At 64.7% G+C, this 115,343-nt stretch carries 93 protein-coding genes, 2 tRNA genes and 1 pseudogene (2 of these 96 only partly in view); 56 read left to right on the top strand and 40 right to left on the bottom strand.

Annotated features, from left to right (window positions below; translation table 11 throughout):
• The 3 genes in view from F8197_RS20410 to F8197_RS20400 are tightly spaced (at most 20 nt apart) and all read right to left on the bottom strand, a layout consistent with a single transcriptional unit that may run on beyond the window.
• Positions 1 to 28, bottom strand: partial view of a DUF4178 domain-containing protein gene (locus F8197_RS20410; protein WP_152883363.1) — the 5' end (the start) only. 1,439 nt of this gene lie to the left of the window's left edge; 28 of the gene's 1,467 nt are visible here — the first part of the coding sequence; its start codon is at positions 26 to 28; its stop codon lies beyond the left edge, outside the window.
• Positions 29 to 42: 14 nt separating this feature from the next.
• Positions 43 to 1,083 (bottom strand): SPFH domain-containing protein, encoded by a 1,041-nt coding sequence (locus tag F8197_RS20405; protein ID WP_152883362.1) that lies wholly within the window; start codon positions 1,081 to 1,083, stop codon positions 43 to 45.
• 20 nt (positions 1,084 to 1,103) lie between these two features.
• A complete protein-coding gene (locus F8197_RS20400; protein WP_373996924.1) occupies positions 1,104 to 1,490 on the bottom strand; it encodes a DUF350 domain-containing protein in 387 nt (128 codons plus the stop codon).
• 82 nt (positions 1,491 to 1,572) lie between these two features.
• Between F8197_RS20400 and F8197_RS20395 the strand changes: the two genes are divergently transcribed.
• From F8197_RS20395 to F8197_RS20365, 7 genes are all read left to right on the top strand, one after another.
• Positions 1,573 to 3,084, top strand: coding sequence for a polyamine aminopropyltransferase (locus F8197_RS20395; RefSeq protein ID WP_229214510.1), 1,512 nt, complete (start codon positions 1,573 to 1,575; stop codon positions 3,082 to 3,084).
• Positions 3,084 to 4,694: an NAD(P)/FAD-dependent oxidoreductase gene (locus tag F8197_RS20390; protein ID WP_152883360.1), complete on the top strand. Its 1,611-nt coding sequence runs from the start codon at positions 3,084 to 3,086 to the stop codon at positions 4,692 to 4,694. Before F8197_RS20395 ends, F8197_RS20390 begins: the two co-directional genes overlap by 1 nt.
• 35 nt (positions 4,695 to 4,729) lie before the next feature.
• Positions 4,730 to 5,572 (top strand): PPK2 family polyphosphate kinase, encoded by an 843-nt coding sequence (locus tag F8197_RS20385; protein WP_152883359.1) that lies wholly within the window; start codon positions 4,730 to 4,732, stop codon positions 5,570 to 5,572.
• 49 nt (positions 5,573 to 5,621) lie between these two features.
• Positions 5,622 to 7,079 carry an NADP-dependent succinate-semialdehyde dehydrogenase gene (gene gabD, locus F8197_RS20380; RefSeq protein ID WP_152883358.1) on the top strand — a complete coding sequence of 486 codons (1,458 nt, stop codon included), beginning with the start codon at positions 5,622 to 5,624 and terminating at the stop codon, positions 7,077 to 7,079.
• A gap of 73 nt (positions 7,080 to 7,152) precedes the next feature.
• Positions 7,153 to 7,758, top strand: a complete 606-nt coding sequence (locus F8197_RS20375) for a glutathione peroxidase (RefSeq protein WP_152883357.1) — start codon at positions 7,153 to 7,155, stop codon at positions 7,756 to 7,758.
• A gap of 187 nt (positions 7,759 to 7,945) precedes the next feature.
• Complete coding sequence (locus tag F8197_RS20370; protein WP_152883356.1) at positions 7,946 to 9,004, top strand: AI-2E family transporter; 1,059 nt, start codon at positions 7,946 to 7,948, stop codon at positions 9,002 to 9,004.
• Positions 9,005 to 9,075: 71 nt separating this feature from the next.
• Positions 9,076 to 9,435 (top strand): DUF1428 domain-containing protein, encoded by a 360-nt coding sequence (locus F8197_RS20365; protein WP_193333492.1) that lies wholly within the window; start codon positions 9,076 to 9,078, stop codon positions 9,433 to 9,435.
• A gap of 28 nt (positions 9,436 to 9,463) precedes the next feature.
• Here F8197_RS20365 and F8197_RS20360 read toward each other — a convergent pair whose 3' ends face one another.
• Positions 9,464 to 9,868 (bottom strand): rhodanese-like domain-containing protein, encoded by a 405-nt coding sequence (locus tag F8197_RS20360; protein ID WP_152883354.1) that lies wholly within the window; start codon positions 9,866 to 9,868, stop codon positions 9,464 to 9,466.
• 121 nt (positions 9,869 to 9,989) lie between these two features.
• Between F8197_RS20360 and ftrA the strand changes: the two genes are divergently transcribed.
• From ftrA to F8197_RS20345, 3 genes are all read left to right on the top strand, one after another.
• Positions 9,990 to 10,955 (top strand): transcriptional regulator FtrA, encoded by a 966-nt coding sequence (gene ftrA, locus F8197_RS20355; protein WP_152883642.1) that lies wholly within the window; start codon positions 9,990 to 9,992, stop codon positions 10,953 to 10,955.
• Positions 10,956 to 11,022: 67 nt separating this feature from the next.
• On the top strand, positions 11,023 to 11,274 hold the full coding sequence (locus tag F8197_RS20350) for an AbrB/MazE/SpoVT family DNA-binding domain-containing protein (protein ID WP_152883353.1): 252 nt from the start codon (positions 11,023 to 11,025) through the stop codon (positions 11,272 to 11,274).
• Positions 11,268 to 11,615 carry a type II toxin-antitoxin system ChpB family toxin gene (locus tag F8197_RS20345; protein WP_373996923.1) on the top strand — a complete coding sequence of 116 codons (348 nt, stop codon included), beginning with the start codon at positions 11,268 to 11,270 and terminating at the stop codon, positions 11,613 to 11,615. The genes F8197_RS20350 and F8197_RS20345 overlap by 7 nt, the downstream gene beginning before the upstream one ends.
• A gap of 59 nt (positions 11,616 to 11,674) precedes the next feature.
• On the opposite strand, the gene F8197_RS20340 is transcribed toward F8197_RS20345, so the two are convergent.
• From F8197_RS20340 to F8197_RS20330, 3 genes are read right to left on the bottom strand one after another with little or no spacing between them, the layout of a single operon-like run.
• Positions 11,675 to 13,675, bottom strand: a complete 2,001-nt coding sequence (locus F8197_RS20340) for a chorismate-binding protein (RefSeq protein ID WP_152883352.1) — start codon at positions 13,673 to 13,675, stop codon at positions 11,675 to 11,677.
• A gap of 8 nt (positions 13,676 to 13,683) precedes the next feature.
• The gene (gene slmA / locus F8197_RS20335; protein ID WP_152883351.1) at positions 13,684 to 14,259 is read right to left on the bottom strand and encodes a nucleoid occlusion factor SlmA; all 576 of its coding nucleotides are present in this window, start codon (positions 14,257 to 14,259) and stop codon (positions 13,684 to 13,686) included.
• A gap of 35 nt (positions 14,260 to 14,294) precedes the next feature.
• Positions 14,295 to 15,020 (bottom strand): pyrimidine 5'-nucleotidase, encoded by a 726-nt coding sequence (locus F8197_RS20330; protein WP_373996922.1) that lies wholly within the window; start codon positions 15,018 to 15,020, stop codon positions 14,295 to 14,297.
• Positions 15,021 to 15,053: 33 nt separating this feature from the next.
• Between F8197_RS20330 and F8197_RS20325 the strand changes: the two genes are divergently transcribed.
• Positions 15,054 to 15,983, top strand: coding sequence for a TraB/GumN family protein (locus F8197_RS20325; RefSeq protein WP_082488764.1), 930 nt, complete (start codon positions 15,054 to 15,056; stop codon positions 15,981 to 15,983).
• A 24-nt stretch (positions 15,984 to 16,007) separates the two neighbouring features.
• Here the strand turns inward: F8197_RS20325 and F8197_RS20320 are convergent.
• Positions 16,008 to 16,082: transfer RNA gene (locus F8197_RS20320), tRNA-Thr, on the bottom strand.
• 54 nt (positions 16,083 to 16,136) lie between these two features.
• Positions 16,137 to 17,030, bottom strand: a complete 894-nt coding sequence (argB, locus tag F8197_RS20315; RefSeq protein ID WP_026637672.1) for an acetylglutamate kinase — start codon at positions 17,028 to 17,030, stop codon at positions 16,137 to 16,139.
• 162 nt (positions 17,031 to 17,192) lie between these two features.
• On the opposite strand from argB, the gene F8197_RS20310 reads away from it, so the two are divergent.
• Positions 17,193 to 17,402, top strand: coding sequence for a cysteine-rich CWC family protein (locus F8197_RS20310; protein ID WP_082488763.1), 210 nt, complete (start codon positions 17,193 to 17,195; stop codon positions 17,400 to 17,402).
• 37 nt (positions 17,403 to 17,439) lie between these two features.
• Here the strand turns inward: F8197_RS20310 and F8197_RS20305 are convergent, their stop codons facing one another.
• Positions 17,440 to 18,774 (bottom strand): PHB depolymerase family esterase, encoded by a 1,335-nt coding sequence (locus F8197_RS20305; RefSeq protein ID WP_227012332.1) that lies wholly within the window; start codon positions 18,772 to 18,774, stop codon positions 17,440 to 17,442.
• Positions 18,775 to 18,912: 138 nt separating this feature from the next.
• On the bottom strand, positions 18,913 to 19,329 hold the full coding sequence (locus F8197_RS20300) for a hypothetical protein (RefSeq protein ID WP_056142569.1): 417 nt from the start codon (positions 19,327 to 19,329) through the stop codon (positions 18,913 to 18,915).
• Between the two features lie 87 nt (positions 19,330 to 19,416).
• On the opposite strand from F8197_RS20300, the gene F8197_RS20295 reads away from it, so the two are divergent.
• The 3 genes from F8197_RS20295 to F8197_RS20285 all read left to right on the top strand — a co-directional run bounded on the left by F8197_RS20295 (position 19,417) and on the right by F8197_RS20285 (position 21,965).
• A complete protein-coding gene (locus F8197_RS20295; RefSeq protein ID WP_026637671.1) occupies positions 19,417 to 19,626 on the top strand; it encodes a DUF1289 domain-containing protein in 210 nt (69 codons plus the stop codon).
• Positions 19,627 to 19,726: 100 nt separating this feature from the next.
• Positions 19,727 to 20,680 carry a nitronate monooxygenase family protein gene (locus F8197_RS20290; protein ID WP_152883349.1) on the top strand — a complete coding sequence of 318 codons (954 nt, stop codon included), beginning with the start codon at positions 19,727 to 19,729 and terminating at the stop codon, positions 20,678 to 20,680.
• Positions 20,681 to 20,762: 82 nt separating this feature from the next.
• Positions 20,763 to 21,965, top strand: a complete 1,203-nt coding sequence (locus F8197_RS20285; protein WP_193333491.1) for a tetratricopeptide repeat protein — start codon at positions 20,763 to 20,765, stop codon at positions 21,963 to 21,965.
• On the opposite strand, the gene F8197_RS20280 is transcribed toward F8197_RS20285, so the two are convergent.
• Both F8197_RS20280 and F8197_RS20275 read right to left on the bottom strand, forming a co-directional pair.
• Positions 21,966 to 22,547, bottom strand: coding sequence for a hypoxanthine-guanine phosphoribosyltransferase (locus F8197_RS20280; RefSeq protein ID WP_056143175.1), 582 nt, complete (start codon positions 22,545 to 22,547; stop codon positions 21,966 to 21,968). It abuts the gene before it with no gap.
• Positions 22,548 to 22,633: 86 nt separating this feature from the next.
• Positions 22,634 to 22,993 (bottom strand): MmcQ/YjbR family DNA-binding protein, encoded by a 360-nt coding sequence (locus tag F8197_RS20275; protein WP_373996921.1) that lies wholly within the window; start codon positions 22,991 to 22,993, stop codon positions 22,634 to 22,636.
• 228 nt (positions 22,994 to 23,221) lie between these two features.
• On the opposite strand from F8197_RS20275, the gene F8197_RS20270 reads away from it, so the two are divergent.
• From F8197_RS20270 to F8197_RS20235, 8 genes are all read left to right on the top strand, one after another.
• Positions 23,222 to 25,030 carry an aminopeptidase P family protein gene (locus F8197_RS20270; RefSeq protein WP_152883346.1) on the top strand — a complete coding sequence of 603 codons (1,809 nt, stop codon included), beginning with the start codon at positions 23,222 to 23,224 and terminating at the stop codon, positions 25,028 to 25,030.
• The gene (locus F8197_RS20265) at positions 25,027 to 25,284 is read left to right on the top strand and encodes a hypothetical protein (protein WP_019924006.1); all 258 of its coding nucleotides are present in this window, start codon (positions 25,027 to 25,029) and stop codon (positions 25,282 to 25,284) included. Before F8197_RS20270 ends, F8197_RS20265 begins: the two co-directional genes overlap by 4 nt.
• 14 nt (positions 25,285 to 25,298) lie before the next feature.
• Positions 25,299 to 26,045, top strand: coding sequence for an MgtC/SapB family protein (locus F8197_RS20260; RefSeq protein WP_019924005.1), 747 nt, complete (start codon positions 25,299 to 25,301; stop codon positions 26,043 to 26,045).
• 1 nt (position 26,046) lies between these two features.
• The gene (locus tag F8197_RS20255) at positions 26,047 to 26,658 is read left to right on the top strand and encodes a DUF924 family protein (protein WP_152883345.1); all 612 of its coding nucleotides are present in this window, start codon (positions 26,047 to 26,049) and stop codon (positions 26,656 to 26,658) included.
• Positions 26,658 to 27,482 carry a Rossmann-like and DUF2520 domain-containing protein gene (locus F8197_RS20250; protein WP_152883344.1) on the top strand — a complete coding sequence of 275 codons (825 nt, stop codon included), beginning with the start codon at positions 26,658 to 26,660 and terminating at the stop codon, positions 27,480 to 27,482. The genes F8197_RS20255 and F8197_RS20250 overlap by 1 nt, the downstream gene beginning before the upstream one ends.
• Before the next feature lie 170 nt (positions 27,483 to 27,652).
• Positions 27,653 to 28,015, top strand: coding sequence for a hypothetical protein (locus tag F8197_RS20245; RefSeq protein WP_152883343.1), 363 nt, complete (start codon positions 27,653 to 27,655; stop codon positions 28,013 to 28,015).
• A 35-nt stretch (positions 28,016 to 28,050) separates the two neighbouring features.
• Entirely contained in the window at positions 28,051 to 28,653 is a 603-nt protein-coding gene (locus F8197_RS20240; RefSeq protein WP_152883342.1) for an alpha-ketoglutarate-dependent dioxygenase AlkB, read from the top strand.
• Between the two features lie 242 nt (positions 28,654 to 28,895).
• Positions 28,896 to 29,480, top strand: coding sequence for an outer membrane beta-barrel protein (locus F8197_RS20235; RefSeq protein WP_152883341.1), 585 nt, complete (start codon positions 28,896 to 28,898; stop codon positions 29,478 to 29,480).
• Between the two features lie 106 nt (positions 29,481 to 29,586).
• On the opposite strand, the gene ettA is transcribed toward F8197_RS20235, so the two are convergent.
• Both ettA and rarD read right to left on the bottom strand, forming a co-directional pair.
• The gene (ettA, locus tag F8197_RS20230; RefSeq protein WP_152883340.1) at positions 29,587 to 31,254 is read right to left on the bottom strand and encodes an energy-dependent translational throttle protein EttA; all 1,668 of its coding nucleotides are present in this window, start codon (positions 31,252 to 31,254) and stop codon (positions 29,587 to 29,589) included.
• Between the two features lie 125 nt (positions 31,255 to 31,379).
• The gene (gene rarD / locus F8197_RS20225) at positions 31,380 to 32,261 is read right to left on the bottom strand and encodes an EamA family transporter RarD (RefSeq protein WP_152883339.1); all 882 of its coding nucleotides are present in this window, start codon (positions 32,259 to 32,261) and stop codon (positions 31,380 to 31,382) included.
• 238 nt (positions 32,262 to 32,499) lie between these two features.
• Between rarD and F8197_RS20220 the strand changes: the two genes are divergently transcribed.
• Together F8197_RS20220 and F8197_RS20215 are read left to right on the top strand one after the other, a co-directional pair.
• Positions 32,500 to 34,380 carry a potassium transporter Kup gene (locus F8197_RS20220; RefSeq protein ID WP_152883338.1) on the top strand — a complete coding sequence of 627 codons (1,881 nt, stop codon included), beginning with the start codon at positions 32,500 to 32,502 and terminating at the stop codon, positions 34,378 to 34,380.
• Between the two features lie 129 nt (positions 34,381 to 34,509).
• Positions 34,510 to 35,538, top strand: coding sequence for an FKBP-type peptidyl-prolyl cis-trans isomerase (locus tag F8197_RS20215; RefSeq protein WP_152883337.1), 1,029 nt, complete (start codon positions 34,510 to 34,512; stop codon positions 35,536 to 35,538).
• A 63-nt stretch (positions 35,539 to 35,601) separates the two neighbouring features.
• Here the strand turns inward: F8197_RS20215 and F8197_RS20210 are convergent, their stop codons facing one another.
• From F8197_RS20210 to F8197_RS20195, 4 genes are read right to left on the bottom strand one after another with little or no spacing between them, the layout of a single operon-like run.
• Entirely contained in the window at positions 35,602 to 38,163 is a 2,562-nt protein-coding gene (locus F8197_RS20210; protein WP_152883336.1) for an ABC transporter permease, read from the bottom strand.
• Positions 38,164 to 38,181: 18 nt separating this feature from the next.
• The gene (locus tag F8197_RS20205) at positions 38,182 to 40,575 is read right to left on the bottom strand and encodes an FtsX-like permease family protein (RefSeq protein WP_152883335.1); all 2,394 of its coding nucleotides are present in this window, start codon (positions 40,573 to 40,575) and stop codon (positions 38,182 to 38,184) included.
• 4 nt (positions 40,576 to 40,579) lie between these two features.
• Positions 40,580 to 41,260, bottom strand: a complete 681-nt coding sequence (locus F8197_RS20200) for an ABC transporter ATP-binding protein (RefSeq protein ID WP_152883334.1) — start codon at positions 41,258 to 41,260, stop codon at positions 40,580 to 40,582.
• 42 nt (positions 41,261 to 41,302) lie between these two features.
• Entirely contained in the window at positions 41,303 to 42,604 is a 1,302-nt protein-coding gene (locus F8197_RS20195; RefSeq protein ID WP_152883333.1) for an efflux RND transporter periplasmic adaptor subunit, read from the bottom strand.
• A 191-nt stretch (positions 42,605 to 42,795) separates the two neighbouring features.
• Between F8197_RS20195 and F8197_RS20190 the strand changes: the two genes are divergently transcribed.
• Together F8197_RS20190 and F8197_RS20185 are read left to right on the top strand one after the other, a co-directional pair.
• Positions 42,796 to 44,190 carry a sigma-54 dependent transcriptional regulator gene (locus F8197_RS20190; RefSeq protein ID WP_152883332.1) on the top strand — a complete coding sequence of 465 codons (1,395 nt, stop codon included), beginning with the start codon at positions 42,796 to 42,798 and terminating at the stop codon, positions 44,188 to 44,190.
• The gene (locus tag F8197_RS20185) at positions 44,180 to 45,424 is read left to right on the top strand and encodes a PAS domain-containing sensor histidine kinase (protein ID WP_152883331.1); all 1,245 of its coding nucleotides are present in this window, start codon (positions 44,180 to 44,182) and stop codon (positions 45,422 to 45,424) included. Before F8197_RS20190 ends, F8197_RS20185 begins: the two co-directional genes overlap by 11 nt.
• Here the strand turns inward: F8197_RS20185 and F8197_RS20180 are convergent.
• Both F8197_RS20180 and F8197_RS20175 read right to left on the bottom strand, forming a co-directional pair.
• Complete coding sequence (locus tag F8197_RS20180; protein ID WP_152883330.1) at positions 45,421 to 45,891, bottom strand: GNAT family N-acetyltransferase; 471 nt, start codon at positions 45,889 to 45,891, stop codon at positions 45,421 to 45,423. The two genes, F8197_RS20185 and F8197_RS20180, sit on opposite strands and share 4 nt — an antisense overlap.
• Positions 45,892 to 45,981: 90 nt before the next feature.
• Positions 45,982 to 46,407 carry an organic hydroperoxide resistance protein gene (locus F8197_RS20175; RefSeq protein WP_152883329.1) on the bottom strand — a complete coding sequence of 142 codons (426 nt, stop codon included), beginning with the start codon at positions 46,405 to 46,407 and terminating at the stop codon, positions 45,982 to 45,984.
• A 158-nt stretch (positions 46,408 to 46,565) separates the two neighbouring features.
• Here F8197_RS20175 and F8197_RS29480 point away from each other — a divergent pair.
• A pseudogene (locus tag F8197_RS29480) lies at positions 46,566 to 46,664 on the top strand (MBL fold metallo-hydrolase); the annotation flags it as partial.
• 41 nt (positions 46,665 to 46,705) lie between these two features.
• The gene (locus F8197_RS29475) at positions 46,706 to 46,867 is read left to right on the top strand and encodes a hypothetical protein (protein ID WP_373996942.1); all 162 of its coding nucleotides are present in this window, start codon (positions 46,706 to 46,708) and stop codon (positions 46,865 to 46,867) included.
• 36 nt (positions 46,868 to 46,903) lie between these two features.
• Here F8197_RS29475 and F8197_RS20165 read toward each other — a convergent pair whose 3' ends face one another.
• Positions 46,904 to 49,492, bottom strand: coding sequence for a TonB-dependent receptor (locus F8197_RS20165; protein ID WP_152883328.1), 2,589 nt, complete (start codon positions 49,490 to 49,492; stop codon positions 46,904 to 46,906).
• Positions 49,493 to 49,662: 170 nt separating this feature from the next.
• Here F8197_RS20165 and F8197_RS20160 point away from each other — a divergent pair, with 170 nt between their 5' ends.
• Positions 49,663 to 52,860: an ATP-binding protein gene (locus F8197_RS20160; protein ID WP_152883327.1), complete on the top strand. Its 3,198-nt coding sequence runs from the start codon at positions 49,663 to 49,665 to the stop codon at positions 52,858 to 52,860.
• Here F8197_RS20160 and F8197_RS20155 read toward each other — a convergent pair.
• Entirely contained in the window at positions 52,857 to 54,344 is a 1,488-nt protein-coding gene (locus tag F8197_RS20155; protein WP_152883326.1) for a PAS domain-containing sensor histidine kinase, read from the bottom strand. The genes F8197_RS20160 and F8197_RS20155 overlap by 4 nt on opposite strands.
• 176 nt (positions 54,345 to 54,520) lie before the next feature.
• Here F8197_RS20155 and F8197_RS20150 point away from each other — a divergent pair, with 176 nt between their 5' ends.
• Entirely contained in the window at positions 54,521 to 57,013 is a 2,493-nt protein-coding gene (locus F8197_RS20150; RefSeq protein WP_373996920.1) for a PepSY domain-containing protein, read from the top strand.
• 27 nt (positions 57,014 to 57,040) lie between these two features.
• Here the strand turns inward: F8197_RS20150 and F8197_RS20145 are convergent, their stop codons facing one another.
• Together F8197_RS20145 and gshA are read right to left on the bottom strand one after the other, a co-directional pair.
• Positions 57,041 to 58,084, bottom strand: a complete 1,044-nt coding sequence (locus tag F8197_RS20145) for a histone deacetylase family protein (RefSeq protein ID WP_373996919.1) — start codon at positions 58,082 to 58,084, stop codon at positions 57,041 to 57,043.
• A gap of 16 nt (positions 58,085 to 58,100) precedes the next feature.
• On the bottom strand, positions 58,101 to 59,702 hold the full coding sequence (gshA, locus tag F8197_RS20140; protein ID WP_152883325.1) for a glutamate--cysteine ligase: 1,602 nt from the start codon (positions 59,700 to 59,702) through the stop codon (positions 58,101 to 58,103).
• 258 nt (positions 59,703 to 59,960) lie between these two features.
• Here gshA and F8197_RS20135 point away from each other — a divergent pair, with 258 nt between their 5' ends.
• The 3 genes from F8197_RS20135 (at position 59,961) to F8197_RS20125 (ending at position 77,760) form a co-directional block, all read left to right on the top strand.
• Positions 59,961 to 75,470 carry an Ig-like domain-containing protein gene (locus F8197_RS20135; RefSeq protein WP_152883324.1) on the top strand — a complete coding sequence of 5,170 codons (15,510 nt, stop codon included), beginning with the start codon at positions 59,961 to 59,963 and terminating at the stop codon, positions 75,468 to 75,470.
• Between the two features lie 107 nt (positions 75,471 to 75,577).
• Positions 75,578 to 76,456 carry a response regulator gene (locus F8197_RS20130; protein WP_373996940.1) on the top strand — a complete coding sequence of 293 codons (879 nt, stop codon included), beginning with the start codon at positions 75,578 to 75,580 and terminating at the stop codon, positions 76,454 to 76,456.
• On the top strand, positions 76,453 to 77,760 hold the full coding sequence (locus F8197_RS20125; RefSeq protein WP_152883322.1) for a hypothetical protein: 1,308 nt from the start codon (positions 76,453 to 76,455) through the stop codon (positions 77,758 to 77,760). Before F8197_RS20130 ends, F8197_RS20125 begins: the two co-directional genes overlap by 4 nt.
• Before the next feature lie 131 nt (positions 77,761 to 77,891).
• On the opposite strand, the gene prmC is transcribed toward F8197_RS20125, so the two are convergent.
• From prmC to F8197_RS20100, 5 genes are all read right to left on the bottom strand, one after another.
• On the bottom strand, positions 77,892 to 78,734 hold the full coding sequence (gene prmC / locus F8197_RS20120) for a peptide chain release factor N(5)-glutamine methyltransferase (protein ID WP_152883321.1): 843 nt from the start codon (positions 78,732 to 78,734) through the stop codon (positions 77,892 to 77,894).
• The gene (locus F8197_RS20115; protein ID WP_019923973.1) at positions 78,731 to 79,204 is read right to left on the bottom strand and encodes a disulfide bond formation protein B; all 474 of its coding nucleotides are present in this window, start codon (positions 79,202 to 79,204) and stop codon (positions 78,731 to 78,733) included. The genes prmC and F8197_RS20115 overlap by 4 nt, the downstream gene beginning before the upstream one ends.
• Positions 79,205 to 79,296: 92 nt before the next feature.
• Positions 79,297 to 80,373 (bottom strand): peptide chain release factor 1, encoded by a 1,077-nt coding sequence (prfA, locus tag F8197_RS20110; RefSeq protein WP_152883320.1) that lies wholly within the window; start codon positions 80,371 to 80,373, stop codon positions 79,297 to 79,299.
• A gap of 69 nt (positions 80,374 to 80,442) precedes the next feature.
• Positions 80,443 to 81,717 carry a glutamyl-tRNA reductase gene (gene hemA / locus F8197_RS20105; protein WP_152883319.1) on the bottom strand — a complete coding sequence of 425 codons (1,275 nt, stop codon included), beginning with the start codon at positions 81,715 to 81,717 and terminating at the stop codon, positions 80,443 to 80,445.
• 108 nt (positions 81,718 to 81,825) lie between these two features.
• Complete coding sequence (locus F8197_RS20100; RefSeq protein ID WP_019923970.1) at positions 81,826 to 82,515, bottom strand: response regulator transcription factor; 690 nt, start codon at positions 82,513 to 82,515, stop codon at positions 81,826 to 81,828.
• Positions 82,516 to 82,756: 241 nt separating this feature from the next.
• Between F8197_RS20100 and F8197_RS20095 the strand changes: the two genes are divergently transcribed.
• Positions 82,757 to 83,329 carry a hypothetical protein gene (locus tag F8197_RS20095; protein ID WP_152883318.1) on the top strand — a complete coding sequence of 191 codons (573 nt, stop codon included), beginning with the start codon at positions 82,757 to 82,759 and terminating at the stop codon, positions 83,327 to 83,329.
• Here the strand turns inward: F8197_RS20095 and minE are convergent.
• Genes minE through minC form a run of 3 tightly spaced genes read right to left on the bottom strand, consistent with a single transcriptional unit; the run spans position 83,326 to position 85,210 of the window.
• Positions 83,326 to 83,577: a cell division topological specificity factor MinE gene (gene minE / locus F8197_RS20090; RefSeq protein ID WP_026637661.1), complete on the bottom strand. Its 252-nt coding sequence runs from the start codon at positions 83,575 to 83,577 to the stop codon at positions 83,326 to 83,328. The genes F8197_RS20095 and minE overlap by 4 nt on opposite strands.
• Before the next feature lie 2 nt (positions 83,578 to 83,579).
• The gene (gene minD, locus F8197_RS20085) at positions 83,580 to 84,395 is read right to left on the bottom strand and encodes a septum site-determining protein MinD (RefSeq protein WP_373996918.1); all 816 of its coding nucleotides are present in this window, start codon (positions 84,393 to 84,395) and stop codon (positions 83,580 to 83,582) included.
• A 35-nt stretch (positions 84,396 to 84,430) separates the two neighbouring features.
• The gene (minC, locus tag F8197_RS20080) at positions 84,431 to 85,210 is read right to left on the bottom strand and encodes a septum site-determining protein MinC (protein ID WP_152883317.1); all 780 of its coding nucleotides are present in this window, start codon (positions 85,208 to 85,210) and stop codon (positions 84,431 to 84,433) included.
• 260 nt (positions 85,211 to 85,470) lie between these two features.
• Between minC and F8197_RS20075 the strand changes: the two genes are divergently transcribed.
• From F8197_RS20075 to F8197_RS20050, 6 genes are all read left to right on the top strand, one after another.
• Complete coding sequence (locus F8197_RS20075; protein ID WP_152883316.1) at positions 85,471 to 86,379, top strand: LysR family transcriptional regulator; 909 nt, start codon at positions 85,471 to 85,473, stop codon at positions 86,377 to 86,379.
• A gap of 269 nt (positions 86,380 to 86,648) precedes the next feature.
• Complete coding sequence (locus F8197_RS20070) at positions 86,649 to 87,827, top strand: acetyl-CoA C-acetyltransferase (RefSeq protein WP_056142479.1); 1,179 nt, start codon at positions 86,649 to 86,651, stop codon at positions 87,825 to 87,827.
• Between the two features lie 79 nt (positions 87,828 to 87,906).
• Positions 87,907 to 88,647 carry an acetoacetyl-CoA reductase gene (gene phbB / locus F8197_RS20065; RefSeq protein WP_026637658.1) on the top strand — a complete coding sequence of 247 codons (741 nt, stop codon included), beginning with the start codon at positions 87,907 to 87,909 and terminating at the stop codon, positions 88,645 to 88,647.
• Positions 88,648 to 88,740: 93 nt separating this feature from the next.
• Complete coding sequence (gene pip / locus F8197_RS20060) at positions 88,741 to 89,697, top strand: prolyl aminopeptidase (protein WP_152883315.1); 957 nt, start codon at positions 88,741 to 88,743, stop codon at positions 89,695 to 89,697.
• Positions 89,698 to 89,799: 102 nt separating this feature from the next.
• Positions 89,800 to 90,255 (top strand): DUF2721 domain-containing protein, encoded by a 456-nt coding sequence (locus F8197_RS20055; RefSeq protein WP_019923961.1) that lies wholly within the window; start codon positions 89,800 to 89,802, stop codon positions 90,253 to 90,255.
• Positions 90,256 to 90,268: 13 nt separating this feature from the next.
• On the top strand, positions 90,269 to 90,718 hold the full coding sequence (locus tag F8197_RS20050; protein WP_026637657.1) for a hypothetical protein: 450 nt from the start codon (positions 90,269 to 90,271) through the stop codon (positions 90,716 to 90,718).
• Here F8197_RS20050 and F8197_RS20045 read toward each other — a convergent pair whose 3' ends face one another.
• On the bottom strand, positions 90,719 to 91,339 hold the full coding sequence (locus F8197_RS20045) for an SRPBCC family protein (RefSeq protein WP_193333490.1): 621 nt from the start codon (positions 91,337 to 91,339) through the stop codon (positions 90,719 to 90,721). It abuts the gene before it with no gap.
• A 104-nt stretch (positions 91,340 to 91,443) separates the two neighbouring features.
• On the opposite strand from F8197_RS20045, the gene F8197_RS20040 reads away from it, so the two are divergent.
• Positions 91,444 to 93,468, top strand: a complete 2,025-nt coding sequence (locus F8197_RS20040; RefSeq protein WP_152883314.1) for an NADPH-dependent 2,4-dienoyl-CoA reductase — start codon at positions 91,444 to 91,446, stop codon at positions 93,466 to 93,468.
• Between the two features lie 169 nt (positions 93,469 to 93,637).
• Here F8197_RS20040 and ybaL read toward each other — a convergent pair whose 3' ends face one another.
• The 3 genes from ybaL to F8197_RS20025 all read right to left on the bottom strand — a co-directional run bounded on the left by ybaL (position 93,638) and on the right by F8197_RS20025 (position 98,187).
• A complete protein-coding gene (gene ybaL, locus F8197_RS20035) occupies positions 93,638 to 95,365 on the bottom strand; it encodes a YbaL family putative K(+) efflux transporter (protein WP_056142469.1) in 1,728 nt (575 codons plus the stop codon).
• A 150-nt stretch (positions 95,366 to 95,515) separates the two neighbouring features.
• The gene (locus tag F8197_RS20030) at positions 95,516 to 96,637 is read right to left on the bottom strand and encodes a beta-ketoacyl-ACP synthase III (RefSeq protein ID WP_152883313.1); all 1,122 of its coding nucleotides are present in this window, start codon (positions 96,635 to 96,637) and stop codon (positions 95,516 to 95,518) included.
• A 125-nt stretch (positions 96,638 to 96,762) separates the two neighbouring features.
• Positions 96,763 to 98,187: a S41 family peptidase gene (locus F8197_RS20025; protein WP_056142464.1), complete on the bottom strand. Its 1,425-nt coding sequence runs from the start codon at positions 98,185 to 98,187 to the stop codon at positions 96,763 to 96,765.
• Positions 98,188 to 98,544: 357 nt separating this feature from the next.
• Here F8197_RS20025 and F8197_RS20020 point away from each other — a divergent pair, with 357 nt between their 5' ends.
• The 4 genes from F8197_RS20020 (at position 98,545) to F8197_RS20005 (ending at position 104,202) form a co-directional block, all read left to right on the top strand.
• The gene (locus F8197_RS20020; protein WP_152883312.1) at positions 98,545 to 99,132 is read left to right on the top strand and encodes a hypothetical protein; all 588 of its coding nucleotides are present in this window, start codon (positions 98,545 to 98,547) and stop codon (positions 99,130 to 99,132) included.
• A gap of 141 nt (positions 99,133 to 99,273) precedes the next feature.
• Complete coding sequence (locus tag F8197_RS20015; protein ID WP_373996917.1) at positions 99,274 to 101,316, top strand: M13 family metallopeptidase; 2,043 nt, start codon at positions 99,274 to 99,276, stop codon at positions 101,314 to 101,316.
• Positions 101,317 to 101,488: 172 nt separating this feature from the next.
• The gene (locus F8197_RS20010; protein WP_152883633.1) at positions 101,489 to 103,531 is read left to right on the top strand and encodes a M13 family metallopeptidase; all 2,043 of its coding nucleotides are present in this window, start codon (positions 101,489 to 101,491) and stop codon (positions 103,529 to 103,531) included.
• Between the two features lie 119 nt (positions 103,532 to 103,650).
• Positions 103,651 to 104,202 carry a hypothetical protein gene (locus F8197_RS20005; protein ID WP_227012331.1) on the top strand — a complete coding sequence of 184 codons (552 nt, stop codon included), beginning with the start codon at positions 103,651 to 103,653 and terminating at the stop codon, positions 104,200 to 104,202.
• Positions 104,203 to 104,360: 158 nt separating this feature from the next.
• On the opposite strand, the gene F8197_RS20000 is transcribed toward F8197_RS20005, so the two are convergent.
• Positions 104,361 to 104,909: a cytochrome c5 family protein gene (locus F8197_RS20000; protein ID WP_152883311.1), complete on the bottom strand. Its 549-nt coding sequence runs from the start codon at positions 104,907 to 104,909 to the stop codon at positions 104,361 to 104,363.
• 194 nt (positions 104,910 to 105,103) lie between these two features.
• Between F8197_RS20000 and F8197_RS19995 the strand changes: the two genes are divergently transcribed.
• The 8 genes from F8197_RS19995 (at position 105,104) to F8197_RS19960 (ending at position 112,367) form a co-directional block, all read left to right on the top strand.
• Positions 105,104 to 105,179: transfer RNA gene (locus F8197_RS19995), tRNA-Arg, on the top strand.
• Between the two features lie 358 nt (positions 105,180 to 105,537).
• The gene (locus F8197_RS19990) at positions 105,538 to 106,959 is read left to right on the top strand and encodes an ATP-binding protein (protein ID WP_152883310.1); all 1,422 of its coding nucleotides are present in this window, start codon (positions 105,538 to 105,540) and stop codon (positions 106,957 to 106,959) included.
• Positions 106,956 to 107,636, top strand: a complete 681-nt coding sequence (locus tag F8197_RS19985) for a response regulator (RefSeq protein ID WP_152883309.1) — start codon at positions 106,956 to 106,958, stop codon at positions 107,634 to 107,636. Before F8197_RS19990 ends, F8197_RS19985 begins: the two co-directional genes overlap by 4 nt.
• 21 nt (positions 107,637 to 107,657) lie before the next feature.
• Positions 107,658 to 108,386 (top strand): gluconate 2-dehydrogenase subunit 3 family protein, encoded by a 729-nt coding sequence (locus F8197_RS19980; RefSeq protein WP_019923947.1) that lies wholly within the window; start codon positions 107,658 to 107,660, stop codon positions 108,384 to 108,386.
• A 12-nt stretch (positions 108,387 to 108,398) separates the two neighbouring features.
• Complete coding sequence (locus F8197_RS19975) at positions 108,399 to 110,174, top strand: GMC family oxidoreductase (RefSeq protein ID WP_152883308.1); 1,776 nt, start codon at positions 108,399 to 108,401, stop codon at positions 110,172 to 110,174.
• Between the two features lie 9 nt (positions 110,175 to 110,183).
• Positions 110,184 to 111,545: a cytochrome c gene (locus tag F8197_RS19970; protein WP_152883307.1), complete on the top strand. Its 1,362-nt coding sequence runs from the start codon at positions 110,184 to 110,186 to the stop codon at positions 111,543 to 111,545.
• Between the two features lie 134 nt (positions 111,546 to 111,679).
• On the top strand, positions 111,680 to 112,045 hold the full coding sequence (locus F8197_RS19965; protein WP_152883306.1) for a type II toxin-antitoxin system RelE/ParE family toxin: 366 nt from the start codon (positions 111,680 to 111,682) through the stop codon (positions 112,043 to 112,045).
• Complete coding sequence (locus tag F8197_RS19960) at positions 112,038 to 112,367, top strand: XRE family transcriptional regulator (RefSeq protein WP_152883305.1); 330 nt, start codon at positions 112,038 to 112,040, stop codon at positions 112,365 to 112,367. The genes F8197_RS19965 and F8197_RS19960 overlap by 8 nt, the downstream gene beginning before the upstream one ends.
• Here the strand turns inward: F8197_RS19960 and F8197_RS28630 are convergent.
• Positions 112,364 to 112,507, bottom strand: a complete 144-nt coding sequence (locus F8197_RS28630) for a hypothetical protein (protein ID WP_193333489.1) — start codon at positions 112,505 to 112,507, stop codon at positions 112,364 to 112,366. The two genes, F8197_RS19960 and F8197_RS28630, sit on opposite strands and share 4 nt — an antisense overlap.
• 36 nt (positions 112,508 to 112,543) lie before the next feature.
• On the opposite strand from F8197_RS28630, the gene F8197_RS29195 reads away from it, so the two are divergent.
• Positions 112,544 to 112,813, top strand: a complete 270-nt coding sequence (locus F8197_RS29195; protein ID WP_373996939.1) for a TauD/TfdA family dioxygenase — start codon at positions 112,544 to 112,546, stop codon at positions 112,811 to 112,813.
• A gap of 10 nt (positions 112,814 to 112,823) precedes the next feature.
• Here the strand turns inward: F8197_RS29195 and F8197_RS19950 are convergent, their stop codons facing one another.
• Positions 112,824 to 113,123, bottom strand: coding sequence for a hypothetical protein (locus F8197_RS19950; RefSeq protein ID WP_152883303.1), 300 nt, complete (start codon positions 113,121 to 113,123; stop codon positions 112,824 to 112,826).
• A gap of 323 nt (positions 113,124 to 113,446) precedes the next feature.
• On the opposite strand from F8197_RS19950, the gene F8197_RS19945 reads away from it, so the two are divergent.
• A protein-coding gene (locus F8197_RS19945; RefSeq protein WP_152883302.1) for a response regulator crosses the window boundary here: on the top strand, positions 113,447 to 115,343 show its 5' portion. Its footprint extends 1,658 nt past the window's final position; only the first 1,897 of its 3,555 coding nucleotides appear in the window; its start codon is at positions 113,447 to 113,449; its stop codon lies beyond the right edge, outside the window.

The following is a 115,343-nucleotide window of genomic DNA, read 5'->3' as shown; positions in this document are numbered from 1 at the left end:
CGCAGCTGGGACAGGAGACGATTTGCATGTGGTTCTAGGTAGTTAGCCGATCAGTTTTTTCAGCAGCTCGGCCTTGGTGCTGTCGTAGTCGGCAGCCGAAATCAGGCCCTTGTCGAGCAGGCCCTTGAGCTTTTGCAGGCGCGCCTCGATCGAGTCGTCGGCCGGTGCTGCGGCAGCCGGCGCCGCAGCGGGAGCAGCGGCGGGCGCCATCGACGCCCCCATCGCAGTGCCCATGGCCTGGCCCACCGTCATGCCGGCGCCGAGGCCCGCACCGATGCCGGCCAGCCCCCCTTCGTTCTGCGCGGCCAGCGGAATCGCGGTGGCGGTCTGATAGCGGGTAAAACCGGTCATCTTGTCGGCCGAGAGGCCGCCCTTCATGCCGGCCGAGATGCGGTCGTCGAGCGCGGTTTGCAGTTCCTCGGGCAGGCTCACGCTGGCGACGTTGAATTCATCGAGCCCGATGCCATAGCGGCCGAACGCTTCGAGCAGATCACCCTTGACCTGCTGCGCCATCAGCGCCTGGTTGGCGGCCATGTCGAGGAACGGTACGTTGGAACTGCCCAGCGAGCTGGCCATGGACGCCATCAGGATGCCGCGCAACTGCTCTTCGACCTGGTCGCGGGTGTAGGTGTCGCGCGTGCCGCTGATCTCCTTGAAGAACTGGCGCGGATCGCTGACGCGGTACGAGTACATACCAAAGGCGCGCACGCGGATCATGTCGAAGTCCTTGTCGCGGATCGTGATCGGCTGCGGCGTTCCCCATTTGCGGCCGGTCTGCACGCGGGTGCTGAAAAAATACACGTCCGACTTGAACGGCGAATCGAACAGCTTGTCCCAGTTTTTCAGGTTGGTCAGCAGCGGCAGGGTTTGCGTGGTGAGCTTATGGGTGCCGGGGCCGAAGACGTCGGCGATTTGTCCTTCGTTGACGAATACCGCCATCTGCGACTCGCGCACGACCAGTACGCCGCCGTTCTGGATTTCCTGGTCCTGCATCGGGAAGCGCCAGGCCAGCACGCCGTCCACTTCCTCGTTCCATTGCAGTACGTCGATAAACTGCTTCTTGATAAAGCTGCCGATGCCCATGGTGGACCTCCGTTCAAATGTCAGGAAATGCAGGCGCCGTTGATGACGCCGATGGAAATGGCGATCGCGCCCAGCAGGCCGCCGAACGCCGTGTTGTTGCCCTCGATCTGGTCTTTGGCCATGTTCAGCACACGCGTGGTGATGGCGTAGGCCAGCATCTGCACGACCATCGCGCCAAAAGCCCAGGCGAAGAACTCCTGGTAGCCGAGCGTGTGCATCAGCGCCGAACCGACCGTGATCGAAAAGCCGATCAAGGCGCCGCCCAGCGACAAGGCGGCAGCCTGGTTGCCCTGGCGGATCAGCAGCACCTCGTTGTACGGCGTCATGCGCGTGTACGCGGCAAAGAACACGGCCAGCAGCATGGCTGCCAGTAAAAGATGGATCAGATAATTGAGGATAGCTGGCACGGCGCGCTCTCGCAGGTTAAAGTGATGGCGAAATTGCTAACGAAGCAGCATGGTAGTGCATAAAAAGGCCAAAAGAAGCGCAATGAACAAAAAAATCCTGATCTTGTCCGTATTCGTCGTGGCGTCGTGCGGCCTGGCGTATGAACTGATCGCCGGCGCCCTGGCCAGCTACCTGCTCGGCGACTCGGTGCTGCAATTTTCCACCATTATCGGTTGCTACCTGTTTGCCATGGGCGTGGGCGCGCATTTTTCGAAGTACGTGCGCGACGAGGACGTGATGGCGCGCTTCGTCGATATCGAACTGGCGGTGGGACTGGTGGGCGGCGTGTCGGCGGCGGTGCTGTTCCTGACGTTTTCGTGGAGCGCCGCGCCGTTTCGCGCCATGCTCTACACGATGGTGTTCCTGGTCGGCGCGTTCGTGGGCATGGAAGTGCCGCTGGTGATGCGCGCGCTCAACGCGCGCCAGACCGACTTCAGTGAACTGGTCAGCCGCGTGCTCACGTTCGACTACCTGGGTGCGCTGGCCGTGTCGCTGCTGTTCCCGCTGGTGATGGCGCCCAAGCTGGGACTGGTGCGCAGCGGTTTTGTCTTCGGCATGCTCAACGTGGGCGTGGCCCTGTGGACAATTCGGGTGTTTCGCACAGAGCTCACCAACGTTACCGGCCGCATGCTGCGCGCCAGCGCCGTGTTCTTCCTGCTGGTGTGTGGCTTTATCTCCGCTGACCGCCTGACCTACTGGGGCGAGCATGGCCTGTTCGGTGACGAAATCGTGTTTGCCACAACCACGCCGTACCAGCGGCTGGTGGTCACGCGCTGGAAGGACGATCTGCGTCTCTACATCAACGGCAATTTGCAATTCTCGTCGCGCGACGAATACCGCTACCACGAGGCGCTGGTGCACCCGGTACTGGAACCGCTGCCATGGGCGAAACGCGTGCTGGTGCTGGGCGGCGGCGACGGCCTGGCGCTGCGCGAGATCCTGCGCTACAAAAATATCGAGCACGTCACGCTGGTCGATCTCGACCCGGCCATGACCGGCGCGTTTGCCACCCGTGCGGAACTGGTCAAGCTCAATCACGGTTCGCTTACCGACAAGCGGGTACGCGTGGTCAACGCCGATGCGGCGATCTGGCTCCAGCAAAACGACGACATGTTCGACGCGGTGATTGTCGACTTTCCCGATCCGTCGAGCTTTGCGCTCGGCAAGCTGTACTCGGTGCCGTTCTACGGCATCCTGAAAAAACACCTGGCCGCCAATGGCCTGATGTCGGTGCAATCGACGTCGCCGTTCTTCGCGCCGCACGCCTACTGGACCATCGACGCCACGCTGCGCGAAGTGGGCATGAAAACCTCGCCGTATCACGCCTACGTGCCATCGTTCGGCGAATGGGGTTTTGTGCTGGCCAGCCCGCAGGCCGACTACACGCCGCCGACCAGTTACCGGCTGCCGATGCGCTACCTGAACGAAGCGACCACGCGCGAAATGTTCATCTTCCCGCCCGATATGCAGCCGCTGCCGATGGCGCCCAATCGCCTCAACACGCAGTCGCTGGTACACGAGTTCGAGCAAGACTGGCGCCGGGTGATCCGCTAATGTTGCGCCGATCCTTTCTGGTATGGGGCGGCATGGCCGGCCTGGCCGCTGCCGGCAGCGTGGCCGGTTTCCAGCGCTGGCAGGAGATCACACCGGTGCTGCACTACCCGGGCCGCGACGAGGGCCATTTTCTGCGCGACCGCAAGGCGCTGCCGCCGCCATCGGAGGTGATCACCACCGACATCGCCATCCTCGGCTCCGGCGTGGCAGGCCTCACGGCCGCCTGGAAGCTCAATAAGCTCGGCAAGACCGACATGCTGATGATCGACGGCCCGCAAGCGTATGGCAACGCCGCCGGTGGCGCCTTCGGCGACCTCGAATACCCGACCGGCGCCCACTACCTGCCGCTGCCGTCGCCCGAGTCGGTGCACGTGCGCGAAATCCTGGCCGACCTGGGCATCATTCAGAAGGACGCCTTCGGCGACCAGCCATATTACGATGAGCGCTTCATCCTGCACGCGCCCGAAGAGCGGCTGCTGCACGAGGGCCACTGGCAGGAAGGCTTCATGCCCACCGAAGGCGTGCCGCAGTGGGAGCTCGACGAACACGCGCGCTTTTTCAAGGAAGTGGAGCGCCTGCGCCAACTGCATGGCGCCGACGGCCGCCGCGTGTTCGTGTTCCCGACCGTGATGTCGTCGGAAGATCCGGTATGGACGGCGCTCGACCGCATCACGCTCAAAGCCTGGCTGGAACAGAACGGCTACCGCTCGCCCACCTTGCACTGGTACCTGAACTACTGCTGCCGCGACGATTACGGCACCCGCTACGACCAGGTGTCGGCATGGGCCGGCCTGCACTACTATTGCAGCCGCTGGGGCAAGGCCGCCAATGCCAATGACGGCACCTGGCTGACCTGGCCCGGCGGCTTGCAGCCGTTGGTGCGCGGCATGGAGCAGTCGTCAGGTATCCAGCGCCATGCCGGCACCTGCATCTCGCTCAGGAAAACCGCTACCGGTGTCGAGGCGCTGTGCTTCCGGTTAGAGGCCGGCAAGCCGGCCACGTACCTGGTGCGCGCCCGCAAGGCCATCTGCGCCATGCCGACCTACGTGGCCGCGCGCGTGGTGGAAAACATCGCCGGCTATGGTTTCGATCCGGCCCGGCACATTCCCGAATATGCGCCGTGGCTGGTGGCCAATTTCCTGCTCAAGCGTTTTCCCGACGAGCTGCCCGGCCAGCCGCTGTCGTGGGATAACGTGGTTTATAGCGAGCCGGGACTCGGTTTTGTCGTCTCCACCCACCAGGATATCCGTGTGCGCCCGCCCGAAAAAACCGTGTTCAGTTCCTACGTGGCGCTGTCGGATCGCCAGGCGGTGAACGCGCGGCGCTGGATGGTGGCGGCCAGCCCGGAGGAACTGCTGGCGCTGGCCAGCGCCGATCTGAAAACCGCGTACGGCGCGCAGCTCGCATCATGCGTGGAGCGGGTGGACATCACCTTGCGCGGCCACGCCATGAGCGTGCCGTGGCCGAACTTCCGCAGCAATACGGGCATGAAGGCGCTGCGCGAGGCCGATGGCAGCATCCTGTTCGCGCATGCCGATTTGTCGGGGTTTTCGGTATTCGAGGAAGCGGCGTGGTGGGGTTATCGGGCGGCGACACTGGCGGCAAAGTGATAAGCTGGCCCATCGACAAAAACATAAGACACGCCATGACCCACGACGCCCGCAAGCGCTTTCTAGCACCCGCGAAACCCAAGCTGCGCGACGAAGACGCCGGCAACAGCGTGTTCTCCAGCCGCGCCGCCAATCCCGACTTGAGCAAGTCGAAAGCCAAGGCGCTCGACAACGAACGCACGGCCGGCCTGATCTCGCGTATTTCCGATTTGCAGGACCGCCTGTACGCGGTGCACCAGCATAAAGTGCTGCTGGTATTGCAGGGCATGGACACCTCCGGCAAGGACGGCCTGGTGCGCGCCTTGTTCAGTGGCGTCAATCCGATGGGCGTGCGCGCGGTGGCCTTCAAGGCGCCCACCGACGCCGAACTGGCGCACGATTATTTGTGGCGCGTGCACCAGCACGTGCCGGTCAAGGGCGAGATCGCGATTTTCAACCGCAGCCACTACGAGGACGTGCTGATCACCCGCGTGCAGGGCATGATCGATGACGACGAATGCCAGCGCCGCTACGCCCACATCCGCGACTTCGAGCGCATGCTGGCGGAAACCGGCACCGTGATCATCAAGGTATTCCTGCACATCTCGCACGAAGAGCAGCGCGAGCGCCTGCAGGAGCGGCTCGACGATCCCGATAAGCAGTGGAAGTTCGATCCCAACGATATCGAGCAGCGCAAGAAGTGGGACGACTACGTCAAGGCGTACGAGCACGCGATCCGCGCCACCAACACCGACTACGCGCCTTGGTACATCGTGCCGGCCGACTCCAAGGTGCACCGCAACCTGGCCATCGCCAGCCTGCTGCTGGAAACCCTGGAAGGCATGGACTTGCAGTATCCGCCGCCGCACCCGGACCTGTCCTCGTTCACCGTCGTGTAAATCACGATTTTTTCGGCTATGGCATAGTGGTTTTTTGAGGAGAACCACGATGCTGCAACTGAAAGATCCATCGCTGCTGCGCCAGCAGGCGTACATCAACGGCCAGTGGGTTGATGCCGACAACGGCGCCACCGTGGCAGTGACCAATCCCGCTACCGGCGAACAGATCGGCACCGTGCCGGTCATGGGCGCAGCCGAAACCCGGCGCGCCATCGAGGCCGCCAACGCCGCCTGGCCCGCCTGGCGCAAGAAAACCGCGCGCGAGCGCGCGCTCATCCTGCGCAAGTGGAATGACCTGATCCTGGCAAACACCGACGACCTGGCGCTGTTGATGACGGCCGAGCAGGGCAAACCATTGACGGAATCGCGCGGCGAGGTGGCCTATGGCGCGTCGTTCATCGAGTGGTTTGGCGAGCAGGCCAAGCGCGTGGCCGGCGAGACGCTGGCGTCGCCGTCTGCCGGCCAGCGCATCCTGGTCACGCGCGAGCCGATCGGCGTGTGCGCCGCCATCACGCCGTGGAACTTCCCGATCGCCATGATCACCCGCAAGGCCGGACCAGCCTTGGCGGCGGGCTGCCCGATGGTGCTCAAACCGGCGCAGGCCACGCCGTTTTCCGCGCTGGCGCTGGCCGAACTCGCTGCGCGCGCCGGGGTGCCGGCTGGTGTGTTCAGCGTGGTCACCGGCAAGTCCGGCGACGTAGGTGGCGAAATGACCTCGAATCCCATCGTGCGCAAGCTGACGTTTACCGGTTCCACCGACATCGGCCGCCTGCTGATGGAGCAGAGCGCGCCCACCATCAAGAAGCTGTCGCTGGAACTGGGCGGCAATGCGCCGTTCATCGTGTTCGACGACGCCGACCTCGATGCGGCAGTCGAGGGCGCGATTGCGTCGAAGTACCGCAACGCTGGCCAGACCTGCGTGTGCGCCAACCGCCTGTATGTGCAGGACAGCGTGTACGACGTCTTTGCCGAAAAGCTGGTGGCGGCCGTGAAGAAGCTCAAGGTGGGCAATGGCGTCGAGGAGGGCGTGACGCAAGGGCCGCTGATCGATGCCAAGGCCGTGGAAAAAGTCGAGCAGCACATTACCGACGCGCTGGACAAGGGCGCCCGCGTGCTCACCGGCGGCAAGCGCCATGCGCTGGGCCACAGCTTTTTTGAACCCACCGTGCTGGCCGATGTCACCAGCGACATGCTGGTCGCGCGCGAGGAAACCTTCGGCCCGATGGCGCCGCTGTTCCGCTTTAAAACCGAGGAAGAGGCGATCGCGCTGGCCAACGATACCGAATTCGGCCTGGCCAGTTATTTCTATGCGCGTGACGTGGGCCGCATCTGGCGCGTGTCCGAGGGCCTGGAAAGCGGCATGGTCGGCGTCAACACCGGTTTGATTTCGAACGAAATCGCGCCGTTCGGCGGCGTCAAGCAATCGGGCCTGGGCCGCGAAGGTTCGCACCTCGGCATCGACGACTACCTGGTCGTGAAATACCTGTGCCTCGGCGGTATCGCGTAAATTGCACAGCAGTCGGACAAGGGGCGGGCATTTGGCATAGAATGAATTTTCTTTCATTCTTGCCCACTCCACCATGTCCAAGATCCTTGCCCAATTGTGCGCTGCCTCGTCCCTGACCCTGCTGGCGGCTACCTCCGCCTTGGCCCAGGCGCCCGCCGCTGCCGCCGCTGCGCCTGCCGCCACCGTGGCGCCGGCCAGCTGCCCGGCCATCCTCAAGCAGAACTTCAAGCGCCTGCAGGACGAGGCGCCGCAGGACCTGTGCCAGTACGCGGGCAAGGTGATCCTGGTGGTCAATACCGCCAGCTACTGCGGTTTCACCAAGCAGTACGAAGGCCTGGAAGCGCTGTACGCCAAGTACGGAAGCAAGGGCCTGGTGGTGCTGGGCTTCCCGTCGAACGACTTCGGCCAGCAGGAACCGGGCAGCGCCAAGGAAATCGCCGACTTCTGCTACAACACCTATGGCGTCAAGTTCCCGATGTTTTCCAAAACCGTGGTGTCCGGTAAAAATCCGAACCCGCTGTACGCCGACCTGATCAAGGCTACCGGCAAGGCTCCGGCGTGGAATTTCCACAAATACCTGATCGGCCGCGACGGCAAGGTGCTGACCAACTTCGGCAGCAAGGTCACGCCCGAAGACAAGCAGCTGGTTGGCGCCGTCGAAAAAGCGCTGGCTTCCTGACGGACCGGTGCGGTACGGGCCGGTTCGGTCACCATGCCGCATAAAACTGGTTTCATGCTGCTCGTCACCAACTAGCATGTCCGCGTAGTGCTTTGTGTGCGTCTGCGCACCGGGCGCTGCGCCTGATTGTTATTGCCACTGGTCAATCGTGGTTTAATCGGTGGCGACTTACACCACGAGATGAACCATGCAACCATTTACCTTCCAACAAAAAGTTTTTCTTGCCCTGCTGGGCATCATCACCATTGCCTTCATCTGGATCCTGATTCCTTATGGCGGCGCGGTCTTCTGGGGCGTGGTGCTGGCGATTATCTTTGCGCCCGTGTACCGCTGGCTGCTGCAACGCACGCGCAACAAGCCCAACCTGGCAGCGTTGCTGACCTTGCTACTGATCCTGGTGATGGTGATCCTGCCGCTGACGCTGATCGCGGTGTCGATCGTCAACCAGGCCGCTGCGGTGGTCGAGATGATGCAATCGGGGCAGATCACGGTGGGCATGTTCTTCGCCAAGGTGATGGCCGTGCTGCCGGACTGGATGATCAACCTGCTCGACCGCTTCCATCTGACCAGTTTGACCAACTTGCAGGACAAGCTGACCGAAGGCGCGGCGCAAGTGAGCCAGGAAGTGGCCAAGCGCGCCATCAACTTCAGCCTGTACACGATGGATTTTCTGACCAGCCTGTGTATTGCCATGTATTTGCTGTACTTCCTGCTGCGCGACGGCGACAAGCTTGCCAAGCGCATTCGCGAAGCCGTGCCGCTGAGCCGCAAGTACAAGCAGCGCCTGTTCCAGAATTTTACGACCGTGATCCGCGCGACCGTCAAGGGCAACATCCTGGTGGCGATCGCCCAGGGCGCGCTGGGCGGCCTGGCCTTCTGGTACCTGGACGTGAGCGCACCGGTGCTGTGGGGCGTGCTGATGGCCTTCCTGTCGCTGCTGCCGGCCATCGGCGCGGCGCTGGTGTGGGCGCCGGTGGCGATCTACTTCCTGGCGACCGGCTCGGTGTGGGAAGGCGTGGGCCTGACCATCTATGGCGTGGTGGTGATCGGCCTGGTCGATAACATCCTGCGCCCGCTGCTGGTCGGTAAAGATACCAAGATGCCCGACTACGTGGTGCTGCTGTCCACCGTGGGCGGCATGGCGCTGTTCGGCCTCAACGGTTTCGTGATCGGCCCGGTGGTTGCCGCGCTGTTCATCGCGGCCTGGGATTTGTTCGCCAACGCCAGCGAGTTCCACCAGGAATAAAAGCCCACGCCGCTTGAATTGCAAAGGGGCGTCGCCTAACCTGACCGTTCAACCATTTTATGGAGGCGGTCATGGCGTATGTCGATGGATTTGTGATTCCGGTCCCCCACAGCAAGCTGGAGGACTACAAGAAAATGGCGGCGGCAAGCGGCGCGATCTGGAAGGAATTCGGCGCGCTGCAATTTCGCGAGACGGTGGCGGACGACGTCAAACCGGGCGAGCACACGTCGTTCCCGCAGGCGGTGCAATTGAAGGACGACGAAGTGGTGGTGTTTTCCTGGATCGTCTATGCCTCGCGCGCCGCCCGCGATGAAATCAACGAAAAGGTCATGAAAGACCCGAGGCTGGCCGAATTCATGCAGCCGGAAAACATGCCGTTCGACGGCAAGCGCATGATTTACGGCGGCTTCGAGATGATCGTCGACCTCTAGCGGCTCGACGAACCGGCGCAGGTGTCCGCTATGGCAGCTGCGCCAGCGCGAACCCTTCGTCGAGCCAGCCGGTGACGCCGCCGATCATCAGCTTGACGGGGCGGCCCAGCCGGGCCAGCCGCACGGCTGCGCGCGCCGCGCCATTGCAGTGCGGACCGGCGCAATACACCACGAACAAGGTATCGGGCGGATATTGCGCCAGCTTGCCGGCGACGATCTTGCGGTGCGCCAGGTCGCGCGCGCCCGGCACATGGCCGGCCGCGTATTTTTCCGTGCCGCGCACGTCGAGCAGCACGAAGTCCGGCGCGCCGCCGGCCAGCGCCTCGTGCACATCCCAACAATCGGTTTCAAAGGTAAAGCTGGCCTCGAAGTGGACAAGGGCGGCAGCGCTAGGGGCAGCTGGCACGGCGGCAACGACGGAAGGCTGGGACATGGCAAACTCCTGGTGTGGTGATGACGCCATTGTGCGGCCGCTCGGCGTTGGCCGGCAGTGGCGTCTATGCCATGCTGCGGTAAGATTGCGACATGAAAACAGCGCCATGAAAAACCGCACCATGAAAAAACACCTGGTGGTCGCACTGGCCTACGACCGCCTGTGCACCTTCGAATTCGGCTGCACGGTCGAATTGTTCGCGCTTGAGCGTCCCGAACTGGGCGTGGACTGGTACGACTTTGCGGTCTGCGCGATCGAACCGGGACCGATCCGCGCGGCTGGCGGCATCACCGTGCAGGCGCCGTACGCGCCCGAGCTGCTGGCGCTGGCCGACACCATCGTCATCCCCGGCTGGCGCGACGCCGACGAGGCGCCGCCGCCCGCGCTGCTGGACCTGCTGCGCGCGGCCCACGCGCGTGGCGCCCGCTTGTGTTCGATCTGTTCGGGCGTATTTGTGCTCGCTGCCGCCGGCGTGCTCGACGGCCAGCGCGCCACCACCCACTGGCGCTACGCCGAGCGACTGGCGCAGCGCCATCCGCGCATCCGCGTCGAGCCCGACCTGCTGTACGTGGATAACGGCCAGGTGATCACGGCGGCCGGGTCGGCTGCGGGCCTGGACATGCTGCTGCACCTGGTGCGGCGCGATTACGGCGCGCGCGTCGGCAACATGGTGGCGCAGCGGCTGGTGATCGCGCCGCATCGCGAGGGCGGCCAGGCGCAGTTCGTGCCGCGCCCGGTGGCGTCCAACGAAGGCGGCCGGCTGTCGCGCTTGCTCGACTGGTTGCGCGGCAACCTGGCGCTGCCGCACACGGTGGCCGCCATGGCCGAACGCGCGGCCATGAGCCCGCGCACCTTGCAGCGCCAGTTCCAGCAGGCGACCGGGCTGGGACCGGTGGACTGGCTGATCCGTGAGCGCATCGCGCTGGTGAAGGAACTGCTGGAAGCCCCCGAAGTGCCGCTGGCGCAGGTGGCCGAGCGCAGCGGGTTCGGTTCGATGGAATCGTTGCGGCACCATTTCCGGCGGGTGGCGGGGACCACGCCGGGGGCGTATCGGCGGCGGTTCGGGCTCGGTGGTCAGCATCGGTGAGGCGTCAAGAATATCTTTGACAATGCCAATTACACGAATCTACAATGTATCTACATCAGGAGGCCTTATGGAATTATCCATTCAGAAATGGGGCAATAGCGCAGCCGTGCGTTTGCCTACCGAGTTGCTGGGCCTGCTCAAGGTAACGTTGGGCGATAAGCTCAGTGTCAATGTGCTGCCCGAAGGGGTGCTGCTGAAAGCCGCCCGCCCGTCGTATTCGCTGGCTGACCTGGTGGCGCAATGCGACCTTTCTGCGGCGGAACCGGCCGATATGGCAGCCTGGTCCCACATCAAGCCAGTCGGGCGTGAAGCGTGGTGAGCCGTAGTAAATTTGGACGCGGCGACATCGTCATGGTCAGCCTCGATCCCACCGAAGGACACGAGCAAAGAGGCATGCGGCCAGCCTTGGTGCTCTCCACCAGCGCGTTCAACGCACTGGGCGTGGTCCTGGTCGCGCCCATCACCCAAGGCGGCGACTTCGCACGCCATGCCGGCTTCGCCGCTTCCCTGAGCGGCGCCGGCACCAAAACACAAGGTGTCGCTTTGGTCAACCAGGTGCGCATGCTGGACCTGGAGGCAAGAAAGGCAAAGCGTGTCGAGACCGTACCGGAGTATGTGGTGGAGGACGCGCTGGCCAGGTTGCGCGCGATTACCGACTAAGCCACCCGCCGCTCGGGTTGATGCCCCTCTGGCGGTCGCAGACCAACGGCGCTTCGCTGCTACAGCGTGGCTTTCATCGCGCCGCGCAGGGCGTTGCACACCACCAGTTCCTCCGCGCGTTCCAGCATCTCGCGCGTGATCACCGCCTCGCTGGCCTGCCACGCCGGGTCGTCGAGCAGCACGCTGCGCATCACGCCCGGCAGCACGCCGCAGTGCAGGGCCGGTGTCAGCCAGCGGCCATCGACCTTGACGAACACGCTGCTGCGCCCACCTTCGGTCAGCTCGCCGCGGTCGTTGAAAAACAGCGTATCGAACGCGCCCTGCGCTTCGGCGTCGCGCCAGGCGTTGTCGTAGCGGGTGCGGATGCTGGTCTTGTGGCGCAGGAACAGGTCGCCGGCAGCGGTGGTGTCGGGCGCCAGCAGTACCCGTACCGGCTCCTGCAACGGCGCCAGCGGCGCGTGCTGTACCGTGAACGCACCCGATTGCGCCAGCGCCAGCCGCAGGCGGAATGCCGCCACGGCCGCCAGCCCGTTACGCGCTTCGTCCGCCAGCATCGAGCACGCTGCGTCCAGGTAGGCGTTGGCTGCCTTGTCGTCCCACGCGAAACCGAAGTACGCGGCCGATGCCGCCAGGCGCCGCAGGTGGCGCGCGCGGTGCTGCACGCCTTGTTCCGGCGTGACCAGCATGGTCTCGAAAATCTCGAAGCTGTTGGGCAGTCCCGTCAAGAAGCGCGCCTTGAGGCGGCATTCGTCGTATTCGTCGCCGCTGGCGCTGTCGTACACGATGCCGGCGCCCACGCCCATTTCTCCTAGCGCCACGCCGGTGGCGGCATCGGGCGCGTCCAGGGCCAGGGTACGGATCGGTACTGCCAGGCAGAAGTCGCCCACCGTGCTTGGGTTGGCGTCAGTCGTCGGATCGAACCAGCCGATGGCCCCGGTGTAGATGCCGCGCGGGTCGGGTTCGAGTTCGCCGATGATTTCCATGGCGCGGCGCTTGGGCGCGCCGGTGATCGAGCCGCACGGGTACAGCGCCTCGAACACCTGCGCCAGCGTGGCGTCGGAACGCAGACTGGCGGTGATGGTGGAGGTCATTTGCAGCACGCTGCCGTAGCGCTGCACGTCGAACAGCGCCGGCACCTGCACGCTGCCGGTTTGCGCCACGCGCGCGATGTCGTTGCGCAGCAGGTCGACGATCATCAGGTTTTCGGCGCGGTTTTTCGGGTCCGCCGCCAGCGTGCGCGCGCGTGCCAGGTTGTCATCCGCGTGCGTGTCTGCCTGGGTTGGCGGTGCGGCTGGCGCCGTGCCTTTCATCGGCCGCGCAGTGAGTACGCCGCCCGCGTGGCGCACGAACAGTTCGGGCGACAGCGACAGCACCGCCGAGCCGTCCTCACACTGCACCAGCGCGCCATACGGCACCGGCTGGCGCGCGCGCAGCCGCGCATACAGCGCGTGGATGCCGCCAAACGCGTCAAAGCGCAGCCGCATGGTGTAGTTGACCTGGTAGGTGTCGCCAGCCTCGATGTACGCGTGGATGCGCGCCAGCGCGGCGTCGAAGGCCGGCTGGTCGATATTGGCGCGCACGTTGGCGATACCGGCCGGGCGCGCGATCGGGAATGAACGCGCCGCCAGCCAGTCGCCCACTTCGGCCGCCGTTTTCAGTTCGCACCGGCGAAACAGCAGCACCTGCGCCAGCGGCGCCGGGGCGGTCATTGCAGCCGCAGCAGGCCCGTGCACCGACGCGGCCGCAGTGGACGAGCCGTCCGGGATGGTGGGCGTCTCGCTGCCGGTCGCGGCAGGGCGGCGGTGCGATGTGCCGGGCCGCCCGTCAGCGATGCCCAGCAACGCTACTCCGAGCTCGTAGCTGCACAGCGTGACCGCGTACTCGCCGCGCGCCAGCGCTGCCTGCATGGCGTCCAGCACTTGCCGCCAGTCGCCGATGGCGTCGCAGCGCAGCGTAGCCACGTGGTCGGTGTACAGGCGTGAGGTCGCGGCGACGGTGACGCCGTCGAGCAGCGGGCTGGCGTCATCGAGCAGGGCGAAGCATTCGGCGGTCATGGACATCGTTGTGGTTAGCCGAGCAGCAGCGCGATCTGCAGCGGCGCGTCCTGGGTCGGGTTGTTCCTGAAGCCGCTCTTGGCGTAGCGGTGCCAGCGGCCGATGACGAAGCTGGCCAGCATGGCCGCGCGCGGCGCCACTTCTTCTTCGCGCCCGTGGCCTTCGGTGGCGGCCACGCGCAAGGCCTGCTTGAGGGCCAGTTCCACGCGGTCGTAGAACTGGTTCATGCGCAGTTGCAGGCGGTCGTCTTCGTTGACCAGCGCCTCGCCGATCAGCACCCGCGTCATGCCCGGGTTCTGGCTGGCGAAGTGCAGCAGCATGCCGACGATGTCGCGCGCCTGCGTCAGGCCGTCGTCGTGGCGTTCGGCGATCTGGTTGATCAAACCAAAAACGCTGGACTCGATGAATTCGATCAGGCCCTCGAACATTTGCGCCTTGCTGGCGAAATGGCGGTACAGCGCCGCCTCGGAAAAGCCCAGCTTGCGCGCCAGGGCGGCCGTGGTGATCTTGTCGCCTTTGGGCTGTTCCAGCATCTCCGCCAGCGCTTGGAGGATGTCCAGGCGGCGCTGGCCGGGCGGTGTGCTTGCCATGTGATCTCGCGGGTAAAAAGTAAAAGTAAAGGTGGTCAGCGCAGGCGATGCAGCCGCGCCGGCAAGTTCCGGACAGATTTTACTTTGACATCGACATAAGCGGGGCGGATCAGCCTTTTTTGTGGATGGGCGAGACCGGCCGTGTCGCGCAGCGTCAGGTACTGCGTGACCCACGCGGTACGGATACCCAGTGCATGGGCGCTGCGCAAATTGGCCAGCGTGTCCTCGACCAGGATGCAGTTCGCCGGCGTCAGGCGGTGCATGCGCATCAGTTTGCGCAGCAGCAGTTTCGACGGCTTGGGCCGCAGCTGGCGGTTGACCGTCATCGCTTCGACCGCGATGTGGTGGCCGAACGAACGGTGAAGGCCCAGGTGGCGCAGCACCTGGGTGGAGTAGCGGTGCGGCGCGTTGGTCAGCAGGATCTTGCGGCCCGGCAGGCGGCGCAGCAGCTGGCGCAGCCCGCGCTCGGCGCGGATCAGCGAGGTCAAATCCTCGATGCTGTGGGTTTCGTGCAAAAAGTGCGCGGCCTGCACGTTGTGGTGCTTGACCAGTCCGAGCAGGGTGGCGCCGTAGCGGCGCCAGTACTGGGTGCGCGCGGCATCGACCACGGCGTCGCTGGCGGGCGTGATGCCGTCGCCCAGCACGCGGGCGATGTACAGGTTCATATTGGCCACGATGGCCGGAAAAATAGCGTACGAAGCGTTGTGCAGCGTGTTGTCCAGATCAAACAACCATACCGGCGAGGAAAGAGTAGTATTCACGAGAGACGATTTACAAAGAGAGCCAAGACAGCCATGCGCCTGATTATAGTGATGTTCTACAGTTTGATCTGCCTGCTGGCCGGGCCGGCCCGGGCCGAAGCACTGGCGCCGGTCGCCGCGCCGGCGGCCACTACTACCCCCAATCGCGGTGCGCTGTTCAAGGTGGAGCAGGGCGGGCGCACGCTGTACCTGTTTGGCACCATCCACGTGGGTACCCGGGATTTCTATCCGCTCGAGCCGCGCCTGGCCGGTGTGCTCAAGCAGGCGCCGGTGCTGGCGCTGGAGATCGATCCATTGGGCGACCAGCAGCGCCTGGCCCGTGCCCTGCAAAAATATGGCCTGGCGCTCAAGGGCGGCGCCTCGATGGCGTCGCTGTCGCCGGCCTGGCGTGCGCGCCTCGACCGCCTGCTCAAGCAGTACCAGATCGCGCCCGAGTCGGTAGCCATGATGCGGCCGTGGATGTTGGCCAGCATGCTCACGGTGAGCGAATTTGCGGCGCAAGGCTACGATCCGTCGCTGGCGGTGGACAGCTACCTGTCGCGCCAGGCCCACGACAACGGCCAGAAAGTGATCGAACTCGAATCGCCCGAAGCGCAAATGTCCTTGTTCGGCAAGCTGTCCACCGCCGACCAGGTGCTGTTCCTGCAGGAGGCGATTGCCGGCATCGAAGACAAGGAGCAGGCCGACCAGTCGCGCGAAATTGCTGATGCCTGGCGCCACGCCGACGTCAAAGCGCTCGACGCGCTGGCGCAAAAATCGGCCACCGACGACAGTTTTTCGGGACGCTTCGTGCAGAAGGTATTGCTCGACGGGCGCAACCCGGCACTGGCCGACGCCATGGTGCGCCTGATGGCGCGCGAAAACAACAGCCTGGCCGCAATCGGCGTGCTGCACCTGGTGGGCAAAGGAAGCGTGCCGGAACTGCTGCGCAAGCGCGGGCTGAAGGTCGAGCGGATTTACTAGGGCGGGGAGGGCACTACAGGAAGATGGTGCCCTTTACGTGGATTGAACACGTGGCCTCTCCCTTACCAAGGGAGTGCTCTACCACTGAGCTAAAAGGGCAAACAAATGTGGCGAATCACTTCAAATACCGGCGCGAAGTGCGTCGCCGTTTTTTCAGTGAGACCGGATCATAGTTCCAAATGCCTGTTCGGTCAATACTTCGAGCAATAAAGAGTGCTCGATGCGACCGTCGATGATGTGCACGGTGTTCACGCCCGACTTGGCTGCGTCCAGCGCCGATGAAATTTTAGGCAGCATGCCGCCCGAGATCGTGCCGTCGGCGAACATCTCGTCAATCTCGCGCGCCGACAGGTCGGTCACCAGGTTGCCCTGCTTGTCCTGCACACCGGCGATATTGGTCATCATGATCAGCTTTTCGGCTTTCAGGATCTCGGCGATCTTGCCGGCGACGACGTCGGCGTTGATGTTATACGCCTGGCCGTCCTGGCCGAAACCGATTGGCGAAATGATCGGAATGAAAGCGTCGTCCTGCAGCGCTTTTACTACTGCCGGGTTGATGGCGTCGATCTCGCCGACGAAGCCGATGTCCAGTGTCTGGCCCGGATTGTCCTTGTCGGGCATGGCCATCTTGCGGGCGCGGATCAGGCCACCGTCCTTGCCGGTCAGGCCCACCGCCTGGCCGCCGTAGTGGTTGATCAGCATGACGATGTCCTGCTGGACTTCGCCGCCCAGCACCCACTCCACCACTTCCATGGTTTCTTCGTCGGTGATGCGCATGCCCTGCACGAAGGTGCCTTGCTTGCCGATTTTTTTCAGGGCGTTGTCGATTTGCGGACCTCCGCCGTGCACCACGACCGGGTTCATGCCGACCAGCTTGAGCAGGATGACGTCGCGCGCGAAGCCGTGTTTCAGGCGTTCGTCGGTCATCGCGTTGCCGCCGTATTTGATGACGATGGTCTTGCCGTGGTAATTGCGGATATAGGGAAGTGCCTCAGCCAGGATCTGCGCCTTGATCTGCGGGGACACCGCGGTCAAATCGTCATTCATGCCTAAGTTAAGGTGAGAAAATTGGGTCATGGCGAGTCCGGTAAAGAAAGTGCAGCAATTTTACAGCCTGCGGCTGCGGTCAAGCACGCATTATAGGGCCATCTGGTTGTATTTTCAGCGTTCATCGGCTAGTCTGGCCGCCACACCGATCAAGACTGACCTATGAGCAACTGCGCGCGCTGCGGCGCCACCTTCTCCTGCGCGATGGCCGATACCGGCCCGGCAACCGCCATCCCGGCGCCGCCGTGCTGGTGCACGTACCTGCCGCCGGCAGTGCCGGTGCCGGACAGCGCCGCCACTGCCGAAACCATCGGCTGCTGGTGCCCGGCATGTCTGGCGGCGCGCATCCAATTGCTGAAAGGGACTCGATAAACCGTAGCGAGCGGATCGCGCAGTTTTGCGAGGTCCTTTAACTGACGGTTCGGAAGAAACGCAGCATCTCGCGGCTGGCATCGGGGCCGCGCGAGTCGGTGTACGTGCCATGTTCGCTGCCGCCCGACCAGGCATGGCCGGCGCCGTGCACCACCCAGTGTTCGCCGAGCGGCGAGCCGTCGGCCCTGGTGTGCGTGGTTTGCGTGTAGCGGTAGCCGTTCGGTACCGCGCCCGATTGCACCGCCGGATCGGTGTCAATGCTGTGCAAATGCTGGGCCATCACCTGCTCGCCGTTGCGCGGGTTGACGGTGGTGTCGCTGTCGCCGTGGAACACGATGATCGGTTGCGAACCGTTGCCGGCCTTGGGCACGTTGGCGTTGCTGGCGCCGCGCTTCATGGCCGACAGTGCCGACGGCAAATCCGTGGCCGACGCGAATGGCAAGCCCGAATGCACGCCCACCGCCGCAAACAGCTCCGGGTACAAGGTGCCGACGATGACCGCCATGGCGCCGCCGGCCGACAGCCCGGCCACGTACACCTGCTGCGGATTGACCGCATAGTCGTCGCTGATTTTTTCAGCGATGCCGGCGATGATCGACGGCTCGCCCTGGCCACGCTGCTGGTCGATCGAATTGAACCAGTTCCAGCATTTCGACTGGTTGGCGCCGGAGGTCTGTTCCGGATAGACCACCAGGCAGCCTGCTTCCTCGGCGACCTGGTTCATCTGGGTGCCGGCGGCGAAATCGTCGGGGTTCTGGGTGCAGCCGTGCAGCATCACCAGCAGCGGCATCGGCTGGCCGCTGTAGGTCGACGGGATGAACAGCTTGTAGTTGCGGCTGCCCGCGTGGTTGGCATAGCTGCCGGTTTCGAAGCGCGCACCGGCGGGCAGCGGCACCTGCGGCGTGTGCACGCCCGGGTGGCGCAAGGTGCCGAGGTCGATGCCGCGCTCGAAGCTGGCCGTCAGATCGATCTTGATGCCCATTTTTTCCAGCATGTCCTGCGCGTAGGCGGCGGGATTGATGGCGGGGTTGGGGGCGGCCGCCGGTGCAGCGTCGACTGCGGGCGCGGCTTGCGCTGCCTGCTGCGGTGCCGCTTCCGGTGCGGGCCTGGATTTGGGCTCCGGCGCCGGTTGGAAGTTATGACGTGTTTCGTCGGCAGGTGCTGCCACGGCGGCCGCTTCCACGGCGGCCGTATCCACGGTGGCCGTATCCACGGCGGCCGTATCCACGGTGGCCGTATCCACGGCGGCCGCTTTCACAGTAGCTGCTGCCGGTGGCGGCGTGGCGGTTTTGGCCGACGTGTAATCAGGCGCGGGATTGAGGTCGCGCATGCCGCCCGGTGGCGCCTTGGGCGACGGTTTTGGGGTGTTCATCCGTTGTTCCTGAAGTTTTTGCTGTTGTTGCATCATGCTTTCGACAGCCTTGTGCAGCATCGCGGTGGCGCCCTTGCGGACGAGCTTTTGTGCTGCCTGTCGCATATGCGACATGAATGGAAGTTTCATGGTGTTCCCTTAGTGGTGGATGCGTGGCGCCAGGGCGGTTTTCAGTACCGCGCTGGCATGCAGCGAACCTAAAACGAAAATCGAGTCGATTGTTGCCAGCGCCAGTTCGACCGTGACGTCGCTGGCAATGCTGGCCAATCCCAGTACCTGGATGTGCAGCCGTTCGCCGGCTTCTCGAATGGCTTCGAGGTCGGCACGCGTGTAATGCTGCATGCCGAGCACCAGGCTTTTGCGCGCCACCGTCTGCTTGACGACGTCGGCGTGCTGGTTCAACTGGTTGCGGATCGCGGTGCGGATCAAGTCCGTCCGGTTCGAATAAAACCCCTCTTGCACCAAGAGGTCGATCTGGCCCAGGTCGATCGGGCCGAGGTTGATCGTGATCTTTTCCGAGTCGGCGGTCTTCAGTTTTAATTCTTGCTTGGCCATATGTCTCCATCCATTTACCATCTACCTGGATGGTAGTATAAGGACGATCTGCGGCAAATCAAGCAGCGCACGTGCATAATGTGGGTCATGAGTGCGCCACCTAACCCTATCCCTTCTCCTTGCGTGAGCCTGTGCAAGATGGACGTCGAACGCCAGTACTGCATGGGCTGCCTGCGCACCATCGACGAAATCATGGCCTGGTCCAAGGCCGACGACGCCTACAAACAGGCGGTGTGGGTGGAAATCGCCCGCCGCAGGGACACGGTCTCGTTTGATGAGGATGGTTTCCTGCGCTGAAATAGAGCATGGCCCCTATTTTTGGCACGATCGTACTTTTTTCGATCTATAATCGCCCGACCGATTTTTCGATCCGATCAACCTTCTCAGCGAGTTCGCCATGGCCCTGCCTGCAGTGTTGCAAAACCTCTCACTTCCCGTCATCGCTTCACCGATGTTCATCGCCAGCGGTCCGGCGCTGGTGGCGGCGCAATGCAAGGCCGGCATCGTCGGCTCGTTCCCGGCGCTCAATGCCCGTCCTGCCGAACTGCTCGACGTGTGGCTGACCGACCTGAAAAAGGAACTGGCCGACTACCAGGCCGCCAATCCCGATAAAAAAGTGGGCCCGATCGCGGTCAACCAGATCGTCCACCAGTCCAACGACCGCCTGGCCCACGATGTGGAAGTGTGCGTCAAGCACCAGGTGCCGATCATCATCTCGTCGCTGCGCGCGCCGCCGAAAGAGATGCTCGACGCCATCCACAGCTACGGCGGCATCGTGCTGCACGATATCGTTTCGATCCGCCATGCGGAGAAAGCGCTGGAAGCCGGCGTCGATGGCCTGATCCTGGTGGCGGCCGGCGCCGGCGGCCATGCCGGCACGCTGTCGCCGTTTGCGCTGGTGGGCGAAGTGCGCAAGTTTTTCAGCGGCCCGATCGCCCTGTCCGGCGCGATTGCCACCGGCGACGCCATCCTGGCCGCGCAAGCGATGGGCGCCGACTTTGCCTACATCGGCTCGCGCTGGCTGGCCACGCAGGAGTCGAATGTGAGCGCTGACTATCGCGACGCGATCGTGGAATCAACGGCTGCCGACGTCATCTACTCCAACCTGTTTACGGGCGTGCACGGCAACTACCTGAAAAAATCGATTGTTGCGGCCGGCCTGGACCCGGACGCGCTGCCGCAGTCGGACAAGACCAGCATGAATTTCGGCTCGGGCAGCGCCAAGGCCTGGCGCGACATTTGGGGTGCCGGCCAGGGCGTGGGCCTGATGAACGATATCCCGACGACGGCCGAGATGGTGGCGCGCCTGAAGCAGGAGTACGACGCCGCCCGCGCCCGCCTGGCGCTGTAACACCAGGTAAATTATCTCAACGGTAATCTTTTTCGGTTGCCGTTAAGCTAAGATGGTTTCATCCAATCACGGGGAAACCATCTTGAAGATCTCCCACGCCGTTGCCGCCATCACTCTGGCGTTGCTGTCCACTGTGTCCACCGTGTGCGCCGCGCAGGTGAATATGAAAATGAACGCGGCAGCCCAGCCCCTGTTCGACGAGGCCCAGGTGCTGTCGAGCCAGGGCAAGATGCAGGAAGCCCTGGCCAAGTACTCGGCGGCCGCCAAGGCCGATCCGTCGTCGTCGGTGCCGCTGTCCCAAATCGCCGAGTTGTTCCGCCAGGCGTCCGAGCAGGCCCAGGGCGAGCGCCAGGTCAAGCTGCGCCAGCAGGCGGAATCGCTGGTGTCCCAGATCCTGCAAAAGTTTCCCGACGAGCCGCTGGCCCACGAGGTGCAGCGCAAGCTCAGGGACAATACGCCACCGCCGCTGCACAAGGCCAGCGCGGCCGCGCAGGCGGAAATGGACCTGGGCGAAACCGCCTTTGCCCAAAACAAGATGGATGTTGCGCTGGCCCATTACGAGCGCGCCGCTGCCATCGATCCCGGTTATTCCATGGCCTGGGTGTATGCGGGCGACAGCTACTATGCGCAGAAAAAATATGCAGAAGCGGAAACCCGTTACCGCAAGGGCGTGGAGATCGAGCCGCTCAATTCCCAGGGCTGGCGCTACCTGTCCGATGCGCTGGCATTCCAGGGCAAGCGCGGCGCAGCCGAGGATGCGTTGTTCGAAGGCATCGCCGCCCAGCCGAGCCAGGTACCGAACTGGATCAAGCTGGCGCAGTTGCGCGATGCGGCCGGCTACCCGGTCACGCCGCTCAAGCTGGTGCGCAAATCGTCGGCCAGCCTGGGAGCGGACGGCAAGCCCGTGGTCACCCTCGACCCGGAATTCTCCGGCGCCAACCCCAAGGCCACCGATGGCGCCCTGTGGCTGTCGCTGGGCATCCAGCAAAGCACCGATCTGATTGCACAAAAAGATGGCAAGGCCAACGCCACGACGCTGGCCGCAGAAACGGCCAGGTGGCGTGCAGGATTCCAGGTGGTGAATGAAGTCACGGCCAAGGGGGCGCCCGAGCTGCAAGACCCGGCACTCAAGACCTTGCAGATGCTCGACAAGGATGGCGAACTCGAGACAGCATTGCTGCTGCTTGACTACCGCGAAGCATGGCGCCCCGAGCTCGAAGCCTGGAAGCGCGACAATCCGAACGGCATCCGCAAGTTCGTCGATAAATACGCGCTGCGGCCCTGATTACGTCTGCTGCAGTTCTTCGGGGCGGATCGCCCACAGGCCCGGCAGGTTGCGCCAGTAGCCGTAGGCATCCATGCCGAAGCCGACCACGAAACGGTTCGGAATGGTCAAACCGACAATGTCGGCATTGACCGGTTTGGTCTTGCCGATGGCCTTGTCCGCGAACACGGCCAGGATCACTTCCGCCGCGCCCATGTCCAGCAGGCGCTGCTTAACGTGGGCCAGGGTTTCGCCTTCGTCGAGGATATCGTCGAGCACGATCACGGTGCGGCCCGCCACGTTGGAGCGCGGTACCACTTTCCACACAACTTCGCCACCCTTGTCTTCGTCGCCGTAGCGGCTCACGTGGATATAGTCGAACTCGAGCGGGAAAGTCAGCTGCGGCAGCAGGTTGCCGGTAAACACCACCGCGCCGCCCATCACGCCGAGCACCAGCGGAAACGCTTCGGCCTCGGGGTGGTTGTAGCGGGCGTTGAGGTTGTCGGCCATGGCCGTAACAGCGGTGTCCACGTCTTGCTTAGTGAACAGCTCTTCCGCGTTTTGCAGCAGCGCGCGGGCGCGATTATGGTGGAAATCTTGCATGATTTTCTCGGTAGAAACGATACTCGCCATTATCCTTCATCTGGCGAATTCCTGCGGCAAAGTTGGCTATTTGCAACTCGACCGGATTAAACGTTGGCGCCGCCCAGTATCTCGCGTTGCAGTTTTTTGGTCAGCTTATTCAATATTAATTCATGGGCCCTGGTAATCAAGCCGGTTAATTCCGCATCGCTCAGGCTTTGAATATCCTCGATGCGTATCCATTTGGCGCGCGCTAGGTAGGGCGCGGGAATAATACCGTCGCGGTCGGTTAATCCGAGAAACAAATCGTCATCCACTTTCAAACTCAAACGCGTAACTTTATGGCCGGTATCGGTGGCTGCAAACATTTTGCCGCCCACCGAAAACACCAGCGTCGATTCCCATTTTACGTCTTCGGTCGCGCCCGGCAGGGAGCGGCACAGCGCCTTGGCTTGTTCGAGCTTCACGGTGGTCCTCGCAGTCTGCATTGTCCGCCGATTATACCGGGCGGGCTGCTTATGCCGGAATCTGGCAAACACGCGCCAATAACTGGCATAAAAAGGGCAGAAACCGCCTTGTAAACGTCATCCAATGCTTGGGGACCGCGATTCCAGCCGGGAACCAGTGCCCGGGCAATCGCGGTATCATAGGGATAACTGATCATGCCGCGCTTGCGGCGCAACGGACCCATGCATATGACCACTACCCACCACACCGCCGAGCGCCTGCTGCAATTGCGCGCCGCGATGCGCCAGCGCGGCATCGATGCCCTGATGGTGCCATCCGCCGATCCCCATTTATCGGAATACCTGCCGCCGCGCTGGCAGGGCCGTGAATGGCTCAGTAATTTCACCGGCTCGGTCGGTACCTTCATTATTACCCAGGAGTTTTCCGGTATCTGGACCGATGCCCGCTATTGGACCCAGGCCGAACAGCAATTGGCCGGCAGCGGTATTCAATTAATGAAAATAACGTCCGGCGCCAGCGTGCTATATATCGACTGGCTGGCCGCGCATTTAAAAGCCGGGCAAACCGTGGCAGTCGATGGCGCGGTATTGGGATTATCGATCGCCCGCCTGTTGCAGCAGGCGCTGGCCGCCAAAGATGTCGCGCTGCGCTTCGACCTCGACCTGCTCGACGACGTCTGGCCCGATCGTCCCGGCCTGCCCGCCGCGCCCGTGTATGAACACCTGCCACCGTATGCGTCAAAAAGCCGCAGCGGCAAACTGGCCGATTTGCTCGGCGCCATGCAACAGCACGGCGCCAACCGCCACGTCATCTCCACGCTTGACGATATTGCTTATTTATTCAATTTGCGCGGCGCGGATGTGTCGTTCAACCCGATCTTCCTGGCCCACGCGGTGGTCACGCCCACCCGCGCCACCCTGTTCGTGGCCGACGGCAAAATCTCGCCCGAGCTGCGCGAACAGCTGGCCCAGGAAGATATCGACGTCGCCCGCTACGACGGCTTTGCTGCCGCCCTGGCTGCGCTGGGACCGGAGTCCACCCTGCTGATCGACCCGCGCCGCATCACCCACGGCACGCGCCAGGCGATTGCCGCCAAAGTCAGAGTGGTGGAGGCGACCAATCCCACCACGCTGGCCAAGTCGCGCAAGAGCGAGGCCGACGCGGGCCACGTGCGCGTGGTCATGGAACACGACGGCGCCGCCCTGTGCGAGTTTTTCAGCTGGCTCGATGCCACCCTGGCCGACCCGCAGCGCGCTCCGCTGACCGAACTGACCATCGACGAGCAGATCACGGCCGCCCGCGCCCGCCGTCCCGGTTTTGTCAGTCCCAGTTTCGCCACCATCGCCGGGTACCAGGCGAACGGCGCGATCATGCACTACCGCGCCACCGAGGCGAGCCACGCCGTCATCGACGGCGACGGCCTGCTGCTGATCGATTCGGGAGGGCAGTACCTGGGCGGCACCACCGACATCACCCGGGTGGTGGGCGTGGGCGCCATCTCGGCCGAGCACAAACGCGATTTCACGCTGGTGCTCAAGGGGCTGATCGCGCTGTCGTCGGCCCATTTCCCGCGTAGCACCAGGTCGCCGATGCTTGACGCCATCGCCCGCGCCCCGCTGTGGGCGGCCGGCATGGATTACGGCCACGGCACCGGCCACGGCGTCGGTTACTTCCTTAATGTGCACGAAGGACCGCAGTCGATTTCGCCGTCGGCCATGCCCGAGCCGCAAACGGCGATGGAAGCTGGCATGATCACGTCGATCGAACCGGGCCTGTACCGGCCCGGCCAGTGGGGCATCCGCATCGAGAACCTGGTGCTCAACCGCGCAGCCGGCCAGACCGATTTCGGCGACTTCCTGCAGTTCGAAACGCTCACCCTGTGCCCGATCGACACCCGCTGCCTGGACGCAGCGCTGCTGCGCGACGACGAACGGCGCTGGCTCAACGACTATCACGCCATGGTGCGCGAACGCCTGTCACCGCTGGTGACGGGGGCCGCGCTGGCCTGGCTCACCCAACGTACGGAGGCAGTATGAGCGGACGCGCCACCCGCGCCACCTCGGCGCTCGACCGATTGAAAGCCCGCACCGGCAACCCGCGCTACTCGATGGCGCGCACCGGCGCCGGCCACTTTACCCTTAGCGACGGCGCCGGCGAGCCGCCGCTGTGCCCACCGCTCGAACTCGACGACTTTGTCGCGTTCGTCAACGGCATTTCGCCATTGGCACCCAAGCGGGTGAGCAAGCTCGATATCGCCTTCGAAAAACAGTTGCAGAAAAAGCCAACATAAACCAAGGGCGCCTCATGCCGGCAATCGAATTCCTCGGCGCGTACTGGTCGCAGTCGGAAGTGGCCACCAACCTGGTGATCCTGCTTAATTTGCTGGGGGCGCTGGCGCTGGGCCTGGTGGTTGGCTACGAGCGCTCGTACCACGGCCGCGCGGCCGGCATGCGCACCTATGGCCTGGTGTGCATGGCATCGGCCGCGCTCACCGTCATCGGCGGTTATCCGGGGCACTGGTTCGGCGGCCACGTGTCGCAGTACCTGATCAACTCCGACCCCACCCGCATTGTGCAGGGCATCGTCACCGGCATCGGCTTCCTCGGCGCCGGGGTGATCATGCGCGAGGGGTTCAATATCAGCGGCCTGACCACGGCCGCGTCGATCTGGGCCTCGGCGGTGATCGGCGTGATGGTGGGCGTGGGCTTTTACCTGGGCGCGATCGGGCTGGCCATTTTGTGCGCCGGCTCCATGGTGCTGCTCACGCGGGTGGAGGCGTGGCTGCCGTCGCGCCATGCGATTGCGATCACCATGCGCTTCAAGGCCGGGTACCGGCCGCAGGAACAGGCACTACGCGAGATGGCGCTGCAGCGCGGCTATGAAATTGCCGGCGGCTCGCTGATGATCGGCAGTGACGGCGGCATGCAGGAGTGGCGTTTTGTCGCCATCGCCTTCAGTAAACGCAGCGGGGCGCCGATGTCGGTGCTGTCGGCCGAACTGGCCGATTTCGACGGCATCCACAGTTTCCAACTCTCCCACGCAAGGAATTAAGATGACCATATTAGCCCAGGACGTGCTCGATTTCTGGTTCACCCCCGACCCGGGCCAACCGGCGGACGCCATGCGCACCGCCTGGTTCAAGAAAGATGACGGGTTCGACGCCGAGATTGGCCGCCGCTTCGGCGCGCTGATCGACCAGGCGGTAGCGGGCGGCTTGCAGGAATGGGACCAGCAGGGCCCGGTCGGCACGCTGGCGCGCATCCTGCTGCTCGACCAGTTTACCCGCAATGTTTATCGCGGTACACCGCAGGCATTTGCCGGCGACGCGCAGGCGCTCGCTGCCGCGCAGGCCCTGGTTGCATCGGGCCAGGACTTGTCTCTGCCGCCGCTGCAACGCAGTTTTGTGTACTTGCCGTACGAGCACGCGGAAGACCTGGCGCAGCAAGACCTGGCGGTGGCGCTGTACACGCGCCTGGCTGGCGACCCCACGGTGGCCGCCTCGGCCGAGCTGGCCAAGGGCATCGCCGGCATGCTCGATTACGCCCACAAGCACCACGAAGTGATTGCTCGCTTCGGCCGCTTCCCCCATCGCAACGAGATTCTCGACCGTCCGTCTACGCCGGAAGAACAGGAATACCTGAGCCAGCCGGGCGCGGGTTTCTGATGGCAGTAACGCTCAACCTGGTGGGAGCGGGCCACGTGGGCCGGGTGCTGGGCCGCTTGCTGGCGCGCCAGGGCGGCGTTGACATCGGCCAGGTGCTCACGCGGTCCGCCGCCTCGGCGCGCCAGGCGGTGGATTTTATTGGCGCCGGCCAGCCGGTCGAACGCTACGACCAACTAAAAGCGGCGCAGGTGCACGTGCTGGCCGTGGGCGACGACCAGGTTGAAGCGGCCTGCGCGGCGCTGGCCGCTGCCGTGCCGCTGGCCGGCAGCATCGTGTTCCATTGCAGCGGCGCCCTGGCTTCCACCCACTTGCAGGCCGCGCGCGATGCCGGTGCGCTGGTGGCCAGCGTGCACCCGATCCGCAGCTTTGCCGACTCGGCGGCGGTGGCCGACCACTTCGACGGCACCTATTGCGGCGTGGAGGGCGACGCTGCCGCGCTGGCAGTGCTGATACCGGCGCTCGAAGCGATCGGCGCGCAGCCGGTGCCGATCGACGCTGGCGCCAAGACCGTGTATCACGCAGCGGCCGTGTTTGCCAGCAACTACCTGGTGACCGTGCTCGATGCCGCGCTGCGCGCCTACCAGGCGGCCGGCGTGCCCGAGGACGTGGCGCGGCGCATGGCGCAGCCGCTGGCGTTCGAATCGATGGCCAACGTGTTTCGGCTCGGTGCTGCCACCGCGCTCAGCGGGCCGATCGCACGCGGCGACCTGGCCACCGTAGCGCGCCAGCAGCAGGCGGTATCGCAATGGGACGCACCCACCGGCGACCTGTACCGCGACCTGGTCGCACCGACCACGGCACTGGCGCGTCGAAAATCTCGATGACGGCCAAACACTGCGGCGTTGCAGTTGAAATGCCACGAATTGACAAATAACTCCGTTGATACATCGACAAACGCCCTGATAAGCAATAAGCTTGATTCTCAGAATGTTTTTTCTGAGAAATTAACAGTTCACAAAGTGCCGCGCTGGCGTCAATTGTATAGGGGTAAAGAATGTTATTTTTGAAAAGCACCACCGTGACGAAAGCGCCGGGCATTTACGACGTCGATATCGCCGCCAAGCCGCCAGGCAAGACTTTCGGCGTATTCATTGCCACCGACCCCGACCATCCGCCGACCGCCGTGCTGGAAAAGCTGGCCGAGTTGGGCTTCAAGAATACTTATAGCGGCGGCTATACCCACAAGGATCGCGGCAAGGTGCTGGACCTGCATTTCCAGAAAGACGGCACCGACCTGTTCCAGGGCTGGAAAGCCGAAGAACTGGAAGGCAATATGGCTGCCATTACTGCCTTGTTCTCCAGCATCGGCGTTGCCATCACCCCGCGCGTGATGTCGCTGGCAGAGGCGTACGCTTAAGTTCATCTCGGGGTCCATGGAGGTATCATGCGCGCATGGACCTTTTTGAAGACGCTGCCGCCACTGCCCTGACTGCCATCCCGATCGAGGATGGCCGGCTCGCCTTTCAGCAACGCCTCCTATTGGACTTGTCGCCGGAAGAAATCTTTTGCCGCCTGCGCGACGAGACCGACTGGCGTGCTGAACAAATCCAGGTGTGGGGCAAACTGCACTGGCAACCGCGCCTGTCGGCCTGGCATGGCGAAGCGCGGTATCGCTATTCCGGCAAGACCTTCGATCCCCAGCCATTTACGCCGCTGCAACTGCACATTAAACAGGCAGTCGAGCAGGCCACCGGCTGCCGTTTCAACAGCGTGCTGCTCAATTACTACCGCGACGAGCGCGACAGCATGGGTTTCCACGCCGACGACGAGCGTGAGCTGGGCCCCGAGCCGGCCATCGCCTCGGTCAGCTTCGGCGCGCCGCGCACCTTCATCCTCAAGCACCGTACCCGACCGCAGACCATCAAGCTGGCGCTGGGCGACGGCTGCCTGCTATTGATGGCTGGCACACTCCAGCAACACTGGACCCACGGTATCAACAAGGAACGCGCCACGCGCGGCCCGCGCATCAACCTCACTTTCCGGCTGATCTTGTGAGTGTTGGCGCACCCAGCTATCCTTTTGCCAGGGGTTTTGACGCAATCTCTTAAGCCTCGCTTAAGTTTTGTCGTTACACGAATTTGCAGTCATTCGTTTGGCTCACATCTCGTTACACTTATTACTAATTCGGTCGTGACGCCTTCGACATCTGGTGGTATCTTGAACACATCGCGATTCAACACAGAGAGAATTGCGATCCCAAGCAAGTCCATAACCACTTTTGCTGAAAGATCGAGATCATGAAAAAAATTATTCTGGCAGTTATTGCTTCCGCAGCCGCCCTGGCTGGTACCTCCGCCTACGCCGATGACGCAGGCACCGGTTACGTCGGTGTTGGCGCCGTCGGCAGCAAATACGAATTCAATGCTCCTAACGCGGTAAGTGGCGAAAACCACAGCGGCTACAAGGCTGGCGGCAAGATCTACGGTGGTTACAATATCGACCAGACCTGGGCAGTTGAAGGCGGTTACACCGATTTCGGCAAAAAATCGTATAACTACACCGCTGGCGGCTTGCCAGGCGGCGTGCGTACCGATGCCCACTCGTACTACCTGGCCGGTAAAGGCACGTGGCCTGTGAACCAGCAAATCGCGCTGACCGGCAAGCTCGGCGTGGCTCGCAACACCAACGAAGTGAGCACCTCCGGTATCTCGTCGGTCAATGGCGACAAGAACAAGACCGCGCTGTACGCATCGGTCGGTGCCGAGTACGCTGTGACCAACAACGTCAAAGTGTCGCTGGAATACGAACACTACGGCAAGAACGACATCGACACCGGTCGTAAAAGCGGTGCTGTTACTGCCGGCGTGCGTTACGCTTTCTAAGCCGAACGTCGCTTAGCTCCTCATAGAAAAAGCCACCGGTCGATCCGGTGGCTTTTTTGCGTTTTGCGGGCAGATCGAGAGGCCGGCGTGATGCCGGCCCTGCTGCTTAGGCCGTGAGCGGCTTGTAGCGGATACGTTTCGGCTTGGCGCCTTCTTCGCCGAGGCGCTTTTTCTTGTCCGCTTCGTATTCCTGGTAGTTACCGTCGAAGAAGGTCACTTGCGAGTTGCCTTCGAAGGCCAGGATGTGGGTGGCGATACGGTCGAGGAACCAGCGATCGTGCGAGATCACCAGCACGGAGCCGGCGAATTCGAGCAGCGCATCTTCCAGCGCGCGCAAGGTTTCCACGTCCAGGTCGTTCGACGGTTCATCGAGCAGCAGCACGTTGCCGCCCTTGAGCAGGGTCTTGGCCAGGTGCAGGCGGCCGCGTTCACCACCGGACAGGTTGCCGACGATTTTTTGCTGGTCGCCGCCCTTGAAGTTGAAACGGCCCAGGTAGGCGCGCGACGGCATTTCGAAGCGGCCCACGCTGAGGATGTCGGCGCCGCCGGACACGTCGTCAAACACGGTCTTGCTGTTGCCCAGCTCGTCACGGCTCTGGTCCACCAGCGAAATACGCGCGGTCTGGCCGATCGCCACTTCGCCGCTGTCCGGCGTGTCGATGCCGGCGATCATCTTGAACAGGGTCGATTTACCGGCGCCGTTGGGGCCGATAATGCCGACGATGGCACCCGGCGGCACGGTGAACGACAGGTTGTCGATCAGCAGGCGGTCACCAAACGCCTTCGAGACGTTCTTGAATTCGATCACTTCGTTACCGAGGCGCTCGGCCACCGGGATGAAGATCTCCTGTGTCTCGTTGCGCTTCTGGTATTCGTGCTCGCTCAACTCGTTGAAGCGGGCCAGGCGGGCTTTCGACTTGGCTTGGCGTGCCTTCGGATTCTGGCGCGACCATTCGAGTTCTTTCTGCAGCGCTTTCTGGCGGGCCGATTCGGTCGATTCTTCCTGCTTCAGGCGCGCCTGTTTCTGGTCCAGCCACGACGAGTAGTTGCCTTTCCACGGGATGCCATGGCCACGATCGAGTTCCAGGATCCATTCGGCGGCGTTGTCGAGGAAGTAGCGATCGTGGGTGATGCCGACCACGGTGCCCGGGAAGCGCAGCAGGAATTGCTCGAGCCATTCGACCGATTCGGCATCCAGGTGATTGGTTGGCTCGTCGAGCAGCAACATGTCGGGCTTGGACAGCAGCAGCTTGCACAGCGCCACGCGGCGCTTTTCACCACCGGACAGCACGCCGATCTTGGCATCCCATGGCGGCAGGCGCAGCGCGTCGGCGGCCATTTCCAGTTGCAGGTTCAGGTTGCCGCCGTCGGACGAGGCGATGATCGCTTCCAGGCGGCCCTGTTCGGCTGCGAGGGCGTCGAAGTCGGCGTCTTCCTCGGCATAGGCTGCGTACACGGCGTCGAGCTTGGCTTGCGCTTCGAACACTTCGCCGAGGCCCGATTCCACTTCCTGGCGCACGGTTTTTTCCGGGTCCAGTTGCGGTTCCTGCGGCAGGTAGCCGATGTTCAGGCCCGGCATCGGGCGCGCTTCGCCCTGGATGTCGGTATCGATGCCTGCCATAATTTTGAGCAAGGTCGATTTACCGGAGCCATTCAGGCCCAGTACGCCGATTTTTGCGCCCGGGAAGAAGGAGAGCGAAATGTCCTTGAGGATCTGGCGTTTCGGCGGGACAATTTTGCCCACGCGGTTCATGGTATAGACGTAATTTGCCATTCAGTGTCTCGGTGAAATGAATCGGTAAAAAGCGCGGTAAAAAAGCGCGGTAAAAATCGCGGTGAAAATCCGGGGAAGGACGACAGGATACGACAAATCCCCTGTTACGCCCACTCTTGCGTCCACTATTTAGGGCTGTTACGCCGGCTGACCCACAGCCCTTCGGCCACGTACAGCGCCAGCGCGGTCCAGATAATCGCAAAGCCGATCAGCCGCTCCTGCGGGAACGCTTCGTGAAAGACCCACACGCCAAGCAGCGCCTGCAAGCTCGGCGACAGGTATTGCAGCAGACCCAGCGCCGACATGGAAATCTTGCGCGCGCCGGCCGCGAACAGCAGCAGCGGGATCGCGGTAATCGGACCGGCCGCCGCCAGCAGCCAGCGCGTGGCGCCGGTGTCGGTGTTCACAAAGGTGTTTTGGCCGTGTACGGTCAGCCAGACCACGTAGCCTAGCGCCAGCGGGAACAGCAGCATGGTCTCGAGCGACAGCCCTTCGAGCGCAGCCAGCGCGGCAGTCTTGCGCAGCAGGCCGTAGCAGGCAAACGAGATGCCCAAAATTAAGGCAATCCACGGCAATTCGCCGGCCGACCACGTGAGCCAGGCCACGCCGCACGCGGCCAGGCCGATGGCCAGCCACTGGCCCCGGCGCAGGGTTTCTTTCAATACCAGCATGCCCAGCATCACATTGATCAGCGGATTGATGAAGTAGCCGAGGCTGGCGTCGAGCACGTGGCCGTTGTTGACCGACCAGATATACACGAACCAGTTCGACGACAGCAGCAATGCGCTGGCAATGAAGGCGCCCAGCACGCGCGGCTGGCGCGCCACTTGCGGCAACCATTTCCATTGCTGGCGTACGGTCAGCACGATGGCCAGGAATAGCAGCGACCACAGCATGCGGTGACCGAGGATTTCCAGCGGCGGCACTTCGCGGATGGCGTGGAAATACAGTGGAAAAATTCCCCAGAGAATAAAGGCGGAGGCGGCGTAGAGAATTCCTGGGTTCATGGTGCAAGGCGGCGAAACTTGTGGTCGGTCTGACATTATGACCTATCCGGGCGTTGCTTGCTGGCCTCAACTTGCTCGCACACTGCAAGGCGGACGCCCACGCGGCGCACAGCGGCGTACACTGGCGATATTGACGAATTGGAACGAATCCGATGCCATCCTCCATGCCAAAATCTCCTTGCGTTTTGACGGACCTTGTCCTACTGTGCAATGCACCAAAACAACAACAGGTGCAATCTTGACCGAGCAACACAAGAAAAGCAGCGTTGCCGCGCTGACCATGGCCGCCATCGGCATCGTCTACGGCGACATCGGTACCAGTCCCCTCTACACCCTCAAGACCATTTTCGATCCCGACCACGGCCTGGCGCTCAACGAAGCCAACCTGCTGGGCATCATTTCCCTGATTTTCTGGGGCCTGACGATGATCGTCTCGCTCAAGTACGTCAGCCTGGTGCTGCGCGCCGACAATCGCGGCGAGGGCGGCATCATGGCGCTGATGGCGCTGGCGCTCAATTCGGTCAACAAGGCTGCGCCGCGCTGGCACTATCCGCTGCTGGTGCTCGGTGTATTCGGCGCCACCATGTTCTACGGCGACAGCGTGATCACGCCGGCCATCTCGGTGCTGTCCGCGATCGAAGGCCTGGAAGTGGCCGCGCCCGGGCTGGAACAATACATCGTGCCGCTGACCATCATTGTGCTGGTGTCGCTGTACGCAGTGCAGCACCAGGGTACGGCCGGCATCGGCCGCTGGTTCGGCCCCATCATGCTGCTGTGGTTTGCCGCGCTGGCGGTGATGGGCGTGATCAACATCGTTGCCGCCCCCGAGATCGTCGCTGCACTGAACCCGATGCACGCGTTCCACTTCATGCTGGAAAACCGCATGATCGCGCTGGTGGCGCTGGGCGCCGTGGTGCTGGCGTTTACCGGCGCCGAAGCGCTGTACGCCGACATGGGCCACTTCGGCAAGAAACCGATCCGCGCCGCCTGGTTCCTGATCGTGTTCCCGGCGCTGGCCATCAATTACCTGGGCCAGGGCGCGCTGCTGCTCACCCATCCGGAAGCGGTCTCGAACCCGTTCTTCCAGCAGCTGGGCGCGTGGAGCGTGTACCCGCTGGTGGTGCTGTCCACGGCGGCGGCGGTGATCGCCTCGCAAGCCACTATTTCCGGCACCTTCTCGATGACCAAGCAGGCCATCGCGCTGGGCCTGCTGCCGCGCATGCGCATCAACCACACGTCGGCCACCGAGATCGGCCAGATCTATATTCCAGCCGTGAACTGGCTGCAGCTGGTGGTGGTGCTGATGGCCGTGGTCGGCTTCGGTTCGTCCGATAAGCTGGCAGGCGCGTACGGCATCGCGGTCACCGCCACCATGCTGGCCACCACGCTGCTGACGTTCTTCGTGATCCGCTACCGCTGGAAATTGCCGCTGTGGGTATGCCTGCTGGCCACCGGTTTCTTCATCACTATCGACATCGTGCTGTTCTCGGCCACCACGCTCAAGCTGTTCCACGGTGGCTGGTTCCCGTTGCTGCTGGCCATCGTGCTGTTTACCGTGATGATGACCTGGAAGCGCGGGCGCGAACTGGTGTTCTCCAACCTGCAAAAGCATGCGATTCCGCTCGAAGAATTCATGGACTCGCTGTTCGTGGCGCCGCCCACCCGGGTGTACGGCACCGCGATCTTCCTGCGCGGCGAGAGCGACGGCGTGCCGCACGCGCTGCTGCACAACCTGTCGCACAACAAGGTGCTGCACGAGCGGGTGGTGTTCTTCACGGTCCACATTGTCGAGGAACCCTATGTGCCGGTGGCCGAGCAGGTGAAAGTGACCGACCTGGGCCACCAGTGCTACCAGGTCAACGTGTATTACGGCTTCAAGGACGAACCGGACGTGCCGAAAGTGCTGCAGCAGTGCGAATGCCTGGGCCTGCCGTTCGAAATGATGGAAACCTCGTTCTTCATCGCCCGCCAGACCGTGATCTCGGCGCCGGACAAGGGCATGGCGCCGTGGCGCGAACACCTGTTCGTGACCATGTCGCGCAACGCGCGCGGCGCGGCCGACTACTACCAGATTCCGCCCAACCGGGTGATCGAACTGGGTACGCAGGTGGAAATCTAGGCAGGCGCGCCCGCAAAAATATGTAACCGAATGTTGTGGCCCGGGCACTGGGTGCCCGGTCTGCTACACTTCTGCTCCTGAAAAGCTGCAAAGCTGCCAAGGAATACGAACTTATCCTCAAAGGTAATCATGAAATCGATGTTGAAACTGATCGCTGCGGCTGTTATCGGCGCAGCCGCGCTGACCGCGTGCGGCGGCCATTACAAGGCGCCGGAAGCCGTGGTGGTGGTGCAGCCGGAGTACAAGCAGACCGATACGCTGGTAGGCACGGGTACCGAAGCCAAGGCCGGCACCGTGGTGACGATCTACGATCCCGTCGATGCCGCCGATAGTACGATTCTTCCCCAGAACAAGAATATCCTGAACAAATATACGAAGGACTCGCAGCTGGTGACCGTCACCTACACCGGTTACCTGTATGACAGCTCCAAGGCGGATGGCAAGGGCGCGGTCGTGGAAACGTCGGTGCCGGGCGAATCGATGTTCCCCGAATTCCCGATGCAGCCGTTTACGCTGGGCGCGGGCAAGCCTCTTGCTGGTACCACTGCGCTGATCGGCTTCGATCAGGCAGTAGTGGGCATGAAGGTGGGCGGCAAGCGCACTGTCGTGCTGCCGGCCATCCTGGCGTATGGCCCGACCGCCATTGCAGCGAGGACGGCAAAGAATGACGCCACAAAGACATTCCCCGCAGTGCCGGCCAATTCGCCGCTGGTGTACGACATCACGCTGGTGTCCGTTTCCATGCTGCCCAATATCATTCCTGTAACGCCGCCTGCCGTGGTGACCGATCTGGTGCCTCCCACCGTGGGATCAGGTCTTGAGGCCGTGGCAGGCAAGTATCCTCAGGTGCGCTATACCTTGTATTTCTACGACGGAACTCGTGCCAACCTGATCGGCACGCAGATTCAAACCAACGTCTCTACCGATACGTCAGTGAAGCCCTTCTCGTTCCTTCTCACCACAGACGTTACAAAGATGCAGACCATCGTAGGCTTTAACAATGCGATCCTGGGCATGAAAGTGGGCGGCAAGCGCACGATCATTATTCCGGGGAAATTTGCCTACGGCATCACTGGTACTACCGGCATTCCGCCCAACACCTCGCTGATATACGAACTCGAACTGGTGGGTGTAACGGATACCGCGCCAGCGGCGTAATCGACATCCCCCAGGCAAGAACGGCGGCAGCGATGCCGCCGTTTTTTTTCGTGCAGTCCGGTATCAATCGCGCAGCGCCTGCACCGGCGACGTGCGCATCGCCGCCAGCGTATGGCGGGCGGCGGCCAGCGCCACCACCAGCAGCGCCAGCGCCAGGGCCGCCAGCGGCGCCCAGCGGCCCCAAGGCGCATGCGCCACGAACGGCGCCAGGTAGCGCTCCACGCCCAGCACCGCCAGCGGCAGCCCGAGCAGCGCGGCGGCGCCGGTGAGCAGCACGAATTCCCTGGCGACCAGCGCCGCAATCGCGGCCCGGCCGGCGCCATGCAGCTTGCGCAGCACGATCTCGCGCCCGCGCCGCTGCACGCTGGCGGCCGCCATCGCATACACCCCGAACGCCGCCAGCGCCAGCACCATTGCGGTTGCCCAGCCCAGCATGCGCGCCACCCGTTCATCGGCGGCATAGGCTTCGGCCGGGTAGCTGGCGGCGCGCCGCACCACCGGCGGCGCGGTGGGCACGTAGCGGGCGACTGTGGCGGCAATCGCCGCTGCTGCTGCGGCCACTGCGGCCTGGTCGCTTCGGCCTGCCAGGCGCACCGTCAGCAGATTGCTGTCGCGCGCCAGCTCGTACAGGATAGCCCGCGCCGGCGCGCGCAAGGACTCCCAGCGGATATCGGGCGCCACGCCGACGATGCGGTACGAGGTTCCGACAATCCGCTGGCCGGTGGCCTGGGCGGCAGACTGCCAGCCCAGTGCACGCACTGCGGCGCCATTGAGCACTACCGGCCGGTCTTGTTCGATACTTTGTCCAATACCTTGCCCGATAGTTTGCTCGGTACCTTGCCCGCCATTCTGCCCGTCCGGTTGACCGGCGGCGTGCTTGGGCGCGTGCTCGGCTGGCTTTCCGGCGCCCGGGCCGCCGGTGCGCTCCAGGCGCGGATCGAACAGGCGGCCCGCCACCGGCGTCAGGCCATACACATCGAAGAAATCGGCGCCGACGGCGTACACGGTGAGCGAGGCGCTGCTGCCATCGAGCCTCTGCACCGCCACGCTGCCCAGGGTGCCGGTGCCGTCGTCGCGTCCCGGCACGGAGCGGCTGTCGGCCACGCCTGCCACGCCGGGCAGCCGGGCCAGCGCGTCGCGCAGCGCCGCTACCGGGACCGTATCATCGCCGCGCGGCAGCTCGACCACCAGCAGCGGCGCCGCATCGAAGCCGGCCGGCGCGGTCGCTGCAAAGCGGGTTTGCCACAGGATCGCCAGCGCCACCGCGCCCATGGCCATGGCCGCGCCGAACTGCAACGCCGCCAGCACGCGCCGCAGCCACGCGCCACCGGCCGTCTCGCCGCTGCGATGCGACAGCACCCGCCCGAGATCGACGCCGCGCGCCAGCCAGCCCGGATACACGCCTGCCGCCGCGCCCAGCACTGCGCCGCCGGCCAGCGCCAGCGCCACGCTGGCCGGCGTGAACAGGCCCGCCAGCGGCCACGCCAGCAGGTCGGACGCCACCGGCGCAAGCAACCAGGCCAGCAACACCCCGGCAGCAGCGGCAGCGGTGGACAGCAGCACCGACTCGATCATGAACTGCGTAAGCAGCTGGTCAGTGCCAGCGCCCAGCACGCGCCGCATGGCGATCTCGCGCTGGCGGCGCACCACGCGCATGGCGGCCAGGTTGACGTAGTTGAGCGCGGCGAGCAGCAAAATCACCACGCCGGCGCCGGCCATCGCCAGCACCAGGCGGCGATCACCGCGCGGGCCGGTGCCCATGGTGCCGGCCACGCTGCGGTCGAAATACGCCTCGCTCAAAGGCCCCAGGGCGATATCGACCATCTTGCGCTGTCCCAGCGCCGCCTTCATCTCGGGCGTAGCGATGTCGCCCCAGGGCGCCCGGTCGATCACATCCTGCAGCACCTGTTGCAGCGCGCCCGGCTGCACCCCGGGACCGGTCCTGACGTAGATGCGGCCGCCGATACCCATCCAGTTGGCCAGCGCCTGGCGCCGCTCGGGCTCGGGCCACAGCGCGGTGTTCACCCCGGCCAGGATGCCGAACTGGATGGTGCTGTTGGCGGGGCGGTCGGCCAGTACCGCGCGCACCTGCACCGTCTGGCCGTTGATCTCGACCGTGCGGCCCAGCGCGGTGGTGCTGCCATCACCGAACAACTGGCGCGCCGCCTGGCGCGTGACGGCCAGGCCGTCGGGCCGCGTGAGCGCCTGCTGCAAGTCGCCTTCCAGCGCGCGCAGACCGGCAATGCGCTCGAATGCGGGATCGACCAGCGTGACCTCCACCGCGCGCGGCAGCCCTTGCAGGCGCGCGGTGGCCTGGCGCGGCCACCAGGCGCTGACATCGAGCGGCAAGCCGCTGCGTAACGCCACTTCGCGCAGCGCGAACGGCGTGTACTCCATCCACTGTGGCTGCGGAATAAAATTGAGCCGGTGCTTGACCAGGTACACCTGCTCGCGGGCGGGCACGTCGCGGTCGTAAGTGAACGCGTAGCGCGCATAGCCGAGCAGCAGGAAGCACACGGCAAAGCCGGCGGCCAGGCCCAGCAACTCGATGGCCGATTGCAGTGGCTGGCGCGCCAGCAGGCGCAGACCGATGCGCCAATGGCGCGCCAGATTGAAGAAGTTCATCGTCTCTCCTCGATGGGTTCAATCGCGCAGCGCCGCCACGGGCGCCATGCGCAGTGCGGCCAGGGTGTGACGGCTGGTGGCCAGCAGCGCCACCAGCAGGGCCAGCGCCAGCGCGGCGGCCAGCGTCCAGGCGCCGATCGGCGCCCGCTCGGTGTAGGCGGCCAGGTAACGCTGTATCGCCAGTGCTGCCAGTGGCAGTCCCACCAGCGCGCCGGCGCCGACCAGCAGCGAAAATTCTCGGCCCAGCATCACGGCGATATGGCGGCGGCGAGCGCCATACAGCTTGCGCAGCACGATCTGGCGCCGGTGCCGCTGCACGCTGTAGGCCGACAGCACATAGATGCCGAAAGCGGCCAGTATCAGCGCCACCGCGCTGGTGTAGCCGAGCAGCCGCGCCACGCGGGCGTCGTCGGCATAGCGGTCGGCCAGCACGGTCTCCTGGCGCTGCAGGTCCATGATCTGGTTTGGAAAATGGCGCTGCCACAGCAATGCCACCTGGTCGTAGGCGACAGCAAAGCTGTCGCTGCTGCGGATGGCCAGCGTACGGCCCGGGCGCAGGCGGTAAATGATGGCGCCCGCTGGCGCCCGCAAGTCCTGGAAGCGCACCTCGGGGCTGATGCCGAGAATATGCTCACCGCGCGGCAGGTTCTTGCCCACGGCCTGTTCGGGCGTGGCATAGCCCAGCGCCAGGGCAGCTGCGGCATTGAGTACGACATCGTCCGACGGGGAGGGGGTGCTTGATGCCGCCCGCTGCGGATCGAACAGCTGGCCGTGCAGCGCTGCCAGTCCGTGCAACGCAAACCAGTTCGGACTGATGAATTTGCCTTCCACGCGGATGTCGCGACCATCCGGCGCGACCATCATGGTGACCAGCTTCATGCGGTCGCGCCCCACCGCCTCGGAAATCGTGGCCACGCCGTCGATGCCCGGCACGCGTGCCAGTTGTTCAATCAGGCTCTTGGCCGCCGGCGTATCGGAGTTTTCCGGCAGCGCCAGTACCAGCAACTGGCGCGGATCGAAGCCGGGCAGGGCGCGGCTGGCATACCAGGTTTGCCAGCCCACCGCCAGCGCGGTGGCGCCAATGGCCATGGCGCTGGCAAATTGCAGTACCGTGAGCAGGCGCCGCACCCACAGGCCGCCGATGGTTTCGCTGTTGCCGCGTCCTGCCAGCGCGGGACCGGGCAATGCCGCCTGCGCCAGCCACGCCGGATAGGCGCCAGCCAGCACGCCAACGACCGCGCCGCCGGCCAGCGCGAGCAGGCAGTTCGCGGGCGTGAACACGCCTTCCAGGCGGCGGTTGACCAGGTCGGAAAACATGGGCAGCAGCAGCCACGCCAGCAGCAGACCGGCGCTGGCGGCCAGCAAGGCGGTCAGCACCGCTTCGCTGAGGAACTGGCGGATCAATTGCGGCGTCCTGGCACCGAGCAGTTTGCGGATGCCGATTTCGCGCTGGCGGCGCAGGGTGCGCACGGTGGCCAGGTTGACATAGTTGATGGAAGCGAGCAGCAAAATCAGCAGGCCGCCAGCGGCCATGCCGGCCACGGTGCTGCGCTGGCCATAACGCGCACCGGTGCGGCTGGCGGCCAGGTCCGGATCGAAGTACATATCGCGTACCGGCAGCACGCTGATATCGCTCACCTTCATGCCATTGAGGGCTTTGCCCACGGTGCTGTTCCGGATGCGCACGGTGGGCGGCGCCACGTCAGTGGCTTGCTGCAGCATGGCAGCCAGTTGTGCGCTTGATACGCCGGGCGCCAGCTTCAGGTACAGCGGCGCGCGGCCCCAATCGCTGACGGCGGTGGTACGCTCGGCCCAGGCGCTGCTGCCGCTGCCCACCAGCGCCTCGTAGGTGACGCTGGCGTTGGCCGGTGGGTCGGGCAGGATGGCCCGCACCAGCAGTGCGGCGTCGGCGGCGCGCACGGTGCGTCCCAGCGCCGGGCCGGCGCCGAACAGCCTGGCCGCGCCAGCGCGGGTGAGCGCCAGGCCGTCGGGCCGGCCCAGCGCCGCCGCCAGGTCGCCTTCCAGCGCGCGCACGCCGAACATGGCGCCGAACGCCGGATCGACCACCACCAGTGGCAGCGCCTGCAGGTCGGCGTCAGCGCGCAGCGGCACATCGAGGGGCAGGGCGATGGTGGCCGCTTGCGCCAGGCCGCTGGTGATGGCCAGATCGCGCAGCGGCACATACGCAATCAGCTGCCAGTCGGGGCGGGGAAACCCGTTGATACGCTGCTTGACCACCACGACGCGGTCGTGATCAGGCACCGCACTGTTGTAGTTGAGGCAGTAGGCGACGTAGCCGAACAACAGGAAGCAGGCCGCAAAGCCCACGGCCAGGCCGCCGATCACCACCAGCGAATAAACCGGTTGCTGCACCAGCAGGCGCCAGCCGATGCGAAAGTCGCGCAGGTTCATGGGCTTATGCCGCCTGCAGCGCGTCGACCACTACCCGGCCATCGAGCAAATTGAGCGTGCGCGACGCCTGCGCCGCATGGTCGGGGGAGTGGGTGACCATCACCACCGTGGTGCCTTCGGCGTTGATCTGGCGTAGCAGGCGCATGACTTCGTCGCCGTGGGCGGAATCGAGGTTGCCGGTCGGTTCATCGGCCAGCAGCACGGCGGGGCCGGCGACCAATGCGCGCGCGATCGCCACCCGCTGCTGCTGGCCGCCCGACAGCTGTGACGGCCGGTGCGCGGCGCGGTGGCCCACGCCCAGTTTGTCGAGCATGGCAGTGACGCGCGTGCGCCGTTCGCGTGCCGGCGTGCCGTTGTATTCGAGCGCCAGTTCCACGTTCTCGAACACGGTCAGTTCTTCGATCAGGTTAAAACTCTGGAAGATGAAGCCGATGCGCCCGCGCCGCAGCGTATTGAGCTGCGATTCGCTCCAGCCAGCGATGTTACGGCCTTCGAACCAGTACTCGCCCTGGGTGGGCACATCAAGCAGGCCGAGGATGCCGAGCATGGTTGATTTGCCGCAGCCCGATGGCCCGGTGATGGCCACGTATTCGCCGGCCTCGATATGCAGGTCGATGCGATCGAGCGCCGTGGTTTGCACTTCTCCTGCCTGGTGGATCTTGCTGACGCCGACGAGTTTGAGCATAGCGATTGCCTTTCTGGTTGATGAGGGAATTTACTGCAGTTTTCAGCGCGCGAGTTGCAGCCGTGGTGAATTTCCGTAAGCGGCGTAGCTGGACAGGATCACGCGGTCTCCGGCTTGCAGCCCCGCCAGCACTTCGAGCTGGGCGTTGTTGCGGCGGCCTACGCGCACGGCGCGCCGCTCGGCGCCACCGCCAGCGGCGTCCAGCACATACACCCAGGCGCCGCCGCTGTCGTTGATGAAGGCGCCGTTGGGCAACAGCAGCGCCGGCGCCGGCTCGCCCAGCGTGATGCGCGCATCGAGGCTCTGGCCCGGGTTGAGCACCGGCGGCTGCTCCCTGGTGAACACCAGGTCGACGATGAAGCGGCCGTCCTTGATTTGCGGGTAGATGGCGCGGATATCGGCCGGGTAGTCGCGGCCGTCCTGGGTCACGGCGCCGTGGCGGCCCACGGCCATGCGATTGAGGTAGTACTCGTCCACGCTGGCGGCAAGCTTGAAGCGCGCCGGATCGTCGATGCGGCCGATGTTCTTGCCGGTGGCGACCGATTCGCCCACCTGCAAGCGGAAATTGGTGAGCCGTCCGGCCACCGGCGCGCGCACGGCCAGCGCATCCACTGTGCCCGCCACCAGCTTCAAACCCGAGTCCAGCCCGTCGATGGCGCTTTCCAGTTGCTGGGCGGCGGCGTTGCGTACCTGCGCTTCGGTGGTGGCGGCCAGTTCCTGCTGTGCCAGCAGGTGCTGCTGCTGCGCCAGTTGGTCCTTCGATTCCTCGAGCGCCACCGACGAAATAAACCCCTGCGCAGCCAGGCGCACGTTGCGGTCGTGGCGTTTTTGCGCCTGTTCCAGGTTGAAGCGCAGGTCGTCGAGGCGGCGCCGGTGGTCGCTGGCGCTGGCTTCCTGCGCGACGCGCAAATTGGACAGGTTGAAGATGCTCACCGCGTGCTCGGACTGGCGCGCCAGCAGCTCCAGGTGGCGCTGCGGATTCGAGATGCGGAACAGCAGCTCGCCCTGTTTGACCAGCGCGCCGTCAACCGCCAGCACTTCTTCCACGCGGCCCGATTCCACCGCGTCGAGGATCACCGAATGCAGCGGCTCGGCGCTGGCGCGCACGACGATGTCGTCGATGAACACGCCGCGCGTTACCTGGCCGATGCGCAAGTCGGTCCCATCGACACGCAGGCCGCGCGGCAGTATCGACCACAGCGCATATCCAGCGATCAGCAAGGTCAGCGCGATGGCGGCACCGATGGCAAGGCGGCGTCCGCGCCGGCGCGGGACGATGGTGTCCATGGCCGCACCGCTGGCGGGCAAGGTGGTGGGGGCCGGTGAATTTTTTTTGCTGTGCATGGCGGACGTACAGCAAAGCGTGTGCCATGCACAGCAAGCCAGCAATCATGCGGGTTGCGCGGGTGTGGCGGGAGCAGGTGTCCGGTATCGAACACCGCCCGCTGTTCGCAGATGGACAGTGGTGGCGGCGGCATCCGCCAACCGGCGCCGGGGCCGTCCCCGCACCGCTGGCGCGCTGCTAGAATGACCACATGTCCGCCCACATCCTGATCCTCGACGACGACCCCGATGTCGCCACTGCCGCCCGCCTGCTGCTGCGCCGCCGCCATGGCGCCGTGGCCACGCTCGGCGATCCTTCCGGGCTGCCGGCGCTGCTGGCCCAGGGCGTACCGGACGTGGTGCTGCTCGATTTGAATTTTACGCCCGGCTGCATCGACGGCGCCGAAGGGCTGGCGCTGCTCGACCTGCTGCGCGCGCAGCCGAAACCGCCGGCGGTCATTGCCATGACCGCCTATGCCGGCGTGCCGCTGGCGGTAGCAGCGCTGCAGCGCGGCGCGGTGGATTTCATCACCAAGCCATGGGACAACGAGCGCCTGGTCGCCACGGTGGACCAGGCACTGGCCCGCCGCGCTGCCGTGCGCACACCTGCCGCTTCCTCGGAGCTGATGGGCGAATCGAACGCGATGCGCGAACTGAACGCGCTGATCGCCAGCGTGGCGCCCACCGAAGCGAACGTGATGGTGCTCGGTGAAAACGGCGTGGGCAAGGAACTGGTGGCGCGCGCGATCCACGCGCAGTCGCGCCGCGCTGCCGGCACGCTGCTGGCGGTGGACATGGGCGCGTTGCCCGAATCGACGTTCGAGAGCGAGTTGTTCGGCCACCGCAAGGGCGCTTTCACCGACGCGCGCGCCGACCGTGCCGGTCGCTTCCAGGCCGCGCGCGGCGGCTCGCTGTTTCTCGACGAGATCGGCAACATGCCGTTGGCCGCCCAGGCGAAGCTGTTGACGGCGCTGGAACGGCGCGAAGTCACGCCGATCGGCGCCGACAAGCCCGAGGCGATCGACGTGCGCATCATCAGTGCCACCAACCTCGATGAGACGCGGCTGTTCGACCCGGCCGTGTTCCGGCCCGACCTGCTGTTCCGCCTCAATACCATCGTGCTGCGCGTGCCGCCGCTGCGCGCGCGGCGCGACGATATCGCGCTGCTGCTGGCGCATTACCTGAAGATGTACGAGGCGCAGTACGAACGTCCTGTGCGCACGGTGGCCGGCGCGGCGCTCGACAGCCTGGTGCGCTACGACTGGCCCGGCAATGTGCGCGCGCTGCGCCATGCGTGCGAACGGGCGGTGATCCTGGGGCAGGGCGCGCAATATGGGCTGGCCGATTTCGCGCTGGGCGGCCCGGCGCTGCCGGCCGCCACCATGACGCCAGCCGCCATCGACGGCAGCGGCGGTACCAACGCCAGCACATTAGCGCCCGTGTTCGCCCCATCCTGCACAGATCATGATGGCACGCTGGACGCGCTTGAACGCCACGCCATTGCCAGCACGCTGGCCCGGTTCAATGGCAATATCAGTCACGCCGCCAAGACGCTGGGCATCAGCCGCGCCGCGTTGTACCGCAAGCTGGGCAAGCATGGCATCTGAACGCCGGCTGCAGGTCGGCGTGGCCGCCGCCGTGGCGGCCTTGCTGGCGCTGGCCGTGGCGGCCGACGCGCTCACACCCGAGCCGCGCCGCATCGTGCTGTGTGCGCTGCTCGGCCTGATGCCGGCCGCACTGCTATGGCGCTGCCTGCAAGCGCTGGGCCGCCGCCCGCCGCGCATGGAGGCGACCGGCGGTGGTGCTGCGTCCCCCAGGGACTGCGACGACAAGCTGGCAGCGCTGCTGGCGCTGGAAGCGCGCCTCGAACATGCGCCAATCGCGCTGTTCCGCCTCGACCACGCCAGCGGCGCCGGCGCGCTGGCGCCGCTCAACGGCAGTGCGCGCCGACTGCTGGCGCCGGGCCGCGCCAGCGCACCAGCGGCGCTGCGCGAGCTGCTGGCGGCGCAGCCGGTGGGACAACGCCGACTGGTTAGCTTCGACACCGAGCGCGGCGCCGAGCGGGCGCTGGTGGCTGTCTCCGCGCTGGCGCTGCACGGCGCGCCGCAGCGGCTGGTGGCGCTGATGCCGGTGGAAAGCGAACTGGAAGCGGAAGCGCTGAACGCCTGGCGCGAACTGGTACAGGTGCTCACCCACGAAATCATGAATTCGCTGACGCCGGTGGCCTCGCTGTCGCGCACCGCGTGCGGCTTGCTCGACGACGCGGCAGCCACGCTGCCCGCCGATATCCACGCCGACCTCGATACCGCGCTCGATGCGATTGCGCGCCGCGCCGCCAGCCTGGTCGATTTCGTGGCCAGCTACCGCAGCCTGTCCACGGTGCCGGCGGCGCAACCGCAACGGGTGGCGCTGGCAGCGGAGTTCGCGCGGCTGGCGGCGCTGGTGACGCCTGGCTGGCAGGCCATGGGCGGGCAGGTGGTGTTTGCGGTGGAGCCGGCGTCGCTGGAAGCGGTGATCGATGCGGGCCAGCTGGAACAGGCGCTGATCAACCTGCTGAAAAATTCGGCCGAGGCGGCAGCCGCAGCGGGCGTGGCGCAGCCGCAGGCCACCGTCACCGCGCGCCTGAGCCGGGGCGGGCGGCTGCGCATCGAGGTGGCCGACAATGGCCCCGGCGTGCCGGCAGCGCTGGCCGCGCACATCTTCACGCCGTTTTTCTCGACCAAAAAGCAGGGCCGCGGCATCGGCCTGGCCATGGTGCGGCACCTGGTGCACGCCAACGGCGGCACGGTGCGCTATGCGCGGCCGGTCGGCGCCGGCGCGCGTTTCATGCTGACGTTTTAGGAAGTGAGGGAAGCAGGGCGCAGCATGTCGATGTGCATGATGCCGTCCTCGTCGTACGGGTCGGTCACGGTGACAAAACCATAGCCGCCATAGAATTTTTCCAGGTGCGCCTGGGCGCCGATGCGGCAGGCGTCGCGCGGGTACAGCGCATCGACCAGCGGCATGGCGTAATCGAGCAGGGCGCGGCCGATGCCGGTACCGCGCGCAGCCTGCGTGGTGAGCACGCGGCCGATCGACATCTCGTCGTACTTGAGACCCGGGGGCAGCACCCGCAAGCTCGCCTGCAACACGCGCTGGCCATCGACCGTGCGCCACGCCATCAGGTGGTGGCAGTGCGGATCGAGACCGTCGATGTCGGGATACAGGCAGGTTTGTTCGAGGATGAACACCTGCTGGCGCTGGCGCAGCACCTCGTACCAGTCGCGTGCGGGGATGTCGTCAAAGGGTAACCATTGCCACTCAATCATGTGCGTTCCGGAAGTATGCGAAACGATAATTGTATGTGAAAAAAGCCGGCATCCTTGCGAATGCCGGCTTTTCCGGTACTGCGGCTGAGCTTAAACGATGGTCAGCGTGACGTCGATGTTGCCACGGGTGGCGTTCGAGTACGGGCACACGATGTGGGCAGCGTCCACCAGTTTCTGCGCGGTGTCGCGGTCCAGGCCTGGCAGCGAGATTTTCAGTTCCACTTCGATGCCGAAGCCGGTCGGAATGGCGCCGATGCCCACGGTGCCTTCGATCGACACGTCGCTTGGCACGGCGATCTTGTCGCGGCCGCCGACGAATTTCATCGCGCCCAGGAAGCAGGCCGAGTAGCCGGCTGCGAACAGTTGCTCAGGGTTGGTACCGGCTGCACCTGCGCCGCCCAGTTCTTTCGGGGTGGTCAGTTTGACGTCCAGCACGTTGTCCGACGAGACGGCTTTGCCTTCACGGCCGCCGGTAGCGGTGGCGGTTGCGCGGTAGAGAACTTTTTCGATCGACATGATGTATTCCTTTCAGAGACTACGGTGAATGAGGGAACAACTTTTCAATTTTAATGCGTTGTTTCACGTTGGCGCTGCGTCTTTATATTTGCGTAGCGCCCATGAACATCACTATACATAGTGTGCGATCTAATCGCAAGCTATATTTGTAAGAAGTTGTGACAGTGGCTGCCTGGCACATTCGTCAGCTGGGTTTCAAGCTCGAGGACATTAAAATCATCCTCAACTCGCACGAGCATTTCGACCACGCGGGCGGTATCGCCGAGTTGCAGAAAATGGATTCGATTGCGACTTCCTGGTGTCCGCCCACCCGGAGGCCAGCAACCTGTGGCAGCGCAAGGCGCGCCAGCCGGCCGAAGGCAATACCGCCTTCATCGACCGCCAGGCCTGCCGCGACTACGCGGCCAAGGGCCAGCAACGGCTGGACCAAACGCTGGCAGCTGAAGCCGTAAAAAACTAAGACCCGCCGCAGCGGGCCTGGTCGCCAGTCAAACTATCAGAACTTGTGCGACAGCTTGAGTGAAGCAAAGCGCCCGCGCGGGTCGGCCTGGGTGTAGTCGAAGAATGCCGTGGACGAATCCCACGACGGCCGCTTGTCGGTCAGGTTCGACACCACCAGTCCCACCGACGTTTGCGGCGTCACCCGCCACGCCAGGTTCAGGTCCAGCGTGCCGATCGGCGCCACGGTGTCGCCCTTGCGCGTGGTTTGTTCGTAGCCGTCGGTGTAGTTCCAGGTCACGGTGTTCGACCACTGGCCGATGTCCCAGGTAGCCGCCGTCACGCCGCGCCATTTCGGTATCGAGCCGAAGTAGTTGGTGCCGGCGCCGTCGGTCAGCCTGGCGCCGGTGGACAGCGGCGCTTCGAATTTCAATACCCGGCTCAGCTGGCCGTTGATGGTGAGATTGCCCCAGCCACCACCAATGAATTTATAACGGGCGTCGAGGTCGAGGCCCGACACGTGACGTTCGCCCTGGTTCGCATACTGGCGGTACAAGGTCAGGATGCGGCCATCGACGCCGCGCACGATGTTCTGTGGCGCGGTGGCTTCGTTGGCGATGATGGTGTCGGCGGTTTCGGTGCCGATCACGTCTTTCTGGCGGATCCGGTAGTAATCGAGGCCGATGCTGCTGTTCTTGGTCGGCGCGATCACCACGCCCAGGTTCAGGTTGTTCGACCGCTCCGGGCTCAGATTGGTATTGGCGCGCGTGATGTTGGTGATGCCGCGTGCCTGGGTGGGCGAGACCGGATCGCGCGGATCGAGCACGTTGGCGTAACTGACCGCCGTACTGTTGGTGCTTTCCGGCAGCGACGGCGCGCGGAAGCCACGCGAGGCCGTGCCGCGCAGCAGCAGCCAGTTGAACGGCTCGTAGCGCAGGCTCACCTTGGGCGAGAACGAACTGCCGAAATCGTCGTAGCGGTCGGCACGGCCGGCCAGGTTCAGGTTCAGGTCCTGACGCAGCGGCACGTTAAACTCGGCAAACAGCGCCGAGACGTCGCGTTGGCCCTTGATGATATTGATCGCCGGGCGCAGCTCGGTGCCGCTCAAGACAAAGGTGGACGTGTTGGAATCCATTTCCTCGCGCCGCCACTGGGCGCCGAATGCGAAGCCCACCGTGCCGGCCGGCAGCGCGAACAGATCGCGCGAGGCCGAGAAGTCCACCGTGGTCAACGTCGATTCCGCCGGGCGCAGGGTGGACAGGCGCAGGGCCTGGCGCACCGCTTCGCCGTTGGCCGACTGGTTGGCGAAGTTGTAGCTGCCGTTGGCCAGCACGTCCTGGAACACGTAGCGATTGACGAAGTTATCCACCGTCTCCTTGAGCTTGCTGCCCGAGCGGCCGATCGATGCATCGTAGGTCCAGCCGGCCGCCGTGCCTTTGATGCCGGTGAGCGCGCGGTAAAAGTCCACCCGGCCCACCTTCATGCGCGGACCGAGGTCGAACAGCGTGGCGTTGATGGCCACCGGCGTGGCGCCCTGATTGTTCGGGTGACCCACCGGCAGCGTGACGGCGATGTCGTCGAGCGACTGGGTGGCGTTGTTCCATGCGCGCAGGCCGGTGCCCACCGTGAGCGGCGCGCTGAAGGTTTGCGCGGCGCTCGAATAACCGTACAGCAGGTCGGCGTAGGCGTCGGTGTCGGCATCGAGCCGCACGGTGCCCAGCAGCGCCGTGTGCACGCGTTTCACGCCCGGGATCAGGGTTTTATATTGGGCCGGGTTATACGCCAGCACGGTGCCGGCCTTGCCCGGGGTGATGGCGTCGTAAGGCACCAGTTGCAGCGGGCCCTGGACGCCGCCGAGCAGCCGGGTAGGGTCGGTACCGTAGTAATTGGTCGGCACCCACGCCAGCGTGCCATTCTTGTAGCTGCGGAAGTCGCTGCCGGCCATCCAGGCCACATCGCTTTGCTGCAGCTTGTCGCGTTCCATCGCGTCGGCCGACAGCACCACGCTGTAGCCATCGCGATCGAGGTCGCCGAAACCGGTTTTCAGCGCCACGCTTTTTTCGGTCTGGCCCGTGCCTTCGGTGGATCTGCCCGCCTGTGCCTTGATCTCGGTGCCGGTGAACTGCTGGTACAGGATGATGTTGACCACGCCCGCCACCGCGTCCGAGCCGTACACCGACGAGGCGCCGTCCTTGAGGATCTCGATGCGCTGCACCGCCTCCATCGGCAGGCTGTTGAGATCGACAAAGGTCTCCTGCAGGTTTTGCGCGGTGGCGAAACTGGCCACGCGCTTGCCGTTCACCAGGATCAGCGTGTTCTTCTGGCCCAGGCCGCGCAGCGACAGGCCGGCCGTGCCGGCCGAGAAGCTGCCCGTGTACTGCTCGTTATAGCTGTTGCCGCTGTTGGCGGAGATCGCGCGCAGCACGTCGGCCACGGCGGTCTTGCCGGTGGCCGCCAGGTCCTTGGCGGTGAGCACCTGGACCGCGCTGGCGCCTTCCTTCTGCGTCACGCGCAGGTTGGAACCGGTGACGGTCACGCGGGCCATGTCAGAGGGGGCATCGGTCTGGGCGCTGGCCAGCAGCGGCAGGGCGGCAGCCATCGCCAGGGTCAGGCGCAGCGGAGTCAGGGGGAGGCGGGAAGAGAACATGGGCAGCAATCATGGCAAGTCGATAATTTGCGCACTATAAAGGTGCAAGCTGGGCAGAAGGAACGAATGATTTTTGCCGTGGTTATCTGTTTTTTGCATGTCGCCCGTGCCATGTGCGCCACAGGCCGTGTGTTAGACTTTTCTCCCAAGATATTCACACCGGTGCCCCCATGAGTTTGCGCGACAGCCGCCGCCTGCCAGGCCTCAGCACCCTGCTGACGATCGTGATCGCGGCTGCCACGCTGCTGGTCACGGGCCTGATGGTGTGGATCGTGGGCGGCATCGCCACCACCGACATCAAACGCACCGTAGGCGAGATCCTGGCCGAACGGGCCCGCACGGCAGCCGATATGATCGACGACAACATGGCCACGCGCTACCTCGAAGTGCGCCAGCTGGCCGAGCGCATCGACCGCGACCCCGCCTATGCCGGTCGCGCCACTGCCGCCCGCCGCGCGCTGCTCGAACAAGTGCAAACCTCGGCCCCGCAATACGCCTGGATCGGCCTGGCCGGCGCCGATGGCAAGGTTGTGGCCAGCACCGGCGGCCTGCTCGAGGACGTGGATGTGTCGGCGCGGCCGTGGTTCAGCGACGCCGTCAAGGGCATCTTCGTCCACGATGTCCACGACGCCAAGCTGCTGGCCAAGCATTTGCCGCTCGACCGCGGCAACCCGCAGCGCTTTGTCGATCTGGCCTTTCCGGTGCGCCTGGCCACGCCCGATGGCGTAGCCCCCGGCGTGCTGGGCGCGCACCTGAGCTGGGGCTGGATCGGCCAGCTGGGACGCATGTTCAATGCGCCGGTGGCCGACCGTCCGGTGGAGATCATGGTGCTGGCGGCCGACGGCACCGTGCTGATGGGACCCGACGACGCCGTCGGCAACCGGCTCGAACGGCTGGCGCCCGGCGCGCCGGCGGCGTCGCCGGTGGCCACCGAGCTGCAATGGGTCGATGGCAAACGCTATATCACGGCGCGCTACGCCACCCACGGCAAGGGCGATTACCCGGGCCTGGGCTGGACCGTGCTGGCGCGCCAGCAGGCCGATACCGCGTATGCCCACGTGGTCAATATGCAGCGCCGCATCTACCAGAGCGGCATCGTGCTCACGCTGCTGTTTTCGGTGGGCGGCTGGCTGCTGGCGCGCAAACTGACCGCGCCACTCCTGGCCGCAGCCGAGGCGGCAGCGGCCATCGGCGCCAGTACCGACCATGATGACACCAACGGCGCCACGCTGTCGGTGCGCGGCGGCTTTTACGAAGTGCACACCCTCACCGGCGCGTTCGACGCGCTGCTGGCGCGCCTCGCGCAAAAGCGCGACGAACTCAATACCCTCAACGCCGCGCTCGAACACAAGGTGGCGCAGCGCACGGAGGCGCTCGAAGCATCGCTGGCCGCCAAGTCGCGCAGCGAGGAGCAGGAGCGCGCAGCGCAGCGCAAGGCCCACGACAGCGAAAAATTCCTGCGCACCATCGCCAACAACAGTCCGGCGCTGATCGCGTATGTCGATCGCGACCACGTCTACCGTTTTGCCAACCACGCCCACCAGCGCATCCTGGGCATTGCTCCGGACGCCATGATCGGGCATCACATGGCCGAGGTGCTGGGCGACGATGTATACGGCGTGCTGCGCGGCCGCATCGCGCGCGTGCTCGACGGCGCCACCGTGCATTTCGAGGAAGCGTTCGACCGCCCCGGCTGGCCGCAGCACTTCATGACCGATTACATTCCCGACGCCGATGGCGACGGCCCGGTGCGCGGCTTCCACATCCTGGTCACCGACATCACCGCGCGCAAGCAGATCGAGATCGCCCAGGCAGCCAACGAAAAACTGGCCGAAGCGGCCAACCGCGCCAAGAGCGAATTTGTCGCCAACATGAGCCACGAGATCCGCACGCCGATGAACGCGGTGCTGGGCGCCTCGCATTTGCTCGGCAATACCCGCCTGACCGGCGAGCAGCGCGGCTACCTGGAACTGATCGAGTCGTGCGGCCGTTCGCTGCTGCACATCATCAACGACATCCTCGACTTTTCCAAGATCGAAGCGGGCAAGATCCAGATCGAGCACGAAGCGTTCGACACCCACGGCCTGGTCGAGGCCGCCGAAGCGGCCATGCTGTCCTCGGGCCGCAAGCCCGGGGTGGAGCTGGCCATCGTGGTGCCGGCCGACTTCCCGGAACGGCTCGTCGGCGACGCCATGCGCATGCGCCAGATCATCACCAACCTGGTCAACAACGCCCTGAAATTCACCGCTGCCGGCGAGGTGGTGGTGCGCCTGGCGCTACACGGCGGCGAGCTGGCCATCACCGTGCGCGACACCGGCATCGGCATGTCGGCGGACCAGCAACAGCGCCTGTTCCAGCCGTTCGAGCAGGCCGACATGTCCACCTCGCGCAAGTACGGTGGCACCGGCCTGGGGCTGGCCATCTCGCGCAAGCTGGTGGCGCTGATGAAGGGCAATATCGCGGTCACCAGCGCGACCGGCGCCGGCGCCGAGTTTACGGTCACGCTGCCGGTGGCTCTGGCGCCCAGTCCGGGGCCGGAGACCGAACCGCTGCTGCCAGCGGTGGCCGCCGGCCCGCTGCTGTTCATCGACGCCCACCTGGCATCGCTCAAGGCACTGCTGCAGAACGCCGCGTTTTACGCGCTGCCGGCGCACAGCGCCAACACCGTCGATGCAGCCATCGCCTGGCTGCACCAGCAGGCCGGTGACGGTGCGCACAGCGGCGTGGCGCTGGTGAGCGCGGGCCTGTACGCGACAGCCCCCGAGCGACTGCGGGGCGCCGCGCGCGCGGCCGGCATGCAGCTGGTGCTGATGCATGCGGCAGGGGGGCCGGCGTTCGACGATGCCCTGTTCGACGGCGCGGTGGCCAAGCCGGTCACACGCCGCGCCTTGCAACGGCTGCTGGCGCAACTGGCCAATCCCGGCCAGCATGATGGCCTCAGCGACCCGGCGGCCGGCACCGCGCAGCAGCAGGCCAGGCCGCTGGCGGGCCGGCGCCTGCTGCTGGTGGAGGACAACCCGATCAACCAGCTGGTCGCTTCGCGCCTGCTGGAACTGGCCGGCGCCACACCGACGGTGGCGGAAAACGGCCGCGATGCGCTGGAACTGCTGGCCATGGCGCAGGCGCCGTTCGATATCATCCTGATGGACGTGCAAATGCCGGTGATGGACGGCTACGAGGCCACGCGCCTGCTGCGCGAACGCGGCGTGCGCACGCCGATCCTGGCCATGAGCGCGGGCGTCACCCAGGCCGAGCGCGGCGAATGCCTGGCGGCCGGCATGGATGGTTTCATTTCAAAGCCGGTCGATGCCGACGAGATGATCGCCACCATCGTCGCGTGGCTGGACCCGGGGAAGGGAAGTCGCTAAGCGCTGACCAGCTTGAGTTTGCGGATCACGTCCGACAGCCGGTATGGTTTGCCGATCAGCTGGAACTGTCCGAGGTCGGGGTGGTCCTGTTGCAGCGCCGAAGTGACATAGCCCGAGGCCAGGATCACCTTGAGCGATGGCAGGTAGCTCACCGCGCTCTTGGCCAGCTCGATGCCGCTCATGCCGGGCATGACCACGTCGCTGAACAGGATCGAAACGTCGGGATGGCGGCGCAAGGTATCGAGCGCCTCCTGGCCGTTGTTGGCCGCCAGCACCTGGTAGCCCAGGCTGGAGAACAAATGGCTGGCCATGTCCAGCACGTCGGGCTGGTCGTCCACGATCAGCACTTTTTCCACCGCTTCGTCGCTGTCCGCCTCCTGCGGCGCATAGGCAAGCGCCGGGAAGCGCAGCGTGATGCAGGCGCCCGCGCCCGGGGTGGAGGTAATCGCCAGGTTGCCGCCGGCCTGCTGCATCAACCCGTACACCTGCGACAGGCCCAGGCCGGAACCTTTGCCCACTTCCTTGGTGGTGAAGAACGGCTCCACCGCGCGCTGCGCCACGGCCTCGGTCATGCCGGCGCCGGTGTCGCGCACGGACACCACCACGCTGGCCCCATCGACTGCGGTGGTGAGCGTGATCGTGCCGTTCGCATCGATGGCGTCGCGCGCGTTGACCACCAGGTTCAAGAGCGCCGATTCGAACTGCGTCAGGTCGGTCATCACGTCGGGCAGGACGGCGGCGAGCTGCATCTCGAGCCGGATCGAGCTGCGGATCGCGCGCCGCAGCACCGCCTCGAAGCTGCTGATGGCGCGGTTGAGATTGACCCGTTCCGGTTTCAACGGCTGCTGGCGCGCGAACGCCAGCAGTTGCTGGGTGAGGCTGGCGCCGCGCTTGGCGGCGCGCTCCATGCTGTCGATGGTCTTGTTCTGCGCCTGCCGGTCGTTGACCACGCGCAGCAGGTCAAGGCCATTGGTGATCACGTTGAGCAGGTTGTTGAAGTCGTGGGCGATGCCGCCCGTGAGCTTGCCGATGGCTTCCAGCTTTTGCGACTGGAACAGCGCCTCCTTGGCCTGCGCCAGGCTTTCGTCGGCACGCCGGCGCTCGGTGACGTCGCGCGTGATCTTGGCAAAGCCGATCAGGGCGCCGTCGCTGGCGCGCACCGGATCGATCACCACGCTGGCCCAGAAGCGCGTGCCGTCCTTGCGCACGCGCCAGCCCTCGTCCTCGAAACGCGCCTGCGCGGCCTGGTGCAGCACCTGCGCCGGGCGCCCGGCGGCGCGGTCTTCTTCCGTGTAAAAACACGAAAAATGGCGGCCGACGATTTCCGTCTCCGAATACCCCTTGAAGCGCTGGGCGCCGGCATTCCAGCTGCAGACGATGCCATCGGGCGAGAGCATGTAGATGGCGTAATCGCTGACGCTGGAGATGAACAGCTTGAACTGTTCAGCCTCGGCAGTGATGGGGAGTGGGAGCGTCGTTGTCATAACCAACAGTATATTTTTTTTACAGTCGCACGGGTGACATTATCTCGGTGTAATTGATAATGATTCCTATTACCTATAGAATGTCGACATTCCCCCTATTGTCTGCCCGCCATGCACCAGCCGATCCATCCGATCCTCGCCATTTCCGTTGTTTTTGCTGCCGGGAAGGTGGCCCTGTGAAAAAGCTCTGGTTCCAGCTGCACTGGTTTGTCGGCATCACCGCCGGCACCATCCTGATCCTGATCGGGCTGACCGGTTCGATCCTGTCGTTCCGCGAAGAGCTGCTCGACTTCCTCAATCCCGGCGTGCGCAATATCGCGGTGCAGAATGCGCCGGTGCTGACGCCACCGCAGATCGCCGCTGCCGCCAAGGCCCTGCACCCGGATGCGCGCATCGCCAGCATCATCATCTATTCGGAGCCGGGCAGCACCGCGCGCGTGGGCCTGGCGCCCGCCAAGGGCGAACAGCGCGGCGAGGCGATCTTCCTGAACCCGTACACCGGGGCGCTGCTGCCGCCGCTGCATTACGACGAAGTGTTCGAGTGGGTCGATTCGCTGCACCGCCACCTGCTGCTGCCGCGCGACGCCGGCCGCATCGCACTTGGCATCCTGGCGCTATGCCTGCTGGGACTGTCGCTGAGCGGCCTGTATTTGCGCTGGCCGCGCCGCGCGGGCGACTGGCGCGCCTGGCTCAAGCTCGATCTGCGCCTGAAAGGCCGCTCGTTCCTGTGGGGCCTGCACTCGGTGGTGGGCACCTGGATGATGCTCGGTTACGTGATCTTCACACTGACCGGCGTGTACTGGAGTTTCGACGTGGTGCGCAGCACGGTCGATGGCTGGCTCGGTGTGACGCGCGTGGCGCGCGAAGTACCCGGTCCCAAGCCGGCCAAGGGTGTCAAGCCGCCGCCGGTGGACCTGGCCGCCAGCTGGGCCACGTTCGAAGGCGCCGCGCCCAACTGGCGCATGGCGTTCCTGCGCATACCGGAACGCGCCACCGCGCCGCTGCAAATCGTCTGGACTGCCAAGGATGCGCCGCACGTGCGCGCGCGCGGGCGCATGGCGCTCAACCAGCAGACCGGCGCCATGATCAAGAACGAGCCGTACGCGGAGATGACGGTGGGCGGCCAGGCGCAGGCGTCGATCTATGCGCTGCACGTGGGCAGCTTCTTCGGCATGCCGGGCAGGATCGTGATGTTCCTCATCAGCCTGGCCTTGCCCGGCTTTGCCATCACCGGCTGGATGTTGTACCTGAACCGGCGCAAGCAAAAACGCAGCGCCGCCGCCGAACGCAAGAAATTTGCCGCCGGCGGCGCCGGTACGGTCGCTGCGGGTGCGGACGCCGTTTTGCTGGCCTACGCCAGCCAGACCGGTGCGGCCGAGCGCCTGGCGCTGCAAAGCGCGGCGGCCCTGCAGGCGGCCGGCGTGGCGGTGCACGTGCATTCGCTGGAAAAACTGACGCCGCCGCAGCTGGTCAAGTACAAGCGCGCGCTGTTCGTCGCCAGCAGTTTCGGCGAGGGCGAGCCACCCGACGCCGCGCGCCGTTTCAACCGCCTGCTGCACACGGCCGCCGAGGAGTTGCAGCACATGCAGTACGCGGTGCTGGCGCTGGGCGACCGCAACTACGCGCAGTTCTGCGGCTTCGGCCACGCGCTCGACGCGCGCCTGCGCACCATGGGCGCGCAAGCGCTGCATCCGACCATCGAGGTCGATAATGGCGACGCCGGCGCGCTGGCGCGCTGGTCGGGCACCTTGCATGCGCTGATCGGCGGCTCGGCTTCGGATGCGCCGGAACTGGCCTTGTCCGCAGCCGTGGCCGATACCGATTACGCCAGCTGGCGCATCGTCGGCCGCAAGCTGCTCAACCCGGGCAGCGTGGGCGATGGCCTGTACGAGATCACCTTGTCCGGCGACCCTGCGGCCGACTGGCGTCCCGGCGCGCTGGCCGATATCTGGCCTGGCCATTACACGCCGGCCGGTGCACCGGTAGCGGCAGTGTCGCCAGAGATGCAGGCCGCATCGCCAGCGGCACAGGCAACGCAGGCAGCCGCATCGACGCCGGTAGCGCCGCGCCGCTATTCGCTGGCCTCGCTGCCAAGTGATGGCGTGCTGCAGTTGCTGGTGCGCCAGGTGCGTTATGAAGGCGCGTCCGGTCCCGCGCTGGGCCTGGCCTCGGGCTGGCTCACCGACGGCGCCCAGGTGGGCGACGAAGTACGGGTGCGGTTGATTGCCAATCCGGCGTTCGACATGCACGCCGAGGCGCGGCCGGCGATCTACATCGGCAACGGCTCCGGCATGGCCGGTTTGCGTTCGCACCTGCGGGCGCGGGTGCAGGCCGGGCAGCAGCGCAACTGGCTGATCTTCGGCGAGCGCCAGCGCGAGTTCGACAGCATCTGCGCGCAGGAGATCGCCGGCTGGCGCGCGGCAGGCATGCTGCCGGAACTCGACCTGGTGTTTTCGCGTGACGTGACCGGCGGCGAGTATGTGCAGGACCGTATGCACGTGCGCGCCGACGTGCTGCGCGACTGGATCGCCGAGGGCGCAGTGCTGTACGTGTGCGGCAGCTTGCAGGGCATGGCGGGCGGCGTGGATGCGGCGCTGGAAGAGATGATCGGCCGCGCCGCGCTCGACGACCTGATCGAGACCGGTCGTTACCGCCGCGACGTCTATTAAGTAAAAAGTAAAAACGGGACGGCGCGGTTACAGCGCCGTCTCGAACCCTTCGAGCACGTTCACCACGTTCACGCCCAGCTCTTTGACCGCATAGCCGCCTTCGAAGATGAACGCGGTGGGCAGATTCAGGTATGCCAGCCGCTCGCCAATCTTCAGGTAATCGGCGCTTTGCAAGGCAAACCGCGACAGCGGATCGCCCGCGAACGTATCGACCCCCAGCGACACCACCAGCGCGTCCGCGCCGAAGCTGCCCAGGCGGATGCAGGCCGTCTCCAGCGCCGCAAACCACGCCTTGGCCGAGCTGCCCTGCGGGAGCGGTAAATTCATGTTGAAGCCGTGGCCCGCGCCGTCGCCGCGCTCGTCGGCGTGGCCGAGGTAAAACGGGTATTCGCTGCGCGGGTCGGCGTGGATCGAGACGAACAGCACGTCGCTGCGGTCGTAGAAAATGCTCTGGGTGCCGTTGCCGTGGTGGTAGTCGATGTCGAGGATGGCCACCTTGCGGGCGCCATCATCGAGCATGTGCTGCGCCGCCAGGGCGGCGTTGTTGAGGAAGCAGTAGCCGCCGAAAAAATCCTTGCCGGCATGGTGGCCGGGCGGGCGGCTCAGCACGAAGGCGCCGCGTTCGCCCAGGCGCAGCGCGTGGGCGGCGTTGACCGCGCAGTCGGCGCCGGTCTTGGCGGCGGTCCAGGTGCCGGCCGTCAGTGGCGTGCCACTGTCCATCGAGTACAGGCCCATGCGGGCCGTAAAATTGTCCGGTTCGATGTCGTGGCGCAGCGAGCGCACCGGCCAGACCGAGGGGAAGGCGTCGTGTCCGGCATTGGCCGGGTCGAGTGCCAGCCACTCGCTCCAGGCGGTGCGCAGGAAGTGCAGGTAGCGCGGTGTGTGGATCCGTTCGAGCGACATCAGCGGCACGCCCTGCGGCGTGACGATGCGGCCCAGGCCGCGACGGCCCAGTTCGGCCAGCACCGAGTCGGCCCGTTCCGGCTTTTCAAAGCACGGCACCAGGGCGCCCCGGAAAAATTCGTGGCGGCCCCGGTGTTGGGCGTGCAGCTCGTTGTAGAAAGTTAGCACGCTCGGGCCTCGGTGTTCAGTCGCAGCCGGGAGTGGAGTGGCACAGGTTGCTGTTGCGGTAGGCGGCCACGTAGTCGTCGAAAGCGATGCGTGGCGCCGCTTCCATGGCGGCCTGCTCGGCCAGCGATTCGGCCGCCATGGCGTCCAGCGCGGCGGCTTCCGCTGCGCCCGGGGCCGCGCTGCGGAAGTACGCGGCGTGCTTTTCGCTCTGGGCCAGGCCGAAGGCGGCAAACGAGTTGCCGTGTTCGCGCAGGGCGACCAGCACTTGCGCCGACGGCGTGAGCGACGGGTCGGCCAGCTTGGCCGCTTGCGCGCGCAGGCTGTCCGCGTGGGCGGTGTCGCCGCGCAGGCTGTCGAGCAGCTCGGCGGCCGGGCGGATGCGTTCGAGCAGTTCTTCGCCCCATTGCGCCAGCGCGACCGGGCCGTGGTCGCCGTCGAGCAGCAAGCCCGGGCGGCGGCCTTCCTTGACCGTGCGCGCAAAGTTGGCGGTGTGGCGCGCGCCTTCTTCGGGCGTGATGGCCGGGCTTTCTTCCAGTGCGCAGAACAGCAGGAAGGCGTCGAGCAGGCGGCCCGCTGCCACACTGATGCCGACCGGTTCGAACGGATCGACGTCCATGCAGCGCACTTCGATGTATTGCACGCCGCGCGCGCACAGCGCCTGGATCGGCCGCTCGCCGGTCTGGATCACGCGCTTGGGGCGGATGGTGGCGTAGTACTCGTTTTCGATTTGCAGCACGTTGGTGCTGAGCTGTATCCACTCGCCGTCGCGCTTGGTGCCGAGTTCGGCATAGGGCGCATACGGCTGGTTGACCGCGCGCGTCAGCGCCGCCACGTAGCTGTCGAGGCAGTTCTCGTGCGGGCGCAGGCCGGACTGGGCATCGTTCTGATAGCCGAGGTCGCTCATGCGCAGGCTGGTGGCGTACGGCAGGTACAGGGTGTCGTCCGACAGTTGTTCAAGCTGGTGCGGGCGGCCGCGCAGGAAGCCGGCCGACAGTGCCGGCGAAGCGCCGAACAAATACATCAGCAGCCAGCTGTAGCGGCGGAAGTTGCGGATCGTGGCCAGGTAGGCTTCCGATTGATAGGCCTTGGCGCCCAGCTGCTTCGGATTCGGTTCGTTCTCGGCCAGCACGCGCCACAGCCGCTCGTCGAGCGAGTAGTTGTAATGGATGCCGGCGATGCATTGCATGGCCTTGCCATAGCGCAGCGCCAGGCCGCGCCGGTATACGTGCTTGAGCGTGCCCAGGTTGGACGTGCCATACCAGGCGATCTCGATATCTTCCTCGGCCGGCAGCGCGCACGGCATCGACTGGCTCCACAGCAGTTCGTCGCCGAGCTTGCTGTACGCGTAGCGGTGGATGCTGTCGAGGCTGGCGATGGTGGTGGCGATGTCGGACTGGGCGGGGGTGATGAATTCCAGCAGGGTTTCAGCGTAATCGGTGGTGATTTGCGGGTGCGTCAGGGCGGCGCCGAGAGCGACCGGGTGACGGGTGCGGGCCAGCTGGCCGGCGCCGTCCACGCGCAAGGTTTCCCGTTCGATGCCGCGCAAACCGCCTGCCAGCACGGCGCGGTGTTTTTCATCGGCCAGCAAGGCCAGGCGTCGTGTCAAAAGAGTTGGCAATTTGTAATCCTTTTAAGCAAATGCAGTAAGAGCTATTTTGGTGCTGAGAGTAACCGAAATTGGCCAACCCCGCCGAAACCCATCGAAAACGCCGGGAAAAGAAGAGCATTTTAACAAAATGCGTAACAGAAATTATGTGCGCCAACGGACGCCGGCATTTGCCGCACCGGACAAAGTGTTTGGCAGACAGGAAAATTTCGTGATCGCTTTGAAGCTACCCATAATCGTTCCTGTAGCGTAACTTTTTGGAGTAGCAAAATGAGCCAGCGTCAATACCACTCGGTCCTGTTTATCGATGCCCGCGTTGCCGACGCCGGGGTGTTCCTGACCTCTGCAAGCGCGGGGGTGCTGGTGGTGCAATTGGCGCCGGAAAGCGACGGCGTGCAGCAGATCGCTGCCGCGCTGGCCGGCCTGGAAGGGCTCGATAGCATCCAGATTGTCTCGCACGGCGCCAGCGGCCAGTTGCAGATCGGCGACACCGTGCTCGACGCCACCAGCCTGGCAACCCATGCGGCCGCGCTGGCCGAGTGGGGCGGCGCGCTGCGCGCAGGCGGCGACCTGCTGTTGTACGGTTGCGACGTGGCCCAGGGCGACACCGGCGCCGCCTTCATCGACGCGCTGGCCAGCCTCACCGGCGCCGACGTGGCCGCCTCTACCGATGTGACCGGCAGCGACGTGCTGGGCGCCAACTGGGTGCTGGAAGCGGCAACCGGCAGCATCGAAGCGGCCAGCGCCGTCTCGGTGCAGGCGCAACAGGACTACGCCCACACGCTGGCGCTGGTCAACAACGGCAACCCCGGCACCCTGACCTTCAACACCAACAGCAACGTTACGCTGCTCAATGCCACCGGCCTGGCTGCCGGCACCGTGGTCAATGTCACCAACATCCTGAATACCGGCCTCGACTTGTATGCCCAGAGCGGCGGCCTCAGCAACAGCAGTGTCACCGTCGTCAATGCCAATGGCGTGCTGGGGCTGACCGACGACCGCCTGACCATCAACGGCTCGCTGCTCTCGCCGGTCAGCTACGTGGACCTGCGCGCCAACAGCGGCGTGTTCGACCTGACCAGCATCAAGATCGGCAGCGGCAATGCGGTCGGCAATTTGCTCGGTAACGTGGTGTTTACCGTCTATGCGCTCGACGCCAACTTCCAGCCCACCGGCGGCGGCCAGTCGGTCACCGGCTTGATCATCAACGAAGACGGCTTGCTTAATCTGGGCGCGGCCGCCAATTTCAAGGGCATCTTTGGCGTACGCATCGTCAACCCGCTCGGCTTTGAAGTCAGTATCGACGATGTGACCGTAGCCAACGCCCGCGTGGCGCCGTCGATCACGTCGGCCGGGTACAACGCCAGCACCGGCGTGCTGACCGTGACTGCTGCCGGCATCAACGCCGGTGACAGCATCGATCCGTCCAAGCTCAGCCTGACCGGCCAGGGCGGCAGCTACACGCTGACGTCGCCGCTGGTGACGGCCGCCAGCGGCACGTCGTTTGCAATCACGCTCAACGCTGCCGACAAGCTGGCCCTCGGTGGCGTGCTCAACAACAACGGTGGCACCGCCGTCAGCGGCGTCGGCTTCAACCTGTCGGCCGGGCTGAACTGGGACGTCAGCCGCCCCAGCGGCCAGGATCCTACCGGCAACCCGGTCACCGTGAGCAACGTGGCGGCGCCCACCATCACCGGCGCCACCTACGACGCCACCACCCATGTGCTGACCGTTACCGGCAGCAACCTGGTCGGCACGCTGGGCGCGGCCAACGACATCACCGTCAGCAAGCTCTCGCTGCGCGGCGAAGGCGGCGTTGCCTATACCCTCAACACTACCGGCAACGTGGAAGTGACCAGCGCCACGTCGTTTTCGGTCACCCTGACCGGCGCCGACGTGGCGGCAATTGCCGCGCTGCTCAACCGCAACGGCACCGCGGCCAGCGGCGGCGCCACGTACCAGCTGACGGCCGGCGACGACTGGAACAGCGTGGTCACCGGCGGCGATATCGGTGTGACCGGGGTGGGCATCGCGGTGTCCAACGTTGCCAACAGCCCGCCGACGATCACCGGCGTTTCGATCGGCAATGTCAACGACAATGCCACCATCAACCCGTTCGCCAACGTCAATGTCGCCGACATCGACGGCGACAACGTCAGCCTGACGATCAACTACACCGCCGCCAACGGCGTGCTGTCGGGCGCGGGCCTGACCGGCAGCGCCGGCAACTACACGCTCAGTGCCACCTCGCCGGCAGCGCTCAGCGCGCAGCTCAAAGCCTTGACCTTCACCCCGACCGACAACCAGGCCGTGGTGGGCGCCACCGTCAACACCACGTTCTCGCTCACCGCCGTTGATGCCAACGGCTTGTCCAGTGCGGTCAACACCGGCACCGTGGTCAGTGCGCTGTCGGTCAACGACGCCCCGGTCGTTACCGGTACGGTAAGTGGCCAGGCGGTGGCTGCGGGCGGCACCGTGCGGCCGTTTGCCAATGTCGTCATTGCCGATCCCGACACGGGCAGCTCGGTGATCCTCACCATCACCGTCACCAACACCAACAGCAATCTCGGTACCTTTACCGCCGCGTCGGCCGCTGCTGCCGGCTTTGTTACCACCGATGGCGGCCTGACCTACACCCACACGTCGACCGCTCCCGGTGCCGCCCAGGCGGCGTTGCAGGCGCTGGTGTACCAGGCGGCGCCCGGCCAGGCCGGCACCGCCACGCTGGCCATCGGCGTCAACGACGGCCATGTCATCGTCAGCAACAGCGTTACCACGGTGCAGTCCAGCGTGCCCAGCGCCACCACCGCGCTGGCGGTGGCGTTTTCAAACGACAGCGGCATCAGCAATACCGACCTGGTCACCAATGTGGCCGCGCAAACCATCAGCGGCACCCTGTCCGCGGCCCTGCAAAGCGGCGAGCAGGTGCAAATCTCGCTCGACAACGGTGCCACCTGGGCCAATGCCACTGCCAGCGTGGGTAACACCGCCTTCACCCTGGCCGGCCAGACCCTGACCGGCGCCGGCGTGCTGCAAGTGCGGGTAACCAATCCCGGCGGCAGCAATACGCCATACAGCGTCAACTACAAGCTCGACACCACCGCGCCCACTACCACCGGCGGCGCCGTGAGTTTCTCGTCAGACAGCGGCGCCAGCAGCACCGACCTGATTACCCGCACCGCCCAGCAGACCGTCAGCGGTACGCTCACCGCCGGCCTGGCCGTCGATGAACGCGTGGAAGTCTCGTTCAACAACGGCACCAGCTGGACCACCGCCAGTTCCAGCGCGGGCAGCACCGCCTGGAGCCTGGCCGGCGTCACGCTTACCGGCAGCAACACCATGCAGGTGCGGGTCGTCGATGCCGCCGGCAACGCGGGCACTGCCCATGGCACCGCCTATGTGCTTGACGTCACCGGACCCACGGCCACCCTGAGCACCAGCGTCAACGTGATGGGCGCGGGCCAGAGCAGCGCGATCACGGTGTCGTTCTCGGAGGCGCCGTACGGCCTGTCGCTGGCCAGCTTTACCGGCGTCAACGGTACCGTGTCGAACCTGCAGGCCACGGCCGATCCGCGCGTGTTTACCGTGGACTACTCTCCCAACGGCGGCCTCGGTGGATTACTCGGTGGCGTGCAACTGGTGGCCGGCACTTATACCGACATTGCCGGCAATGCCGGCGGGGCGGGGTCGGCACTGGGCATCTCGATCACGCTGGGACCGACGGTGGTCATCACCAGCGACAAGGCCGCGCTGAACGCCAGCCAGACGGCCAACCTGACCTTTACCTTCAGCGCCGTACCGTTCGGCTTTGACGCGACCGACATCGTCGCCACCGGCGGCACCATCAGCAACCTGGTCAACCAGGGCGGCGGCGTGTACACGGCGCTGTTTACCCCGGGCGCCAATATCACGGGCCCGGCCTCGGTCACCGTTATCGGCGGCAGCTATACCGACCTGCTCGGCCTGTCGGGCGGCAGCGGCATTTCTCCGGTGATCGCGGTCGATACCGTGGCGCCCACCCTGGCCATCACCAGCCCGGCCACGTCCCTCAAGCTGGGCGACACCACCACCGTGGTGTTTACCTTCAGCGAAGCGCCGCTCGGCTTCGTGGTGGGCGACGTGCAGGTCGCCAATGGCGTGCTCAGTAACTTCGCGGTCACTGCCAATCCGCTGATCTACACGGCGCAACTGACGCCCAACAGCGGCGTGGCCTCGGGCGCGGTCACCTTGACGGTGAACTCGGGCACGTACACCGACGCCGCCGGTAACGGCGGTACGGCTGCCGTGTCGGCGCCGATTGCCATCGACACCGTGGCGCCGGTCACCACCGGCGCCAGCGTGACCTTCTCGGCCGACAATGGCCCCAGCAGCACCGACCTGGTCACCAATGTCGCTGCGCAAACCGTCAGCGGCACGCTCAATGCCGCGCTGGTGTCCGGCGAAACCGTGCAGGTGTCGCTCGATAACGGCGCCACCTGGATCAATGCCACCGGCACGGCCGGCAGCAACGGCTGGAGCCTGGCCGGCGTCAATCTGGCCGGCAGCAACACCTTGCAGGTGCGCGTGGCCGATGCGGCCGGCAACCTCGGTCCCGTCTCGAGCACCGCTTATGTGCTCGATACCACGGCGCCTGCCGTGGTGGTGACCAGCAATACCGCCGTCCTCGGCGTGGGCCAGAGCGCGGTGCTCACGTTCACCTTCACCGAGGCGCCATTCAATTTCACGACTGCCTCGCTGGCCGTGACCGGCGGCGTGGTCGGCAGCTTCACCTCCACTGCCAATCCGCTGGTGTACACGGCCGTGTTTACGCCGACGGCCGGCCAGTCCGGCGCCACCGCCAGCGTGTCGGTCAATGCCGGCGGTTACATCGACAACGCCGGCAATGCGGGCCAGGCCGGCGCCCCGGCGAGCTTCGCCGTCAATACCAGCGTGCCCACGCTGACCATCACCAGCAACGACAGCGCCCTGGCGATCGGTGACACCGCGCAGATCACGTTTACCTTCAGCAACGCACCGACCGGCTTTACGGCTGCCAGCATTGCCGCCGGCAATGGCACCTTGACCGGTTTCACCGCCACCGCCAATCCGCTGGTGTACACCGCCCAGTTCACGCCGACGGCCGGCCTGGCAGCAGCCACCGCTTCGGTGGTGGTGGCTGGCGGCGCTTACAGCGACGCGTTCGGCAACAGCGGCAGCGCCGCCGCCTCGCTGCCGATGGCCATCGATACTCTGGCGCCCACGCTCACCATTAGCAGCGGCAGCGCCGCGCTGGGTGTTGGCCAGACCACGCAGGTGACGTTTACCTTCAGCGAAGCGCCGGTCGGCTTCGACGCCACCACGATCACCGCCAGCGGCGGCACCTTGAGCGGCCTGGTCGCCACTGCCAACCCGCTGGTGTACACCGCGCTGTTCACGCCGACCGCCGGCATCCAGGGCGTCAACGCCAGCTTCGCGCTGGCGCCTGGCGCTGTCACCGATGCCGCCGGCAATGCCGTCGGTACCCCTGTGCAGCCAACCCTGGCCATCGATACCCAGGCGCCCCTCGCCGTGGCCAGCAGCGCGGTGTTCTCTGCCGATAACGGCATCAGCGCCACCGATCTGCTCACCAATGTCGCTGCGCAAACCATCAGCGGCACGCTGGGCCAGATCCTGGGCACGGGCGAGACAGTGGAAGTCTCGCTCGACAACGGCGCCTCCTGGACTGCCGCCATCACCAGCGGCACGGCCTGGACCCTGGCCGGCCAGACGCTCGCTGGCAGCAATGTGCTGCAAGTGCGCGTGACTGATGCCGCCGGCAACCACGGCGCCGTCTATGCGCGCTCGTATGTGCTCGATACGGTCGCGCCTACCGCGACCATCGGCGCCAGCACCACCGCGCTCAAGGTCGGCGAAACGGCCACCATCACCATCAGCTTCAACGAGGTGCCGGTGGGCTTCACCAACGCCAGCCTGGCTGTCACCGGCGGCACCCTCGGCACCTTGACCGCCACCAGTGACCCGCTGGTTTATACCGTGGTGTTCACGCCGACGGCCGGCGTCAACAACGGCAGCGGCACGGTGCAGGTGATCCCCGGCAGCTACACCGACAGCGCCGGCAATGCCGGCCTCGGTGCCGCGATCCCGACGATTGCCATCGACACCCTGGCGCCGACCACCATCGGTGGCGCCGTCAGCTTCTCGAGCGACACCGGCGCCGCTGGCGACCTGGTGACCAGCGTCGCCGCGCAAACGATCAGCGGTACCCTGAACGCCAACCTGGCCACCGGCGAAACGGTGGAAGTCTCGCTCGACAATGGCGTGACCTGGGTGGCAGCGACTGCCACTGCTGGCGCCAGCGGCTGGACCCTGGCCGGCCAGACCCTGTCGGCCGGCTTCGGCCAGCAGGTGCAGGTGCGCGTGTCCGACGCCGGCGGCAACCATGGCGTTGCGACCGGCTTCGGCTACACGTTGGACAATACCGCGCCGACGGTACAGGTCACCAGCAGCCTGACCGCGCTCAACAGCGCCGATACGCCGCTGATCACGTTTACCTTCAGCGAAGCGCCGGTAAGCTTCACCAACGCCAGCCTGGCCGTCAGCGGCGGGGTGCTCGGCACTGTGACCGCCACCGCCAATCCACTGGTGTACACGGCCGTGTTCACGCCCACCCCTGGCCAGGCGGCTGGCACGGCGACGGTTGCCGTGGCGACCGGCGGCTACACGGATGCTGCCGGTAACAACGGCGTGGGCGCCAGTACGCCCACCATCAACTACAACACGCAAGCGCCCGGCGTGGCGATCAGCAGCGATGTCACCACGCTCAACGGCAGCACTACGGCCACCATCACGTTCCGCTTCAGCACCGTGCCCACTGACTTCACCGATGGCGATGTGGTGGTCATGGGCGGAACCTTGAGCGCGATTAGCATCGACGCCGGCAATCCGCTGGTGTACACCGCCATATTTACGCCTGGGGCCGGCGAGGTGCTGGGTACGATCACCATCGCCGACGGTGCTTATACCGATGGCGCGACCAGCGGCCTGGGCGCCAGCCTGGCGCCGATCGTCATCGACAACGTGGTCCCCACCCTGGCAATCACCTCCGACACCGCCGTGCTCAAGGCCGGCGCCACCGCGCTGATCACGTTCACCTTCAGCGAGGCGCCGGTCGGCTTGACGCTGGCCAGCCTGGGCGCCACCGACGGCGCATTCAGCAACCTGGTGCAAACCGCCAACCCGCTGGTGTACACGGCGGTGCTGACGCCGTTTGCCAGCGTGGCGGCAGGCAGCGCCCAGATCACCGTGGCGCAGTTCACCGACCTGGCCGGTAATATCGGCACCGTCAATACCCCGCCCGCGATTACCATCGATACCGTCGTGCCGCTGACCACCGGCGCCAGCGTGACGTTCTCGGCCGACCACGGCGCCAGCGGCACCGACCTGGTGACCGATACCGCGCTGCAGGATATCTCCGGCACCCTGTCCGGCGCGCTGGGGGCAGACGAGTTGGTGGAAGTGTCGCTCGATAACGGCATCACCTGGCAGGGCGCGGTTGCCGCGCCGGGTACCAACACCTGGCTGCTGGCCGGACAGACATTGAACGCCGGCAGCAGTGCAGTGCAGGTACGCGTGAGCGATGCCGCCGGCAACCACGGCCCGGTGACCGCGTACGCCTATACCATCGACACCACGGCGCCCACGGTGGCCATTACCAGCGCTGCCACCAGCCTGCGCGACGGCCAGTCGGCGCTGATCACGTTCACCTTCAGCGAGGCGCCCACCGGCTTTGTCCAGGCCGACCTGATTCCGACCGGCGGCACCCTGAGCAACTTCACGGCCACCGCCAACCCGCTGGTGTACACCGTGCTGCTCACGCCAACGGCAGGCTCGACCGTTGGCGCCAGCGTCAGCCTGGCCAACGGCCTGTACACCGATGCTGCCGGCAACCTGGGCACGGGCGGCGCCCTGCCATCGATCACGGTCGATACCGTGGCGCCATCGCTGACCATCGATACCAGCACCAGCAGCCTCAAGGCGGGCGAGACCGCCACCATCACGTTTACCTTTACCGAAGCGCCGGTGAGCTTCACGCTCGGTGATATCAGCGCCGCCAACGGCACGCTCACCAACTTCAACGCGAGCGCCGACCTGCTGGTGTACACCGCGACCTTCACGCCGCAGCCGGGGCTGGCAGGCGCCAACGTCTTCATCAGCGTGGCGCCGAATGTGGTGGTGGACGCCGCCGGCAATATCGGCACCGGCGCCAGCAGCGCGCCGATCGCCATCGACACGCTGGCCCCCGGCATCACCGGCGCGTCGGTCGCCTTCTCGGCCGACAATGGCGTCAGCAACACCGATTTGATTACCGACACTGCCGCCCAGGTCATCAGCGGCACCCTCAACGGCGCGCTGGACACCGGCGAACGGGTGCAAGTCTCGCTCGACAATGGCGCCAGCTGGCTCACGGCCGTCGCCACCTCCGCCACGCAATGGGCGCTGGCGCTGCAAGTGCTGCCCGATAATGGCGGCGCCGGCGGCACGGTGCAGGTACGCGTGGCCGACGTGGCCGGCAACACCGGCCCGGTGTTCTCGGCCAGCTATCTGCTGGACCTGGTGGCGCCCACCATGACGATTGCCAGCAGCACCACCGTGCTGCGCGACGGCGAAGTGGCCTCGTTTACGTTGACCTTCAGCGAAGCGCCGGTCGGCTTCGATGTCACCGACCTGGTGGCCATCAACGGCACCCTGACCAGCTTTACCGTCACCGCCGATCCGCGCGTGTACACGGTACAACTGACGCCTGACGCAGGCCTGGCCGGCGCCGGCGCTTACGTCAGCCTGGTGGTCGGGCAGTACACCGACGCTGCCGGCAATCTTGGCGCGGGCTTCACGTCGGCGCCGATCGCGGTCGACAGCGCCCCGCCCGTGCTGCAAATTACCAGCAACGCCGGCATCCTGGCGCTGGGCCAGCAGGCCGTGATCAATTTCAGCTTCAACGAACTGCCGGTCGGCTTCGATATCGGCGATATCGTGGTCACCGGCGGCACCATCAGCGGCTTCGCCCAGACTGCCAATCCGCTGGTGTATACGGTGATTCTCACGCCCGACCAGGGCGTGGCCAACGGCACCGCCAGCATCACCGTGGCCGGCGGTTACACCGACGTGGCCGGCAATCCGGGCGGCCTGGCGTCGATGACGCCGATCAGCTACAGCACGCTGGCGCCCACCACCATCGGTGCCTCGGTGGCATTCTCGAGCGACACCGGCATCAGCGGCAGCGACCTGATTACCAACAATCCGCTGCAATCGATCGCCGGCACCCTGAGCGCCAACCTGGCCGCCGGTGAAACGGTCGAAGTCTCGCTCGACGGCGGCGCCAGCTGGAGCGCCGCCGTCACGCCGGCCGGCGGCAACGCCTGGGCGCTGCCGGCGCCGGTGCTGCTGGCCGGCGCAGGGCAGGTATACGTCCGCGTCAACGACGCTGCCGGCAACCATGGCCCGGTCTGGTCGTCGGCCTACGTGATCGACACCACCGCGCCGACCGTGGTCATCACCAGCGATCTGACTACGTTGTCGGCCGGCCAGAGCGCCAATCTCACCTTTACCTTCAGCGAAGCGCCGCAGTTCTTCACCGCCGCCAGCCTGACCGTGGAAGGCGGCACCGTCAGCGGCCTGGCGGTTACCGCCAACCCGAACGTGTACAGCGCGGTGTTCACGCCCGCTGCCGGTTACAACGGCGCCGCCAACGTATCGCTGGCGCCGGGCGGCTTTATCGACACCGCCGGCAACGCCGGCCTCGGTGCCGCCGCGCCGACCATGCTGGTCGATGCGGTGGCGCCAAGCCTGGTCATCACCAGCAGCAGCGCCCAGCTCAAGGCCGGCGACACGGCGGTGATCACCTTTACCTTCACCGAAGCGCCGGTGGGCTTCGGGCCCGATGATGTCAACGTGTCCAACGGCGTGCTGTCGGGCCTGACCGCCACCGCCAATCCGCTGGTGTACACGGCGCTGTTTACCCCGAGCGCCGGCGTATCCGGCGCCAGCGCCGCCATCGGCGTGGCAGCTGGTGGTTACACCGACCTGGCCGGCAATCCCGGCACCGCCGCCGCCGGCGTGCAGATCCCGGTCGATACGCTGGCGCCGGCGGCATCCGCGATCGGCTTCCCGCGCTTCTCCGCCGATACGGGCGTGAGCAACGCCGACCTGGTGACCTCGGTGGCAGAACAGACCGTCAGCGGCCGGCTGTCGCTGCCGCTGGCGGCCGGCGAGAGCGTGCAGGTCTCGTTCGACAACGGCGTCACCTGGCAGACCGCCACGGTGGCCACCAATGGCGCCGACACCACCTGGTCGCTGGTACATATCCTGACCGGCAGCGGCGTGCTGCGGGTGCGGGTGGCCGACACCTTCGGCAACCTCAGCCCCGAAACCTTCAACAACTACACGCTCGACCAGAGCGCGCCCACCGTCACCATCACCAGCAACTTGGCGGTGGCCAACGGCGTCGATGGCGCGGTCATCACCTTCACGTTCTCGGAGCCGCCGGCCGGCTTCTCGGCTGCCAGCGTGGCAGTGACCGGTGGCGCGCTGGGGGCGGTTACCGCCACCGCCGATCCGCTGGTGTACACCGCCGTCTTCACGCCGCAGGCCGGCGTGGCGGCCGGCACCGCCAGCATTGCCGTCACCGGCGGCTACGCGGACACCGCCGGCAACAGCGGTGCGCCGGGCAGTATTCCGTCGCTGCAGATCGATACCGTGGCGCCGGTTGCCACCGTTACCGGCGGCGTGCAGTTGTCGAACGATACCGGCACCCCGGGCGACCTGATCACCAATGATCCGCAGCAGACGCTGAGCGGCACGCTGTCGGCGCCGCTCGCTGCCGGCGATGTCGTGCAAGTGTCGGTCGATGGCGGCCAGACCTTTACCGCCGCCACCGTCACCGGCACCGGCTGGACCCTGGCCGGCCAGACGCTGGCCGCCAGCGGCACCCTGGTGGTGCGCGTGGCCGATGCTGCCGGTAATTTCAGCGCCGCTGTCAGCACGCCGTACACGGTCGATACGGTGGCTCCAACCGTGGCCATTGCCAGCAGCAGCGCAGTGCTGTTACCGGGCCAGAGCACCACGCTCACCTTTACCTTCAGCGAGGTGCCGCAAGGCTTGACGGCCGCCGCCCTGACGGTCACCGGCGGCACCGTGAGCGGCTTTGCCGTCACCGCCAACCCGGCCGTGTACACCGCCGTCTTCACGTCCGACCCGGGCTATACCGGCGCTGTCGGCGTCACCGTGGCCGCTGGCAGCTACAGCGACACGGCCGGCAACGCCGGCACCAGCGGCGCGTTGCCGGGACTGGTCGTCGATGGCATTGCGCCGACGCTTGCCATTACCAGCGACGTGACGGCGCTCAAGGCGGGCGACACCGCGCTGATCACCTTCACCTTCAGCGAGGCGCCACAGGGCTTTACCGCCGAAGATATCGTGGTGGCCAACGGTGTGCTGTCCGGCTTGACGGCTACCGATAATCCGCTGGTGTACACCGCGCGGTTCACGCCGGACGCCGGCCTGGCCAGCGGCAACGCCGCCATCAGCGTGGCGGCCGCCGTGTATACCGACCTGGCCGGCAATGGCGGCCTGGGCGCGGTCGGACCGCAGATCGCCATCGACACCCTGGCGCCGCTGACCGTCGCCATCGGCGTGCCCGGCTTCTCGGCCGACACCGGCGCCAGCAATACCGACCTGGTCACGTCGGTGGCTGCCCAGACCGTGCGCGGCAACCTGTCGGCGCCGCTGGAGGCCGGCGAGCGCGTGGAAGTGTCGTTCGACAACGGCGCCAACTGGCAAACCGCCACGGTGGACACCACCGGCGCCGCCTGGACCATCGACCACACGCTGGCTGGCAGCGGCGTGCTGCGGGTGCGCGTGGCCGACGCCTTCGGCAATACCGGTCTCGAAAGCGCCACCGACTACGTGCTCGACCAGAGCGCGCCGCTGGTCACGCTCAGCAGCGATGTCGCCGCCATCGGCGCCGCCGGCACGGCCGTCATCACGCTGACCTTCTCCGAAGCCCCGGCCGGCGTCACCGCCGCCAGCTTGAGCACCACCGGCGGCACCATCGGCGCCCTGGTCGCCACTGCCGACCCCACCGTGTACACCGCCGTCTTCACGGCCGAAGCCGGTTACAACGGCGCGGTCGGCGTGGCGCTGGCCGCCGGCAGCTACACCGACGTGGCCGGCAACCCCGGCGTGGGCGGTGCGTTGACGGGCCTGGTGGTGGACACCATTGCACCGACCCTGGTCATCACCAGCAGCACCGACGCCGTCAACAGCGCCGGCACCGCGCTGATCACCTTTACCTTCAGCGAAGCGCCGCTGGGCTTCGACAGCGCTGCCATCGCGGTCACCAATGGCGCGCTGTCGGGCTTGACGGCCACCACCGACCCGCTGGTGTACACGGCGGTGTTTACGCCCACCGCCGGCGTGGCCAGCGGCACTGCCGCCATCACGGTGGCCGCTGCCGCCTACACCGACCTGGCCGGCAATGGCGGCATTGCCGCCACCGGCCCGCAAATCGCCATCGACACGCTGGCCCCGCTCGCAGTGGCCAGCGGCAGCCCGCGCTTCTCGGCCGATACCGGTGTCAGCAGTACCGATCTGATCACGTCGGTGGCGCAGCAGACTGTCAGCGGCGACTTGTCGCTGCCGCTGGCAGCCGGCGAAGCGGTGCAGGTATCGTTCGACGACGGCGCCACCTGGCAGGTCGCCACGGTCGCTGGCACCGGCTGGTCGCTCGACCACACGCTGACCGGTAACGGCGTGCTGCAGGTGCGCGTGATCGACGCTGCCGGCAACACCAGCGCCGCCACCGTCAACGCCTACGTGCTGGCGCAGGCAGCGCCCACCGTTGTCATCACCAGCAACGTGCCGGTGGCCAACGGCGTTGAGCCAGCCATCATCACCTTCACCTTCTCGGCCGCGCCGGTGGACTTCACTGCCGCCAACGTGGCGGTCACCAGTGGAACCCTGGGGCCGCTCACCGCCACCGCCGACCCGCTGGTGTACACCGCCACCTTCACGGCGCCTGCCGGCGTGCCGGCCGGTACCGCCACCATTGCCGTGTCGGGCTTTAGCGATGCCGCCGGCAACAGCGGCACCAATGCCACGCTGCCATCGCTGCAAATCGATACCGTGCCGCCGGTGGCAGCGGCAACCGGCGCCATCGGCTTCTCCACCGACAGTGGCACGCCTGGCGACCTGGTCACCAACAATCCACGGCAATCGCTGAGCGGCGCGCTGTCGGCGCCGCTGGCCGAGGGCGACGTGGTGCAAGTCTCGATCGACGATGGCCGCACCTGGGTCACGGCGATTGCCATCGGCCAGGCCTGGACCCTGGACGGCCTGACCCTGCCCGAGAACGTCAGCGGCACCCTGGTGGTGCGGGTGGCCGACGCTGCCGGCAACGTCAGCGCCGCCCAGAGCGTGCCTTACCTGGTGGACACGATCGCCCCGACCGTCACCATCACCAGCAGCGCCGCCGCACTGGTCGAAGGGCAGGGCGCCACGCTGACCTTCACCCTCAGCGACGCTGGCGTACTCAACGTGTCCAACATCATCGTCACCGGCGGTACGCTGACCAACTTCACCGGCAGCGGCACCACCTACACCGCCACGCTCACTCCGACCGGCACGGCGCCGGTCTCGATCGGCGTGCCGGGCCAGCTGTTTACTGATGCGGCAGGCAACACCAACAGCGCTACCGTGCCGCTGGTGTTGCCGGTCAACAGCGGTACGGTGGCCACGGTCGATGGTGTCGATGTACGCACCCAGACCGGTGTCGATGATCGCACCGGCCTGATCTCGCGCACCGTGACGGTGCCGGTGGTCAGCACCGTCCGCAACGAAGATACCGGCACGCCGCACGCCACGCTGGCCGACATCCCGCTCGGCATCGCCCCCAATGCCGACGGCGTGGGCAGCACCCTGACCATCAGCGTGCCGGTGGGCGTGGGCTTCGAGTCCACCGGGCCGTCGGTCCTGCTGGCCGGCGCCATGGCGGCGACCGACCTGATCGGCCGCATCGACGACCATACGGTCGTCAGCAGCACCCGCACCGCGATGGAAGACCAGGCGCGCCTGTTCCTGGCCAGCCAGGATGCCAATGAACTGCAACAGAACGGCACCTTGCGCATCTCCGGTAACAGCACCATCAACGACACCTGGCTGCTGATCGCCGGCGACACCTCGGTGCAGGCCGGCACCCTGGCCGCCGCGCCGGGACCGCGCGCCGGCGCCCTGGCTGCTGCCGCTGCCGTGATCGACCCCAACACCGAGATCGCGCTGGTGATCGATGCGCGCGGCCTGTCCGGCGTGGGCCTGCAGATCGACAATCTCGACTTTGGCGCCATCGTCGGCGCGGCGCGCGTGCAGGGCGGGGCAGGCAGCAACTTCCTGATCGGCGACGACGCCGCCCAGCACATCACCCTCACCGTGGGCTTCGACAACGACACGCTGTACGGCAACGGCGGCGACGACATCCTGGGCACCGCCGGCGGCAACGACTATCTCGACGGCGGCGATGGCGACGATATCCTGTTCGCTGGCGCCGGCAATGACGTGCTGGTGGCGGGCGCCGGCAACGACGTGCTGCAGGGTGGCCGCACCGACAGCGGCCAGTGGCGCTTCACGCTCAAGGCCGATGGCACAGTGCTAGGCACGCACGAATCGACCCTGCTTGGCGTCACGCAAACCATCGCCACGTCCGAGCTCAACATGAGCATCCAGCAGCTGGGCTTTGTGGCTGCCGATGCCGTGCGCCTGGAAACGCTGTCGCTGCTGTACCACGCGGCGTTCGACCGCGCGCCCGACCTGATGGGCCTGACGTACTGGACCAACCAGGCCATGACGGCCCAGCAGTACGCTGGCGCCTTCCTGGGCCAGGTCGAGGCGCGCGATGGCCTGATGAAGCTCGGTAACGCCGACTTCGTCTCGGCCCTGCTGCGCAACACGCTCGATCGCGAACCGACTTCCGGCGAACTGTCCGGCTTCGTGGCGCGGCTGGACGCGGCGCCCGGCGACGTCGGCGTGCGCGCTGCCGTGCTGACCGATATCGCCAACAGCGACGCCCACAAGGCCCTGTGGTGGACCGCCGACGGCATGGACCTCGGTGGCCGCACGCTGGACCAGGAGCATGGCTGGCTGGCCGGCTCCGGCGACGACCGGCTGGTGGTCGGTAGCGGGTCCAACCTGCTGGTCGGCGGCGACGGCACCGACACCGCCGTGTTTACCGGCGCGGCTGCCAGCTACCAGGTAGTGCTGGCCAACGAAACCGTCTATGGCGACAACGGCGCCGACCTGATGGTGGGCCAGGGCGTGGGCAGCATGAATACCGTGCGCCAGATCGAGCTCGGCGAATTCGACGGCAAGGTGTTCGACCTGTCCTTCACCCAGGCCGCCACGTCCACGCTGCGCGAAATCGGCATGTTGTACCAGCTCACGCTCGACCGCGCTGGCGACCTCGAGGGCTTCCAGTACTGGCTGGCGCAGAACACCACCGGCGCCACGCTGGCCCATGGCTTCACGCAGTCGGCCGAGTTCCAGCGCTTGTACGGCACGCTCGACGACGCCGCCTTCGTGACTCAGTTGTACCGCAACATCACCGACGCGGCGCCCGATACGGCCACGCTGGCGCGCTGGGACACTTACCTGGACAACCACAGCCGCGACGAAATGGTGGCGCAACTGGTGGTCGATGCGACCCTGGTCGGCATCCAGAGCGGCGCCAACGGACTAGCCCTGGTCGGTTACTGGTAACTTGATATTCTGAATGAGGAGACAGGACTTTTGCTGGAGGAGACAGATACCTAAAGTAGGTAAAAGGTGGTGAAAATCGCCGGGTCGGCTGTGTATAATCGGCGCGTATTCCCCACAGGGAGCGCGCCATCTTATCCGTCAACAGCTCTGAAAAAGTACGGCCGAGTATCCTGATCGTCGATGACGAACGGGAGGAACTGCGTGTACTCACCGACCTGCTGCGGCGCCAGTTCTACCACGTGCGCAGCGCGGCCGACGGCGCCGCCGGCTACCAGAGCGCGCTGGCCCAACCGCCCGACCTGATCCTGCTCGACGTGCGCATGCCGGTGGTGGACGGCTTTGCTGCGTGCCGCCTGCTCAAGGCCGACCCGGTCACGCGCGACATCCCGGTGCTGTTCCTGAGCGCCCTCGACGACCCCGACGAACGGGTGGCCGGTCTGGCCATGGGCGGCGTCGATTTCATCACCAAGCCCTATCACCCGGCCGAGGTGTTTGCGCGCGTGCGCATCCACCTCGAGCTGGCCGGCGTGCGCGCCGCCGCCGCCGCTGCCGTGGTGGCCGCTGCTGCCGTTATCGCGGGACCGGCGCCGGCGCCAACGCCCCAGGCAACCCCGGTTCATCCCGACATCCATTTTCATCCGCATCCCGACGCCGTCATGACCGATGCCGCCATGCGCCTGATCGACGACAACCTGGCCGCGCCGCTCACGCTGGCCGGCATCGCGCGCGCGCTGGGTACCTACGAGAAGCGGCTGTCGCAGGCGTTCCGCCAGCAGGCCGGCATCACCGTGTTCGCCTACCTGGCCGAAGCGCGCATGATGCGCGGGCGCCAACTGCTGGTCGATACCGACATGAGCGTGCAGCAGATCGCCGAGCAGATCGGCTTTCGCAGTGCCGCCAATTTCGCCACCGCCTTCCGCGAACACGCTGACGCCACGCCCACCGCCTACCGGCAGTCGGTGCGACAGACCATCGGCCATTCATGATGCGGGGCTCTGCTGTCGATGCCGATGCCGATGCCGATGCCGATGCCGATGCCAGTGCCAGTGCCAGTGCCAATGCTAGTGCTGACGCTGACGCTGATGCGGCCGCGACCGCGACCGCGCTGCTGCTGGCGCAGGAACGGTTACGCCTGCTGGCACGCCTGAACCATGACCTGCGCGCGCCACTGGCGCAGATCGCCGCGCGCGCCCACGGCGCCGGCCTGGACGATATCGCCGGCCTCGCGCGCCGCCAGCTGGCCTGGCTCGGCGACCTGCACGCGTGCGCCCGGTACGAAGTGGCAGCCCCCGAACTGGCGCCGGCGCCGACGTATCTGCACGCGCTGATGCAGGCTCACGGTGTGCGCTACCAACCGCAGTCGCTGCCGGGGCTGGCCATGCTCGATGCGCGCCTGCTGGCGCAGGTGCTGGAACGCATGGCGGGGCACTCCGGTGCGCCGCTGGCGCTGGACATTGCCGCAGCGGCAGATGGCATGCTGGCGCTGGCTTTCCACACCGGTGATGGAAACGGCGACGCTGGCGACAACGACAACGACAACGACAACGACAACGACAACGACAACGACAACGACAACGACAACGACAACGACAACGGCAGCGGTAGCAGCCACGGTAGCGGCAACTGGAGTCGTAGTAACGTCGGCACAGGCATTGGGGACGGGGCCGGGATGGGCGTCGCGTGGACCGACGTGCGTGCCACGCTGGAGCGCGATGATCTTGCGCCGGGCCTGGTGCTGGCGGCGCACCTGGTACGCGCCATGGGCGGGCGCTTGCAGCAGGCCGGTGCCGCGCTGCGCTTCACCTTGACCGCTGCGCCGGCAGACGAAGACCAGGCCATGCCGCCAAGTCCCTTTACGGCGCGCGACGAATTGCCTGCGCCGTTCGGCGACGGCCTCACCGTGCTGGTGCTCGAGCCGCACGACGCCATGCGCGATTACCTGACCGAGGTGTTCGACAGCGCCGGCTTTACGCTGTGCTACCACGCCCAGGAACTGGAAGGTATTCCACCGGCGCTGGTCGTGTGCGCCGATGCCGATGCCAACGCCAGCACCAGCACAGGCACAGGCACAGGCACAGGCACAGGCACAGCTGCGGCCTTTGCCGCCGCCGCCCCAGCAGCCGCAGCAGCCGCAGCAGACGGTGCCCGTGTGCATAGGTATCAAACCGCGCCGCGCCTGCTGCACGCGCTGCGCCCGCCCGCGCGGGCAGAAGATTTCGAGGTGGTATTGTTCAAGCCGGCGCCGGCGCAGCAGTTGCTCGCTGCAGCGCGCCGCCTGCTGGGGAAGTAAAGGGAACCTCGAAAAACCTACTGCGCAGTCCGCTATCGCCACTCCGTTGCTCAGCGTACCTCCGTACGCTTCCGCTACTCCCGACGATAACGAACCGCTCGCTACGGTTTTTCGAGGTTCCCTGAACGCAACTACAGCGGCCGGCGGCCGCCGCTGACCCGTTCGATATCGGCGATGTCGCGCCAGCTCTGGACGTCGGTATAGCCGGCGCTGGCCAGCAATGCACGCACGGCCTCGGCCTGATCGTAACCGTGTTCCATCAGCAGCCAGCCTTGCTGCGCCAGGTGCGCCGGGGCGCCGGCGACCAGGATGCGCAGGGCCGAGAGACCGTCCGCGTGATCGGTCAGCGCGCCGACCGGTTCGTAGCGCAAGTCGCCTTCGGACAGGTGGCGGTCCCCGCTGGCGATGTACGGCGGGTTGGAGGCGATGACGTCGAACGGCGGTGTATCGGCCAGAGCCGCGAACCAGTCGCTGTGCAGGAACGTCACGCGCGCGCCGTTGGTCTCGGCATTGCGGCGCGCGACCGCCAGCGCGTCGGCGCTGACATCGAGCGCGGTGACGTCGGCATCGCGCCGCGTGTGCGCCAGCGATACCGCAATCGCCCCGCTGCCGGTACCCATGTCGAGCACCCGGCCGCCTTGCGGCAAACGGTCGAGCGTCAATTCCACCAGCAGCTCGGTGTCGGGGCGCGGAATCAGCACCGCGCCACTGACCTCGAACGGCAGGCCGAAGAATTCGCGCTGGCCCACCAGGTAGGCCACCGGTTCGCCGGCCAGGCGTCGCTGCACCAGGTCGCCGAAGCGCTGCGCTTGGTCAGGCGTCAAGGCGCGCTCGGAGCCGGTGATCAAACCGACGCGCGTGGTGTTGAGTGCATGGCACAGCAGCACGCGCCAGTCCAGCGCATCGAGCAGCGCCTGCCGTTGCAGTGCGCCGACGGTCACGCCGGCAACGATGTCGGTGACTGCTGCGATCATGCGCGGCTGCGGCGGATCAGCGCCCAGGCCAGTGCAATGGTAAACAGTGCGAACCACAGGAACGCCCACTGCGGAATCGACAGGCCGAACCACGGCGCGGTCGCGTCCTCGCACAGGCCGTCAGCCTTGAACAGGAATGGCAGATACGTGGCGGTAGGGATTTTGTTCAGAAAAGTTTCCACCGGGTCGATGCCGCACGACAGGCCCGGGTTGGCCAGCACGTACAAATGCTTGCCGGCGGTGTACAGGCCACCGAGCGCGGCCAGCAAGGCCACGCCGGCGCCAAGCTTCGGCTTCGGGATGTACGCACCGACCAGGGCAGCGATACCGATCGCCAGGAACAGGTAGCGCTGGATCACGCACAGCGGGCAGGGCAGCAGGTCGAGCCCATGCTGCAAATACAGGGCAACGCCGATCAGGCCGAAGCTGGCGACGGCGATGGACAACAGCAGGGAGCGTGATTGGTGCATGGTGGTTCCGGTCAGGTTGGACAATGGACGATGGGCGACAATCGTGGATTTTCGCACAAAGTTGCCGGTTTGCCCTTAGCGGCTTCTTAAGCTTAGTCGCCCAGCGCCGCCAGCAACTCGGCCTGGTGCTCGGCCGCCAGCGCATTGGTCAGCTCCGTCAGGTCGCCATCCATGATGAAGTCGAGCTTGTACAAGGTCAGGTTGATGCGGTGGTCGGTCATGCGGCCTTGCGGATAGTTATACGTGCGGATCCGCTCGCTGCGGTCGCCCGAGCCGATCAGGCTCTTGCGGGTGGCCGCTTCCTTCGACTGCTGTTCGCGCAACTGCACGTCCTTGATGCGGGCCGCGAGCACCTTCATCGCCTGCGCCTTGTTCTTGTGCTGCGAGCGGTCGTCCTGGCACTCGACCACGATGCCGGTGGGCAGGTGGGTCAGGCGCACGGCCGAATCGGTCTTGTTGATGTGCTGGCCGCCAGCGCCCGACGCGCGGAAGGTGTCGATGCGCAGGTCGGCCGGGTTGATGTGGACGTCCTCGACCTCGTCGGCCTCGGGCATCACTGCCACCGTGCAGGCCGAGGTGTGGATGCGGCCCTGGGTTTCCGTGGCAGGCACCCGTTGCACGCGGTGGCCGCCCGACTCGAATTTCAGTTTCGAGTACACGCTGTTGCCCACCAGGCGCACGATCACTTCGCGGTAGCCGCCCAGGTCCGACGCCGATTCCGACACCACCTCGACTTGCCAGCGGTTGCGCTCGGCAAAGCGCGTGTACATGCGCAGCAGGTCGCCGGCAAACAGCGCCGACTCGTCGCCGCCGGTACCGGCGCGAATTTCCAGGAAGATATTGCGCTCGTCGTTGGCATCCTTCGGCAGCAGCATTTTTTGCAGTTCCAGCTCCAGCTCGGCCAGGCGCTCTTTGGCCGCTTCGATCTCGTCCTGGGCGAACTCCTTCATTTCCGGGTCCGACAGCATGTCTTGCGCCGCCACCAGGTCGCCTTGCGCGTCCTGGTACGATTTATACAGCGCGACCAGCGGGCCGAGCTCGGCGTGTTCGCGCGTCATCTTGCGGTAGGCGTCCATATTGGCGGTGGCGCCTTCGGACATCAGCAATTCATCGAGTTCGACCAGGCGGTTCGCCAGTTGGTCGAGCTTGGCCAGCATGGATGGTTTCATAGCGTATTTCTGTGAGAGGTATAACGGAGGCCGCATCGATCGACGCGGCAGCATGGCAGCGGAGGGGCGCTAACGACGGCCGCGGAATAGCTGTGGCAGCAACTGTGCCAGGTGGGCGCGTTCTTCACCCTGGGCGCGGTGCAGCGCCTGCTGCGGGCCGTGCATGAACTTGGCGGTGAGGCCGCGCGACAGCGCTTCCAGCACCGCATCGATATCGTCGCCCCGGGCCAGCATCTTGCGCGCGCGGTCGAGTTCGAGCTGGCGCAGCGCCTCGCCGTTCTCGTGCAGGCTCTGGATGACCGGCACCACGGCGCGGTCGTCGATCCAGTGCATGAACGACTGCACCCGGGTTTCGATGATGGCTTCGGCTTGGGCAACAGCAGCCTGGCGGTTTTCCATGCCGGCCTGCACCACCTTGCCGAGGTCGTCCACGGTGTACAAAAACGCGTCGTTCAGGCGCGCCACTTCCGGTTCGATATCGCGCGGCACGGCCAGATCGACCATGAACATCGGCTTGTGGCGACGCGCCTTGATGGCGCGCTCGACCATGCCGAGGCCGATTAGCGGCAGCGACGAGGCGGTGCACGAGATGACGATGTCGAACTGGTGCAGCTTGTCCTGCAACTCGGCCAGGCGCATGGCGCGGCCGCCAAAGCGGTGGGCCAGTGCCTCGCCGCGCTCCAGCGTGCGGTTGGCGATGGTGATGCTGCGCGGGTTTTGCGCGGCAAAATGGGTGGCGCACAATTCGATCATTTCGCCGGCGCCGATGAACAGCACGTTCTGCTCGGAGATCTTGTCGAAGATGCGCTGCGACAGGCGTACGGCAGCGGCCGCCATGGACACGCTGTGGGCGCCGATCTCGGTGGTGCTGCGCACTTCCTTGGCGACCGAAAAACTGCGCTGGAACAGCTGGTGCAGGTAGGTGCCGAGGCCGCCGGCTTCGTCGGCGGTGCGGATCGCGTCCTTGATCTGGCCGAGGATTTGCGTTTCGCCCAGCACCATCGAATCGAGCCCGGACGCCACGCGGAACGTGTGGCGCACGGCGTCGTGCTGCGGCAGCATGTACAGGTGCGGGCGCAGGTCGGCGTAGTTGAGCTTGTGGAAATCGGCGAGGAAATGGGCGCCGGCGTCGAGCGGATCGGGTACCTGGCTGGCCGCGTAAAGCTCGGTGCGGTTGCAGGTGGACAGGATGGCCGCTTCGTCGGCGCCGCGATGGTCGATGCGTTCGAACCACGAGCGCGCCGCCACCACCGCCTGGCCCAGTTGCTCGGGGGCGAACGCCAGCTGCTCGCGCAGCGAGACAGGGGCGGTATGGTGGTTGAGGCCGACGGCAAGCAGCTGCATTTCGGTTCCGGGCGGGGCCAGTGTCATGAATTAGCGGACATTATAGCGCGATGTCCCTACTGCTGCCGGGGTGACTGCCTAAAGGGAGGGCAGCTGGCCGGCCACATTTCAGGCGCCCAGCTTTTCCAGGCGGTAACCGTAGCTATACACCGGCACCAGCCGGAAGCCGTTTTCTGGCTTCAATTGCAACTTGTTGCGTACCCGCGAGACGTGGGTGTCCATGGTGCGCGACGGCACGGCGGTCTCGCGTATCCATACCGCTTCGTGGATGTAGGCGCGCGACAGCGGACGGCCGATGTTGCGGAAAAATAACAGTGCCAGGTAGAACTCCTTGTGGGTGACATCGAGCACGATGCCATCCATCAGCAAGCGACCGGGGCGGGTCTCGAATACATATTGACCGAATTGCAACTGCTCGGCGCCATTCTGGGCCGGGTAGGCGCGGCGCAGCAGCGCCTGCACGCGCGCCACCATTTCACTGCGGCGCAGCGGCTTGATCATGTAGTCGTCGGCGCCTGCCCCCAGGCCGGCAACGATATCGTCCTCGCCGGAACTGGTGGTCAGGAACAGCACCGGCGCGGTGTCGGGCAGTTTTTCACGCACGCGACGCATGACTTCGGCACCGGTCATGTCGACCACTTGCCAGTCGAGAATGAGCATGTCGTAACTGTCCTTGCGGACCTGCGCCAGGACATCCTTGCCGGTCTGGAAGCTATGGCAAATGTGACCGGCGGAGGTCAGCACCTGGCATATCAGGTCGGCCTGGCTGCGGTCGTTATCAAGTACAGCGATTCTCATACTGCTGCCCGTGGGAAATAATTGTTAAAGAGTTGACACCAGGCAATATACCAGAGATTTACAATTGCTCCCTAAATTAGCAGAGATTATTTTCCATGGAACAACAACTATTGCCTAGAAAGTGACATGCTCCTATCGTGTACAGCTGGCTGTTCAATACACGGTACACTTTAAAAACTGTGAATTCAATGACGAAGTTGAATTTTGGAAAGAATCTTCAGTTTCTCTTCCGGGGGCCAGAATGGGTTTGAAAAAAGACACAAATTGGACATTGGTACCCGGCACGGCGCGCGATCTCGACGCCGTGCGCGACCGTTGCCGGCAACTGGTGCGACGCCGTGCCATGGTCTCGGCCGGCGTGGCGGCGGTGCCCATTCCGGGGCTCGACATCATCTCGGACATGCGCCTGTTCGCCAACCTGATCGAAGACATCAACCGCCACTTCGGCCTGTCCGAAGAGCAGATCGAGCGCATGCACCCGCGCTTCCGCATGATCGCGTATCAGGCGGCGGTGGGCATCGGCAGCATGTTGGTGGGCAAGGTAGTCACGCGCGAGGTGGTCATGCACGTGCTGCGCCGCATCGGCGTCAAAACCGCTGCCAAGCAGGCCGGCAAGCTGGTGCCGCTGGCGGGCCAGCTGGCGTCGGCGGGAATCGGGTTTTTTGCGTTTCGCCAGATCGGCTACCAGCACGTGGAAGCGTGCGTGGCTGTGGCGCGGGAACTGCAACTGGCAGGGATAGCCAACCCGGTAAACTCGGCCTACCCGGCCCACCCCGAAGGGCAGGCCCAAGTGCAGGCAGAGCCTGCGGTTTAAGCGTCCGGCAACACCACGTTGACGTCGAGCACTTCCAGGTTGCCCTGGCGGTCGAGCGAAATCTTGATGTCGTCGGCGTTGACCTTGGTGTACTTCGAAATCACGTCGATCAGCTCTTTATGCAGCGCGGGCAGGAAGTCCGGCCCGGTGCGGCCGTTGCGCTCGCGCGCGATGATGATTTGCAGCCGCTCCTTGGCCGCCGTCGCAGTTTTCTGCTTTTGCGGGAACAGGAAAGAAAGCAGAGCCATGGTCACTTACTCCCGAAAAGTCGCTGCAGGAAGCCCGGTTTTTCGTAGTTGACGAAGCGCAGGGGACGTTCTTCGCCGAGGAAGCGCGCGACCACGTCCTCGTAGGCTTGCGCCACATCGGTACCTTTGAAATGAATCGCCGGGTTGCCCTGGTTCGATGCATGCAGTACCGACTCCGATTCGGGAATGATGCCGATCAGCGAGATGCGCAGGATTTCCTTCACATCTTCGTGCGACAGCATTTCGTCCGCTTCCACGCGTTTCGGCGAGTAGCGGGTGATCAACAGGTGTTCCTTGACCGGTTCGCCGCCACTTTGGGCACGGCGCGACTTGGCTTGCAGGATGCCGAGGATGCGGTCCGAATCGCGCACAGACGACACTTCCGGGTTGGTGACGATGATCGCTTCATCGGCAAAGGTGAGCGCCATCAGCGCGCCATGCTCGATACCGGCCGGCGAATCGCAGATGATGTATTCGAAGCCCATGTTGACCAGCTCGTTCAATACCGTTTCCACGCCTTCTTCCGACAGCGCATCCTTGTCGCGCGTTTGCGAAGCGGGCAGGATGAACAGGTTCTCGCAGTGCTTGTCCTTGATCAGGGCCTGGTTCAGCGTGGCTTCCTTGTTGATCACATTGATCAGGTCGTACACCACGCGGCGTTCGCAACCCATGATCAGGTCGAGATTGCGCAGGCCGACGTCGAAGTCGATCACTGCCGTTTTGTGGCCGCGCATGGCCAGGCCAGTGGAAAAACTGGCGCTCGTGGTCGTCTTACCGACGCCGCCCTTACCGGACGTTACAACTATGATTCTTGCCACAGATAATCCTTTTCAAAAAGAGGGACGGCGGCCACTCAGGCGCGGGTTGCAGAATTGACAGATAGTATATCGATTCGGTCGCCCATCAAGCGTATTTGCGCGGGGGAGCGTGCAAATTCAGCCGGGAAGCCGTCTTCAAAAGTACGGTAGACGCCGGCGATGGACACCAGTTCCGGCGACATGTTCAAAGCAAAGATACGGGCGTCGGCATTGCCGGACGCACCGGCCAGCGCGCGGCCGTTGAGCGTGTTGTAGACGTGAATGCTGCCGTCGGCAATGATCTCGGCGCCGTTGTTGACCACGGCGGTCACGATCAGGTCGCAGCCGCGCGCATAAATGCGCTGGCCGGCGCGCACCGGGGTGTCGATGATCATCACTTGCTGGCCGTTGGGCAGCGGTTCGACGGTACTGGAAATAGTGGGCGATGGCCGGGCTGGTGCGGGCGCCGGCTTCGGCTCGGCTCGGGGTGCGACAACAGCTACTTCTTCGCGCGGCTTGCTGGCCGTTTCCAGGCTCAGGCCATGCGCGGCAATCTCGGCGGCCATGGCGGCGGGCGCATTGCGCACGGCCACCGGCTTCAAACGATACCTGGTCAGCACCGCGATGATGGCCTTCCAGTCGATGGCCGTGCTGGCTGGCAAGGCGGCAATGTCGATCATGGTCAGGTCGTCTTCGAAAAAGTCGGCGCTGCCGCCGGTCATCTTGGCCAGCGCCGCGTCGAGCGCGGAGACGTCTGCCGTAGTGAGGATGGCGGAGACCGCAACAACAGTGGAAATCTTGATTTCGATCGGCTTTTGAAACAGGCTCTTGGACATGGGCGACAGTATGAGAGGGTTGCAACCGCGCGCGCATGCGCAGGTGCTGGCATTCTACTGTGGAAAACCCGCAATGGGGAGGCGCGCACGACTGAACGCGTGCAAAAATGCGGTGCCGCGCGCTGCGGTGCTGGATGAATGTTTTTCCGGTGGTCTTGGGGTTTGTCATAAGGATTTCATATCGATGCGGTACAGTTTGCGGCATTCGATCTACAATCCAAATGAAAGATTTCCCGGATTTACATGAAAAAGATTAATGCATGTTAGAGATACGCCACCTTCGTACGCTGAGCGCCTTGCGCTCGGCCGGCAGCCTGGTGCGGGCCGCCCAGTTGCTCAACCTGACCCAGTCGGCGCTGTCCCATCAAGTCAAGTTGCTGGAGGATCGCTACGGCGGCCCGCTGTTTGAACGCAAATCGGTGCCGATCGGGTTTACCGCCACCGGCGCCCGGCTGCTCAAACTGGCCGACCTGCTGCTGCCCGAAATCGAAACCGCCGAGCGCGAAGTGGCGCGCCTGACGCAGGGTGATACCGGCCAGCTGCGCGTGGTGCTCGAATGCCATACCTGCTTCGACTGGCTGATGCCCGTCATGGACGAGTTCCGCAAGCGCTGGCCCGACGTCGAGATCGACCTGGTCTCGGGTTTCCACAGCGAACCGGCGGAGTTGCTGCGCACCGGCGCCGCCGACCTGGTGATCGGTTCGCCGTACGGCCCGGACTTTGCGACGTTTCCCCTGTTCCGCTTCGAGATCCTGGTGGTGATGGCGCAAAAGCACCGGCTTGCTGCCCAGCGCCGCCTGCACGCGCTTGATTTTACCGGCGAAACCCTGATCACGTACCCGGTGCCGGAAACCCGTATCGACCTGATCCGCGAAGTACTGCTGCCGGAAAATATCCAGTTCGAGCGCCGCACTGCCGAACTGACGGTGGCGGTGCTGCAACTGGTGGCCAGCCGGCGCGGCATCGCCGCGCTGCCCAACTGGGCCATCAAGAACTACGTCGATTACGACTACGTGATCGCCAGGCCGGTGGGCGAGCAGGGCTTGTGGAGCGACCTGTTCGTGTCGGTGCCGCCGGCGCAGCAGCACAAGGCTTACGTGCTCGACTTCGTCAAAGTGATACGCGAGCAATGCGCGGCCACGCTGGACGGTATCAAATTATTGTCGTGACAAATAGATATGTCTTATTCAAAATGTATGGTGGGGGATTGAGGCAGATCAAAGGCACGGAGAATTGCCGCGCTTACGATAAGTTCCCGATTGATGATGACGGTTGACATGGCAGACCTTGCGCAGGCGCGAGTTTCTGCACAGGAGTTTTCGCGGCAACGCACCATCGAAAGCCGCCACGCCCCGGGCGTGGCAGGCGTATGATCAAGTTGATCGAAGTTCGCTTTTGCTAACCATGCCGGCTTTGTGCCGGCGCTTTGGAGAATCACATGGATGATGTAGTAATCGTGGCCGCTGGCCGTACTGGTGTGGGCAAATTCGGCGGCGCGCTCGCCAAGACTCCGGCGTCCGAACTGGGCGCACACGTCATCAAGGGTTTGCTGGCCAAGACCGGCATCGATCCCAACCTGGTCAGCGAAGCGATCCTGGGCCAGGTACTCACCGCCGGCGTCGGCCAGAACCCGGCGCGCCAGGCCGTCATCAAGTCGGGCCTGCCCAACACCATCCCGGGTTTTACCATCAACCACGTGTGCGGCAGCGGTTTGAAAGCCACCCACCTGGCAGCCCAGGCCATTAAATGCGGCGACGCACAAATCGTCATCGCCGGCGGCCAGGAAAACATGAGCGCCTCGCCGCATGCCATGCCGGGTTCGCGCGACGGCTTCCGCATGGGCGACATCAAGATGGTCGACACCATGATCGTCGATGGCCTGTGGGACGTGTACAACCAGTACCACATGGGCGTTACTGCCGAAAACGTCGCCAAGAAATACGAGATTTCGCGCGCCGAGCAGGACGAGTTCGCGCTGCAATCGCAGCTGAAAGCCGAAGCTGCTCAAAAAGAAGGCAAATTCAAGGATGAAATCCTGCCGCTGGAAATCGTCCAGAAAAAAGGCAGCATCGTCTTCGACACCGACGAATACATCAAGCCAGGTTCGACGCTGGAAGGCCTGGCCGGCCTGCGTCCCGCCTTCAACAAGGAAGGCACTGTTACCGCCGGCAACGCCTCTGGCCTGAACGACGGCGCCGCCGCCGTGATCATGATGTCCGCCACGCAAGCGAAAGAACTGGGCTTGCCGGTGCTGGCCAAGATCAAGGCTTATGCCTCGTCTGGCCTGGATCCGGCCTTCATGGGCATGGGCCCGGTTAGCGCCACCCGCCTGTGCCTGAAAAAGGCCGGCTGGACCCCGGACGACCTCGACCTGCTGGAAATTAACGAAGCGTTTGCTGCCCAGGCCGTGGCCGTCAACAAGGAAATGGGCTGGGATACCAGCAAGATCAACGTCAATGGCGGCGCCATCGCCATCGGCCACCCGATCGGCGCGTCCGGCGCGCGCATCCTGGTCACCCTGATCCACGAAATGATCCGTCGCGATGCCAAGAAGGGCCTGGCGTCGCTGTGCATCGGCGGCGGCATGGGCGTGGCGCTGGCCATCGAACGCGCGTAACGACAATAAAACGATAGACCCGGACCGTCCGCCGTGCGCGGCGGTCTGTTTTTCAAGTCACTTAACGAGGGGACAAAACATGGCACGAGTTGCATTGGTTACTGGCGGTATGGGCGGTTTGGGCGAAGCGGTGTGTTTCAAGTTGTCGGCGCTTGGTTATTGCGTGGTCACCACGTATTCGCCCGGTAACGCCAAGGTCGAGCAATGGCTGGCGACCACCCGCGACCAGGGCTTCAACTTCCGCGCCTATCCATGCGATGTGGCCGACTACGATTCGGCCCAGGCATGCATCGCCGCCATCGAGAAGGAAATCGGTCCGATCGACGTGCTGGTCAACAACGCCGGCATCACCCGCGACATGACCTTCAAGAAGATGGACAAGCCGAACTGGGACGCCGTCATGGCCACCAACCTGGACTCCGTGTTCAATATGACCAAGCCGGTGTGCGACGGCATGGTGGAACGCGGCTGGGGCCGCATCATCAATATCTCGTCGGTCAACGGCCAGAAGGGCGCCTTCGGCCAGACCAACTATTCGGCTGCCAAGGCCGGCATGCATGGCTTTACCAAGGCGCTGGCGTTGGAAGTGGCGCGCAAGGGCGTCACCGTCAACACCATCTCGCCAGGCTATATCGGCACCAAGATGGTCATGGAAATCCCGACCGAAGTCCTGGAAACCAAGATCGTCCCGCAAATCCCGATGGGCCGCTTGGGCAAACCGGAAGAAGTGGCAGGCCTGGTAGCCTACCTGTCGTCCGATGAAGCTGCTTTCGTTACCGGCGCCAACATCGCCATCAACGGCGGCCAGCACATGTCCTGATCGCCTGCCGGCGTGACGACAAGACGAGCCGGGATCGTTCGCGATCCCGGCTTTTTTTACGTACAATCCGCTATCGTCGCCTGAAGGATTGCCATGTTCGACCCCCATTCCCCGCTGTTCCCGCCCATCGAACCCACCCGCCACGGCATGCTGGCCGTGGACGAGATCCACACCATTTATTGGGAAGAAGTCGGCAACCCGAGCGGCATCCCGGTGATCTTCCTGCACGGCGGCCCCGGCGCCGGCCTGTCGCCGCAGCACCGGCGCTTTTTCGACCCCGAGCGCTACCGCGTGATCCTGTTCGACCAGCGCGGCGCCGGCAAGTCGCTGCCGGTCGGCGAATGCCGCAACAACACCACGCAATTGCTGATCGACGACATCGAGCGGCTGCGCCGCCAGTTCGAGATCGACCAGTGGCTGGTGTTCGGCGGCTCGTGGGGTTCCACGCTGGCGCTCGCTTACGGCGAAGCCCATCCCGAGCGCTGCCTCGGGTTTGTCTTGCGCGGAATTTTCCTGTGCACCCAGCCCGAAATCGACTGGTTCCTGCACGGCGTGCAATGGTTTTACCCGGAGCTGTACGAAGAATTCGTGGCGCCGATCCCGCAAGCCGAGCGTGGCGACCTGCTGGGCGCCTACGTGCGCCGCATCATGAGCGACGATCCGGCCGTGCATTGGCCGGCCGTGCGCGCCTGGAGCCGCTTCGAGGGCCGTCGCGTGTTCCTGCTGCCGCAGCCCGAGGACGCGCCGTGCGACGCGCTCGACCTGGGCGTGGGCCGGCTCGAATCGCATTACATGGCCCATCTCGGCTTTTTCAGCGACGACCAGCTGGTGCGCAATATCGACCGCATTGCCCATTTGCCGGCCGTGATCGTGCAGGGCCGCTACGACGTGATCTGCCCGCCGCTGTCGGCGTGGCGCTTGCAGCAGGCGTGGCCGGGATCGGTGATGCGCATGATCCCGGATGCCGGCCATGGCGCCATGGAGCAAGGCATCTCGCGCGCGCTGGTGGCCGCAACCGAGCAGTTCTGGCGCCTGCGGGCTTTTGATTAGCGCGCTAAAGTTGGCCCGGCGCGGTGCCGGGCTGCTACACTAGCAACTCCCAGCAAGGACCGCCCGAAGAGGCCCAGTATTATTTTCAGCGTACCGTCATTTATGAATATTCAGCTCGGCGATATCGGCCACCTCATCCAGCTGGCCATTGCGCCGGTGTTCCTGTTGTCCGGCGTGTGCACCAACCTGATCGTGCTCACCAACCGCCTGGCGCGCATCATCGACCGCTCGCGCGTGCTCGAGGACCGTCTCGATATCGCTTACAGCGACATGTATATCAACGAGCTCGACGTGATGTACCGGCGCTCGCACCTGATCAATTATTCGATTGCCCTGTCAACCGCCTGCGGCCTGATGGTCTGCCTGGTGATTGCCATGCTGTTCTTCAGCGATATCACCGACATCGCGCTGGAAAAATACATTGCCGGCATGTTCGTGTTTTCCGTGTTCTGCCTGATCGGCAGTTTCTGCTACCTGCTGCGCGAAATCTTTATCGCCTCGGCCGCGATGCGCGCGCTGCGTCACGTGCGCCGTCCGCCAACCAAACAACCTGATTAGAATCGAGTTTTGTATGCATGACTACCAACGCCCTCCGACCTTGTACCGCTACGGCGTGCGCGAAGACCTGGAACTGGCGCTGACCCAGGGCCAGTTCATCCTGCGCGCGGCGCCGCCGTGCCTGGCCCTGAGCTTTTCGCAAGTGTGGGACCGCAAGCTGTTCGACCTGTTTTCCGCCGACAGCTGCCTGGTGATCCACAACAGCGAAGAATTCGGCGAGCGCCTGCATCGCGCGGTACAGCGCACCTTGCCCAACTGGGCCGGCATCGATGGCGTGGTGGAATACGGCGTGCGCGCCGCGCTGGGCGCCGCCTTCACCAAGACGGCAGCCGAGGCGCAGGAACAGGAGTGGCTGTTCGCCTGGCGCGCCATGCAGCACGCCAGCCTGAACCCGGTAATGATCAAGCTGGGCAGCCTGGAAAACTTTGCCGAGCTGCGCGACCGCGATACCCGCCTGTCCTGATTATCTGGCCGGGGCCGCCGGCGGGATCAGGATGGAATTGACGCTCGGCTGGCGGTCCTCGCGGCGGTCCAGGCGGGTGAGCACGGCGCGCATCATGTGCTCGACGTCCGACCGTATCATCTTCGAGCCGAACAGGCTGGGCACATAGAAATTGGGCATCATGCGGCCCTTGTACACCACCTTGGTGCCGCCGGTCTCGGGCACGGGGATCAGTTCCCAGCGCGCCTCGTAGTGTTTCATGTCGCCCGACACCAGGGCAATGTCGATGGCCGACATCGGCTGCTCGGTGGCGCGCACGATCAGGTGGATCGGCCGCGTCATGAACAGCAGCCGGGCCACGCCGAATTGCTCGATCATGACCTCATTGCCATTGCGCGATAGCACCTTGCACGACTCCAGGTCGGGCACGAATTCGGTCATGCGTTCGTAGTTGGTGAGGATGCGCCACACGCGCGGCAACGGCGCGGCCACGACGCCGCTGGCGTCAAGTTCGTACATATGCTGGCCGTCCACCTCCGCCCGGTTGACCGACACCTCCAGCCGGGACGTGTCCGGCTTCGGTGTTTGCGCCATGGCCAGCGGGGCGGTGACACCTAACAACAGTAACAGAAGGAATCGCATCATTTTTCCAGCCTACGGGAAAGGGTGGCAGAATACAAGGGCAACACTCTCCCGTTACCTAACCGTAACCCTCCAGTATTTATCACAGGGCGCTCACACACGGCATGGCATCCCTCCACCACCCGCATTTGCTCGCGCCACTCGACCTCGGTTTTACGACCCTGAAGAACCGCGTGATCATGGGCTCGATGCATACCGGGCTCGAAGACCGCTTTTATCACTACGGCAAACTTGCCGCATTCTATCGCGAACGTGCGCGCGGCGGAGTCGGTTTGATCGTTACCGGTGGCATCTCTCCCAACCGCGCAGGCTGGCTGCTGCCCTTTGGAGGGACCCTGAACTGGCGCGGCGACATCTTCAACCACCGCAAGGTCACCAGCGCCGTGCACGAAGAGGGCGGCAAGATCCTGTTGCAGATCCTGCATGCCGGCCGTTATGGCTACCAGCCGCTGGTGGTGTCGGCATCGGCCAAAAAATCGCCGATCTCGCCGTTCAAGCCGCGCGCGCTGACCGAGGCCGGCATTGAAGCCACCATCCGCGACTATGCGCGCTGTGCCCGGCTGGCGAAGGCTGCCGGCTACGACGGCGTGGAAATCATGGGCAGCGAAGGTTATTTGCTCAACCAGTTCCTGTGCGCGCGCGCCAACCTGCGCACCGACCGCTGGGGCGGCCCCATTGAACACCGCATGCGCCTGCCGGTGGAGATCGTGCGCCGGGTGCGCGCCACTGTCGGCACGGACTTCATCATCATGTACCGCCACTCGCTGCTCGATCTGGTGGAAGGGGGCAATACCTGGGACGAGGTGGTGACAGTTGCCCAGGCATTGCAGGGTGCGGGCGTGAATATCCTCAACAGCGGCTACGGCTGGCATGAGGCGCGCGTGCCCACCATCGTGACGTCGGTGCCGCGCGCCGCGTTTGCCGGCCTGGCCGGGCGGCTGCGCCAGGCTGTCACCATTCCGGTGGTGGCGTCGAACCGCATCAATATGCCGGCCGAAGCAGAAAGCATCCTGGCGCGCGGCGACGCCGACCTGGTCTCGATGGCGCGGCCGTTCCTGGCCGATGCCGACTTCGTCAACAAGGCGGCTTCGGGCCGCGCCGACGACATCAATACCTGCATCGGCTGCAACCAGGCGTGTCTCGACCATACGTTCGCCAACCAGCGCGCCAGTTGCCTGGTCAACCCGCGCGCGTGTCACGAGACCGAACTGGTGTATGCACCGGCTGCGCACGCGCGCCGCATCGCCGTGGTGGGGGCGGGCCCGGCCGGTTTGTCGGCCGCAACAGTGGCGGCGCAGCGCGGCCACCATGTGACCCTGTTCGAGGCGGGCAATGCCATCGGCGGCCAGTTCCGCATTGCCATGCAGATCCCGGGCAAGGAAGAATTTTCGGAAACCATCCGTTATTTCGGGCGCCAGTTGGCGCTGCAGGGTGTGACGGTGAAACTCGGTGTGCGCGCCACGCGCGAGCAATTGCTGGCCGACGGCTACGACGACATAGTGGTGGCGACAGGCGTCAAAGTACGGCTGCCGGCCATCGCCGGTATCGATCACCCGAAGGTGCTGTCGTACCTGGACGTGCTGCGCGACAAGGCGCCAGTGGGCAAGCGGGTGGCGATCATCGGCGCGGGCGGCATCGGCTTCGACATGGGCGAATTTCTGCTGCACGATCCTGCCCACCCGCTGCCGCAGCCGGTGGACGCCTGGGCCGGCGAATGGGGCGTGGACCTGCATGGCGACGCCCGCGGCGGCCTGGTAGCGCCGGCGCAGCCGCAGCCGCTCCGCCAGTTATACCTGCTGCAGCGCAAGCTGTCGAAGCCGGGCGCGGGACTGGGCAAGACCTCGGGCTGGGTGCACCGCGCGGTGCTGGCGAGACATGGCGTGGTGATGCTGGCGGGCGTGCAATACGACCGCATCGACGACCACGGCTTGCATATTACGGTCGGTGGCGAGCAGCGGCTGCTGGCAGTCGATAACGTGGTGATTTGCGCCGGGCAGGAGAGCCTGGCGGAGTTGATGCCGGCAGAAGCGGACCCGCGCTTCCACCGGATCGGCGGCGCCGCGCTGGCGTCGGAACTCGACGCCAAGCGGGCCATCAGGGAAGGAGCCGAGCTGGCCGCGCGGCTTTAGAACCTATCCCGGTAGAGAATGAGGCGCTGCTTGCGCGCCTCTGCAGCGGGGCCAGCGTTGCTCGTCATCGCATGGCCCGCCATGCTTCTTCCTCGCGCCTTGCCCCCGCTACCGAGGCATCGCAATCCGCTGCCCCCTCCCTACCGGGATAGGTTCTTAGCTGGCACTGTTAGTGCCCGCCACCTTCCTTGCGCTCGAAATTCTTGATCACGAAATCGGTCATGCCGTTGGCCAGCTCTTCCTCGCCCATGAAGATCTTGGCCGGCAACTCGCTGCGCAGCAATTCCGCTTCCTCGTCGCTGTGCGTGCGCACCACGGTCTTGATGTTCGGGTTGAGCAGGCGCGCGGTTTCCACCATGGCGCGCACGTGGAAGGTGTCGGGCGTGGCGATCACCAGCATGCTGGCGCGGGCCACGTGGGCCTGGATCAGCACCGCCGGCTCGCCGGCATTGCCGGCCACCGCGTGGATGCCCTTGCGGCGCAGTTGATCGACCACTTCGCGGTTTTGCTCGGCCACCACGAACGGGATGCTGTGCTTGAGCAGCACCTCGGCAATGCGGCGGCCCACGCGGCCGTAACCGACCAGCACCACCTGGCCGTCGAGATGTTCGTGCGGCACCGACATCGGCAGTTCGGCCAGCGGATCGGCTGCGCGCTCGAAGTTGGAAATCACCGAACCGTCGCGGGTGAGCCAGCGCTCCAGCGGTTTTGTCACGCTGAAGACGACCGGGTTCAGCGCGATCGAGATGATGGCGCCTGCCAGGATCAGGCTCTGGCCCTCGGCCGGCATCAGGCCCAGCGACATGCCCAGCGCGGCCAGGATGAACGAGAATTCGCCGATCTGCGCCAGGCTGGCCGAGACCATCAGCGCCGTCTTGGCCGGGTAACGCAGCAGCACCACCAGCAGGAACGCTGCCACCGACTTGCCGAACACGATAATCGCCACGACCGCCAGCAACTTGAGCGGCTGTTCGGTGACGATGGCCGGCTCGAACAGCATGCCCACCGAGACGAAGAACAGCACGGCAAACGCGTCGCGCAGCGGCAGCGACTCTTGCGCGGCGCGGTGCGCCAGTTCCGATTCGCGCAGCACCATGCCGGCGAAGAACGCGCCCAGTGCGAACGACACGCCGAAGAAATGGGTGGAACCGTAGGCGATACCGACGGCAGCGGCGATCACGCACAGCGTGAACAGCTCGCGCGAACCGGTGCGCGCCACTTGCCACAGGATCCAGGGGAACAGCTTGCGGCCGACGACCAGCATCAGTGCGATAAACGCGGCAACCTTGCCCAGGGTGATGGTGAGCGTGCTCCACAGATCGACTTCGCCGGCGGGAATCGCCACGCCGTGGGCGTCCATGGTGGTGCCGCCGAGGGAGCCGGCCACGGCCGGCAGCAGCACCAGCACCATGACGGTCACCAGGTCTTCGACCACCAGCCAGCCGACCGCGATGCGGCCGTTGAAACTGTCGAGGATGCCGCGCTCCTCGAGCGCGCGCAGCAGCACCACGGTACTGGCCACCGACAATGCCAGCCCGAAGACCAGGCCGCCACCGATGCTCCAGCCCCACCAGTGCGCCAGCCCCATGCCCATGCCGGTAGCCACCGCGATTTGCAGCACGGCGCCGGGCAGCGCCACCTTGCGTACCGCCCACAAGTCGTCAAGCGAGAAGTGCAGACCCACGCCGAACATCATCAGCATCACGCCAATCTCGGCCAACTGGGCAGCCAGCGCGGCATCGGCGACAAAACCAGGTGTTGCCGGTCCCAACATGATGCCCGCAGCGAGATACCCCACCAGCGCCGGTAATCGCAAGCGCGTTGCTATATAACCAAGGACAAGACCGAATCCAAGTGCGGCGGCAATGGTGGTAATCAGACTGATGTTGTGGGGCATGCGGGGGGGACTCCTCTGGAAGATTGTTAGAAAACAACCCAAGAGTAGCACATCACACGGCAATTGCTGTCAAAAAATGCAAACCACCAGCCAATTAGTTGGAACTTCTGCCATCCCCGGACAACAGGGAATAGCACGGCTGTCGGTTCATTAAATTTTTCGCAACACCACGCAACCGATCGAATACCCGGCGCCAAACGAGCACAGCACGCCCAACTGTCCCGCGGCCATGTCGTCCGAATGTTTATGGAAGGCAATTACCGATCCGGCCGACGAGGTATTGGCGTAGCTGTCGAGGATGACCGGCGCTTCGCCCGGCTCGGCATCGCGGCCCAGCACCATGCGGCTGATTAACAGGTTCATGTTGAGGTTGGCCTGGTGCAGCCAGTAGCGGCTGACGTCGGATACCTGCAGGCCGGCATGGGCGATGGTGTCCTTGATCATTTCGGCGGCCATCGGGCACACGTCCTTGAATACCTTGCGGCCTTGCTGGCGGAACAGCTTGTCCGGCTGGCCCACGCCCGCTTCGTCAAAACGGTTGAGGAAACCGAAGTTGTTGCGGATATTGTTGGAGAAGCTGGTTTTCAGCTTGGTATCGAGGATTTCCCAGCGGTGTGCGCCCTTGGCGTTCTCGGCCAGTTCCACTACCACGGCGGTGCAGGCATCGCCAAAGATGAAATGGCTGTCGCGGTCGCGCCAGTTCAGGTGGCCGCTGGTGATTTCCGGGTTCAGGACCAGCACCGCGCGGGCCTGGCCGCTTTGCACGGCCGCCACCGCCTGCTGGATGCCGAAAGTAGCCGACGAGCAGGCCACGTTCATGTCGAAGCCGTAGCCGTCGATACCAAGCGCGGCCTGCACTTCCACCGCCATGGCCGGGTAGCCGCGCTGCATATTGGAGCAGGCGACCAGCACCATATCGATGTCGGCCGGGGTGCGGCCGGCACGGTCGAGCGCCTGGTGGGCTGCCGCCACGCAGATTTCGGCCTGCAACGACAGTTCGTCGTCGCCGCGTTCGGGAATGTGCGAGACCATGCGTTGCGGATCGAGAATGCCGGCCTTTTCCATCACGAAGCGCGACTTGATGCCGGATGCCTTTTCGATGAACGCCACGCTCGACGGTTCGAGCGCGGTGACGGTGCCGGCCTCGATGGCGGCGGCATTGTCGGCGTTGAACTGCGCCACGTAGGCATTAAAACTCTCGACCAGTTCCTCGTTGGAAATCGACTGCAATGGCGTAAAAAGACCGGTACCGCTGATGACGGCTTGTTTCATGATTAAGCTTTCAAATGGGGCAATGGCGAGTGCCAATAGTGGAGCAAATTCTACACAATGGCTGCACGTTACGCGCAAATAAAAGCGGCGCTCGAAGCGCCGCTCTAAAATAGTGATGTCGCGCCTTACTTGCCGAGATTGGCCTGCACCACCGTGGTCTCCGGCTTGGCGAACTGCACCGGCTTGCCCTTGAGGCGGTTGAGCGCCTGCGCCAGCTGGAAGTCGTCGCTGCTGCCGTATTCGAGCGGCTTGCGCTGCTTTTCCATTGCAATGATGCGCAGTTGTTCTTCCAGTTCGTCGCGCTTGCTTTGCGCGCCTTCCTGCTCGCGGTCGTTGGACAGGTGCTTGGCCAGGTCGGCCTCGCGCGTGCGCAGTGCGTTGACGCCGTCGCCGTCGGCATATTCATCGACCAGCAGGTCGGGCGTAATGCCCTTGGCCTGGATCGAGCGGCCCTTGGGCGTATAGTAGCGCGCAGTGGTCAGCTTGACGGCGGTGTCGGCAGTGAGCTGGCGGATGGTTTGCACCGAGCCCTTGCCGAAGGTTTGCGTGCCCATGATTTCGGCACGCTTGTAGTCCTGCAAGGCGCCCGCGACGATTTCGGAGGCCGACGCCGAACCAGTATTAACCAGCACCACCATCGGTACCTGCTTGAGCGCTTCGGGCAGCTTGGCCAGTGCATCGGTCTCGGCGTGCAACTGGTAATACTCGGGGCGGCCGTAATACACGGTTTTTTGCTCGGCCAGTTGGCCGTTGGTCGAGACGATCGCCTCGTTTTTTGGCAGGAAGGCGGCCGCCACACCGATCGCGCCTTGCAGTACGCCGCCGGGGTCGTTGCGCAAGTCCAGCACCAGGCCCTTGATGTGCGGATCTTGCTTGTAGAGCTCGGCTATTTTTTCGGCCATGTCATCGACCGTCGGCTCCTGGAACTGCGAAATGCGCAGCCAGGCGTAGCCCGGTTCGATCAATTTTCCCTTCACGCTTTTCTGGATGATTTCCTCGCGCGTGAGGTTGAACACCAGCGGTTCCTGCTCGCCCTTGCGCAGCACGGTCAGCGCCACTTTCGAGTGCGGCTCGCCACGCATCAGCTTGACCGAGTCATCGAGCGGCATGCCCTTCAACGGCGTATTGTCGAGGCGGCTGATCAGGTCGCCCGGCTTGATGCCGGCGCGCCAGGCCGGCGAGTCTTCGATCGGCGCGACGATCTTGATGTAGCCGTCCTCGCTGGGGCCGATCTCGATGCCCAGGCCGACGAACTTGCCTTGCGAGCCTTCGCGCAGTTCGGCATACGCCTTCTTGTCCAGGTAGGCCGAGTGCGGATCGAGCGAGGCCACCATGCCGGAGATGGCTTCGGTCAGCAGCTTCTTGTCTTCCACCGGTTCCACGTAGTCCGATTTGATCAGGCCGAAGACATCGGCCAGCTGGCGCAATTCCGCCAGCGGCAGCGCTGGCACCGCCGGCTTCTGCGCCATCGCAGAGAACTGCAGCGACATGGCCACGCCGGCAACCACGCCCAAGCCGATCAACCCGGAATTCTTTAGTTTCTTGCCCATGTTTCACCCAAAAAAGAGAGTAGCGTGCGCCTGCATTGAAACGAGTATAAACCTGATTCCCAGCAAACGTAGTAGCCCTCCCGAAATCATTTATAACTTTACGGCGATTTACAACGCGTCGCGTTGACATTTAAAGTAGCCCAATTCCCAACTGGTGAAACGGCAATTGTGACGGTTTGTATTGGGTGTATCCCATACGTTCACGGCAGTAAGCATTTGTAAGAATTTTGTGGATCGCGATTTTCGCGGCCTACACTGAACTCGTATTTCTCTCTACCCTGAAGTGGTTTTTGCCTGCGCCCCAAAAAGCGCAGGCTTTTTTTTGCCCTGCGCATGTCTTACCCTGGAGCTACCCATATGCGTTCTATCTTGCCGTTTTCCCTGCGCCGCCTGGCCGCCGCGCTGGCGCTTGGCGCCATGTTGTCGCCGGCGTTTGCCGTGCCCGTGATGGACATGCGCGCCGAAGATTTCCTGCCGCTGGCCGCCGACCTCAAGCAGCAACTCAAGCTCAACGCCAACCAGCAAACGCTGTGGCAGCAAACCGAGAGCCGCACCCGCAACCTGCTGCGCGAGCGCAAGTCGCGGCGCGAACGCCTGCAGGCGGCAGCGCTGACCGCTGCGCAAACGCCCGGCGTGGAACTGCGCGACGTCGCCCGCACCGTGGAAGCGGAAAGCATCACGGCCGCCGGCGAGGAAAAGCAGTTGCGCGAATGGTGGCTGATCGTCAACGACGCGCTGGACGAAACCCAGCGCGGCATCGTCGCCCAGCAACTCAATGAACACCTGCTGCGGGTACAGGACAGCGGCGGCCCCGGCCCCGGCCGTGGCGAGCGCCGCGACGACGGCGGCGAACATCGCGGCGGCGGCCGCAAGGGCGGTGGCCAGGGCGGCATGGGCATCGGCGTGGGTGCCGGCGGCGCCAGCATGAGCCTGCCCGGCGGCTGACCCGCTCGCTGTGTATCGTAAAGTAACTGAGCGGTAACACGTGTCCTGTGGCGTTAGAATATTCGCGCGGCAACCCGGCGCTGCATGAACCATGCAACTGCCGGGTTCGCTTTCGGACGTTTTGACCTAAAAGGACACGTAGTGAAAAAATATTTGCTGACCACTCTGGCACTGAGCCTGGCCACCGCCTTTGCCGGCGCTGCCGATACCCCGGCGCCTGCCGCCACGTCTTCTGGTATTGAACTCAAGAACATGGACACCAGCGTGCGTCCGCAAGACGATTTCTATGCCTACCAGAATGGCGGCTGGGTCAGGAATACCGAGATCCCGGGCGACCGCGCTCGCTGGGGCTCGTTCATCCAGCTGCAGGAAAACACCTTGCCGCAGCTGCGCGCCATCATCGAAGCGGCCGAGAATGACAAGGCCCGCAAGGCTGGCAGCAATGCGCAGAAACTTGGCGACCTTTACGCCAGCTACTTGGACGAAGCCAGGCTCGACACGCTGGGCGTCAAACCGCTCGCTGGCGAACTCAACCGCATTCGCGGCGTCAAGGACAAGAAGGCCTTCCCGATGCTGATCGCCCACCTGGACCAGATCGGCGTGACCGTGCCGTACAACGTCTATGTGCGCCAGGATGCGCGCGAATCGACCAAGTACGCGGTCGGCATTTCGCAAAGCGGCCTGGGCTTGCCGGACCGCGACTACTACCTGAAAAAGGACGACGCCAAGCTGGCCGCCATCCTGGTCAAATACGAAGCCCACGTGGCGAAAATCCTCGAGCTGGCCGGCGCGCAAAGCCCGCAGGCCAGCGCCAAGGCCATCGTTGCGCTGGAAACCGCGCTGGCCGAAGCACAATGGACCAAGGTGCAAAACCGCGACCCGGTCAAGCGCTACAACAAGGTGCCGTTTGCCAAGCTGGGCGAGCTGGCGCCAGGCTACGACTGGAACCACGCGCTGGCGTCCGCCGGCGTGGGCAGCAAGACCGACTACGCCATCGTCAACCAGCCGAGCTTCCTGACCGGCTATACCGCCGTCCTGGAAAAAACCGACCTGGCGACCTGGAAAGCCTATTTTGAATGGCAGCTGCTGCGCAGTGCATCGCCTTACCTGTCGAAGCCGTTTGCCGATGCCGACTTCGATTTCTACAGCACTGCGCTGACCGGCGTGACCGTCAAGCAGGACCGCTGGAAACGCGGCGTGGGCCTGGTCGAACGCGCGCTGGGCGAGGCACTGGGCCAGGCCTATGTGGCGCAGCACTTCCCGCCCGAGCGCAAGGCGCGCATGGATGCGCTGGTGCAAAACCTGATGGCCGCGTATAAAACCAGCATCGACGGCCTCGACTGGATGGGCCCGGAAACCAAGCGCGAAGCGCAAGATAAACTGTCCAAGTTCCGCCCCAAGATCGGCTACCCGAGCAAGTGGCGCGACTACGCGTCGCTGGTGATCGTCAAGGGCGACCTGGTGGGCAACGTGTTGCGCGCATCAAGCTTCAGTCACCAGCGCATGGTCAATAAGCTCGGCAAGCCGATCGACCGCGAAGAATGGAGCATGACGCCGCAAACCATCAACGCCTACTACAGCTCGACGATGAACGAGATCGTGTTCCCGGCTGCCATCCTGCAGCCGCCGTTCTTCGACGTGAACGCCGACGATGCCGTCAATTACGGCGCCATTGGCGCCGTGATCGGCCATGAAATCAGCCACGGCTTCGACGACGGCGGCAGCCAGGCCGACGGCGACGGCAACCTGCGCGACTGGTGGACCGCCACCGACCGCGCCAACTTCAAGGCCAAGGCCGACGCGCTGGTCAAGCAGTACAACGGCTACAGCCCGCTGCCGGGCTACCACGTCAACGGCGCGCTGACCCTGGGCGAGAACATCGCCGACAACAGCGGCATGGCGATCGCCTATAAGGCGTATAAATTGTCGCTGGGCGGCAAGCCAGCGCCGGTGATCGACGGCTTTACGGGCGAGCAGCGCTTCTACCAGGGCTGGGCGCAGATCTGGCGTGCCAAGGCGCGCGAGGCGCAGCAGATCCTGATGATCAAGACCGACTCGCATTCGCCCGGCGAATTCCGCGCCAATGGCACGGTGGTCAACCAGCCCGGCTTCTACGAAGCGTTCGGCGTCAAGCCTGGCGACAAGCTGTACGTGGCGCCGGAAGAGCGCGTGATTATCTGGTAAAAAAGCCGGAAATACGCCGCCTGGCCCTGCGGCGATGCCGTCTGTCGCAAACCGCTTGCGACCGTTGGTGTTTTTATATATAACTTCATGGCTGGCCAAGAGTACTTTCTTGGCCTTTTTGTATTCCTCATTCAAAGGATTTTTCGTGAAACGTCATCTCGTAAGTGCACTGATGCTGAGCCTGATCGCAGGCCTGGCAGGCGCTGCGGACAACACCACCAGTGTGACTCCTGCCAGCACCCAGCAAGCCAAAGCGCCGACCTCCGGCATCGCCGTCGAATACATCGATCCGGCCGTGCGCGTCCAGGACGACCTGTTTACCCACATGAACGGCAAGTGGCTCGCGACGACCGAGATTCCGGCCGACAAAGCCAGCTGGGGCAGCTTTGCCAAGCTGCGCGACGACATCCAGCCGCAACTGCGCACCATCATCGAAAACGCCGCCAACGCCAAGGACAAGGCGGCCGGCAGCGACACGCAACGCATTGGCGATTTCTACGCCAGCTTCATGGATGAAGCCAGGCTCGAGCAGCTGGGCGTGGCGCCGTTGAAAGGCGAGTTCGCCCGCATCGCCGCGCTGAAAGACAAGAAGCAATTGCCAGCGCTGATCGCGCACTTCAACAAGATCGGCGTGAGCACCCCGTACGGCTTCGCCATCCACCAGGACAACAAGGATTCGACCAAGTACGTGGCCGACCTGTACCAGGATGGCCTGGGCCTGCCGGACCGCGACTACTACCTGAAAGCGGACGACAAAAAGCTGGCCGACACCCTGGCCAAGTACGAACAGCACATGGCCAAGATGCTGACTCTGGCCGGCGACAACAACGGACCAGCAAGCGCACGCGCCGTGGTGGAATTCGAAAAACAACTGGCCAAGCTGCAATGGACCAAGGTTGAACTGCGCGATCCGATCAAGGCTTATAACAAGGTCGAAGTCGCCAAGCTGAACACGCTGGCGCCAGGTTACGACTGGAAAGCCTACCTGGCCGACGCCGGCATCGGCGGTAAGGTGAACTACGTGATCGTCAGCCAGCCGAGCTACCTCAAGGGCATGACCGCGCTGCTGAACAAGACCCCGGTCGAGACCCTGAAAGCGTACTTCCAGTGGCAGACCGTGCGCGCGTTCGCACCGTACCTGAACAAGTCGTTCGTCGATGAAAACTTCGCCTTCTACGGCACCGTGCTGAGCGGCGTGACCGAGCAGCGTCCACGCTGGAAACGCGGCGTTTCGGTCGCCGAGGGCGCGCTGGGCGAAGCAGTGGGCAAGCTGTACGTGGCCGAGCAATTCCCGGCCGACCGCAAGGCGCGCATGGAAGCGCTGGTCAACAACCTGCTGGCGTCGTACAAGACCAGCATCGACACCCTCGATTGGATGAGCCCGGTCACCAAGAAGCAGGCGCAAGCCAAGCTGGCCAAGTTCACCACCAAGATCGGCTACCCGAACAAGTGGCGCGACTATTCGGCGCTGACCGTGTCGAAAGACGACCTGGTGGGCAACGTGATCCGTTCGCACGAGTTCGACTACAACAAGGAAATCAACAAGCTGGGCAAGCCGATCGACCGCGACGAGTGGGGCATGACGCCGCAAACCGTGAACGCCTACTACAACCCGGAAATGAACGAGATCGTGTTCCCGGCCGCCATCCTGCAAGCGCCGTTCTTTGACGCGGCTGCCGACGACGCGGTCAACTACGGAGCCATCGGCGGCGTGATCGGCCACGAAATCAGCCACGGCTTCGACGACCAGGGCGCCCAGTACGACGGCGACGGCAACCTGCGCGACTGGTGGACCAAGGCCGACCACAAGAACTTCGCCACCAAGACCAAGATGCTGGTCGAGCAGTACAACCAGTTCAGCCCGCTGCCCGGCTACCATGTCAACGGCGAACTGACCCTGGGCGAAAACATCGCCGACAACAGCGGCATCGCGATTGCCTACAAGGCGTATAAATTGTCGCTGAACGGCAAGGAAGCCCCGGTGATCGACGGCCTGACCGGCGACCAGCGCTTCTACATGGGCTTTGCGCAAGTGTGGCGCATGAAGATGCGTGAAGCGGCGCAGATCCAGCAGATCAAGACCGATCCGCACTCGCCAGGCCAGTTCCGCGCCAACGGCCCGATGCGCAACCAGCCAGGCTTCTACGACGCCTTTGGCGTCAAACCGGGCGACAAGATGTACCTGGCGCCGAAAGACCGCGTGATCATGTGGTAAGCCGGTAGCAAGCGATGAACGAAGCGGCGTTGGCGACAACGCCGCTTTTTTTATGCGCGCCGATACGGTCCCGTGTAAACTACCGCATCGTCCCAACCCCGGAAGCCGAACCCATGCGTATGCGTGCCTTACTCCCCCTGACCGCCATGCTCGCCCTGAGCGCCTGCGGCGACTCCTACAAGCCGGTTGACGTCTACATGGCTGCCACGCCCGAGTGCAAGGACTGGCAGGAAGGCTCGCGCTTCGACCTGCCGCGCGGCATCAGCGTCGCGACCACGCCGCCGGTCACGCTCGAAGGCGGCGGCGCCGAGTTCACTTTCGTTTATTTCGTACCGCGCGGCCAGCGCGCCCGTTTCCTCTCGCGCGACTACAACGTCACGGCGCCGCGCGGCGCGGTGATCGCCAAGGCCGAGCTGGTGACTTTCTACCAGCGCGCCATCAACTCGCGCGCCGAGATCGTTGACGTCATTCCCAAGGTACCGGACATGCTGGTGGCCGGCGCCACCGCCGACGAAACCATCTGGCGCGTGCGCCTGCGCGTGAAAGACAAGCTGCCCGAACGCTTCGACGTGGTGCCGCCAGCGTTTGAAATCGCCCTGACCGAATACCCGATGCGCACGTTCACCTACCGCTACTTCCCCGAGCGCAAAGCCTACGGCCTCTGCCGCTAACTTCAACTTCGGGGTCGGTGCCGACATTCGGACACGAACTGAGCCTTGTCGCTGCTGGGCTTGTGTCTACATGTCGGCACTGACCCTGACGTGGGAGGTTGAAGCGGGGCGCAAAAAAACCGGTCGCGATGGACCGGTTTTTTTATGCGTTGGCAGGTTTATTTGGCAGGTTCGGCCGGGGTTTCTGCAGCCGGCGCCGGGGCGGCTGGCACTTCCGGCTCCTTGAACTTGGCGCCTGACTGGTTGGCCATGAAGACCACGGCGCGCGCGACTTCGACGTCGTCGAGGTCGGGATTGCCACCCTTGGCGGGCATGGCGCGCAAGCCTTCGATGGCGTGCTTGAGGACGGTGTCGTAGCCTTGCGCGATACGCGCCGACCAGCTGCCGGCATCGCCCACCTTGGGCGCGCCTGCCACGCCGGCGCCGTGGCAGGCCGCGCAGGTGGAGTTGTAGATGGCGTCGCCCGCTTGCAGCACCTTGGGCGCGTTCACATCCTTGAAGGTAAAGCCGGTGTCGGCCACCGGCGCGATGCGGGTGGCGATTTCCTCGGGCGCCTGGCTGTTGGAGCCGGCGCCGGTGAGCTTGTCCGTGGTGACATACTGGACCAGCAGGATGATGCCGATCACCGTGACCAGGAAGAAGCCGACCACGGCTCCCACCAGTTGTTTGGGCGTTTTAATGATGGATTCGTTGTGTGCGTCGCTCATGATGTCCTTGAAGTCTGTGCCGGGTTGCGTGCCGAATTACCGATCGAGCTGCCTTGCAAAACCTTTATCAAACGGCCGATTATAGGCTCAAAAATCGGCGCATGGAAACTTCAACATGGTTAAAACGACACGCGCCGATGGACGCGGACCAATAAAACCGGTATCCTACGGCACACCTTCAAGGTTCCCCCCGCGCGGCTGTAGCTCAGTGGATAGAGTATTGGCCTCCGAAGCCAAGGGTCGCTGGTTCGATTCCAGCCAGCCGCACCAGAAATTCCCTTTAAATCAATTGCTTATGTTGTGACGCCAGTTGTCTAGCGGCAGTCATGGCAGGGTTTTATCGTCCCACGGCGTCCTTCCTCCGCCGTTCGCTTTCTTCCTCCTGTCACGCCAAATCGTACCCACTCGCACGGATATCGGTTGCCCGTGGAGGTATATCGATGCTAATCGCGTGCTTTTATCCCCGCAGTTACCTAAAAATTTATTGTCCTTTTTGATGTCAATCAAAATAGCTTGAAATATCGCGTAGTAGAAGAACTGCCACACAATTGTGAAGTTTCTGTGAAGAATCATTAGCCTGCAACCGTGCACTCTTGTTGTGCACTGCTGCGCGTGGCTAAATGTACCGATGGTTAAAATCGGTATCACCGCTCGTCTGTTCCTGTCGCTGTTGATCGTCAGCCTGCTGACGGCAGTTGGCGTCGGCTTCGGCACGCGCTGGAGTTTCCAACGCGGTTTCCAGGGCTACCTGAACGAGGTCGAATCGCGGCGCATGGAGGCGATGGCGGAAGAGCTGGCGCAGGCGTACCAGGAACACGGCGGCAACTGGCAGTTCATGCGCGGCAACCGCGCCGCGTGGGAGCGCACCACCGGCGCCATCGGCCGCGAACGCGCCACCGCGCCGCGTACCAGCGTCAATGCCGATGCCGGCGGCAGCTCCATCTATTACGCGGTGCCGGACAAGGCGCCGCGCCGGCTCGGCCTGTTCGACATGGACGGCAACCACCTGGCCGGCAACCTGCAAACCGGGCCGTCGCTGCGCTACCAGCCGGTGCTGGTCGAGGGCAGGCCGGTCGCCACCCTGGTCGGCGCGCCGCTGCGCGGCTTGCAGGAAGAGGCGGAGCAGGGCTTTTTGCTGCAGCAGCAGCGCGACAGCGTGCTGATCGGGATTGCCACGCTGGTGCTGGCGGCGTTAGCCGCCTTGCTGCTGGCGCGCAGCTTTGTGGCGCCCACGCGGCGCCTGATCCATGCCGCCGCCAAGGTGGCGGCCGGCGATTACGCGGTGCGGGTACCGCGCGGCCAGCGCGACGAGCTCGGTACGCTGGCGCACAACTTCAACATCATGGCTGCCACCCTCGAGAGCAACGAGGCGCTGCGCCGCCACTTCATGGCCGACCTGTCGCACGAGCTGCGCACGCCCTTGTCCGTGTTGCAGGCCCAGCTGGAAGCGATGGAAGACGGCCTGGAACCGACCGACGCCACCAGCCTGGCGCTGCTGCAAGACGAGGTGGCCACGCTCACCCGGCTGGTGGAAGACATGCGCCAGATCACGCTCTCCGAAGTGGGTGCCTTCGGCTACCAGCGCGAGCCGCTCGACCTCGGCGCCCTGTTGGAGAGTGAGCTGAACAAGTGGCGCGAGCCGCTGGCGCACGCCGGCATGACCGTCCAGGCAGGGATGCTGCCGCACCTGACCGTGGAGGGTGACACGATCCGCCTGCGCCAACTGCTGCGCAACCTGTTCAATAACGCGCTGCGCCATGCCGAGGGAGCTACCGAACTGCGCGTCGCGTTGCACGTCCATCGCCAGCAAGCGGTGCTTACCATCACCGACAACGGCCACGGCGTCTCCGAGGCCGCGCTGACCATGCTGTTCGAGCGTTTCTGGCGCGGCGACAGCGCCCGTACCCGCGCCACCGGCGGCAGCGGCCTGGGGCTGTCGATCTGCCGCAGCATCGTCAGTGCCCACGGCGGCGACATCGGCGCCAGCCATGCCGCACCGACCGGCCTGTGCATCACCATCACGCTGCCGTTGGCAGAGCAAGCATCATGAGCGCCCAGCACATCCTGGTGGTCGAAGACGAGTTGCGCCTGGCGCGGCTGCTGGTCAGCTATTTGCAGGCGGCCGGCTATCGCGTGACGGCCCGGCACGACGGCCTGGCGGTGCAAGCCACGGTGGCCGCTGGCGACGTCGATTTGATCCTGCTCGACTGGATGTTGCCCGGCATCGACGGCCTGACCCTGTGCCGCGCGCTGCGCGCGTCCAGCGACATTCCCATCATCATGATGACCGCGCGCGCGCAGGAGGAGGACCGTCTCGACGGCCTCGACGGCGGCGCCGACGATTACATCTGCAAGCCTTTCAGTCCGCGCGAAGTGGTGGCCCGCGTGCGCGCGGTGCTGCGCCGCCGCCCGGCCGGCAGTCCCAAGCCAGGCTTGCAGATCGACGAGCAGGGCGTGCGCGCCTTTTTGCATGGTACCGAGCTGCCTCTGACGCCGGTGGAGTTCCGCCTGCTGAAAATGTTGCGCGACGCGCCCGGGCAAGCCTTGTCACGCGATGACTTGCGCGGCGGTGTGTACGAAGACCGGCGCATCGTGCATGACCGCACGATCGATACGCATGTCAAAAACCTGCGCCGCAAGCTGGAGGAGGCCGGCCTGGCTGAAGCGATTTCAGCCGTCTATGGGGTCGGTTATCGATGGGAAGCGCGCAGCGCGCGTGCATCCTGAAATTTCACAAGGAGAAAGCAAATGTCTGACGACAACCAGTCGCGGTCGCGGCGTAGTCTGATCAAGAGCATGGTGTTCATACCGATGGGTGTGGCCGGTGCTGCCGGCGCCGTACGCGCCCTGCAACCGGCCCACGCGGCCGACGCCATCGCGCCGGAAGGCAAACCGAACGACTACAAGCCGTCGTTCTTCAACGCCAACGAATGGCGCTTCCTCGGTGCGGCGGTCGATCGCCTGATTCCGCACGACGAACACGGCCCCGGCGGCATCGAATCGGGCGTGCTCGAATTTCTCGACCGCCACATGCAAACCCCGTACGCGGCCGGCGACATCTGGTACATGCAGGGCCCGTACCTGAAGGCCGCACCGGAGTTCGGCTACCAGGGCAAGCTGGCGCTGCGCGACATCCTGCGCGTGGGCATCAAGGCCTTTGATGGCTATGTCACCAGCCAGAACCCGGGCAAGGTATTTGCCGACCTCGACAAGAAGGCGCAGGAAGACCTGCTCAAAGCGGCCGAAAAGGGCGAGCTGAAGTGGGAAGACATGTCGTCGAAACTGTTCTTCTCCAACCTGCTCAATGAAACCCGCAACGGTTACTTTGCCGACCCCAAGCATGGCGGTAACAAGAACATGGGCGCCTGGAAAATGATCGGCTATCCCGGCATGCGCGCGGATTACCTCGACTGGGTCGAAGTCCGTGATAAGCCTTACCCAATTGGACCGGTGGATTTGGCTGGCCGTCGCGGATAAACAAGGAAGAATATGAGCATCGTAAAAAATAAAGTAGACGCCGTCATCGTCGGCGCCGGCTGGACCGGCGCCATCATGGCCAAGGAACTCACGGATGCGGGCTTGTCCGTCGTCATCCTCGAACGCGGCCCGGACCGCGACACGCAACCGGATTTCGCCTACCCGCGCGTGGTCGATGAGCTCGAAGGCTCGGTCCACCGCAAGTACCTGCAATCGCTGGCCAAGGAAACCGTTACTGCGCGCCACAGCGTGAACGACATCGCCGTGCCGTATCGCCAGATGGGTTCGTTCAAGCCCGGTACCGGCGTCGGTGGCGCCGGCTCGCACTGGTCGGGCGCGCACTTCCGCGCCTTGCCCGAAGATTTCAAAGTGCGCTCCAACCTCGAGCAGCGCTACGGCAAGAAATTCATCCCCGCCAATATGACGGTGCAGGATTTTCCGGTCACGTACGACGAACTGGAACCGCACTTCGAGCACTTCGAATACGTGTGCGGCACGTCCGGCAAGGCCGGCGTCATCAACGGCCAACTGAGCGAAGGCGGCAACCCGTTCGAAGGTTCGCGCAAAAAAGAATATCCGCTGGGCCCCAACCCCAACTACCTCGGTGCGGAATGGTTTTACAAGGCCGCCAAGGAAAAGGGCTACCACGCGTTTCCGATTCCCGCATCGAATGCCTCGGGCGTGTACACCAACCCGTATGGCTGCCAGATGGGTCCGTGCAACGCGTGCGGCTTCTGCTCCGATTACGGCTGCCTCAACTACTCGAAAGCCAGCCCCAACGCTTGCATCTTCCCGGTCCTGAAAGGCCGCAAGAATTTCGAGATGCGCACGCTGGCGCAGGTGCTGAAAGTGAACCTGACCGGCGACAAGAAAAAAGCCACCGGCGTCACGTACCTCGATGCCCAGGGCCGCGAGACCGAGCAACCGGCGGACCTGGTCCTGCTGTGTGCGTTCTCGCTGTTCAACGTCCACATGATGCTGGTCTCGGGCATCGGCAAGCCGTACGATCCGGCTACCAAAACCGGCACCGTCGGCCGCAACTATTCGTATCAAAACCTGAATCGCGTGGTGATGTTCTACGATAAAACCGTGCACGCCAACGGTTTTATCGGCATCGGCGGTGGCGGCGCCACGTTCGACGACTTGAACGGCAACCGCAACGACAGCGCCCAGACCGGTTACATCGGCGGCGGCATCATCTGGGCGCGCCAGCCCGGCGCCGGCCCCGTGCGCGGCATCCAGACCGAGCCTGGTGTACCGAACTGGGGCAGCGCCTGGAAGAAGGGCGTCAAGGATTCGTTCCTGCACTCGTTCTACTACGAGGTGCAGGGTTCGTGCATGTCGTACGACGATGCCTACCTCGATCTCGACCCGACTTACAAGGATGCGTTCGGTCGCCCGCTGCTGCGCATGACCTTCGACTGGCACGACAACGAAATCAAGGCGTCGCAATACCTGGTGGAAAAAGCCACCGACATGTGCAAGGTGCTGGGCCCGAAAGCGATGAAGGGCGACGCCAAGAAAGACGGCACGCACTACAACATCACCCAGTACCAATCGACCCATACCTGCGGCGGCGCCATCATGGGCAGCGATCCGAAGACCTCGGCGCTGAACCGCTATTTGCAGTCGTGGGACGTGTCGAACGTGTTTGCGCCGGGCGCCAACGCCTTCCCGCAAAACAACGGCTACAACCCGACCGGCATGGTCGGCGCGTTGACGTACTGGGCCGCCACGGCCATCCGCGAGCTGTATCTGAAAAACCCCGGCCCGCTGGTCCAGGCTTAAGGAGTGCGCATGAACACTGTGAAAAAATTATTGTTGACCGCCTTGGGCCTGGGCGTGATCGGCGTGGGCGGTGCATATTTGTACGCCAGCCAGGCGACCACGACCAAGGACATCGGTCCCGGCACCGTCAACCTGGCGGCGCCAAGCGCGCAACTGATCGAGCAGGGCAAGTACATCGCCACCGCCGGCGACTGTATCGCCTGCCACACGGCGCCGAATGGCAAGCAGTTTGCCGGCGGCCTGTCGATGGCGACGCCGATTGGCGCGCTGTACAGCACCAACATCACGCCCGACAAGGCGACCGGCATCGGTAACTACAGCCTCGACGATTTCGACCGCGCGGTGCGCCACGGCATCACGCCGCACGGTACTACGCTGTATCCGGCCATGCCGTATCCGTCGTACGCCAAGATCAGTGACGACGACCTGCGCGCGCTGTACGCGTACTTCATGCATGGCGTGGAACCGGTCTCGAACGCCAACCGGTCCAGCGAGATCAGCTGGCCGCTGTCGCTGAATTTCCCGCTGGCGATCTGGCGTAAGATGTATGCGCCGCCGGTTGAACCGCTGGTGCTCAACAAGTACGAGAGTGCGATGCTGGCGCGCGGCGCCTACCTGGTGCAGGGCCTCGGTCACTGCGGCGCCTGCCATACGCCGCGTGCATCGACCATGCAGGAGCTGGCGCAGGACGAGTCGAGCCCGGCCTACCTGTCCGGCGGTCCCGTGATCGACGGCTGGCTGGCGGTCAACCTGCGCGGCAATCCGGCTGGCGGTCTGGGGCGCTGGACCGAGCAGGACATCGTCGATACGCTGTCGAAAGCGCGCAACGATCACTCGGCCGTGGTGGGTACGCCTATGGCGGAAGTGGTGTCGCACAGCACCCAGCACATGACGAAAGAGGATTTGACGGCCATGGCCGCCTATCTGAAGTCGCTGTCGCCGGGCCTGGCCGAAAAAGCGACCTACAAGGAGAGCAATGCCACTGCGCTGGCCTTGAAATCCGGGCGTGAAGACGGTCGCGGCGCGCAGCTGTACCTCGACAACTGCGCCGCCTGCCACCGTACCGACGCCAAGTCCAACGGCAAGGTGTTCCCTGCGCTGGCCGGCAACCCGAGCGTGCTGTCCGACGATGCGACCTCGTTGATCCGCCTGATCCTCGAAGGCAGCAAGCTGCCATCGACCAAGGCGGCGCCATCGGACCTTGGCATGCCCGGCTTCGCCTGGCGCCTGTCGGACGAAGAGACGGCGCAACTGGTCACCTTCGTGCGCCAGAGCTGGGGTAACCAGGCGCCGGCAGTAAGTGCCGGCGAAGTAGCCAAGCTGCGCAAGCAGGTCAAGGCCGAAGCCGGAGGCGCTACCGCAGCGCACTAAACACTGGCGTAACCGGGCCTGCTGCCGTGGCGATCACGGCAGCGGGCTTTTTTACGTGCACCAGAAAATCCTTGAATTAGTCGAATCGGCGTATATTATTCCTTCAAAGGCATATGCTTTTGAAGGAATATTCTATGCGTTGGGACGTTGAATATACTGATGAGTTTGGTGATTGGTGGGGAACGCTCACTGCAGCGGAGCACGAGTCGATCGCTGCGGCAGTCGGCTTGCTTGAAACCGTGGGCCCGAACTTGCGCTTTCCGCACACAAGCGGTGTCAACGGATCGCGCCACCGGCACATGCGGGAATTGCGGATACAGCACCATGGACGTCCCTATCGCATCCTGTTCGCGTTCGACCCTCGGCGCAGCGCTATCCTCTTGATTGGAGGCGACAAAACTGGCAAAGATCGCTGGTACGAACAACATGTTCCGATTGCGGATGGGCTGTACGATATCCACCTGAAAACACTGAAAGATGAAGGACTGAGCGATGGCTAAGAAATTTTCCGAACTAATGGCTGCGACCATGTCGCCCGATGCTGTTCAGCGGGCGAAGAAAGCTACTCAGGAAATGCGTGATGCCATGCCGTTGAACGAATTGCGGCAAGCGCGTGGCTTGTCGCAAAAGGCGTTGGCAGTGATCCTCAAGGTGGAGCAGCCGGCAATCGCCAAAATGGAACGCCGCACCGATATGTATATTTCCACCCTGCGCTCACACATCGAGGCAATGGGCGGCGTGCTGGAAATTACTGCCCGGTTTCCGGAAGGCGCGGTGAAGATCAACAGTTTTGAAATGACGGATACTGCGCCGGAAAACTAACCGGCACCCGACAACGCCACCTGCAACAAGTCGATCAGCAGCCGGATCTTGGCCGCGCCGCGCCGGCTGGCCGGGTATACGGCGTAGATGCCGATGTCCATCTGGCCCGGGTTGGCTTCGTAACCGGGCAATACGGCCACCAGGGCGCAGTACTTCGCTGTTATTGACCGTGAGCGATCCCATCACTTCCACCTCGACTGTTTCCGCATCGCTGCGCAGATGCCAGGTGGGCCGTTACTGGCACTCGGACGGGTCGTTCCGCGACGACCCGACCCCGGTCAGCTTCTGGTACACGGTCGTGCAGCTACCGCCATCACTGGCTGCCCGGCGACGTGGTAGTGGCCGACAATTTACGGGTCGCCCACAAGGCCACGCCGCTGACGGCGGACAGCCGGCGCATCCTCAACCGCACCACGGTGCGGGCTGACGGGGTGATCTGGCAGTAGGGGCCGGCGCTTACCGCAGCACGGTACACATCAGCCAGATGTCGCCGTGCTCGCGCACGTCAGCCTGCAGGGTACCGAACTTGGTGTCGCGGCTGTAACCGGCGGCCCCTTTTTTGAGATTGGCCGCCTCGGCAACGTCTTCCAGGCGGGCCCCGGGCAGCACGGCGATATAGGTATCGACCTCGGCGCCGCTCGCGCTGACACGGGTCACGTCGAGGTTGAAAGGCCGTACCGGCTTGGGCAGTTGAAAACTGTCGGCAACGCCGTCGGCAGTCGGCTTGGCGCCAAAGCGCGCGAGCGACTTTTGCACACCGCCGGATTTTCCTGTGGGTAACTCGCAGCGCAGCGCTTGTTCGATAAGCACAGAGGGCGGAGCGGCATCGGCCCTCGCAGGGGCCGAAATACTGAACCATGTTATTGCCAGCAGCAGGGCTGGCAATGAGCTTGAGGAACGGGACATGTTAGCCTTGTGGAGTGGTTGTGATCGATCCATCACCAAACGTTATCACAAAGGCATCGAGACTTGCGCACGTCACGAGGTGACTATTTCTTGCGCGCACGATTGCCCAAGCAGGCGAACAACCTTGTAAATGCGATAAACTTCTCGCTTCACAAGATATCTTGGTCCGCATCATGCCCAATAAATCGTCGATGGACGACCAGTCATTCCGCCGCATCCTTGCCCGCAACATCACCTTGCCGCTGGCGTCCGGCGTCGTCAGCGCCGGCGTTTTCGTGATTTTGCTGATCTACCTGATCACGACCATGAACTGGGTTGAGCACAGCGAACGGGTGATCGGCAGCGCCAACGAGATCAGCAAGCAGATGGTGGACATGGAAACCGGCATGCGCGGCTACCTGTTGGCCGGCGACGAAGCGTTCCTGCAACCGTATGTGCTGTCCAAGCCCAAGGTCACTGCCAGCATCGACAACCTGCTCAAGCTGGTGGAAGACAATCCGGCCCAGGTCGATCGCCTGCGCAATATCCAGGCCCAGCACCTGGGCTGGGACAAGTACGCACAGGAAATGATCGCATTGCGGGCTGCCAACGGCGACGTGACCGGCCCGGTCAAGACCGCGCGCGGCAAAACCCAGTTCGACGAGATCCGCCGCCTGCTCGACGCCTTTATCAGCACCGAGGCGCGCATGCGCCAGGAGCGCAACGATACCGCCCGTACTGTCACCATCGTGGTGGCTGCCGTGTACCTGCTGCTCACATTGGGCGTGGGCGGCGCGCTGGCCTGGTTCGGCCGCCGTGAGCTGCTGGGCCTGTCCAGGGTGTATAACGACGTTCTCAAGCAACATACCGAACATGCGGACCTGCTGCAACAGCAGGCGTGGCTGCGCACCGGCCAGAGCGAACTGGCGCAACAGGGCATCGGCCAGATGGCGTTGCCGCAATTGTCGTCGGCACTGCTGCAGTTCCTGGCGCGCTACATGGACGTGGTGGTTGGCGCGCTGTACCTGCGCGCACCGGACGGCAGCTTCCACCGGGTGGCGTCGTACGGCTTCTCGTCCGAATGGGATGCGCGCGAGCAGAAAATGCATCCGTCCGAGACGCTGGTGGCGCAAGCCGCACTGGAGCGCCGCCTGATCCGCCTGGACCAGGTGCCTGCCGATTATATCCAGGTCAGCTCGGGCCTGGGTACCGGCCCGGCCGCCAGCGTCATGCTGGCGCCGCTCGATAATGACGGCGTGATCAACGGGGTGATCGAGGTCGGCCTGTTGCGCGCCATCACCACGCGCGACGTCGAATTCCTCAACTTGGTAAAAGGCAATATCGGCAACGCCATCGAGGCGAGCCATTCGCGCCAGCGCCTGCAGGAAGTGCTGGCCGAAACCCAGCAACTGAACGAAGAACTGCAAGTGCAGCAGGAAGAACTGCGCACCGCCAACGAGGAACTGGAAGAACAGTCGCGCGTGCTGGAAGAGTCGCAGGCCAGCCTGGAAAACCAGAAAGCCGAGCTGGAACAAACCAACGAACAGCTGGCCGAACAAGGCCAGGCGCTCGACCACAAGAACGCCGCGCTGACGCAGGCGCAACAGGACCTGGAAGACCGCGCTGCCGAACTCGAACGCGCCAGCCAGTATAAATCGCAGTTCCTGGCCAATATGTCGCACGAGCTGCGCACGCCGCTGAACAGCTCGCTGATCCTGGCCAAGCTGCTTTCGGAAAACTCGCTCGGCAACCTCAACGACGAGCAGGTACGTTTCGCCAACACCATCTATTCGGCCGGCAACGACCTGCTTAACCTGATCAACGACATCCTCGACATCTCCAAGGTGGAAGCGGGCAAGCTGGAACTGGTGCCCGAGCAGCTGTCGCTGCGCCACGTGGTCGAAGGCATGGCGATGGTGTTCGAGCCGCTGGCCCAGCAAAAGAAACTGGCATTCCAGGTGCAGGTGGCCGACGATGTGCCGCCGCACATGGTTTCCGACCGCCAGCGCTTGGAGCAGATCCTGAAAAACCTGCTGTCGAACGCGCTCAAGTTCACCAGCACCGGCCAGATCACGCTCAGCCTCGAGCGCG

This window comes from Duganella sp. FT27W (genome assembly GCF_009295655.1).
Classification (GTDB): domain Bacteria; phylum Pseudomonadota; class Gammaproteobacteria; order Burkholderiales; family Burkholderiaceae_D; genus Rugamonas; species Rugamonas zoogloeoides.
This window is presented reverse-complemented; position numbering and strand designations above follow the sequence as displayed.

Excerpts from the sequence above, each read along its gene's own strand:
- F8197_RS20055 (WP_019923961.1), top strand. The coding sequence starts at position 89,800 with ATGAATATTCAGCTCGGCGATATCGGCCACCTCATCCAGCTGGCCATT.
- F8197_RS20310 (WP_082488763.1), top strand. The coding sequence starts at position 17,193 with ATGAGCAACTGCGCGCGCTGCGGCGCCACCTTCTCCTGCGCGATGGCC.
- F8197_RS20260 (WP_019924005.1), top strand. The coding sequence starts at position 25,299 with ATGCCGGCAATCGAATTCCTCGGCGCGTACTGGTCGCAGTCGGAAGTG.
- F8197_RS20005 (WP_227012331.1), top strand. The coding sequence starts at position 103,651 with ATGCGTGCCTTACTCCCCCTGACCGCCATGCTCGCCCTGAGCGCCTGC.
- F8197_RS19980 (WP_019923947.1), top strand. The coding sequence starts at position 107,658 with ATGTCTGACGACAACCAGTCGCGGTCGCGGCGTAGTCTGATCAAGAGC.
- F8197_RS19960 (WP_152883305.1), top strand. The coding sequence starts at position 112,038 with ATGGCTAAGAAATTTTCCGAACTAATGGCTGCGACCATGTCGCCCGAT.
- F8197_RS20235 (WP_152883341.1), top strand. The coding sequence starts at position 28,896 with ATGAAAAAAATTATTCTGGCAGTTATTGCTTCCGCAGCCGCCCTGGCT.
- F8197_RS20185 (WP_152883331.1), top strand. The coding sequence starts at position 44,180 with ATGGCATCTGAACGCCGGCTGCAGGTCGGCGTGGCCGCCGCCGTGGCG.
- F8197_RS20250 (WP_152883344.1), top strand. The coding sequence starts at position 26,658 with ATGGCAGTAACGCTCAACCTGGTGGGAGCGGGCCACGTGGGCCGGGTG.
- F8197_RS20000 (WP_152883311.1), bottom strand. The coding sequence starts at position 104,909 with ATGAGCGACGCACACAACGAATCCATCATTAAAACGCCCAAACAACTG.
- F8197_RS20045 (WP_193333490.1), bottom strand. The coding sequence starts at position 91,339 with ATGCGATTCCTTCTGTTACTGTTGTTAGGTGTCACCGCCCCGCTGGCC.
- F8197_RS20350 (WP_152883353.1), top strand. The coding sequence starts at position 11,023 with ATGGAATTATCCATTCAGAAATGGGGCAATAGCGCAGCCGTGCGTTTG.
- F8197_RS20095 (WP_152883318.1), top strand. The coding sequence starts at position 82,757 with ATGGGTTTGAAAAAAGACACAAATTGGACATTGGTACCCGGCACGGCG.
- F8197_RS20100 (WP_019923970.1), bottom strand. The coding sequence starts at position 82,515 with ATGAGAATCGCTGTACTTGATAACGACCGCAGCCAGGCCGACCTGATA.
- F8197_RS20270 (WP_152883346.1), top strand. The coding sequence starts at position 23,222 with ATGACCACTACCCACCACACCGCCGAGCGCCTGCTGCAATTGCGCGCC.
- F8197_RS20210 (WP_152883336.1), bottom strand. The coding sequence starts at position 38,163 with ATGAACTTCTTCAATCTGGCGCGCCATTGGCGCATCGGTCTGCGCCTG.
- F8197_RS20290 (WP_152883349.1), top strand. The coding sequence starts at position 19,727 with ATGGCCCTGCCTGCAGTGTTGCAAAACCTCTCACTTCCCGTCATCGCT.
- F8197_RS20050 (WP_026637657.1), top strand. The coding sequence starts at position 90,269 with ATGCATGACTACCAACGCCCTCCGACCTTGTACCGCTACGGCGTGCGC.
- F8197_RS20365 (WP_193333492.1), top strand. The coding sequence starts at position 9,076 with ATGGCGTATGTCGATGGATTTGTGATTCCGGTCCCCCACAGCAAGCTG.
- F8197_RS19975 (WP_152883308.1), top strand. The coding sequence starts at position 108,399 with ATGAGCATCGTAAAAAATAAAGTAGACGCCGTCATCGTCGGCGCCGGC.
- F8197_RS20360 (WP_152883354.1), bottom strand. The coding sequence starts at position 9,868 with ATGTCCCAGCCTTCCGTCGTTGCCGCCGTGCCAGCTGCCCCTAGCGCT.
- F8197_RS20025 (WP_056142464.1), bottom strand. The coding sequence starts at position 98,187 with ATGGGCAAGAAACTAAAGAATTCCGGGTTGATCGGCTTGGGCGTGGTT.
- F8197_RS20390 (WP_152883360.1), top strand. The coding sequence starts at position 3,084 with ATGTTGCGCCGATCCTTTCTGGTATGGGGCGGCATGGCCGGCCTGGCC.
- F8197_RS20030 (WP_152883313.1), bottom strand. The coding sequence starts at position 96,637 with ATGAAACAAGCCGTCATCAGCGGTACCGGTCTTTTTACGCCATTGCAG.
- F8197_RS20205 (WP_152883335.1), bottom strand. The coding sequence starts at position 40,575 with ATGAACCTGCGCGACTTTCGCATCGGCTGGCGCCTGCTGGTGCAGCAA.
- F8197_RS20075 (WP_152883316.1), top strand. The coding sequence starts at position 85,471 with ATGTTAGAGATACGCCACCTTCGTACGCTGAGCGCCTTGCGCTCGGCC.
- F8197_RS20070 (WP_056142479.1), top strand. The coding sequence starts at position 86,649 with ATGGATGATGTAGTAATCGTGGCCGCTGGCCGTACTGGTGTGGGCAAA.
- F8197_RS20385 (WP_152883359.1), top strand. The coding sequence starts at position 4,730 with ATGACCCACGACGCCCGCAAGCGCTTTCTAGCACCCGCGAAACCCAAG.
- F8197_RS19965 (WP_152883306.1), top strand. The coding sequence starts at position 111,680 with ATGCGTTGGGACGTTGAATATACTGATGAGTTTGGTGATTGGTGGGGA.
- argB (WP_026637672.1), bottom strand. The coding sequence starts at position 17,030 with ATGAATGACGATTTGACCGCGGTGTCCCCGCAGATCAAGGCGCAGATC.
- F8197_RS20255 (WP_152883345.1), top strand. The coding sequence starts at position 26,047 with ATGACCATATTAGCCCAGGACGTGCTCGATTTCTGGTTCACCCCCGAC.
- F8197_RS20265 (WP_019924006.1), top strand. The coding sequence starts at position 25,027 with ATGAGCGGACGCGCCACCCGCGCCACCTCGGCGCTCGACCGATTGAAA.
- F8197_RS20040 (WP_152883314.1), top strand. The coding sequence starts at position 91,444 with ATGGCATCCCTCCACCACCCGCATTTGCTCGCGCCACTCGACCTCGGT.
- gabD (WP_152883358.1), top strand. The coding sequence starts at position 5,622 with ATGCTGCAACTGAAAGATCCATCGCTGCTGCGCCAGCAGGCGTACATC.
- F8197_RS19970 (WP_152883307.1), top strand. The coding sequence starts at position 110,184 with ATGAACACTGTGAAAAAATTATTGTTGACCGCCTTGGGCCTGGGCGTG.
- F8197_RS20305 (WP_227012332.1), bottom strand. The coding sequence starts at position 18,774 with ATGAACACCCCAAAACCGTCGCCCAAGGCGCCACCGGGCGGCATGCGC.
- F8197_RS20280 (WP_056143175.1), bottom strand. The coding sequence starts at position 22,547 with ATGCAAGATTTCCACCATAATCGCGCCCGCGCGCTGCTGCAAAACGCG.
- F8197_RS20215 (WP_152883337.1), top strand. The coding sequence starts at position 34,510 with ATGAAATCGATGTTGAAACTGATCGCTGCGGCTGTTATCGGCGCAGCC.
- phbB (WP_026637658.1), top strand. The coding sequence starts at position 87,907 with ATGGCACGAGTTGCATTGGTTACTGGCGGTATGGGCGGTTTGGGCGAA.
- F8197_RS20010 (WP_152883633.1), top strand. The coding sequence starts at position 101,489 with ATGCTGAGCCTGATCGCAGGCCTGGCAGGCGCTGCGGACAACACCACC.
- F8197_RS20375 (WP_152883357.1), top strand. The coding sequence starts at position 7,153 with ATGTCCAAGATCCTTGCCCAATTGTGCGCTGCCTCGTCCCTGACCCTG.
- F8197_RS20160 (WP_152883327.1), top strand. The coding sequence starts at position 49,663 with ATGAGTTTGCGCGACAGCCGCCGCCTGCCAGGCCTCAGCACCCTGCTG.
- F8197_RS20175 (WP_152883329.1), bottom strand. The coding sequence starts at position 46,407 with ATGTCGATCGAAAAAGTTCTCTACCGCGCAACCGCCACCGCTACCGGC.
- F8197_RS20125 (WP_152883322.1), top strand. The coding sequence starts at position 76,453 with ATGATGCGGGGCTCTGCTGTCGATGCCGATGCCGATGCCGATGCCGAT.
- F8197_RS20325 (WP_082488764.1), top strand. The coding sequence starts at position 15,054 with ATGCGCCTGATTATAGTGATGTTCTACAGTTTGATCTGCCTGCTGGCC.
- F8197_RS20395 (WP_229214510.1), top strand. The coding sequence starts at position 1,573 with ATGAACAAAAAAATCCTGATCTTGTCCGTATTCGTCGTGGCGTCGTGC.
- hemA (WP_152883319.1), bottom strand. The coding sequence starts at position 81,717 with ATGCAGCTGCTTGCCGTCGGCCTCAACCACCATACCGCCCCTGTCTCG.
- F8197_RS20190 (WP_152883332.1), top strand. The coding sequence starts at position 42,796 with ATGTCCGCCCACATCCTGATCCTCGACGACGACCCCGATGTCGCCACT.
- minC (WP_152883317.1), bottom strand. The coding sequence starts at position 85,210 with ATGTCCAAGAGCCTGTTTCAAAAGCCGATCGAAATCAAGATTTCCACT.
- F8197_RS20245 (WP_152883343.1), top strand. The coding sequence starts at position 27,653 with ATGTTATTTTTGAAAAGCACCACCGTGACGAAAGCGCCGGGCATTTAC.
- prfA (WP_152883320.1), bottom strand. The coding sequence starts at position 80,373 with ATGAAACCATCCATGCTGGCCAAGCTCGACCAACTGGCGAACCGCCTG.
- ybaL (WP_056142469.1), bottom strand. The coding sequence starts at position 95,365 with ATGCCCCACAACATCAGTCTGATTACCACCATTGCCGCCGCACTTGGA.
- F8197_RS20200 (WP_152883334.1), bottom strand. The coding sequence starts at position 41,260 with ATGCTCAAACTCGTCGGCGTCAGCAAGATCCACCAGGCAGGAGAAGTG.
- F8197_RS20240 (WP_152883342.1), top strand. The coding sequence starts at position 28,051 with ATGGACCTTTTTGAAGACGCTGCCGCCACTGCCCTGACTGCCATCCCG.
- ettA (WP_152883340.1), bottom strand. The coding sequence starts at position 31,254 with ATGGCAAATTACGTCTATACCATGAACCGCGTGGGCAAAATTGTCCCG.
- pip (WP_152883315.1), top strand. The coding sequence starts at position 88,741 with ATGTTCGACCCCCATTCCCCGCTGTTCCCGCCCATCGAACCCACCCGC.
- F8197_RS20370 (WP_152883356.1), top strand. The coding sequence starts at position 7,946 with ATGCAACCATTTACCTTCCAACAAAAAGTTTTTCTTGCCCTGCTGGGC.
- F8197_RS20180 (WP_152883330.1), bottom strand. The coding sequence starts at position 45,891 with ATGATTGAGTGGCAATGGTTACCCTTTGACGACATCCCCGCACGCGAC.
- F8197_RS20295 (WP_026637671.1), top strand. The coding sequence starts at position 19,417 with ATGAGTGCGCCACCTAACCCTATCCCTTCTCCTTGCGTGAGCCTGTGC.
- slmA (WP_152883351.1), bottom strand. The coding sequence starts at position 14,259 with ATGGCAAGCACACCGCCCGGCCAGCGCCGCCTGGACATCCTCCAAGCG.
- F8197_RS20155 (WP_152883326.1), bottom strand. The coding sequence starts at position 54,344 with ATGACAACGACGCTCCCACTCCCCATCACTGCCGAGGCTGAACAGTTC.
- F8197_RS20405 (WP_152883362.1), bottom strand. The coding sequence starts at position 1,083 with ATGGGCATCGGCAGCTTTATCAAGAAGCAGTTTATCGACGTACTGCAA.
- F8197_RS20135 (WP_152883324.1), top strand. The coding sequence starts at position 59,961 with ATGAGCCAGCGTCAATACCACTCGGTCCTGTTTATCGATGCCCGCGTT.
- F8197_RS20195 (WP_152883333.1), bottom strand. The coding sequence starts at position 42,604 with ATGCACAGCAAAAAAAATTCACCGGCCCCCACCACCTTGCCCGCCAGC.
- F8197_RS20020 (WP_152883312.1), top strand. The coding sequence starts at position 98,545 with ATGCGTTCTATCTTGCCGTTTTCCCTGCGCCGCCTGGCCGCCGCGCTG.
- ftrA (WP_152883642.1), top strand. The coding sequence starts at position 9,990 with ATGAAAAAACACCTGGTGGTCGCACTGGCCTACGACCGCCTGTGCACC.
- F8197_RS20300 (WP_056142569.1), bottom strand. The coding sequence starts at position 19,329 with ATGGCCAAGCAAGAATTAAAACTGAAGACCGCCGACTCGGAAAAGATC.
- F8197_RS20165 (WP_152883328.1), bottom strand. The coding sequence starts at position 49,492 with ATGTTCTCTTCCCGCCTCCCCCTGACTCCGCTGCGCCTGACCCTGGCG.
- rarD (WP_152883339.1), bottom strand. The coding sequence starts at position 32,261 with ATGAACCCAGGAATTCTCTACGCCGCCTCCGCCTTTATTCTCTGGGGA.
- minE (WP_026637661.1), bottom strand. The coding sequence starts at position 83,577 with ATGGCTCTGCTTTCTTTCCTGTTCCCGCAAAAGCAGAAAACTGCGACG.
- F8197_RS20340 (WP_152883352.1), bottom strand. The coding sequence starts at position 13,675 with ATGTCCATGACCGCCGAATGCTTCGCCCTGCTCGATGACGCCAGCCCG.
- prmC (WP_152883321.1), bottom strand. The coding sequence starts at position 78,734 with ATGATCGCAGCAGTCACCGACATCGTTGCCGGCGTGACCGTCGGCGCA.
- F8197_RS19990 (WP_152883310.1), top strand. The coding sequence starts at position 105,538 with ATGGTTAAAATCGGTATCACCGCTCGTCTGTTCCTGTCGCTGTTGATC.
- F8197_RS19985 (WP_152883309.1), top strand. The coding sequence starts at position 106,956 with ATGAGCGCCCAGCACATCCTGGTGGTCGAAGACGAGTTGCGCCTGGCG.
- F8197_RS20115 (WP_019923973.1), bottom strand. The coding sequence starts at position 79,204 with ATGCACCAATCACGCTCCCTGCTGTTGTCCATCGCCGTCGCCAGCTTC.